This window comes from Pseudomonas benzopyrenica, assembly GCF_036884265.1.
GTDB lineage: Bacteria > Pseudomonadota > Gammaproteobacteria > Pseudomonadales > Pseudomonadaceae > Chryseomonas > Chryseomonas benzopyrenica.
On record NZ_CP145723.1, the window covers coordinates 2,497,312 to 2,607,739 of the forward strand.

Genomic DNA, 110,428 nt, shown 5'->3' on the forward strand with positions numbered 1-110,428 from the left:
CGTTACCACCGCGGATGGCGCGGCGCCAAGCTCCGCAAGCCAGTCAGGGGGCGCATCTGCAAGAGCATCGATCGCGGCCTGGACGACTGGGTACCCGGCTCCCGGCCTCGCAAGTCCGCCTGACCCCTTCCGCGCCACCCTCTCCTATCATCCCGCACCGCTGGCCGCCGGCCGGCGAGGAGTCCCCATGTCTGCAGCAGAGGAACTGGTCGACGACCGCGACAAGCTCAACGAAGCCCAATTCGCCCAGTACCTGGGCATCACCGTCCGAGCGCTCCGAACGAGGCGCGCCCGCAACCAAATCCCCGCCGGCATCTGGATCAAGCAGGGCCGCGAGACCATTTACAGCAAACGGAGGTATGACGAATGGCTGGAAGCGCAATGGATATGCCCACCGGAGTCGAAATTTTCCGGAAGTCGCTCCGCATCCGCTTCACTTGGAACAGCAGGCGACACAGCGAGACGCTCCCCTATCCCATCACGAAAAAGGGCATCGCGGCTGCATCCCGACTGCGTTCTCAGGTAGTCGACCTGATCAAGCTGGGCCTGATGGACGACGCCAAGTATGCCGAGCTCTTCCCGAGCTCGGCCATGGCCGCCAGCAGCAATACCTTCGGCGAGTACGCCCAGCTCTGGCTCGACAGCCGCGGGATGGCGAAGGGCACCAGGAACAACTACCTGAGCGCGCTCAACATCTACTGGCAGCCGCACCTGGCCCGGACCCGGATCGACCTCATCACCCCGGCCCTGCTGCGGCGGATCGTCGCCGAGACAGACTGGACCTCACCGGCGGTGAAGCGCAACGCGATGACCCGGCTGTCGACGCTGCTGAAGTCGGCGGTCAGCGATGGGCTGATCGAGAAGAACCCGGCCGAGGCCCTGGAACTGCCGCGCCGGACGAAGAAGGAGGTGGACCCGTTCAGCCAGGCCGAGGCCGACCGGATCATCGAGGCGATGTATGCCCGCGATCACTGGCCGACCAGCATCTATGCCGCGCTCTATGAGTTCATGTTCTACAGCGGCGTCCGGATCGCTGAAGCCCTGGCGCTGCAGTGGGATGCGGTGGATCTGGAGAGTGGGCACGTCCGGATCTTCCGGGTGGTCGCCCTTGGCGAGGTCGAGGAGCGAACCAAGACCCACAAGTCGCGGACCATCCTGCTCAACGAGCGATCGATCCACGCCCTGCGCTTCGCTCAGCAATACGCCGAACGGCGCCGGAAGGGCTCGGGCAAGATCAAGGAGACCCCGTTCGTCTTCCCGCCCTCAAAGAACGCCGAGCACGTGAAGCAGACGTCAGACATCCATCACCAGTGGCGCCCTACCCTGGCCGCCCTCGGCATCCGGTACCGGCGGCCTTATAACTGCCGTCACACCTATGCGACAATGTGCTTAATGTCCGGCATGAACATCGCCTTCATCGCCCAACAGCTGGGAAACACCATCCAGATCCTCCTTTCCACATACGCTCGCTGGATCAACTCAGGTTCAGACTGGAGCGAGATAGCAAAGCTCGGAATTGGTATCAAATCGGTATCGGCGAATCCGGCGACGCTGTAAGTCCTTGATAGGTAACCCCCTTGATCTCCACCGCTAACATCACCATGCAGTTTGGCGCCAAGCCGCTGTTCGAGAACGTGTCCGTCAAATTCGGCAACGGCCATCGCTACGGCCTGATCGGCGCCAACGGCTGCGGCAAGTCCACCTTCATGAAGATTCTTGGGGGCGATCTCGAACCCACCGGCGGCCAGGTGATGCTCGAACCCAACGTACGCCTGGGCAAGCTGCGCCAGGATCAGTTCGCCTACGAAGACTGCACGGTCATCGATACCGTGATCATGGGCCACGCCGAACTGGCCAAGGTCAAGGCCGAGCGCGACCGCATCTATGCCCTGCCGGAAATGAGCGAAGACGACGGCATGGCCGTGGCCGAACTGGAGGTGCAGTTCGCTGAATACGACGGCTACACCGCGGAAGCGCGGGCGGGCGAGCTGCTGCTCGGCCTGGGCATCCCCCAGGACCAGCACTTCGGCCCCATGAGCGCCGTCGCCCCCGGCTGGAAGCTGCGGGTGCTGCTTGCCCAGGCGTTGTTCTCCGATCCGGAACTGCTGCTGCTCGACGAACCGACCAACCACCTGGACATCAATACCATCCGCTGGCTGGAAGGCATCCTGGTCGCGCGCAACAGCACCATGATCATCATCTCCCACGATCGCCACTTCCTGAACAGCGTCTGCACCCACATGGCCGACCTGGATTACGGTGAGCTGCGCCTGTTCCCCGGCAACTACGACGAGTACATGACCGCCGCCACCCAGGCCCGCGAACGCCTGCTGTCAGACAACGCCAAGAAGAAGGCCCAGATCGCCGAACTGCAGCAATTCGTCAGCCGCTTCTCGGCCAACGCCTCCAAGGCCAAGCAGGCCACCAGCCGGGCGCGCCAGATCGACAAGATCCAGCTGGACGAGGTCAAGCCGTCCAGCCGCGTCAGCCCCTTCATCCGCTTCGAGCAGAACAAGAAGCTGCACCGCCAGGCGGTGACCCTGGAAAACGTCACCCAGGGCTTCGACGGCACCCCGCTGTTCAAGCGCCTGGGTCTGCAGATCGAAGCCGGCGAGCGGGTCGCCATCCTCGGCCCCAACGGCATTGGCAAGACCACCCTGCTGCGCACCCTGGTGGGCGAGATGGCTCCTCAGAGCGGTGAAGTGAAGTGGACCGACAGCGCCGATGTCGGCTATTTCGCCCAGGACCATGCCGAGGACTTCGCTGACGATGCCACCCTGTTCGAGTGGATGGGCCAATGGACGCAGGGCGGCGAGCAGATGGTACGCGGCACCCTGGGTCGCATGCTGTTTTCCAGCGACGACATCCAGAAATCGATCAAGGTCATCTCCGGTGGTGAGCAGGGGCGCATGCTGTTCGGCAAGCTGATCCTGAAGAAGCCCAACGTGCTGGTGATGGACGAGCCCACCAACCACCTGGACATGGAATCCATCGAGGCGCTGAACCTGGCGCTGGAAAACTATCCGGGCACCCTGATCTTCGTCAGCCACGACCGCGAATTCGTCTCGTCCCTGGCGACCCGCATCCTCGACATGAGCGAGACCGGCGTGGTCGATTTCAGCGGCAGCTACGACGACTACCTGCGCAGCCAGGGCATCAACGGCTGACCCCAGGGTTCGTGTAGTGGGTCGCGCCACCCACTACACGAACAAAATAGATGGTGCCCTAAGCAGTTACCCTAGGTATCATTTCGCACCGAAACGGGTACTCGACCAGGATCGCCGCGATCATCACCTATCGTTTGCGCCGGGAGACCAGGGGTCTCCTGCCACGTCTCGTAACACGTAGCGCCCCCTTCCGGCACGCTCGACGGGTTCCCTGTCGCATCCTGATCGCCCCTCCTGGCACCGGCCTCCGCCGGCCCGCCAGGACGCTTGGCCCCCACTCAATAAATCAGAACATTGCCGGACGGCTGCTGTCGCAACTGACTGCCATGCCCTACCGGTTGCCCGCCCCTGCCTGTCCGTTCGCGGCCAGCTCGGGGTCGCCCAACTCGAGGTCGGGCTCCGACGCCCGCTCTCTCTCAGGTGTAAAGCGAGACACTGTCTCAGGAGTACGATGAATGCACAGTGGTAACGAAGAGTCGGATTTCGTTTTCGTCGGCGCGGGAATCATGAGCGCGACCCTGGCGGTCATGCTCAAGGAGCTGGAGCCCACGAGTACCGTCGAGGTACTCGAACTGCTCGACGTAGGCGCGGCGGAGAGTTCCAACCCCTGGAACAACGCCGGAACCGGCCATGCGGCCCTCTGCGAGTTGAACTACACGCCGGAAAAGGCGGACGGCAGCATCGACGTCACCAAGGCCCTCAGCATCAACGGCATGTTCGAGGCCTCCAGGCAGTTCTGGTCCTACCTGGTCGAGGAAGGCCACTTCGGTTCGCCGCGCGCCTTCATCAGCCCCGTGCCGCACATGTCCTTCGTGCATGGCGCCAAGGACATCGCCTTCCTGCGCAAACGCTATGAAGCCCTCAAGGACCACGCCTGCTTCGACGGCATGGAGTATTCCGAGGACCACGCCAAGCTGCGCGAGTGGATGCCCCTGGTGATGGAAGGCCGCCCAGCTACCGAAGCCGTGGCGGCGACCCATGTGGCCGGTGGTACCGACGTCAACTTCGGCGCCCTGACCATGAGCCTGCTGGGTCACCTGCAGACCCGCCCCGGCACCCAGGTGCGCTACAACCAGAAGGTGGTGGACCTGACCCGCGAAGCGGATCAACGCTGGCGCCTGACCATCGAGGACAGCCGCTCCGGTGCTACGCGCACGCTGATCGCCAAGTTCGTCTTCCTCGGTGCCGGTGGCGCGGCCCTGCCGCTGCTGCAGAAGTCCGGCATCCCCGAGGGCGCCGGCTACGGCGGCTTCCCGGTGAGCGGCCAGTGGCTGCGCTGCGACGACCCACACATCGTCGAACGGCACCAGGCCAAGGTCTACGGCCTGGCCGGCGTCAACTCGCCGCCGATGTCGGTGCCGCACCTGGACACCCGCGTGGTGGATGGCAAGAAGTCGCTGCTGTTCGGCCCCTTCGCCGGCTTCACCACCAAGTTCCTCAAGCGCGGTTCCTTCCTCGACCTGCCCAAGTCGATCAAGTCCGGCAACATCGGCCCCATGCTCGCCGTGGCGCGGGACAACATGCCGCTGACCCGCTACCTGGTCGGCCAGGTGCTGCAGTCCTTCGACCAGCGCGTCGAGGAATTGCGCGCCTTCTACCCGGCCGTGCGCAAGCAGGACTGGCGCCTGGAAGTGGCTGGCCAACGGGTGCAGATCATCAAGAAGGACCCGCAGAAAGGCGGCATCCTGCAGTTCGGCACCGAGATCGTCGCTTCCGGTGACGGCACCATCGCCGCCCTGCTGGGCGCCTCTCCAGGTGCTTCCACTTCGGTGTCCATCATGCTGACCCTGGTCGAGCGCTGCTTCCCAAGCCGCTACCAGAGCGAAGAGTGGCAGGCCAAGCTGCGCAAGATGTTCCCCTCCTTCGGTCACAAGCTGGCCGAAGAGCCGGAGCTGCTGCGGGAAGTACGGGAGCGCACCACCCGCGTGCTGCAACTCGACCAGCCGGCGTGACACTACCTGGATGGCCCACTGGCGGGCCATCCCTGCTCCTGACGTCCCCACCCCAGCAAAACCGCCCCCTCTCCCTCTGGGAGAGGGTTGGGGTGAGGGCTGTCGCCCTCCGACGCCTACTTAATCCCCCAACGCCGCGCCCTCCCGTCTTGGGTCCGCGCCCCCCTGCCAGCCTGATCCCATCCGGCGAATGACCTGGATGCCACTGGTCATCTCGTCTTCGCGCACCTGATGCCCACGCTGCTCCAGCGCCTGGCGCAAGGCCGGGGTGGTCTGGCCGCGTTCCAGCTCGGTGGGACCGTTGCGGCTGCCGAAATTCGGCAGCCCCGCGGCCGCCTGGGGATCCAGTTGCCAATCCAGCAAGCCCACCAGGGTCTTGACCACATAGCCGGCGATCTGCGAGCCACCCGGCGAGCCCAGGGCGGCCAGCAGCTCACCGCTGTGGCGATCGAACACCAGGGTCGGCGACATGGTCGAGCGCGGACGCTTGCCCGGCTCCACCCGGTTGGCCACCGGCCGGCCCTTCTCCCGCGGTACGAAGGAAAAGTCCGTCAGCTGATTGTTGAGCATGAAGCCCTTCACCATCAGATGGGAGCCGAAGTAGCTCTCCACCGTGGTGGTCATGGACAGGGCGCCGCCCCAGGCATCCGCGGCCACCACCTGGGACGTGGAGAGGCGCAGCGGCGAGCGGTCCGGCGCCCAGGCCAGGGTCGGTCCGGGCGGCACCCCGGGGGCGGCCTTGCCCAGGCTGCGCTCACCGACCTGCTGCGCACGACTGGCCAGATAGGCGGGATCGAGCAGCCCCTTGACGTTGACCGGCACCAGCTCCGGATCCGCCACGTACTGGGCGCGATCGGCATAGGCCAGGCGCTCGGCTTCGGCGATCAGATGCACGGCTTCGGCACGCGGCTCCTGGGCCGCCGGCAAGGTGGTCGGTACCGGCCGCAGGGGCGCCAGCGCCCAGGCCGGATCCCGCGCCTGCAGGGCCTGGAGGATGCCCAGGGTCTGAGCCACAGTGATGCCGCCAGCGGGCGGCGGCATGCCGCAGACACGCCAGCGCTGGTAGTCGGTGCACAGTGGCGTGCGCGTCTTGGCACGATAGCCGGCGAGATCCTGGAGGTTCAGGCTGCCGGGATTGGGGCTCCGCTGTACGGCCGAGGCGATGGCCTTGGCCAGGTCGCCGCCATAGAGCGCCCCGGCACCTTCCCGGGCGATCAGCGCCAGGGTGTCGGCCAACTCAAGGTTGCGCAGCCGGGTGCCCACCGGCTTCACCTGACCCTGCCCATCCAGATACAGCGCGGCCATACCGGGCGACTGCTTGAGGAAAGGATCGTGCACAAGCTGGTTATGCAGCCGCGGCGACAATGGGAAACCATCGCGGGCCAGGCGGATGGCCGGCTCGAACAACACCCGCCAGGCCAGCTTGCCGTGGTCGCGATGCGCCAGCTCCAGGGCGCGCAACACCCCGGGCACCCCGACCGAGCGCCCGCCGATGCGGGCCTCCTCGAAGGCCATGGGGCTGCCATCCGCACGCAGGAAGAGCTGTTCCGTAGCACCTGCCGGGGCGGTTTCGCGACCGTCGTAGGCCTGAACCTTGCGACCGTCCCAGTAGAGCAGGAAGGCACCGCCGCCGATTCCCGAGGATTGCGGCTCGACCAGGGTCAGGACCGCCTGCATGGCGATGGCGGCATCGATGGCCGAGCCACCCTGCCGCAGGATCTCCCGCCCGGCCTCGGCAGCCAGCGGATTGGCCGCCGCCGCCATCTGCCGGGTGGCTTCGCTGGCCGTCAGCCCGGGCCGATAGCCGGAGCCGGCCTCGGGGGCGACGGGCAAGGAAGTCTCGCGGCTGTGGCTACAGGCCGCCAGGGTCAGGGACAGGAACAGGGACGTGAGGATCGACAGAGGGGTTCGCAACATGGGGCTCCTGGGCAACGGGCGGCATTCGCCTGCCTAGCCTAGCCCATCACCTGCAGCCATGCCGCCTGCCTGACCTCAGAACGGCAGGTGACGGTGCACCAGGCCGCCGCAAAGCACATCCAGCCACAGCAGCTGATGCAGGGCGATGATGGCGAAGAACACCAGCCGAAAGCTCAGCTTGACCGTCTTGTGGCGGAAGCGCTGCTGGGCGATCAGGGCACCCGGCCAGCCACCGAGCATTTCGCCCAGGTGCAGGACCCGCTCCGGCACGCGCCAGCCCTTGTCGCGGGCGCGCTGCTTGTCATGCTTGTAGAGCAGGTAGGTGGCCACGCTGGCCAGCAGGTAGAGCGGCAGTGGCCAGAGCACCCCACGGCCGAAGGCCAGGGACAGCATGCCCACCAGCGGCAGGATGAAGACGGCGATCTGCAGCAGCGCGAGCATGTCCTGCCGGGCGATGGCCGCGCGTTGCTCATAGGGCGTCAGCGCCCCCGCCCGTTTGCTGGTCTTGGGGGGCGCTTTCTGCCCAGACGCACGAGCCGGCTGGCGCCGGCTCTGCTGTTCCTTCTCGGGCTTCACCCGGCCGCCTTGGCCGCGTTCCAGTCGATCCAGCCGAATTGCCAGGTGGCCAGGATCAACAGTCCGAAGACGATACGGTACCAGCCGAACACCTCGTAGCTGTGGTTGCCGATGAACTTCAGCAAGGCCTTGACCGCCAGCATGGCGAAGATGAAGGAGGTGATGAAGCCGACCCCGAACACCAGCACATCGCTGGCAGTGAACAGATGACGGTACTTGTACACCGAGTAGACGGTCGCGCCGACCATGGTTGGCATGGCCAGGAAGAAGGAGAACTCGGTGGCCGCCTTGCGCGACAGACCGAACAGCAGGCCGCCGATGATGGTGGAACCGGAGCGCGAGGTGCCCGGAATCATCGCCAGGCACTGGGCGCAGCCCACCTTGAGGGCGTCATGCCAGCGCATGTCGTCCACCTCTTCCACGCGGATGCGATGGGTACGCTTTTCCGCCCAGATCATGATCACGCCGCCGATCACCAGGGCGAAGGCCACGGTGATGGGATTGAACAGGTATTCGTGGATCAGGTCACCAAGGATCACGCCCAGCACCGCAGCGGGCAGAAAGGCGACGATCAGGTTGCCGGTGAACCGCTGCGCATAGGACTTGCGCGGCAGATCGGTGACGATCTCGAAGACCTTGAAGCGGTATTCCCAGACCACGGCCAGGATGGCCGCCAGCTGGATGATGATATTGAAGGCGATGGCCCTTTCCCCGCCGAAGCCGATCAGATCGGCGACGACGATCTGGTGGCCGGTACTGGAAATGGGCAGGAACTCGGTGATGCCCTCGACGATCCCCAGAATCAGCGCCTGCAAGGCACTCCATAGGTCCATGGTATTACTCCATCCAAGTGAAACATTTGCAGGTAGCCGGGTCCGAAGACGCCGGCGGCAACGGGGTTCGAACCGTGACGCTCCGCAGGGCGTGGCCCTTCGCGGTACCCAGGACAGCTCATGCTGTGGTGGTCGCCCGGCACCTTACCAGAGCGAGACCGGTTGAAGAGACCGATAGACGGCCATTAGGTGCCGTACAATGACGAATCGAATCTTTCCGGATGTGAAGCATGTCGTTTCTGGAGTCGCTCACCACCCTGCTGGGCATGTCGCCCGTGGAGCTGCTGGCCGCCGTTCTCGGGGTGATCGCCGTCTGGCTGACGGTGCGCCAGAACATCTGGGCCTGGCCCATCGGCCTGGTGATGGTGGTGCTCTACGCCTGGATCTTCCTGGAGGTGAAGCTCTATTCCGACATGTTGCTGCAGTGCATCTATGCGGTGCTGCAGCTCTATGGTTGGTGGCAATGGCTGCGGGGCGGCCAGCAACACCAGGGTCGGGTGGTCAGCTCGCTCACCACCCGACCGCTGCTGGCCGGTCTGGCCGTTGGCGCCCTGGGTAGCCTGGTCCTGGGCTACCTCATGGGCACCCACACCGATGCCGCCCTGCCCTGGCTGGATGCCGCGCTCACCGGTTTCAGCCTGGTCGCCCAGTTCTGGATGGCGCAGAAGCGCCTGCAGTGCTGGGTACTGTGGTTCGTGCTGGACGTCATCTATGTGGGCCTCTTCTATTACAAGGGCCTCTACCCCACCGCCATCCTCTATGCGGTCTTTGTCGGTCTGGCCGCCTACGGCTGGCTCGACTGGCGCCGAGCCCTGGCGACCGCACGATGAAAGTGGTGGTGCTGACCGGCCCCGAATCGAGTGGCAAATCGTGGCTGACGACGGTTCTCGCCGAGCGCTTCGGCGGGGTCCGGGTGGATGAGTACGTCCGCGAATACTGCGAGCGGCACGGCACCGATACCTGCCTGGCGGACGTGGATGTCATCGCCCGCGAGCAATTGCACCGCGAGGACCAGGCACGCGCGAGCGCACCGGCGCTCCTGCTGCTCGATACCCACCTGCTGAGCAACCTGCTGTGGAGTCGATTGCTGTTCGGCGCCGCGCCCGACTGGCTAGAGCCGGCTCTGCTGGCCCGTCGCTATGACCTGCACCTGCTGCTCGATCCTCGCGATGTCGCCTGGCAGGACGACGGTCAGCGCTGCCAACCGGAGCTCGCCGAGCGCTTGGCGTTCTTCGCGCATTGCCGGGACTGGCTGCAGGCCCATGGCCAGCCGGTGCTGGAAATCGCCGGCGACTGGCCCGAGCGGCAAAGGGCCGCGCTGGCCGCGGTGAGCCGATTGCTGCACGACGCCTGACCCGCCGGTAGAATGACGTCCTGTACCGGAGAACGCCATGCACGACGACGATGCCTCTTTCGCCGACTTCACCCGCGGAATCCGTCCGCTCAAGCAGGATCGCGCCGACACCGGCAAGTCGCGCGCCGACCTGGGCCAGATCGCCCAGCGCCGCGCGGATGCGACCAAGACCACGACCGCTACCCGGGTCGACGGCCTGAGCGATGCCTTCGTCATCGACGTGGGCGCCGAGGACGAACTCTACTGGGGCCGCGATGGCGTCCAGGACACCCAGTTACGTCGCCTCAAGGGCGGCCAGATTCCCTTCGAGGGCAGCCTGGACCTGCACGGCATGACCGTGGAAAGGGCCCGGGAAACCCTCTGGGACTTTCTCGCCGAGGCCACTCGCCTGGAAATCCGCTGCGTGCGCATCACCCATGGCAAGGCCGCGCGCCTGGATGGGCGCCGACCGCTGATCAAGAGTCACGTCAACACCTGGCTGCGCCAGCACCCGCAAGTGCTGGGCTTCACCTCCTGCCTGCCCCGCCACGGTGGGACCGGCTCGCTTTATGTCTTGCTCAAGCGCACCATGCTCGAAGGTCGCGACGAGTGATCCTGTGACTCGGGTGACGTCTCATCCGAGCGCCAACTTCCTTATCGACAAACAGGAACCCAAATGTCTCTCGAACAGCACTACTCCTCGATCCTGACCGGACTCGGCGAAGACATCAGCCGTGAGGGGCTGGTGGACACACCCAAGCGCGCGGCCAAGGCCATGCAGTACCTCTGCCGCGGCTACAGCCAGACGCTGGAAGAAGTGGTGGGCGACGCGCTCTTCACCTCGGACAACAGCGAGATGGTGCTGGTCAAGAACATCGAGCTATATTCCCTGTGCGAGCACCACATGCTGCCCTTCATCGGCAAGGCCCATGTTGCCTACATGCCCAAGGGCAAGGTGCTGGGCCTGTCCAAGGTGGCGCGGGTGGTCGACATGTTCGCCCGCCGCCTGCAGATCCAGGAAAACATGACCCGGCAGATCGCCGAGGCCATTGAGCAGGTCACCGGCGCCGCCGGGGTCGCGGTGGTCATCGAGGCGCAGCACATGTGCATGATGATGCGTGGCGTGGAAAAGCAGAATTCCTCCATGGTCACCTCGGTGATGCTCGGCCAATTCCGCGCCAACGACGCTACCCGTGCGGAATTCCTTGGCCTGATCAATCGCTGAGACCGGTACGACGTCCGCTATCCTGAAGGGTCGAAACCTCAACCCTTCAGGAGACTTGTCCATTATGACGGACGTCCACAGCCTTACCCTGTTCCGAGCCCAACCCGAACGCTCCCAGGCGCTGGGTGCCCACCTGCTGGATCTGGCCGCGGTGGCGGTCAAGGACGAGGGCTGCCTGGACTATCGGGTATTCCAGGGCAGCGAGGACGGCAATCTCTGGGTGGTCCAGGCCCGCTGGACCTCGATCGCCGCCCAGGACGGACACTTCAACCAGCCGCACACCCTCGCCTTTCTGGACGAGCTGCCCAAGCTGGCGGACGAGGTGGATCTGTATCCGCTGGAGCCGAGAAGGCCGACGGCTGAGCTTTGATCAAAGGCCGCCAGGATTGCGATAAATCGCAGGTTGGGCTGAGACGGCCCTATCGTCGAAGCCCAACAGCGCCGGTGCCGGGGCAACATCCGTTGGGCTTCGCTGCGCTCAACCCAACCTACGGTGCCCCTGGCAGGATCGTAGGTTGGGCTGAGACGGCTCCATCGTCGAAGCCCAACAGGGCCAGCTGAATCAAACCCTGTTGGGCTTCGCTGCGCTCAACCCTACCTACGGTGTCCGTAGCAGGATCGTAGGTTGGGCTGAGACGGCTTCATCGTCGAAGCCCAACAGGGCCAGCTGAGTCAAACGCTGTTGGGCCTCGCTGCGCTCAATCCAACCTACGGTACCCGTAGCAGGACCGTAGGTTGGGCTGAGACGATTCTATCGTCGAAGCCCAACAAGGCTGGTGCCGAGTCAAACGCTGTTGGGCTTCGCTGTGCTCAACCCAACCTACGATTCGAGCAACCCGTTACGGCCATGGCGGTCCGCCGAGGCGGCCGCTCCGGCATCGCAAGGTGTTGCCCTTCGCGTACGGACACCATGGAAGGTGCCAGCAGGACGTTGAGGTACGACGCCGTTATCGCGGCCATGGGGCGCTCCTACCGTCGTGCGCTACCCGTAGGAGCGGCCCATGGCCGCGATCGATCGCAAACTCAATACTCGGACAGCGCGAAGCTCGTCAGGGCGAAGGTGGGGATGCCGGCCGCCTCCAGGCGCTTGGAGCCGCCCAGTTCGGGCAGGTCGACGATGGCGGCGGCTTCGTGGACCTCGGCGCCCAGGCGACGGATCAGGTTGCCGGCGGCGACCAGGGTACCGCCGGTGGCGATGAGGTCATCGACCAGCAGCACCGAATCACCGGCGCCGACGCTGTCCTTGTGTACCTCGATCACCGAGTCGCCGTATTCGGTGCTGTAGACCTCGGTCAGCAGCTCAGCCGGCAGTTTGCCCTGCTTGCGGAACAGCACCAGTGGCTTGCCCAGCTCATAAGCCAGGATCGGACCGATGAGGAACCCGCGCGCATCCAGCGCCCCGACGTGGGTGAAGGACGCCGAGCGATAGCGCTCCAGCAATTCCGCCATGACGGCGCGCAGGCCTTCGGGCGACTGGAACAGCGGCGTGATGTCCCGAAAGATCACCCCCGGCTTGGGAAAATCGGGCACGGCGCGGATGAGGGATTTCAGGGCGGATTCGGAAAAGGACATGGCAGAGACTCTCGGGCGCCGGGCGCCTGGTTGAATACGATTGCCCAGTATACCGGGGCCCGCCCGGCCGGGGCCAACCAGCCGTCCCTGGAAGCTGAATCGATTCATGTAGTGACCTGGATTGACAGCTACCAAGGCGACGGACATCCTTTGCTACACGCAAACGTTTGCGTGATCACAAGAACCATAAGAATTCGGAGATCCTCCTATGCTGGCCTTTCGCCCTGCCCGCCTGCTGGCGGCTATCGCTCTCGCCTCCGCTTCGCTAATCCTGCCGCTCACCGCCAGTCATGCCACGGCCGCCGAAAAGCCCAAGGTCGCGCTGGTCATGAAGTCCCTGGCCAACGAATTCTTCCTGACCATGGAAGACGGCGCCAAGACCTACCAGAAAGAGCATTCCGCCGACTTCGACCTGATCTCCAACGGGATCAAGGACGAGACCGATACCTCCAGCCAGATCCGCATCGTCGAGCAGATGATCGTGTCCAAGGTCGACGCCCTGGTCATCGCCCCGGCCGACTCCAAGGCACTGGTTCCGGTGCTGAAGAAGGCCAGCGACGCCGGCATCAAGGTGGTCAACATCGACAATCGCCTGGACCCGGATGTGCTCAAGTCCAAGTCCCTGGACATCCCCTTCGTCGGCCCCGACAACCGCAAGGGCGCCCGTCTGGTGGGCGAGTACCTCGCCAAGCAGCTCAAGCAGGGTGACCAGGTCGGCATCATTGAGGGCGTCTCCACCACCACCAACGCCCAGCAGCGCACCGCGGGCTTCAAGGACGCCATGGAAGCGGCCGGCATGAAGATCGTCGGCGTGCAATCCGGCAACTGGGAAATCGACAAGGGCAATGCCGTCGCCGCGGCCATGCTCAACGAGTACCCCGACCTCAAGGCCCTGCTGGCCGGCAATGACAGCATGGCGCTGGGCGCCGTCTCCGCCGTGCGTGCCGCGGGCAAGAAAGGCCAGGTGCAGGTGGTCGGCTACGACAACATCAAGGCCATCAAGCCGATGCTCAAGGACGGTCGCATCCTCGCCACCGCCGACCAGTACGCCGCCAAGCAGGCCGTGTTCGGGATCGAAGCCGCGCTCAAGCTGGTCAAGGGCGAGCCCACCGGTGCCAAGGACGGGGTGATCGAGACGCCGGTCGAACTCGTCACCCAGCCCTGATCCGAGGAGAGCCCCATGTCGTCCGAGGTCATCCTCAGCGCCCGTGACATCGGCAAGACCTATGCACAGCCGGTACTCGGCGGCGTGGACCTGGAGTTGCGCGCCGGCCAGGTGCTGGCGCTCACCGGGGAAAACGGCGCCGGTAAAAGCACCCTGTCCAAGATCCTCTGTGGCCTGGTGCAACCCACCACCGGCGAACTGAGCTTTCTCGGCCGACCCTATGCCCCGGGCAGCCGCCGCGAGGCGGAGGCCCAGGGGGTGCGAATGGTCATGCAGGAACTCAATCTGCTGCCCACCCTCACCGTGGCGGAAAATCTCTTTCTCGACCGCCTGCCCCGCCGCCTGGGCTGGATCGACCGACGCCAGTTGCGCGAACAGGCGCGGCTGGCCATGGCCCAGGTCGGCCTGGAGTCCATCGATCCGGATACACCCATCGCCGAGCTGGGCGTGGGTCATCAGCAGATGGTGGAGATCGCCCGCAACCTGATCGGCGACTGCCGAGTGCTGATCCTCGACGAGCCCACCGCCATGCTCACCTCCCGCGAGGTGGACCTGCTGTTCGAGCAGATCGAGCGTCTGCGTGCCCGCGGCGTGGCGCTGGTCTACATCTCCCATCGCCTGGAAGAACTCAAGCGCATCGCCCAGCAACTGGTGGTCTTGCGCGATGGCCGCCTGGTGGCCGATGCGCCCATGGCGCACTACGACATCGACCAGATCGTCAGCCTCATGGTAGGTCGCGATCTCGGCGAGCACCTGGACATGGGCGAGCGCCGCTTTGGACCACCCTTGCTGGAAGTCCAGGGCCTGACTCGCGCCGACAAGGTCCAGGACGTCTCCTTCAGCGTCCGCGCCGGCGAGATCTATGGCATCTCCGGGCTCATCGGTGCCGGTCGCACCGAGTTGCTGCGGCTGATCTTCGGTGCCGACCGTGCCGATTCCGGCGCGGTGCGCCTGGCCGGCAAGCCGGTCGACCTGGGGTCACCGGCCAAGGTGGTACGTCAGGGCATCGCCCTGATCACCGAGGATCGCAAGGGCGAAGGCCTGCTGCTCAGCCAGCCGATCAGCGCCAACCTGGCCCTGGGCAACATGGCCAAGGTCGCCCAGCAGGGCCTGGTCAGCGGTACACGCGAAGCGGCCCTGGCAGAGCGCCATATCAAGGGCATGCGCATCCGCTGCAACGGTGGCAGCCAGCCGGTGGGCGAACTCTCCGGCGGCAACCAGCAAAAGGTGGTCATCGGGCGCTGGCTCGAACGCGATTGCCAGGTGCTGCTGTTCGACGAACCCACGCGCGGCATCGACGTCGGCGCCAAGTTCGAAATCTATGGCCTGCTGGCCGAACTCACGCGCCAGGGCAAGGCCTTGGTGGTGGTCTCCAGCGACCTGCGCGAGCTGATGCTGATCTGCGATCGCATCGGTGTGATCTCCGCCGGCCGCCTGGAAGCGACCTTCGACCGTCATGACTGGGACCAGGAGCGGCTGCTGGCCGCCGCCTTCGCCGGCTATCGCTCCCGCGAAGCCTTGCTGGAAGAACCCGTCCCGCCGCAAACCCTTTCTCAGGAAGCCATTCGATGAGCAGTCTTCCCGTCACCTCCGCCCGACGTGCCTTCGGCCTCGGCCTGGGCACCTACGTCGGCCTGGCCGCCGCCCTGCTGGCGATGATCGTGCTGTTTTCCCTGCTGAGCAGCCACTTTCTCTCCTACGCCACCTTCACCACCCTGGCCAACCAGATCCCCGATCTGATGGTGCTGGCGACCGGGATGACCTTCATCCTGATCATCGGCGGCATCGACCTCTCGGTGGGTTCGGTGGTCGCCCTGGCCGCCGCCGTGGTCAGCGTCGCCACCCTGGAATGGGGTTGGGGCATCCTGCCAGCCGCCGCCCTGGGCATGCTGGCCGCGGCCCTGACCGGCACCCTCACCGGCAGCGTCACCGTGGCCTGGCGCATCCCCTCATTCATCGTCTCCCTGGGCGTGCTGGAGATGGCCCGCGGCGCCGCCTACCAGCTGACCGATTCGCGCACCGCCTATATCGGCGATGCCTACGCCTGGCTGTCGACCCCCTTCGCCTTCGGCATCTCGCCCTCCTTCGTCATCGCCCTGCTGGTGATCGTGGTCGCGCAGCTGCTGCTGACCCGCTCGGTGCTCGGGCGCTACCTGATCGCCATCGGCACCAACGAGGAAGCGGTGCGCCTGGCTGGGATCAATCCCAAGCCCTACAAGGTCATCGTCTTCGCCCTCATGGGCCTGCTGGCAGGCCTGGCGGCGCTGTTCCAGATCTCCCGTCTGGAAGCCGCCGACCCCAACGCCGGCGTCGGCCTGGAACTGCAGGTGATCGCCGCCGTGGTGATCGGCGGGACCAGCCTCATGGGTGGGCGCGGCTCGGTGATCAGCACCTTCTTCGGCGTGCTGATCATCTCGGTGCTGGCCGCGGGCCTGGCCCAGATCGGCGCCAGCGAGCCGACCAAGCGCATCATCACTGGCGCGGTCATCGTGGTCGCCGTGATCCTCGACACCTACCGCAGCCAGCGCGCCAAGAGCAAGGGCTGATGGCGACCATCAAGGATGTCGCCGCCCGTGCCGGCATCTCATACACCACGGTCTCCCATGTGGTGAACAACAGCCGCCCGGTCAGTCCGGGCGTGCGGGAAAAGGTCGAGGCGGCCATCGCCGAACTGGGCTACGTACCCAGTGGCGTGGCCCGCTCCCTGCGCAGCCGTGCCACCGGTACCTTTGGCGTGCTGGTGCCCAATGCGGTCAACCCCTACTTCGCCGAACTGGCCCGCGGCATCGAAGATCACTGCGAGCGCCAGGGCTACAGCGTCATCCTCTGCAATTCCGATGACGATGCCGACAAGCAGCTGCGCTATCTGCGGGTGCTCAAGGAGCGGCGGATCGATGGCCTGGTGGTCGCCACCGTGGACGGCGATCCGCGCTTCGCCCGGGCCTTGGCGAGCCTACGCATCCCGCTGGTGCTGGCCGACCGGCCGCTGGAGGGCGTCCAGGCCGCGCATATCCGCATCGATCACCACCAGGGCGGCCTGCTCGCCACCCGCCATCTGCTGGAGCTCGGCCATCGCCGGATCGCCTGCATCGGCGGCCCGGCCGATTCCCCGGTCGCCAGCGAGCGGATCACCGGCTACCAGGAGGCCCTGGCGCAAGCCGGCGTCGCGCCTGGCGCCATCCAGCGCTGCCCCTTCACCGCCGCGGCCGGTCATGCCGCCGCTCGCGCGTGGCTGGCCCAGCCAGAGCGCCCGACCGCGATCTTCGCTGGCAACGACACCATCGCCCTGGGCGTGCTGCGCGCTGCCGCCGAGCAGGGTCTGAGCGTCCCCGCCCAGCTCTCGGTGGTAGGGTTCGACGACATCGAGCTCAGCCGCTATCTCTACCCGGCCCTCACCACCATCGGCCAGTCGATCCGCGATCTCGGCGAGCGCGCCGCCCAGCTGCTGCTGGCGCGCCGCGAGACGGTCGGCAGCCCTTCCACCCACGACATCGCCGTACCCCGGCTGGTGCTGCGCGAATCCACCGCGGCGCCCCCTGCTCTGGAGACCTCCCATGCACCCTGACGTCGTCGTCATCGGCAGCCTCAACATGGACCTGGTGGTGCGCGCTCCCCGCCTGCCCAAGGGCGGCGAGACCCTCGCCGGCCATACCTTCACCACCGCACCCGGCGGCAAGGGCGCGAATCAGGCCGTCGCCGCGGCACGCCTGGGCGCCCGGGTCGCCATGATCGGCTGCGTCGGCGCCGATCCCTACGGCGACTTCCTAACCCGCAGCCTGCTGCAGGAAGGCATCGACTGCCGGGGCGTCTGGGTGGCGCCCGAGGTGCCCACCGGCATCGCCTCCATCCTGGTGGATGACCAGGGCCAGAACGCCATCGTCATCGTCGCCGGTGGCAACGGCGAATTGTCCGCCGCGCAGCTGCAGGCCCAGGAGCCCCTGCTGGACCAGGCCAAGCTGGTGATCGCCCAGCTGGAAGTCCCCCTGGCTACCGTAGGCGACGCCCTCGCCCGCGCCCATGCCCTGGGCAAGACGGCGATCCTCAACCCCGCGCCCGCCACCGGCCCGCTGCCGGCCGAGTGGTACGCCCATATCGACTACCTGGTGCCCAACGAAAGCGAAGCCAGCCTGCTGACCGGGCTGCCGGTGGAAAATCTGGAGCAGGCCGAGGTCGCTGCGCGTCAGCTGGTCACCGCCGGTGCCCGCCAGGTGCTGCTGACCCTGGGCAGCCAGGGTCTGCTGCAGGTCACCGCAGACAGCTGTCGTCACCATCCGGCCACTGCGGTCAAGGCGGTGGACACCACCGCCGCTGGCGATACCTTCCTCGGCGGCTTCGCCGCTGGCCTTGCGGAGGGGTTGAGCGTGGAGGCGGCCATCGCCCTCGGCCAACAGGCCGCCGCCATCGCCGTCACCCGCCCAGGCGCCCAGCCGTCCATTCCCACCCGCCAGGAGCTCGCCCGGTGAAGAAAACCGCTCTGCTCAACATCGCCCTGTCCCAGGCCGTGGCCAGTCTCGGCCATGGCGATCTGGTGGTCATCGGTGACGCCGGCATGCCGGTGCCGCCGGGTACGCCGCTGGTCGATCTGGCCGTCACCCCGGGCGTACCGGATTTCATCAGTGTGCTGCAGGCGCTGCTCAGCGAGATGCAGGTGGAAAGCCATCTGCTCGCCGAGGAAACCCTGAAGGTCCAGCCGCCGGCGCTGGCCGAACTGGAACGCCTGGACGCCGAGGGCGCCCTTGGCAGTCGCCGCCTCGTGTCCCACGACGAGTTGAAGACCCTGTGCCGCCAGGCTCGGGTGCAGGTTCGCACCGGCGAGTGCCAGCCCTATACCAACCTGATCCTGGTCGCCGGCGTCACCTTCTAGCCAGCCGCCCCTGCCAGCAGCCGGCGGGTCGCCAGCAGATCCAGCGGACGGGCGAACAGATAGCCCTGGGCATGGCGCGCGCCCATGTTCTTGAGCAGTTGCAGCGCCTGGGCGTCCTCGACGCCCTCGGCGACCACGTCCAGGCCCAGGGACTCGGCCATGCGCACGATGGCGCGGACGATGGCGACACTGCGTGCGCTGTCGGCGAGGCGCAGCACAAAGGACTTGTCGATCTTGAGGCCGCGAAAGCGATACTCATGGACATAGCCGAGCGACGAAAAGCCCGCGCCGAAATCATCCAGCACCACCGATACGCCCTGTAGATCCAGCGCCTCCATGGCGGCCTTGGCGCGCTCGGGCTCAGCGACCAGGGCCCCTTCGGTCAACTCCAGGCAGATCCGCGACGGCGCCACGCCGTGCGTGGCCAGGATGTTCAGTACCTCGTCGGCGAATTCCGGCCGCACGATGCTGTAGCTGGAGCAGTTGACGTGGACCACCGGCCAGTGGGCATGGGCCGGCTCGGCCAGGATGGCGGCGATCCGCGTCAGCATGTAGGTATCCAGCCGACCGATCAGCCGCAGGCCTTCCAGTTCGGGTAGAAAGGCGCCGGGCGCCAGCACGCTGCCGTCCGGCTGCCGCCAGCGGATCAACGCCTCCAGCGCCGCCACGCGGCCAGTCGTGACCTCGATGATCGGCTGGAAGAAGGGTTCCAGTTCGTCGCCGTTCTTCAGCGCCTTGCGCAGCGCGCCCTCGCGCACCACCTGGTCGGACACCACCTGGCGCAACTCCTGGTTGAACACCGCGAAGTTGTCGCGCCCGCCCTGCTTGACCCGGTACATGGCGGTGTCGGCATCGCGCAGCAGATCGTCCGGCTGGCGATGCAGACTCGCATCGGCCACCACGATGCCGATGCTGCAGGAGGCGAACAGGCTGTGGTCGTCGATCACCAGTGGCCGGTCGAAGGCCTCGATGATCCGCTGGGCGATGGCCACCGGCGATTCCAGCCCACCACCGGGCACCAGGATGGCGAATTCGTCACCGCCCAGCCGCGCCAGCAGATCGGTTTCCCGCAGGCAACTGGACAGCCGCTGCCCGGCCGCGACCAGCAGCAGGTCGCCGAAGGGGTGGCCGAACTGGTCGTTGATGCGCTTGAACCTGTCCAGATCGAGAAACATCACCGCCAGGCCGGTGCCATCGCGCTCCAACGCCGCCCAGAGGTCGGCCAGGCGTTGCTGGAAGAAGCTGCGGTTGGGCAGCCGGGTCAGGGCATCGTGGTTGTTCTCGTACAGCAGTCTGGCATTGGCATCATCCAGCGCCCGGGTCCGCTCCTGGACCCGGACCTCCAGCGCCTGGCGTGACTGCTGGATGGCTTCCGCCGCGCTGCGCCGGGACAGGGCGGTATCGATATGGCGTGAAACGAAGGTGAGCAGCTCCTGGTCGCGCTGGCTGTAGTAGACGTCTTCGCGATAGCTCTGCACCGCCAGCACCCCGCGGACCTGCTTGCCGTCATAGAGCGGGATGCCCAGCCAGGAGCAGGCTTCGGGGGTACCCTCGACCGGGGTGATCTCCCCTTCCTCGATCAGTCGATGCGCCTTGTGCCGATCGATGATGCAGGGTCGCCGCTGGCGGATGGTGTATTCGGTGTAACCCCGGGTGCCGCGCCGGGTGACGGGCGCCGTGGTACGGCGCTCATCGGCGAAATAGGGAAAACTCACCTCGCCGGACAGGTCGTCGTAGAGGGCGATGTAGAAATTGTGCGCATAGAGCAGCTCACCCACGACCCGGTGCAGGCCGCCCAGCAACTCGGTCATGTCGGTGCTGGCGCTGGACAGCTCGGCGATGCGGAACAGCGCCGCCTGCAGTTGCTCGGCGCGCTCGCGCTCGGCGATCTGTTCGCGCAGCCGGGCGTTGACTTCGGACAGCTCCTGGGTGCGCTGCCCCACGGTGGCCTCCATGTCTTCGCGCCGCAGGATGCGATCCAGCGCCATGGCCACGTCGCGGGCGATCACCTGGAACAGCGCCTGATCCTCAGGACCGTAGCGGCGTTCGCGGTCGTAGACCTGCAGGCTGAGCACGCCAAAGGTCCGATCGGCGCCATCCTTGAGCGGAATGCCCATCCAGAATTCCGGAACCGAGCCCTGGCAATAGTAGGGGCCATTGGTCTGGGCCGCCTCCATGGCCTCTTTGGGCAGCAGCAAGGGCTCGCCATGCAGGAGCACATAGGCGGTCAAGCTTGGTTGCGCCCGATCCAGTGGCTCGAAGGAGCCCGGTTCAGGCGGACTCTCGTCGCGCTGGTCGAAATAATAGGGATAGTGGATCTGGTCAGCGTCCGGATCGAGCAGCGCCAGACAGAGGTTTTCCGCGTCGATCAGGGTCACCAGTAGTTCATGGGTGCGCTGCATGAACAGCTGCCGATCCACCGTCGAGCTGGCCAGATAGGTGATGTCGTAGAGCACCTGCTGGATGGCCTGGGCCCTTTGCAACTGCAGGCGCTGCAGCACGAAGCCGAATCTCAGGGCCAAGGCGGCGAAATCGGTACGGTCGTCCGGACGGGCCAGCAGCCAGCCCAGGGGCGTCGGTCCATTGCCGGTGGGATGACAGCTGAGCGAGGCCTGGGCGCAGAGCTGCGCCAGCTCCTCATCGTCGAGCAACGCCGGCCAGGCACTGGCGCCACTACCGGTGGCCTTGCACGACCAGTTGCCGCGACGCTGGTACCAGGCCCAGTCCGCATCGGTCGCCGCCGCACAGAGTTGCGCGATGATCTGCTCCGCTTCCAGGCCCTGGGCATTCGGATCCGGCCAGCGCTCCTCCAGCGGCTTGGTCGAGCGTGCGCCAGACTGCTGTTCCTTGGGCCCCTTCATGCTGACTCCTTCCCTTGCATCCACCGGATCCTGACACAGATGTCTGCCTCTCCGGCAAGTACGGGGTGAACGGTTTTCCTAGGGGCGCGAACGGCAAAGATATTACTAAACCCAGGATTGACTGGGACAAGAGTTGTACAGCCGGAAGGTTGCTGTCCAACAACCAGCCCTGCCAGACGACCCTTTGCCGCTGGGCTTGTAGAACAAAATCCCTGGCCCTTTTCCATCGATCAGAAAGACCGCCGTCCCGCGAATCTCTTGCTAGCCGTGCCCCACTAATAAGCAGACAGAACGCAATCTGGCGGGGCCTTCCGGCCCGTTGTCGCCTCTCTCTACGAGCAGGAGTTTTCCATGACGGCTTCCAAGCAAGACAACCTGATCGACTGGCTGCGTGACGCCCATGCCATGGAAGAACAGGCCGAGAAAATGCTTTCCGCCCAGGCCGCGCGGCTGGAGCACTATCCGCAACTGCGCCAGCGCATCGAGCAGCACATCAAGGAAACCCAGGAGCAACGCCAGGTCCTCGAAGGCTGCCTGAGCCGCCTCGGCAGCAGCGCCTCGACGCTCAAGGACATGGGCGGCAAGTTGATGGCGCTGGGCCAGGCCATTGGTGGTGCGCCCATGAGCGACGAGGTCATCAAGGGCGCCATCGCCGGCTATGTCTTCGAGAACATCGAAATCGCCACCTACACCACGCTGATCGCCGCCGCTGCCGAGATCGGTGATACCGAAACGCAGCAAGCCTGCGAACGCATCCTCGAACAGGAGAAGGCCATGGCGGCCTGGTTGCTCGAAGACCTGCCCGTCACCACCAGAGCCTTCCTGGAACGCTCCGCCGATCCCGATCTGACCGCGAAGCGCTGAACTACCCCGTGTTACCCGTGACTAGCCCCTGGAGGTTACATGTTCGTCCATAATAAGCGACTGCAATATACCGTGCGCGTGTCCGAACCCAATCCCGGCCTCGCCAACCTGATGCTGGAACAATTCGGCGGCCCCCAAGGCGAACTCGCCGCCGCCATGCGCTACTTCACCCAGGCGATAGCCGAGCTCGACCCGGGCCGCAAGGACATGCTGTTCGACATCGCCACCGAAGAACTCAGCCACCTGGAAATCATCGGCTCGATGATCGCCATGCTGAACAAGGGCGCCAAGGGCGATCTGGCGGAAAAGACCCAGGAAGAAGCGGACATGTACCGCTCCCTCACGGGTGCCGGCAACGACTCCCACCTCACCCAGATCCTCTACGGTGGCGGCCCGCAACTAATCAACTCGGGCGGGGTGCCCTGGACTGCGGCCTATATCGACACCGTCGGCGAACCGACCATCGACCTGCGATCCAACATCGCCGCCGAAGCCCGGGCCAAGATCGTCTACGAGCGCCTGATCAACGTCACCGACGATGCGGGTATCAAGGATACGCTGAGCTTTCTGATGACCCGCGAGATCGCCCACCAGAAATCCTTCGAGAACGCCCTACACTCCATTCAGCCAAACTTTCCCCAGGGCAAGATGCCGCCACGACCAGAATTCGCCAGCGTCTACTACAACATGTCGCAGGGCGAAGGCGATATGCGCGGTCCGTGGAACCAGGGTCAGGATTGGGAGTTCGTCGAACAGCCCAGCCCCGCCGTGGACGGCGGCGACGGCCTGGCCAGCGTTAAGCTGCCGCCGATGCAGGCCAAGGCAGTCGAGCAGCTCGCGACCCGTACGATGTCTGACCCGAATGCAGCGCCGGTGACAGGTGCCGATCTGGGCGCCGGCCTGGCCAAGCAGCTCGACAAGAACCGTCTCAACGAGTGATGCCGATGCGGCGACACCCCTGGGGTGTCGCCGCCTTCACCCCCACCTATGACCTTCCGTCGGCTAGTCTGCGCCGACTCGCCTTCCGCAAGAACCTGGCCATTTGCCATCGGTCCTACTGCCGTCATCGTAGTAGGGAAAGCCCTGATGGAAGATTATCTCCTGGCGTTCGCCATGGTCGTCCTGACCACCTTGTTCATAGGTCTCACTACCGTCGGTCTGGTGGAATTCGCCTGATGGCGCTTTGCCGCCTTTTGCGCTGAACATTTGTTCAGCGGTGCAGTCTGCCGCTGTGCATTGATGCCATCACGTCTTACCGACGTAGCCAGGGACGCCACCATGAAACGCCACGCCTATGCCTTAGCCCTCGTTGCAGCCGCCGTCTGCAGCGCACCCGCCTTCGCCATGGATCAGGATGCCCTGCAATTCGAGCAGGCCAGCATGATCGCCTTCAAGAGTTGCGCGAACAAGGCGGTGATCGCCGGTACCCGCATCGGCGACACTGCCCGTTTCTCCGATACCGACAGCTGCGTAGCCCAGGCGCTGTCGCAGATCGAACCGGCCTATCAGAAGGCTCTGACCTCTCTGCAGAACAATGGCACCGCCCGGCGCTGCCTGCAGACCTACTACAGCAACTGGCGCACGCTGATGAAATCGCTACCGGAGCTGCAGTCCAAGCCGCCGTCCTCGGTCCTGCTGACCGCCAACGGGGGTGAGCGCCGACTCAACCAGTACTGGCAATTCGTGGTCAGCGCTCGCTGATCACGCCCCGGCGCCCACTGGGGAGCCTGGCTCCCCTCCTGGCGTTTCAGCCGATGGCGACATGGCCCGGCTGCGCCGCGACCCGTGCCAGCCACGCCTGGATCGCCGGATAGTCGTCCAGGCGAAAGCCCCCTTCGTGGGCGACGTGGGTATAGGCATAGAGCGCTATATCGGCGATCGAATACTGCTCCCCCACCAGGAAAGGCGTGCGTTGCAGCTGCTGCTCCATCACCCGCAACGCCTTGTAGCCACGGACCTGGCAGACCTCGTACTCCTCACGGCGCTCCGCAGGCAACCCCTGATAGAGCTGGATGAAGCGCGCCACCGCCACATAGGGCTCGTGACTGTATTGCTCGAAGAATTGCCATTGCAGCACCTGGGTGCGCAACCGCGGTTCGCTGGGCAGGAAGCCTGTGCCGTCGGCGAGGAAGTTGAGAATGGCGTTGGACTCCCACAGGCAGGTGCCGTCTTCCAGCTCCAGCACCGGAATCTTGCCGTTGGGATTCTTCGCCAGGAAGGCGTCGCTCTGGGTCTCGCCGGCGAGGATATCCACCTCGTGCCAGCGATACTCCACGCCGAGCAGGTGCAGCATCAGCACCACCTTGTAACAGTTGCCGGAACGGCGATCGCCATAGACCTGATACATCTCACAGCTCCTTGTAGGTAGGGGTGGCGTCGCGAATCACGTCGGCCAGGCGCGCCAGACCGGTATCCAGGCGCTCGGGCAGCACATGGCTGAAGTTGAGCCGCAGCAGGCCAGGGTGGCGATCCGGCTCGGCGAAGAACGGCTCGCCCGGCATAAAGGCGACGTCCTGCGCCAGGGCCGCGTCCAGCAGGGTACGGGTATCCAGGGGCGTTTTCAGCTGCAACCAGAAAAACAGCCCGCCCTGGGGAATCTGCCAATCGGCCAGCTCGCTGAAGTGCCGGGTCAGCGCCTCGGCGAAGCCATCGCGACGCTCGCGGTAGAAGGCCCGCACCTCCTGCAAGTGCCTTCCGTAGCGCTCGCTGCCGAGCCATTGCAGCACCTGCCACTGGCTCATGCGGCAGGTATGCAGATCGGCGGCCTGCTTGAGCGCTCGCAACGGCTTGAGCAGCTCCGGCGAGGCGATGAGGTAGCCCACGCGCAGGCCGGGCAACAGGGTCTTGGACAGGCTGCCGGTATGGATCCAGGCGCTACGCTGCAACTGGGCGCACAGCGGTCGTGCCGGGGCGCCGTCATAGCTGAGTTCGCGATAGGGCTCGTCCTCGACCAGGGTCACGCCGAATTCGTCCAGCAGCGCTGCCACGGCCGCACGGTTGGCCGTGGAGTAGCGCACGCCGGAGGGATTCTGGAAGGTCGGGATCAGGTAGGCGAAGGCCGGGCGCCGCTCTTGCAGCCGCAGGCGCAAGGCGTCCAGATCCAGCCCCTCCGGAGTCAGGCTGACCTCCAGGCAATCGGCGCCAAAGAACTGGAAGCTCTGCAGCGCGGCCAGATAGGTGGGGCCCTCCACCAGCACCGGCGTGCCGACATCGAGATACAGCTTGGCGATCAGGTCCAGCGCCTGCTGCGAACCGGTGGTGACCAGCACCTGGTCCGCCGTACAGTCCAGGCCATAGTCGCGCGCCTGGGCGGCGATGGCCTCGCGCAGCGCCGGCTCGCCCTCGCTCATGCCGTACTGGCCCAAGCCGGCCGGCAGCTGGCTCCAGTCCACCGCCGGCAGACAGCGCTCGGCCGGCAGACCGCCAGCGAAGGACATCACCTCCGGCCGCTGCGCCGCCGCCAGGATGTCGCGGATCAGGCTGCTCTTGAGTCGGCTTACCCGTTCGGAAAATGCCATCTGCCCTCCTGTGGCCCGTGGCCGGCTAATGAGTCAAACTACTTGACCGACCCTAATCCACACCGGAAAGACAAGTCAATATGCTTGACCTAAATCAGACCGCTCAGCAGCGCCTGGTCATGGAGACCTTCTTCTTTAGTTACCAGGCCTTCACCGCCAAGGCCGACGACATGCTGGCGCGCCGTGGCCTGAGCCGGGTCCATCAGCGCGTCCTGTTCTTTATCGCCCGCGAGCCGGGGCTCAGCAACAAGGCCCTGCTGGAGGTGCTCGGGGTCAGCAAGCAGGCGCTGAACATTCCGCTGCGGCAGTTGCTGGAGATGCAACTGGTGGCCATGGAGACGGATGCCACGGACAAGCGCAAGCGGCGGCTGTCGCTGACCCGAGGCGGCGCTGCGTTGGAGCAGACCCTGAGACGCGAGCAGATGCGCCTGGTGCAGGCGGCGCTGGCCACGGCCGGGCCGACCGCGGCCGAGGGCTGGCTGGCCTTCAACCAGGCCCTGGCTGATCGCCAGGACACCGCTGGTAGCCAGGACAGTTCGGAACCCTCGGTCGACTCCTAAAAACTGTACTGCTCGTTCGCGGCCCTGGTGTATGGATACCGGCCCCAGGTGCCTGGCTAAGCTGACGCAAAGCCCAGGGATGCCCTCATGACCGTCGAACTGCTCTCCGCCTTCATGCTCTTCGCCTTCGTCTCTTCCGCCACGCCCGGTCCCAACAACATGATGCTGCTGGCGTCGGGGGTCAATTTCGGTTTCCGCCGTACCCTGCCGCACATGTTCGGCATCAGCCTGGGGCATATGCTGCTGGTCATCTGCACCGGCCTCGGACTGGGTCAGATGTTCGTGCTCTATCCGCCGCTGCAGATCGCCTTGCGAGTGATCGGTGGCGCCTACCTGCTGTATCTGGCCTGGAAACTGGCCACCGCCGCGGCCCCCACGCCGCGGGAGTCAGGCAGCGGCAAGCCCTTCGGCTTCTTCCAGGCTGCGGCCTTCCAGTGGGTCAATCCCAAGGCCTGGGTAATGGCGATTGGCGCGGTCACCGCCTATATTCCGGCCGAGAACTTCACCGCCAATCTGCTGCTGGTCGCCCTGCTCTTCGCCTTGATCAACCTGCCCAGCGTCAGCCTCTGGACGCTGTTCGGCATGGGCCTGCGCCGCCTGCTCAGCAGTCCGGCGCGCCTGCGGCTGTTCAACTGGAGCATGGCGCTGCTGCTGGTGCTGTCCCTCTACCCCATCCTGTTCGGCCATCACTGAGGTTTTTGATGCACGCGGCTCCACAACGCCTTACCCCGCTGGCCGATAGCTCCCCCGCCGCCGTGGTCGCCGGTTTCGTCGCCATGCTGGTGGGCTACACCAGTTCCCTGGTGCTGATGTTCCAGGCCGGTCAGAATGCCGGCCTGAGCAGCGGACAGATCTCCTCCTGGATCTGGGCACTGTCCATCGGCATGGCGCTGACCACCATCGGCCTGTCGTTGAAGTACCGCACCCCCATCGTCATCGCCTGGTCGACCCCGGGCGCCGCCCTGCTGGTCACCAGCCTGCCGTCGGTGCCCTACAGCGACGCCATCGGCGCCTTTGTCCTCTGCGCCGTGCTGCTCGCCCTGTGCGGCCTCACCGGCAGCGTCGACCGTCTACTGCGTCGGGTACCCCCGGCCCTCGCCGCCGCCCTGCTGGCCGGCATCCTCTTTCGCATCGGCATCGAGATCTGCACCGCGGTCCAGCACCAGACCGCGCTGGTACTGGGCATGGCCCTGGCCTACCTGGTGGCCAAGCGGCTGTGGCCGCGCTACTGCGTGCTGGTCGCACTGGTGGCTGGCCTGCTGCTGGCCGCCGGGCTGGGCCTGCTGGACTTCCACAGCCTGCGCCTGGAGCTGGCGGTGCCGGTGTGGACCACCCCGACCTTTTCCCTGGCCGCCACCATCGGCATCGCCATCCCGCTGTTCGTGGTGGCCATGGCCTCGCAGAACATGCCCGGTATCGCCGTGCTGCGCACCGATGGCTACGCGGTCCCGGCCTCCCCGCTGATCGCCACCACCGGCCTCGCCTCGCTGCTGCTGGCACCCTTCGGCTCCCATGGCATCAACCTGGCGGCCATCAGCGCGGCGATCTGCACCGGTCCCCAGGCCCATGAAGACGCCAGCAAGCGCTATACGGCGGCGGTCTGGTGCGGACTCTTCTATGGCATCGCCGGGCTGTTCGGCGCCACCCTGGCGGCGCTGTTCGCCTCGCTGCCAGGCGAACTGGTGATCTCGGTGGCCGCCCTGGCGCTGCTCGGCTCCATCATGAACGGCCTGCATGGCGCCCTCGCCGACCCCGGCCAGCGCGAACCGGCACTCATCACCTTTCTGGTCACCGCCTCGGGCCTGACCCTGGCCGGCATCGGCTCGGCCTTCTGGGGGCTGGTCGCCGGTCTTTTGGCCAGTTTGCTACTGACCGCACGTCGCCGTTAGAACCCGGGCCCCTCCTGACGGGTCGGAACTTGATCCTTCCCGTCAGGAGAACACCATGTCCCGTACCAATCGCCAGTTCCTGCTCGCCAAGCGCCCGTCCGGCGAACCCACCGCCGACACCTTCGAGCGCGTCGAGCAGCCGATCGGCGAACCCGGCGCCGGCCAGGTGCTGATCAAGAATCTGTTCCTGTCCCTCGACCCGGCCATGCGTGGCTGGATGAACGAGGGCAAGTCCTATATCAAGCCCATCGGTATCGGCGAGGTCATCCGCGCCCTGGGCGTGGGTGAGGTGGTGGCCTCCAACCACCCGGACTTCAAGGTGGGCGATACCGTCAACGGCATGCTCGGCATCCAGGACTACTACCTGGGCGAACCCCAGGGCTTCTACCCAGTGGATCCCAGCAAGGCCAGCCTGCCCCAGTATCTCTCGGTACTCGGCATGACCGGCCTCACCGCCTACTTCGGCCTGCTGGAAGTCGGCGAGCCCAAGGCCGGCCAGACCCTCGTGGTCTCAGGCGCCGCTGGCGCGGTCGGCAGCATGGTCGGCCAGATCGGCAAGCTCAAGGCCTGCCACGTGGTGGGCATCGCCGGCGGTGCGGAAAAATGCCGCTATCTGATCGAGGAGCTGGGCTTCGACGCCGCCATCGACTACAAGGCCGAGCCAGACCTGGCGGCCGCCCTGCGCCGTGAGTGCCCCAACGGCATCGACGTCTATTTCGACAACGTCGGCGGCCCGACCCTGGATGCGGTCCTGGCGCAGATCAATTTCCGCGCCCGGGTAGTCCTGTGCGGTGCCATCAGCCAGTACAACAGCGACAAGATCCAGGGCCCGCAGAACTATCTGGCGCTATTGAGCAATCGCGCCCGCATGGAAGGCTTCATCGTTCTCGACCACGCCGCCCGCTATGCCGAGGCGCAACAGCAGCTGGCGATCTGGCTGGCCGACGGCCAGCTCAAGTCCCGCGAGCATGTGGTGGAAGGCCTGGACACCTTCCCCACGACCTTGATGAAGCTGTTCTCCGGCGAGAACTTCGGCAAGCTGGTGCTCAAGGTCTGAACCGCGTCGGAAAATCGTCGCGAGCGGGCCGCCTATGCGGTCCGCTTGGCCTCCAGGCGCCAACTTATAGACGGCTAATCGCCATCATCTGCCTAAGTCATTGATTTTTATGAAACTATAAGACTGGCACGCTTCTCGCTTCAGAGGGACTATCCGCCAAGGAGAACAGGCATGGTCCCGCCCTCATCCAACACCATCAATCTCGATCGCGCTCGCCAGCAGCGTAACGCCAGCCAGGTCGCCCCCGTTCGCGAAAGCGATCCCCTGGTGCTGAGTACGCTACGTCAGCGCCTGCTCAGCGTCCTGCAGTCATCGTTGGATCTCGAACGGGTCCTGCAGCTCTTTCGGCAGGAGGTGGATACCCTCGTGGACGTACCTGGGCTCGCCTATCGCAACGCCGCAGAAGACGTGGTCATCAGACTGGGCGAAGAGCAGGGTCACCAGGTGCACTACCACCTGAGCCAGGGCGATATCCGCCTGGGTGAGCTGACCTTCTACCGTCAGGAGCGCTTCCAGGACAGCGAGCTCAGTGCGCTGGAATACCTCCTCGGCACCCTGCTGTTTCCCCTGCGCAACGCCATGCTCTATCGCGAGGCGCAGAACAATGCCCTGCGCGATGCCCTCACCGGGGTCGGCAATCGCAACGCCCTGGACCGCGCCCTGGTGCGGGAGCTGGAGCTGGCGCGCCGTACCCAGCAGCCCCTGTCGCTGCTGATGCTGGATCTGGACCACTTCAAACGCATCAACGACCGCTTCGGCCACAGCGTCGGGGACGACGTGTTGCGGCAGACCGCCCGCACCCTCAGCAACTGCCTGAGAAGCATGGACATGATCTTTCGCTTTGGCGGCGAGGAATTCTGCGTGCTGCTGTCGGCCACCGGTCATGAGGCAGCCCATATCGTGGCGGAGCGCCTGAGAGCGGCTGTCGAAGCTCAATCGGAGACCGCCGGCGCCATTCCACTGCCGGTCACCCTGAGCCTCGGGCTGGCGACGCTACGTGACGTCGAGTCCCCGCGCTGCCTGCTGCTGCGCGCGGATCGAGCCCTCTATCAAGCCAAGGCCGAAGGCCGCAATCGATCCTGCAGCCTGACCTGAGGGTCGCCTGGGGCCAGGCGACCGCTCTGCTTAGCGGCGACCGCCCTTGCCGGTACCGCCACCGCTTGGACCGCGACGCGGCGCGATGCCGGGCGAGGTACGGCCCTTGCTGACCGGCTTGCGGCCCATTTCGCTCGGCCGCTCGGCCACGGCCGACCCCTGGGGCTTGCTGGCCTTGCCCGCCTTGTTGAGCTTGTTGCGCGAACCCCGACCGGCATCGATCGGCCGCGCGGTCTTGCGCTGCTGACGTTCGAGCTTTTCCTTGGTCTTGCCGCCCATGGCCGGCAGCGCCACCGGCGGCAGCCCGACTTCGCCCGCGAGGATGTCGATCTCCCCCTGGGTCATCTCGCGCCAGCGGCCGACCGGCAGATCGCTGGTCATGAACACCGGACCGAAACGAACGCGCTTCAGACGACTCACCACCAGGCCCTGGGACTCCCACAGCCGGCGGACTTCACGGTTGCGGCCTTCCATCACCACGCAATGGAACCAGTGGTTGAAGCCATCGCCTTCCGGCGCCTGCTGGACGTCGGTGAAGCGTGCCGGACCGTCTTCGAGGATCACCCCGTTCTTCAGGCGCAGCAGCATCTCTTCGGTCACCTCGCCACGTACCCGCACCGCATATTCGCGGTCCATTTGGTAGGACGGGTGCATCAACCGGTTGGCCAGTTCGCCATCGGTGGTGAACAGCAGCAGGCCGGTGGTGTTGATGTCCAGGCGACCGACATTGATCCAGCGACCCTGCTTGGGCTTGGGCAGGCGGTCGAAGACGGTGGGTCGGCCTTCGGGATCGTCACGGGTGCAGATCTCGCCCTCGGGCTTGTTGTAGATCAATACCCGGCGTACCACTTCCTCGGCCTGGTCGCGCTTGAGCAGACGTCCGTCCACCGCGATGGCGTCCTTGGGCATGACTCGCAGCCCCAGGGGGGCGACCACGCCATTGACCTTGATGCGGCCTTCGCCGATCCAGGCTTCGACATCGCGACGCGAGCCGACGCCCAGGCGCGACAGCACCTTCTGCAGCTTCTCACCAGCTGGCGCAGGGACGGTTTCTTCGAGGGATTCGTTTTGGGGATTCTTGTCGAGGGTCATCAGGCACCTCCCGGTGTAGTGGACGACAAAGGCGCCGCGGAATGGGCGCCAGGAAAAAGACAGGGGCGCATGATAGCGCCCCCGCTCGCGCCAGCCTAGCGAGTGTGGTGTCTCTGAAATTGACTGCACAATTTTGGCGGCGCTTTTTCGGCTGTGGCGGCGTTGCCACTCCTCGCCATAGCCCTGCTATGACTCGTACCGGCGCCTGGCCACAGCCAAGAAATCACTCGCCAATTCTTGCGCGAACTTCAGAGACACCGCACTAGCCCAGCGGGTGACGGATGGCCGCAGGCTCAGTCGAGCGTCGCCAGGGCCTCGCGGCAGAGTTGTTCGACGCGCGTCCAGTCCTTGGCTTTGACCACGTCACCCGGCAGCATCCAGCTACCGCCAACGCACAGCAGATTGGGCTGCTGGAAGTAGTTCTTCACATTGCCTGGATTGACGCCACCGGTCGGGCAGAACTTGAGCTCGGCGAAGGGACCAGCGAAGGCTTTAAGCGCATCCACGCCGCCATAGACGTTGGCGGGAAACAGCTTGAAGCGGCGATAGCCCAGGCGATAGGCCTGCATGATCTCGGAGGGCGTGGCAATGCCCGGCAAGAGCGGAATGGGTGCCGCTACCCCGGCCTGGAGAATTTCCTCGGTGGTGCCCGGGGTGACGATGAACTGGGCGCCAGCCTCGACCGCGGCGTCAAACATCCGCACGTCCAGCACGGTGCCCACCCCCACGTCCAGCTCAGGACGCTCCTGGCGCAGTAGCCGTACGGCATCCAGCCCGTGGGCGGATCTCAGGGTGATCTCCAGCGCCGTAAGACCACCAGCGGCCATGGCATCGGCAAAGGGCAGCACGTCGGCCGGATCGTTGATCACGATCACCGGCAGAATGCGCGCGCGGGCGCACAGGGCATCTAGGGTCGCGATCTTGTTCTGCATGTCCAAAACTCAACTCCTCGTCAGGGGCACCAATAGACGACCAGGGGTTCGCGCAGGAACGCCTTGATCGGAGTGGCCAACTCGTCGCCCTCGGCCAGAGCGGTTTCCAGTACCTGTCGCTTGCCCGCGCCCTGGACGGCGAGGATCTGTTGCCGCGCGCGGCTCAGATAGGCGCGGCTCAGGGTGATGCGGGTCTGGGGCGCGGACGGTGCCACGCCGGGGAAGCTCAGGCGTTCGCTGGCCGGATCCAGGGCCTCTTCCAGACCGGGACTGCCGGGGAACAGCGAGGCGGTATGGGCGTCGTCACCCATCCCCAGGACCAGCACATCAGGCGTACCCAAGGCGTCGCGGAGCCGGGCTTCGGTCAGGGCCATGCCCTCCTGCGCAGTGGCCGCCGGGGTATAGAGATCGACGAATCCGGCCGCGGCGGCAGGTCCCTGGAAGAGGTGCTGGCGCAAGAGGCCGGCGTTGCTGTCCGGGTCATCGATGGGTACCCAGCGCTCGTCGGCCAGGGTGACCAGCACCTTGGACCACTCCAGGTCCGCCTGAGCCAGGCGTTCGAGGAAGGGCACCGGACTGCGCCCACCAGAAACGATCAGCAAGGCCTCGCCACGGGCCGCCAGAGCCTCGCGCAGCGCGGTGGTGACCGTCTCGGCCAACGCCGTGGCATGGGCCTCGCGGTCGGGCAATTCGCGCAGGGTCACGCCCTGCCCCAGATCAGACGTCGCCATACCAGGATCTCCCGTCTCGTGCGATCAGTGCGATGGAGGTCAGCGGACCCCAGCTGCCGGCGGCATAGGACTTGGGCGAGTCGCCCATCTTCGACCAGCCATCCATCAGCTGATCGCACCATTTCCAGGCCGCTTCGATCTCGTCCTTGCGGACGAACAGCGACTGGTTGCCCTGCATGACTTCCAGCAGCAGCCGCTCGTAGGCATCCGGGGTGCGCAGATGCTTGAAGGTCTCGGAAAAATTGAGTTGCAGCGGACCGCTGCGCAGTTGCATGCCCTTGCGCAGACCCTGGTCCTTGCTCATCACCTGCAGCGAAATACCCTCGTCCGGCTGGATGCGGATGATCAGGCGGTTGCTGATCAGGCTGCGCTGCTCGGGGGCGAAGATATAGTGCGGTGGTTCCTTGAAGTGGATGACGATCTGCGACAGCTTCTGCGGCATGCGCTTGCCGGTACGCAGATAGAAAGGCACGCCCGACCAGCGCCAGTTGCGAATGTCGGCGCGGATGGCGACAAAGGTCTCGGTGCGGCTTTCGGTGTTGGAGTTGGGCTCTTCCAGATAGCCCGGCACCGGCTTGCCGTCGCTGTAGCCCGAGGTGTACTGGCCCAGGACCACGCGGCTGGCCAGCTGGTCGCCGGTAATCGGTTCCAGCGCCTTGAGCACCTTGACCTTCTCGTCACGGATGCTGTCGGCCGACAGATCCGCCGGCGGATCCATGGCGGTCAGGCAAAGCAGTTGCAGCAGGTGATTCTGCACCATGTCGCGCAACTGGCCAGCCTGGTCGAAATAGCCCCAGCGGCCTTCGATGCCGACCTTCTCGGCCACGGTGATCTCCACATGGGAGATGTAGTTCTGGTTCCACTGGGTCTCGAACAGGCTGTTGGCGAACCTCAGGGCGATGAGGTTCTGGACGGTTTCCTTGCCCAGGTAGTGATCGATGCGATAGACGCGATCCTCGGGGAAGAAGCGCGCCACGGCGTCGTTGACCACCTTGGAGGATTCCAGGTCGTAGCCGATGGGCTTTTCCATCACCACCCGGGTGCGCTCGCACAGACCGACGGCGGCGAGGTTCTCGCAGATGGCACTGTAGACCAGCGCCGGGGTCGCGAAATAGGCGATCAACGGCGAGGTCTCACCCACATCCTCGGCAAGTCCCGTATAGTCTTCGCGATTGCGGAAATCAATGGCGCGATAGCCGAGGCGACCACGCATCCGCGTCCATACCGTTTCGTCCCAATCGGCCTTGGGCACATAGTGGCGCAGGCGCTCCTCGATGTGCTCCAGCTGCTTGACCCCATCGCCCTGGTCACGCGCCAGCGCCATGATGCGGGTATCCTCGTGCAGCAAACCTTCACGATCCAGCTGATAAAGGGCAGGGAAAAGTTTGCGCAGGGCCAGGTCGCCCAACGCGCCGAAGATTGCCAGGGTACAGGGTAGAACTCGGACGCCAGCCATAAATATTCGTTCTTTTACTTAAAGTTTGAGATATTCCAGCACCATGATAGGGGAGCCGGGGCGATTCGCGTAGTCTTTATATTAAAAAATACGGCGCCGGGGTAACCCCGGCCCAAACCTTTTATAGCCTTAGGATAGAGGCACAACAACCACTAGGAGTTCTCATGGATCGTGCCAGCACCCTGCTGCAAACCATCCAGACCCGCATCGGCGAACTCAACCGCGCGGAGCGCAAGGTCGCCGAGGTCATCCTGCAGAATCCCCGGCAGGCCACGCGCTACACCATCGCGGCCCTGGCCCAGGCGGCGCAGGTCAGCGAACCCACCGTCAACCGCTTCTGCCGCTCCCTGGGCGTGAGCGGCTATCCGGAAATGAAGATCCAGCTGGCGCAGAGCATCGCCAGCGGCGCGGTCTATGTCAGTCAGGCGGTGGAAGCCAACGACGAATCCGAGGCCTACGCGGAAAAGATCTTCAGCAGCACCATCGCCTCGCTGGACAGCGCCCGCCAGCGGCTGGACGCCCGCACCGTCGATCGCGCGGTGGATCTGATGATCCAGGCGCGGCAGATCCACTTCTTCGGCCTGGGCGCCTCGGCCCCCGTCGCCCTGGACGCCCAGCACAAGTTCTTCCGCTTCAACATGGCGGTATCGGCGCATTCGGACGTGCTGATGCAGCGGATGCTCGCCTCCATCGCCAGGACCGGTGATCTCTTCGTGATCATCTCCTACACCGGCCGCACCCGCGAACTGGTGGACGTGGCCAAGCTGGCGCGGGACAACGGCGCCTCGGTGCTCGGCCTCACCGCCAGCAATACCCCCCTGGCCAAGGTCTGCACCCACAGTCTGGACATCCCGTTGCCGGAAGACACCGACATCTACATGCCCATGACCTCGCGGATCATCCAGCTCACCGTGCTGGACATCCTGGCCACCGGCGTCACGCTCAAGCGCGGTGTGGATTTCCAGCCGCACCTGCGCAAGGTCAAGGAAAGCCTGGTCGCGACCCGCTATCCCTCCGAGCCCGACCAGGGCTAGCGAGCAGCCCACCCGCGTGCTCCAGTTTCCCGGAGCACGCTGGCCGTCAGATATCGTCGCGGTGGCTGAACAGATCCCAGGTGGACATGAACAGGGCGGCGATCAGCGGGCCGATGACGAAGCCGTTCAGGCCGAACAGCGACATGCCGCCGATGGTGGAGATCAACACCACGTAGTCGGGCATCTTGGTGTCCTTGCCGACCAGGATGGGGCGCAGCAGGTTGTCCACTAGACCGATCACCACCACGGCGAAGACGATCAGGATGACCCCTTTGATCACTGAACCGGTGGCCAGGAAGTAGATGGCCACCGGCACCCAGATCAGCGCTGAGCCGACCGCGGGCAGCAGCGACAGGAAGGCCATCAGGGTGCCCCAGAGTACCGCGCCCTGGACGCCCAGCACGCCGAGGATGAAGCCGCCCAGGGCGCCCTGCACCACGGCAACGATGATGTTGCCCTTGACCGTGGCGCGCACCACGGCGGTGAACTTGGCCATCAGGCTGCGCTTGTGCATGTCGCTCAGCGGAATGGCCTTGCGGATCAGCGCCACCAGCTGCGAACCGTCGCGCAGCAGGAAGAACAGCAGATAGAGCATCACGCCGAAGCCGATCAGGAACTGGAAGGTGCCCTGACCAAAGCTGAAGGCCTGGGTCGCGACGAACTGGCTGCCCTGCATGGCACCTTCGGAGAGCTTCTGGCGAATACCATCCAGATCACCGGCACCGAAGCGCTCCAGCACGCCACGTACCGAACCCGGCAAGGCACCCCAGATCTGCTGATAGTACTGGCCGAAGTTGAGCTGACCGCTGCTGACCTGCTGGTACAGCAGCGAGCCTTCCTGCACCAGGGAAATGGCGATGAACACCACTGGCAGGATGACGATGAGCAGGATCACGAACAGGGTGCAGAGCGCCCCGAGGTTGCGTCTGTTGTTGAAGCGGCGGACGAACCAGCGCTGCAGCGGGGCGAACAGGATGGCGAGGATGGCGCCCCAGAACACCGCGCCCAGGAAGGGGGTGAGGATCCAGACGAAGGCCAGCGAGACCACCACCAGCAGGATCAGGAACGTCTTGTTTTCCAGCCGAGCACTTTTCATTGGCTTTCGCGATTCCACACAAGGATGACAGGCCTTGCTTAGAGCCTCGGAAGCCGTGGGGTTCCCATGAGCACCCCAACTCGACCCAAAGAGGCGCGCCGGCGTGGCCGGCGCGCCTGGGATCATACGCGAAACTGACGGACCAGACCGTCCAGGCGCTCGCCCAGGCCGACCATGCCGGCGGTGTTGCGCGCGCCTTGCTGGGCACCCTGGGCCATGCTGTCGACCGCACTGGCGATGGTGTGGACGCTGCGATTGACCTCTTCGGCCACCGCCGTCTGCTCCTCGGCGGCACTGGCGATCTGGCTGTTCATGGCGTTAATGGTGGCGATCAGCTCGCTGATCGCGGCCAGGGCGGTACCGGCCTGCTCGGCCTGAGCCGTAGTGGCCTCGCCCATGCCGCCCGAGCGTTCCATGGCCCCGACCGCGCGGCCGGTGGCCTGTTGCAGGCGATCGATCATGGCCTGGATTTCCTGGGTGCTCTGCTGGGTCCGGCTGGCCAGGGCTCGTACCTCGTCGGCGACCACGGCGAAACCGCGACCGGCCTCGCCCGCCCGGGCCGCTTCGATGGCAGCATTGAGGGCCAGCAGATTGGTCTGCTCGGCAATGGCGCGAATCACGTCGAGCACGCCGACGATGGCGCCCACGTCCTGCTTGAGGCCATCCAGGGACACGCTGCTCTGGCGGACCTCCTCGACCAGTTCGTGAATGCGCGCCACGCTGGTGGCAACCGTCTCGCGGGCCAGCCGACCTTTCTCCTCGGTCTGACGGGTGGCTTCGGAGGCCTGCAGGGCACTGCTCGCCACTTCCTGGGCCGCCGCGGACATCTGGTTGATGGCGGTGGCCACCTGGTCGGTTTCGCTGCGCTGGCGCTGCATGTCGCGATCGGTGCGCTGGGCCTGCTGGGCGACGTCGTCGAGCAGACCGGTGAACTGGTGAGTGATGTCGACGACCTGGGCGATGGTGCCCTGGATGCGATCGACGAAGCGATTGAAGGCGGCGGCGAGTTCACCGATCTCGTCGCGCCCGTTGACCGGCAGGCGGCGGGTCAGATCGCCCTCCCCGGCCGCGATGTCGTCGAGATTCTCCCGGATCTGCGCCAGAGGCCTGAGGGTGCGAGCGGCAAACAGCTGCGCGACGATGCCGATCACCACCAGCAGCACGCCGGCCACGCCGAAGATCAGCCAGAGCTGGTCCTGGGTGCGCTTGGCGACCTGCTGGGCCACGGCAGCGACCTCGGCCTCCACGCCATCCAGATTCACCGCCGAGCCGATCACCAGATCCCATTTGGGCAGGTAGTCGGTGTAGGCGAGTTTGGGCACCAGCACGTCCTTGTTGCCGGGCAGCGACGAGCTGTAGCGACTGAAATGCGAGCCATCCTTGCCGACCCGAACCAGTTCCTGGTTGAGGTAGACGCCAGCCGGGTCGCGGTTGTCCTTGAAGCTCTTGCCGATGCCGGCCGGGTCGTTGCCCTTGAACAACCGCACGACGTTCGAGTCGTAGCCGAAGATATAGCCGTCCTTGCCATAGCTGATGGCCGACAGCAGGCGGATGGCCTCCTTGCGCGCCTCGGTATCACCATCAGCGGCCCTGTCGTACAACGGCTTGACCACGGTCATGGCCGTTTCGACGGTATTCTGCAGGGCGCTGCGACTCTGCACCATGAGCCGCTCGCGGGCATCGGCGACATCCTTGGCTGCCTGCGCCTGGAACACCCAGTAGGACAGGCCGCCCAGGACGACAGTGAAGAGGCAGACGGGCAGCACTGCCAGCAGGGTGACTTTCAGTTTCAGGCTCACGGGGTTCTCCTTGGTCGCAAGAGCTCAGGGCGTTATCGACCCCTTGCCCACAAACTTGACCGCAGAGTCATCTCCCGGACGAATGCCTGGTGCCGGCACCAGGCAATGGCAGACGGATCACCACGGCGAGACCGCCCAGCGCCGCGACCTCCAGCGCCAGGGTTCCGCCACAGCTGTCGACGATGTCCCGAGCAATCCCCAGGCCCAACCCATGCCCCGCCACCGCCTCGTCCAGACGGGAGCCCCGGTCCAGAATGGCCTCGCGCTCCGCTTCCGGCACCCCGGGTCCATCGTCTTCAACCCGGATCAGATAGCCCTCCTCATCCTGCGCCACCTCCAGCCGGACCTGCCGATCCGCCCACTTGCCGGCGTTGTCCAGCAGATTGCCGAACAGCTCCAGCAGGTCTTCACGGTCCCAGGGCAGCCGAAGCCCTGTGGGCAGTTGGCAGTCGAAACTCAGGTGCTCGCCATGCAGCCGATTGAGCAGCACGCAGAGCTCGCGCAGCTCGGCGACGTCCAGATAAGCACCCGGCAAGGCCTCGCCGGCCAGTCGGGCACGGCGCAGCTCTCGCTCCAGCCGTTCGCGAATGCGCGCCAACTGCTCACGCAGGCTGTCGCGCTGCTCCGGCAACCCCTGCAATTCCGGCCGCTCGGCCAGGCTGGTGAGGACCGCCAAGGGCGTCTTGAGCGCATGACCCAGATTGCCGATGCCATGCCGTGCACGCTTGAGGCCTTCTTCGGTATGGCGCAACAGCGCATTCATTTCCGCCACCAGCGGCGCGAGTTCGGTGGGCACGCTGGCGTCCAGCGTCGAGCGGCGGCCCTGATGCAGCTGGGCGATCTGCTCGCGCACCTGCTCCAGTGGGCGCAACGCCCGACGCACGATCAGCCGCTGCAGCAGCAGGACCACCAGCAGGGTCGCCAGACCCAACAGGGCGCCGAAGGCGAGGATACGCTTCAGGTTGGCCAGCAAGGGGTTGTAGTCGTCGGCGACCGTGACCTGCACCGTCTGGCCATAGCGCTGGTAATCAGCGCGGTAGGTGAGCAGGCGCTGGCCACTGGGACCGTCCGCCAGGGTATCGCTCAAGCCATTGCCGGGCGGCGCTTCCAGTTGCGCATCCCATAGCGAGCGCGAGCGCCAGCGGATATCCAGCGCCGGGATCTCGATCAGGAAATAGCGGCCCGACAGCGGCCGGGTATAGAGGCTGCCCAGGCGTCCCTCGTCCAATTGCAGGCCGTGGGGGCCGCGTACCAGGGCAGCGAGTAGATTTTCCGTCTCGCCGCGTAGCCCGGTTTCCAGATAGCGGCGCAGGGCATGATCCACCAGCCAGGCGCCGCCGAGTACCAGCACTAGACCGGCCACCAGCAGGATGGCCACCAGCCCGACCCTGAGGTGGGTCTGGATGGATCTCAATCGACACCGCCCAGGCGATAGCCCTGACCGCGACGGGTCTCGATGACGTCCCGCCCCAGCTTGCGCCTCAGGTGATTGACGTGCACCTCGATGACGTTGGAATCCCGCTCGCTCTCGCCGTCATACAGGTGATCGTTGAGTCGCGTCTTGGACAGGATCTGGCCGGGATGCAGCAGAAAACAGCGAAGCAGGCGAAATTCCGCCGCGCTGAGGGCGATGGTCTCACCGCCACGGACCACGCACTGGCGCGCCTCGTCCAGCGCCAATCCCCCGGCTTGCAGCAGTGGCTGATTGGCGACGCCACGCACCCGCCGCAGCAGCGCGGCGATCCGCAGGCCCAGTTCTTCGGGGTGAAACGGCTTGGTGAGGTAGTCATCGGCGCCCGCCTTGAGGCCATCGATGCGTTCGGCCCAGCTGTCACGCGCCGTCAGGATCAGCACTGGCGTCGCCAGCGCGGCGGCGCGCCACTCTCCGAGCACCTCGAGGCCTGGCCGACCTGGCAGGCCCAGGTCGAGAACGATAAGGTCATAGGGCTCCTGGGCACCCTGCCAGGCGGCGTCGCGGCCATCGGCCAACCAGTCGACGGCGTAACCCTGGCGCGAGAGGAACGCCGCGATCTCGTCGGCCAGGGCCACATCGTCTTCCACCAGCAGCAGGCGCATCTAGTCGTCCACCTCGTCCTTCAGGATGGCGCCATCCATCGCGCCGATTTCCAGTTCACGGACCACATCGCCAACGAGGATCTCGATCTCGTAGCGATACTGGCCGTCTTCTTCTTCCAACTCGGCTTCCAGCAGCCGGGCCTGGGGGTAGCGTTCGTTGACTCGCTGCAGCAGGGTCTCCAGGGGCCGGATCACCCCCTCCTTGCGCAGCCTGAGGGCCTCGTCCTGATCCAGGTCGCGGGCCTGGATCAGGGGAGAGACGCCGCCGAGCAGGATCAGCCCGGCAAGGACGACGGTCAGTCGTCGCGCTGATTTTTCAGGACTTCGCCAGTGGTGGCGTCGAGTTCCAGATCCCATTTCACACCTTTGGGGTCACGCAGTTCCAGTTGGTAGATGTAGCGGCCATATTCTTCTTCCAGCTCGGTCTCGTGGGTGGTCGAGCCCGGGTGCTTGGCGATGGCGGCCTGGTTGAGCACCTCGAAGCTCTTGATCTTGCCGCTGTCACGCAGCTTGAGGGCTTCGTCGGGACCGAGGTCGCGGGCTTGGGCGACGCCCACACCGGTGAGCAGGAGGGCGGCGGTCGCGAGGGCGGTGAGCTTTTTCATGAGGATTCTCTCTCTGGTTGCTGTTCGATCTGGGTCCAGAGTAGCGATCCGCCATTAATCGAAACTTAAACGCCGCTTAAGCCAAGCTTAATCGGATCGGACCGCGCCAGGGCACTCCCAGGTCTAGGGATTCCCCCTTTTGCGTCACCCGCAGTCGACCTTCGCGAGCCAGTTCCCGTGCCGTGTCGCGTAAGGGCTCCATCAGCGGTCGCCAGTCCGCGGCCAGACTTCGTGCCACTTCCGAGGGGCAAAAGGTCGTGCCCGGACGGCATGCCTGGGCCTTGCCCAGCAGGGCGTCGCGCAGCTGTACGTCGGTCGGCTTGGGTGCGGTCATGAGAACCTGGTCCCTTTTCCTGGAGTCCACCGTTTCGACCAGGAAAACGTCGGTGCAGTCATGACCTCTCGCTCGAAAGTAATGCAACGCCTCGCCCAGACCGATTTGCCCATCCCCGCCGATGAGCGTGACGACACCGGAACCGCCCTCTGTACCCCCCTGCCGCCCGATCTCAACTACGTCGATGACAATCAGGCCGGCCTGAGCCGCCGCAAGCTGCGTGGCAAGTGGGCCTACTTCACGCCCGAGGGCGAACGCATCCGCGATCAGGCGGAAATCGAACGCATCAACAAGCTGGCCATTCCGCCGGCCTATACCGATGTCTGGATCTGCTCGGACGCCAATGGCCATCTGCAGGCCACCGGACGCGATGCCCGCGGGCGCAAGCAATATCGCTACCATCCGCGCTGGCGCGAGATCCGCGATACCGACAAGTATGAGCGGATGCTGGCCTTCGGGCAGGCCTTGCCCAAGCTGCGGCAACGGGTGGAAGAGGATCTCGCTCGGCGCGGCCTGTGCCGTGAGAAGGTCATGGCCACGGTCATCAGCCTGCTCGATGCCACCCTGATCCGGGTGGGCAATGCCCAGTACGCCAAGAGCAACAAGTCCTATGGGCTCACCACCCTGCGCAACCGGCATGCCGAGGTGCACGGTAATACCATCGCCTTCCACTTCCGTGGCAAGAGCGGTGTGGAGCATGACATCAAGGTCAGCGATCCGCGGCTGGCACGCACCGTGAAGAAGTGTCTGGAGTTGCCTGGCCAGCACCTCTTCCAGTACGTGGATGGCGATGGCGAACGCCATACCGTGACCTCATCCGACGTCAACGCCTACCTGCACGAGCTGACCGGTGCGGATTTCACCGCCAAGGACTATCGCACCTGGGCCGGCAGCGCCCTCGCCTTGGAAGCCCTACGCGAGTTGCGTTGTGAAACCCAGACCGACGCCAAGAAAGAGCTGGTGGACATGGTCAAGGCGGTGTCCCGCACCCTGGGCAATACCCCGGCGGTATGCCGCAAGTGCTATATCCATCCAGGCGTGCTGGATGCCTTTCTGGCCGGTGACCTCTGCACCCTGCCCAAACCGCGCAAGCGCAAGGGGTTGAAGGAGGAGGAGGTCCTGCTGCTCAACTTCCTGCAGCGGCTGGAACAGCGGATGGCGGAAACCCAGGCGGCTTGACGGAAAGAGGCGGTTCGCTCCGCCTCTGGTTATCGCGGTGCGCCATCGTTGGTAGGGTCACTCCAGCGGCCCTGATGCTCAGCTGCCTCGCTGCAGGAGTGGTCCTGGCGAGCTGATGACGAAGCAGTATTTGTTATGTTATAACTTTTGCTTCGTTATCCAAGGCTCGATCATGGCATCCCCGCGCCCTTCCCTGCTATTGCTCTCCGTACCCGCTCGTCTGTCGCTCGCCTGCATTCCCCTAGTCGCTCTGTGGCTGGCTGTAAGCTGGGCGGTCGCCCTGCCATGAGCGCCGCCATCGAACTCCAGGACCTGACGCTGGCCTATCAGCGGCATCCAGCCATTCATCATCTCAGCGGGTGCTTCCGGACCGGCAGTCTGACCGCCATCGTCGGTCCCAATGGGGCGGGCAAGTCCACCCTGCTCAAGGCCATTGCCGGCACCCTGCGACCGCTCAGCGGCCGGGTCAACCGGGCAGTGCCGCAACGCCGTCTGGGCTATCTGCCCCAGGCCGCAGAGATCGATCGCAGCTTTCCACTCAGCGTGCTGGAAACCGTGGTGCTGGGCGCTTGGCGTGGTTTGGGCCTCTGGCGCGGCGTCACCGCTGCACACCGGAAGGACGCAACAGAGGCGTTGCAGGCCGTAGGCCTCGAAGGCCTGGAGGATCGCCTGGTCGGCGCCCTGTCTTCTGGCCAGTTCCAGCGGGTGCTGTTCGCGCGCTTGCTGCTGCAGGATGCGCCCGTGCTGCTGCTGGACGAGCCCTTCACCGCCATCGATGCCCGCACCACCGCGGATCTGCTGACCATCGTCAGGCGCTGGCATGGCCAGGGCCGTACCGTGATCGCCGTGCTGCACGACCTGGAGCAGGTCCGTCAGCACTTTCCCGAGACCCTGCTGCTGGCCCGGGAAGCCATCGCCTGGGGCCATACCGACCAGGTGCTGATCACCGAGAATCTGGCCCGCGCCCGCAATCTCGCCGAACACTGGGACGCTCATGCGGGGGTCTGTGAACGCGCATGACCCTCTATCAGCTCCTCTTCGAACCCTTCGTCGAATTCGGCTTCATGCGCCGCGCCCTGGTGGCCTGCCTGGCCCTGGCGCTGGGCGCCGGTCCGGTGGGCGTTCTGCTGATGCTCAGGCGCATGAGCCTGGTGGGCGATGCCATGAGTCACGCCGTGCTGCCGGGTGCGGCGCTGGGCTTCATGGTCGCCGGGCTGTCGCTGCCAGCCATGGGCATCGGCGGCATGCTCGCCGGACTGCTGGTGGCCGGACTCGCAGGTCTGGTCAGCCGCTTCACCAGCCAACGCGAAGACGCCAGTTTCGCCAGCTTCTACCTGATTTCCCTGGCTGCCGGGGTGCTGATCGTATCGCTGCACGGCTCCAGCGTGGATTTGCTGCACGTGCTGTTCGGCACCATCCTGGCCATCGACGCCATGGCGCTCTACCTGGTCGCCGGCATCGCCACCCTGTCGCTGGTGGTGCTGGCGGTGATCTACCGGCCACTGGCCCTGGAATGCTTCGACCCGGGCTTCCTGCGCGCCGTGGGTGGCCGTGGCTCGCTCTATCACCTGCTGTTCCTGCTGCTGGTGGTGCTCAACTTGGTCGCCGGCTTCCAGGCCCTGGGCACCCTGATGGCAGTGGGCCTGATGATGCTGCCGGCCACCGCCGCGCGCTTCTGGGCCAACAGCCTGCCCGGCCTGATGGCGGTGGCCAGTCTGATCGCCAGTCTCAGCGGGCTGGTCGGCCTGGTGCTGTCCTACCACCTCGGCTGCGCCTCCGGCCCCGCCATCGTGCTCACCGCCGGTGGCTGCTATCTCCTATCCCTGCTGTTCGGCCGTCTGGGGCTCTATCGACGGCTGCGTCCCCGCCCTCATCTCACCCATTGAAAGGAGTCACCATGAAATCCCTGTTTTCCCTGGGCGCTGCCCTGCTGCTCGCCGCCGCCGGCCAGGTACAGGCCGCACCGGTCAAGGCCGTCGCCACCTTTACCGTGATCGCCGACGTGGTCAAACAGGTCGGCGGCGACCAGGTCCAGGTCACCTCCCTGGTCGGTCCCAATGGCGATCCCCATGCCTACGAACCGACGCCCACGGATGCCCAGGCGCTGAAACAGGCCAACGTGGTCTTCATGAGTGGCCTGCACCTGGAAGGCTGGATGGATCGCCTGATCAAGGCTTCCGGCCAGGCACGTCCGCCAGTGGTGCTCAGCGAAGGGATCAAGACCCGCGAAATGGCGGAAGACGAGGATGAACACGGCCATGCTGACCATGATCACGACCATGGCGGTATCGACCCCCATGTCTGGAACAACCCGCTCAATGTGGTCGTCTACACCCGCAACGTGGTGAAGGCGCTGTCCGAGGTGGATCCGGCGGCTGCCGCCACCTTCAAGGCCAACGGCGATCGCTACATCGCCGAACTGGAGGCCCTGGATCGCTATGCCCGCGAGCAGATCGGCCAGGTGCCCAAGCAGCAGCGCAAGGTGCTGACCTCCCATGACGCCTTCGGCTACTTCGCCGATGCCTATGGCGTGACCTTCATTTCGCCGTTGGGCCTGTCGACCGAGGCCGAGGCCTCCGCCCAGGACGTCGCCAAGCTGATCCGCCAGATCAAGCAGGAGCACGTCGCCGCCTACTTCTTCGAGAACTCCAATGACCCGCGCCTGGTGCAGCAGATCGCCAAGGCCAGCGGTGCCCAGCCGGGCGGCGAGCTCTATGTGGAGGCCCTGTCACCCGCCGATGGCCCGGCGTCCACCTACGCAGCCATGTTCCGCTACAACGTGGATACCCTGGTCAAGGCGATGAAGGGCGGGCATTGAGGCCCGGGGTCTTTCGGTAGGTTGGGTTGAGCGTAGCGAAACTCAACAAGTCCCCTCACGTTGGGCTTCGACAGTGGAGCCGTCTCAACCCAACCTACGCCGGACCGGTAGGTTGGGTTGAGCGGCGCGAAGCCCAACAACGCGAGGGTTGAGCACCTTCGCGTTCGGCTTCGACGCAAGACTGGTCACCTAAACCACCGGCACCTCTTCCAGGTGCCGGTATTCCGCACCCAAGCGCCGGGCCAGCTCCGCTGCCCGTCCCAGGCGCAGCGGCCCCAGTTCGATATCCAACACCCGGATGGGGCAGTCCGGTATAGCCAGCCCCTCCAGCTCACGCAGGCGCCCGTCGGTGACCAGCAGCAACCGGCATTCCTCGCCGGGACGCTGCCGCCGCCGAGTCTTCAGCCAGTCATGAGCTTCCGCCAGCCCCGCCAGCAAGGGCGTACCGCCCCCTGCGCCTAGCTGCTCCAGCCAAGCCTGCAACGCCTGACCGCTGCGTTGCCCCTGGAAGGACCATTCGGGTCGTTCCCCTGCCGCCTGCAGTACGGCGACGCTGACCCGCTGGCGGTAGGCCTGCTCGAACCAGTCGGCCAGCAGGCCCTTGGCCTGGGTCAGGGCACCGTGGCGGCGGGTGGAGGCGGAATGATCGAGGATCACCAACCAGAGCTGTGCCGGACGCCGACTGCGCGGCTGGCGCAGGAGATCACCGGCGCGCCGCGGACGACCGCGAAGCAGCGTCGGCCCCCAGGCGATGGCACCTTCCGTGCCCGACGAACGAGCGCCGTGGCGACCCCCAGTGGCCTTGCCCGCCCCGCTTCGGGCATCGCGATCCAGGGTATGGGACGATCGGATGCCTAAGGCTTTTTTGCCTCGCCCAACCGGCGTCTGAGGCCCGATGCCACGGGCTCCGCTGCCAGGGCGCCCCAGCCATCGTCGCCTGAGGGCTCGACGTCACCCTGTCCCTGCTGATCACTTTTCCCTCGCTCCGAAGGGTCAGAGGGCAGTCGTTCCTCTAGGGGTGGTATTAACGAGGTTGAATCTTTTATGTCCCGTCGCCGATGGCGCAGGGCGAAATCGGCGACGGCAATGATATCCACGTGCTCGATCAGCGCGGCATCGCGCCAGGCGGCATGGGCCCGGGCGGCGCGCAGCCAGACCAGGTCGGCGCGGAGGCCATCGACGCCGGCCTGGTGGCAAGCCGTGGTGATGATCTCAAGGGCCGCATCATCCAGGGGAATGCTGCCAAGGCGTGCACGGGCCTGGGCGCAACGTTCGCGCAACTGCGCCTGATCGGACGCCCATTGAGCGACAAAGGCCGCGGGATCGCTGTCGAACGCCAGGCGTCGACGCAGGATCTCGGCCCGCTCAAGAGGTGCCGGCCGGCTGTCCAACGCCAGGGCAAAGCCGAAGCGATCCAGCAACTGGGGGCGCAACTCGCCCTCCTCCGGATTCATGGTGCCCACCAGCAGGAAACGGGCGGCGTGCTCATGGGAGATGCCGTCCCGCTCCACCCGGTTGACACCGCTGGCGGCCACGTCCAGCAGCAGGTCGACCAGGTGATCCGGCAGCAGATTGACCTCGTCGACATAGAGCACGCCCCCATCCGCAGCCGCCAGGACACCCGGCGCGAAGCGCGCCCGGCCCTCGCCCAGCGCAGCGTCCAGATCCAGGGTGCCGACGATGCGCTCCTCGCTGGCGCCAAGCGGCAAGGTGATGAAAGGACCGTCACCGAGCAGGTCAGCCAGCCCGCGAGCCAGGGTGGACTTGGCCATGCCGCGCGGCCCCTCGATCAGTACGCCGCCGATGCGGGGATCGATGGCGTTGAGGCACAGCGCCAGCTTCAGGGGCTCGGCGCCGACCACGGCGGCCAGGGGAAAGACGGGGGCGGTCATCTCAGGCTTCATCCATATCCATCAATAGCTGTTCGAGGGCGTCGCGGTAGTCGCCTGGCTCCTGCCAGAGGCCACGTTGCTGGGCTTCCAGCAGGCGCTCGGTCATGTCGCGCAGGGCCTCGGGGTTGTGGCGTTCGACGAAGTCGCGGGTATCGGCATCGAGCAAGTAGGCATCGGCCAATTGCCGGTACTGGTGATCCTCCACCAGCTCGGTGGTGGCGCCGAAGCCGAACAGATAGTCCACGGTAGCGGCCATCTCGAAGGCGCCCTTGTAGCCGTGGCGCTTCATGCCGGCGATCCACTTGGGATTGGCCGCCCGGGAGCGCACTACCCGCCCCAGCTCTTCCTTGAGAGTACGAATCCTGGGCAGATCGGCCTGGGCGTGGTCGCCGAAGTAACTGGCGCGACGCTGGCCGCTCAGGGTCTCGGCAGCGGCCAGCATGCCGCCCTGGAACTGGTAGTAGTCGTTGGAATCGAGCAGGTCGTGCTCGCGGTTGTCCTGGTTCTGCAGCACCGCTTGCAGGCGACCCAGGCGGCGCGAGAAGTCGTCACGGGCGGCGGTGCCGTCATCCTCGGCGCCATAGGCGTAGCCGCCCCAATTGAGATAGGCCGTGGCCAGCTCGCTGCGCTCCTGCCACTGGCGCTCTTCCACCGCACCCTGGACACCGGCGCCATAGGCCCCGGGCTGGGCGCCGAAGATGCGCCAGCCGGCCTGACGCCGCGCCAGATCGGCGGCGGTACCGGCCGCTTCCAGCGCAGCGCGCTCGCGGCGCACCTGGGCGGCCAGGGGGTTGAGATCGTCCGGTTCGTCCAGCGCGGCGACCGCCTGGACCGCGGCATCGAACAGCCGTACCAGACCGCCGAAGGCGTCGCGGAAGAAACCGGAGATGCGCAGGGTGACATCCACCCGCGGTCGATCCAGCAGCGACAGCGGCAGGATCTCGAAGTCCTCCACCCGAGCGCTGCCGGTCTGCCATACCGGACGCACGCCCAGCAGCGCCATGGCCTGGGCGATGTCGTCGCCGCCGGTTCTCATGGTCGCGGTGCCCCAGACCGAGAGGCCCAGTTGGCGCAGGTGATCGCCCTCCTCCTGCAGATGGCGCTCCAGCAGCAGATTGGCCGACTGCCAGCCGAGGCGCCAGGCGGTCATGCTCGGCAGATTGCGCACATCCACGGAAAAGAAGTTACGCCCGGTGGGCAGGACGTCCAGCCGGCCGCGACTGGGGGCGCCGCTGGGTCCGGCAGGAACGAAGCGCCCGTCCAGGGCCGCCAGCAGGCCGCCGATTTCCGCCGGTCCACAGGCGTCCAGCGCCGGCGCCACCTGGGCGACCAGGTGCTCCAGCACCGGGCGGGTCGCCGGCAGTTCGGCCAGCGCCAGTGGCAAGGGTTCACCCTCCACCATTGCGGCGACCAGGGCAAGCGCCAGCAACTCGAGCCGCTCGCGCGTATCGCCCAGAGTCCGCCAGGCTTCGGTGGAAAGAGCCACCAGGCACGGCGGACGCGGTCCCTGCCATGGCTCGCCGAGATCGGCGGCCAAGGGATCGAACGCCAGCTGCAGATCCTTGGCCAGCGCCCGCAGGAGACTGGCATTCCCGCCCTGGGCATCGCCCCGGGGGATGCGCAGCAGGGCGACCAGAGTATCCCGCCGCAGCTGCCCGGTGGGCGACTCGCCGAACACATGGAGGCCGTCGCGGATCTGGGATTCCTTGAGATCGCAGAGATAGGCGTCCAGTTGCGGCAGCCAGCTGTCCGGGTCCTCGGTGATCACCAGCCCCAGTTCGCGATCCAGGGCCGTTTCGCGCACCAGCTGCAGGATCTCGCCGCGCAATTCGGTGGCGCGTCGCAGGTCCAGCAGGCTGGCGTCATAGTATTCGTCGGCCAGGCGCTCCAGGTCGCGCAGCGGCCCGTAGCTTTCGGCGCGGGTCAGCGGCGGCATCAAATGGTCGATGATCACCGCCTGGGTGCGCCGCTTGGCCTGGGCACCCTCGCCCGGGTCGTTGACGATGAAGGGATAGACGTTGGGCAGCGGTCCGAGGATGGCGTCCGGCCAACACTCCGCCGACAGCCCGACGCCCTTGCCCGGCAGCCACTCCAGATTGCCGTGCTTGCCCAGATGCACCACCGCCTGGGCGCCATAGGCCTCGCGCAGCCAGAAATAGAAGGCCAGGTAGCCATGGGGCGGCACCAGCGAGGGGTCGTGGTAGACCGCCGCCGGATCGACGTCATAGCCGCGCGCCGGCTGGATACCGACGAAGGTCAGGCCAAAGCGCACCCCGGCTACCATGAGCCGACCGCGCCGATGCATGGGATCGGCCTCGGGCCCGCCCCAGCGCTCGGTCACCGCTTGCTGCAGGCTGAGGGGCAACTGGGCGAATAGCGACTGGTAGTCCTGCAGCGCCAGACTCTGCAGGGCCGGGCGCAGATCGCGCAGGGCGCTGTCGTTGGTCACCCCACCGAGCAGCCGCTCGATCAGGGCGGTACCGCTTTCAGGCAGATTGGCCACCGGATAGCCGGCCGTCTGCAGCGCCTGCAGCACCTTGAGCGCCGCTGCCGGGGTATCCAGGCCGACGCCATTGCCGATGCGGCCGTCGCGGGTCGGATAGTTGGCCAGGATCAGGGCGATGCGCTTGTCCGCTGCGGGACGCCGCGCCAGTTCGATCCAGCTGCGCGCCAGCCGCGCGACGAAGGCCATGCGCTCGCTATCGGCCTGGTAGTTGACCACGTCGCTCTGGCTGCGCTCGCAGCGCCAGGCCAGGCCCTTGAAACTGATCGGCCGGGTGATGATGCGCCCGTCCAGCTCCGGCAGGGCGATGTGCATGGCCAGGTCGCGGGCCCCCAGACCCTGGGGGTTCTCCTGCCAGCGTTCGCGATTGTCCTGGGCGCAGATGGCCTGGAGTACCGGCACCGGTCGGCGGAACGGCGTGAGATTCGGCCGCTCCGGACTGGACTGGGCGAAGCCGGTGGTATTGAGAATCAGCGCGGTGTCGGTCTCGTCCAGCAGCCGCTCGACTTCCGTCAGGCAGGCCGCCTCCTTGAGGCTGGCCACGGCGATGGGCAGCGGATTCAGCCCCTGGGCCTCGAGTTGCGCGCAGAAAGCGTCGATGAAGGCGGTATTGGCCGACTGCAGATGGGTGCGGTAGAACAGCAGCGCCGCCGTGGGCCAGTCCTGTCGCCAGCGTTGGCGCCAGCCGGCCAGCCCCAGGCCTTCAGGCTGATAGACCGCCACCCGCGGCAACTCCCTCGGTGGCTCGTAAAGGTATCGGGCATCCAGGCATTCGGCGGCCAGGCAGTGCAGGAAATCCCGGGCATTGCCCAGGCCGCCTTGACGGAGGTAGCGCCACAGCCGTTCGGCCAGGTCCGGTGCCACGGTGCCCAGAGCCATCAGCTCAGGGTCAGGGCGATCGCAGCCGGGCACTGCGATCAGGGTCAGCCCCCGCGCGGCCAGCTCGGCGAGGCGTTCCATGCCATAGCGCCAGTAGCCCTGGCCGCCATGCAGGGAGATGAACACCACTCGCGCCTGGCTCAGCACCTCCTCGACGTAGAGGTCCACCGAGGCGTGGTTCTGCAGCTGCATGGGATTGGCCAGGCGCAGGCTGGGATAGCCGGCATCCAGGGTACGAGTCGCCTCGGCCAGCAGGGCCAGATGCGAATCGCCACTGCAGAGCACGACGATCTCACCCGGCGTCTGCGCCAGATGGGCGATGCCGTCGTCCGGGACGAAGCCGCCCGGCTGGGTACGCAGCAGATGCATCTGGCGTCAGGCGACCGCGGCGCGCAACTGGGCGGTGATCGCCGCCTGGTCCAGCTCCTGGCCGATCAGCACCAACTGGGTGCTGCGGGTCTCGCCGGTCTTCCAGGCACGGTCGAAATGCTTGTCGAAGCGGGTACCGACCCCCTGCACCAGCAGTCGCAGCGGCTTGCCGGCAATGGCCGCGAAGCCCTTCACCCGCAGCACGCCATGGCTCTTGACCACCTCGGTCAGCGCCGCCAGCAGGGTCGCTTCCGCCACCTCAGGCAGGTCTACGCCAAAGGAGTCGAATTCATCGTGGTCATGGTCTTCATGACCTTCGAGGTCATGGTGGGTCGGACGGCTGTCGATATGGGCCTCGGATTCGGCTTGCAAGCCCAGCAGCACCGACAGGGGCAGCACGCCACGACTGGCTTCCACCACCTTGACCGCGGACGGCAACTCTTTGCTCACCTCGGCGCGGACCCGGGCCAGGGCCTCGGCGTCCAGGCCATCGGTCTTGTTGAGGATCACCAGGTCGGCACTGGCCAGTTGATCTTCGAACAACTCGTGCAGCGGCGATTCATGGTCCAGGTTGGGGTCCTGGCGGCGCTGGGCATCCACCTGCTCGGGATGGGCGGCGAAGGTGCCGGCCGCCACCGCGGGACTGTCGACCACGGTGATCACCGCGTCCACGGTGCAGGCGTTGCGGATCTCCGGCCACTGGAAGGCCTGCACCAGAGGCTTGGGCAGCGCCAGGCCGCTGGTCTCGATGAGGATGTGGTCGATGTCGCCGCGACGCGCCACCAGCTCCTTCATCACCGGAAAGAATTCTTCCTGCACGGTGCAGCACAGGCAGCCATTGGCCAATTCGAAGACGCGGCCCTGGGCCTCTTCTTCGGTACAGCCGATGCTGCACTGGCGGAGGATCTCGCCATCGATGCCCAGCTCGCCGAATTCGTTGACGATCACCGCGATGCGGCGGCCTTCGGCATGGTCGAGCATGTGCCGCAGCAGGGTGGTCTTGCCGGAACCGAGGAAGCCGGTGACGATGGTGACGGGAGTCTTGGCCAGGGTTTTCATGGGCTGCCCTTAGAAAGAAAGCGAAAAAAGACGGGCAGGCATGCCAGGCGCTCGCGCAGCGGCAAGGCCCTGGTGGCAGCCCGGATCACCCCGCCCGGTTGCGTATGGAAAGCTAGCGAGGCAGGTCTCCTGGCTCACGGCGCCCTACTCCAGCCTTCCCGCGTGAGCAGTGGCCTTAAAGCTTGTTCATCATTTCGCGAGCTAGCGTCAATTATGAACAGGCTCTGTGGAGAGGCTGAAGATGCCGCTTACAGTTGCGGGGGCAGCCGCGGTGTCGCACCGCGTTCCCTTTCAAGCTCTTGCGGACAAGAGCACCTCGAAGCCCGACAGGCTACGAGTGCCCCGCCGGGGTGTCAATCGAACAGGCTTGACCGTCGGACGACCCGCGTGGTCTGCTCGCCCCTGCTTCAGGTGTCGCGACTCCGCCAGGGGTCGCGGTGAAACGGGAAGCCGGTCCAAGTCCGGCACTGCCCCCGCAACGGTAGACGAGCGCAGGATCACGATGCCACCCGGCTGGCAAGCTTGGGGAAGGCGATCCTGGTAGTCGTACGGGAATGCGGTCTTGCGCGAGCTAGCACCTGGCAAAGCGGAACCCTTCAAGGAAGCGCAATTTACCGAGAGTAAATGAGCACTCCGCGAAGGGCTTCAACGCTGCCAGGCCGACGCGCAGCCAAGACCGCACCTTGAGACCCTCGTGAGTCCGGAGACCGGCCTGTCGCTTTCAAGCAACCCGCGGTGGGCGGTCGTGCTGGACGGCGGCCGCCTGCGGTTCGCTGCCTCGGCGCGTCCCTGCCGCTTCGACTCCGAGGCCTTGCCATGACCGCTACCCGCTCGACGACCGCCCTGCCCCAGCCTCATACCCATACCCGCGCCCAACGCCTGACCGCTACGCTGCTCGCCTGCCTGCTCGGCCTGGGCCTGGTGTTCCTGGCCGGTTTCTCCCATGTCGAAGCGCTGCACAACGGTGCCCACGATACCCGCCACAGCGAAGGCTTCCCCTGCCACTAAGAGGAGTACGTCATGTTTCAGCGTATCGCCTTCAGTGCCGGCGTGGCCGGGCTGCTCGCCGCTCTGTTGCTGAGCATCTTGCAAAGCGTCTGGATGACGCCGCTCATCCTCCAGGCGGAAACCTACGAGGTCCAGACCGAAGCCCCGGCCATGGCCGAGCACCAGGATCACGGCGAGGAAGAAGCCTGGGCCCCGGCAGATGGCTGGCCGCGCACCCTGTCGACCTTCGGCGGTAACCTGGTGGTGGCCGTGGGTTTCGGCCTGGTGCTCGCCGGCCTGTTCAACCTGCGCGCGCCGAACCGGACCTACCAGGGCCTGCTGTGGGGGCTGGCCGGCTACGCCACCTTCTGCCTCGCGCCGAGCCTGGGCCTGCCACCGGAGCTACCAGGCACGGCCGCGGCGGACCTCACCCTGCGCCAGGCTTGGTGGATAGGCACCTCGGGCGCTACCGCGGCCGCCCTCGCCCTGCTGGCGTTCGCCCGCCACCCAGGCTTCAAGATCGCCGCTCTGGGCCTGCTGGTCATTCCCCACTTGCTGGGAGCGCCCCAGCCGGTCGCGCATGAGAGCCTGGCACCACAAGAACTGCAACGGCACTTCCAGATCGCCGTGCTGGTGAGCAACCTGCCTTTCTGGCTATTGCTAGGCCTGGCGTGCAGCTGGCTGTTCCGCCGTCAGGAGCCGCAAGGCTGATGGCGCTGGTCCTGGGCCTAGGTTGCCGTCGGGATTGTTCGGTGGAGGAGCTTGCCGAGCTGGCGCAAGAGGTGCTGCAGGAAGCCGGCTGCGACCGTGCCGCCCTGACCGCCTTGGCGACGGTGGCCAGTCGACTCGAAGAACGCGGACTGCGCACCCTCGCCCAACGCTGGCAGCTGCCCTTACAGGGCTTTCCCGCTGAACGCCTGGCGCAAGAACGCGGCATAACCTCAGCCAGTAAGCGGGTGTTGCAGCATGTTGGCAGCTCCAGTGTCGCCGAAGCCGCGGCCCTGGTGGCAGCCGGTGAAGGCGCCCGCCTGTTGGTGAGCAAACGCAAGAGCGCGGCGGCAACGGCAGCCTTGGCCTACGCCTGAGACGCCGCTTGCGCTTCGGCGTCGCTGACCCGGGCGCGGACATGGATGGGGCTGAAGGGCTCGTTCTGTACCAGTTCCACCAGGGCTTCCTTGACCAGCTCGAGGATCGCCATGAAGGTCACCACCACGCCGAGACGCCCCTCATCCAGGGTGAAAAGCGCCACGAAGGGCACGAAGGCGCCATCCTTGAGGCGCTCCAGCACCTGACTCATGCGCTCGCGGGTGGACAGGACCTCGCGGGTCACCTGGTGACTCTCGAACAGATCGGCCCGGCGCAGGACCTCACCCATGGCCAGCAGCAACTCGCCCAGCTCCACCTCGGGCAACAGCTTGCGCGCCCGTGCCTCGGGCGCCGGCAAGGTGGGCACCACGAAGTTGCGGCCCTCCCGCGGCAGATCATCGAGCTCCTCGGCGGCCTTCTTGAAGCGCTCGTACTCCTGCAGGCGGCGGATCAGTTCGGCGCGGGGATCCTCCTCCTCGGCTTCCAGGCCTTCGGCGCGCGGCAACAGCATGCGCGACTTGATCTCCGCCAGCATGGCGGCCATCAGCAGGTACTCGGCCGCCAACTCCAGCTGCACCGCCTTCATCAGCTCGACATAGCTCATGTACTGCCGGGTGATCTCGGCGACCGGGATGTCGAGGATATTGATGTTCTGCTTGCGGATCAGATAGAGCAGCAGGTCGAGCGGCCCTTCGAAAGCTTCGAGAAAGACCTCCAGCGCATCCGGCGGGATATAGAGGTCCTGGGGCAGTTCGGTGAAGGCCTCGCCATAGACCAGCGCCAGGCGCAGCTGCTCGGGTTCGAGCAGCTGGGGATCCAGGGCTTCGCTCATGCTTCGATCATGAAGGGCGTCGGGTCCCCGGCACCGACCCTGATCACTTCCGGCTCGTCGGCGGCCAGGCTGATGACGGTCGATGGCTGCAAGCCTCCCGGTCCGCCTTCGATCACCAGATCGACGAAGTGCTCGAGACGCTCGCGGATCTCCCAGGCATCGCCCAGGGCTTCGTCATCCCCCGGCAGGATCAGGCTCACGCTCATCAAGGGTTCGCCCAGCGCCTCCAGCAGCGCCAGGGTGATGGGATGCTGGGGCACCCGTACGCCAATGGTGCGCCGCTTGGGGTGCAGCAGCATGCGCGGCACCTCGCGCGTGGCGTTGAGGATGAAGGTGTAGGGGCCGGGGGTATAGGCCTTGAGCAGCCGGAAGGCGCTGGTATCCACCTTGGCATAGATGCCCAGCTCGGAGAGATCGCAGCAGACCAGGGTGAAGTTGTGCTTGTCGTCGAGCTGGCGGATGCGGCGGATGCGCTCCACGGCGCTCTTCTCGCCGATACGGCAGCCCAGCGCATAGGACGAATCGGTGGGATAGGCGATGACGCCACCGGACTGGATGACTTCCACGGCCTGACGAATCAGCCGCGGCTGGGGATTCTGCGGATGAATCTCGATGAACTGGCTCATTGGGGTTCCCGATTCTGAGGGTACAGCGGTTGACTGAAGCGCGCCCAGAGGGGCGGCAGATCTTCGGGCAACGGACGGTACATGCCCAGGTCCGACCAGTCGGCCGGCGCATGGAAATCGCTGCCCGCACTCACCATCAGACCGAATTCCCGCGCCAGAATTGCCAGGGTGCCGACCTGCTCGGCCGGCTGCACGCCATTGACCACCTCGATGGCGTGGCCGCCGCCGGTGACGAATTCCCCGATCAGCTTGCGCAGCTTGGTGCGGGTGAAGCCATAGGCCAGCGGATGGGCCAGACTGATCCATGCCTTGGCGCCCTTCAGGGTCGCCAGGGTCTCGGCCAGGGTCGGCCAGTGCTGCTTGACGTCGCCGAGCTTGCCGCCGCCCAGCCACTTGCGAAAAGCCTCGCCACGGTCCTCGACAAAGCCCGCCTGCACCAGGTATTCGGCGAAATGCGGCCGGGCCGGCGCATTGCGACTGTCACCCAGGGCCAGCTGCACCGCCCGGGCGCCGTCCAGGGTGCCGGGCATGCCCTTGGCCGCCAGCCGCCGGTCGATTTCCCGAGCGCGTTCCCAGCGCCCTTCGTGCAGGGCTTCCAGCGCGGCGTTCAACTCAGGCGCCTCGGGGTCGAAGTTGTAGCCCAGCACATGCAGAGTCGCGCCGCCCCAGGTGCAGGACATCTCGATCCCGGAGAGCAGGCGCAGCCCCAGGCCATCCGCGGCTGCCAGGGCTTCGGCATAGCCATCCAGGGTGTCGTGGTCGGTGATGGCCAGCAGTTGCACCCCGCGCTCATGGGCGCGTCTGACCACCTCGGCGGGCGCGAAGGCGCCGTCCGACGCGGTGGTATGACAGTGCAGGTCGATACGCATGGCTTTCTCCTCCGGCTTCATCAGGTATTATGCCGCGATGCACTGCTATCGGCTGCGTTAATGAAACAATTCATCGATTTCATCCCCCTGCTCCTGTTCTTCCTGGTCTACAAGCTCGATCCGCGTCCGGTGGAGTTCGCCGGGCACGCCTTTACCCTGGGCGGCATCTTCAGTGCCACCGCGGTCCTGATCATCGCCTCCCTGGTGGTCTACGGCGCGATCTTCGCGACCCAGCGCCGGCTGGAGAAGAGTCAGTGGCTGACGCTGATCGCCTGCCTGGTGTTCGGTGGCATGACCCTGGCGTTCCATAGCGAGACCTTCCTGAAGTGGAAAGCGCCGGTGGTGAACTGGCTGTTCGCCCTGGCTTTCCTGGGCAGCCAGTTCATCGGCGACAAGCCGCTGATCCAGCGCATGCTGGGCCACGCGGTACGACTGCCGGCCCCGATCTGGACGCGGCTGAACATCGCCTGGATCATCTTCTTCATCGTCTGCGGCTGCGCGAATCTCTACGTGGCCTTCACCTACGAAAGCTTCTGGGTCGACTTCAAGGTCTTTGGCAGTCTGGCGATGACCCTGGTATTCATGCTCGGTCAGGGCCTCTATCTGGCGCGCCATCTGCAACCCATGGATGAACCGCGAGACTGATCCCATGAGTCAGATACTGCTGATCGACGACGACCAGGAACTGTGCGACCTGCTCGGTGCCTGGCTGAAACAGGAAGGCTTCGAGGTCACCGCCTGTCATGCCGGCAGCGACGCGCGCATCCAGTTGCGCGAGGCGACACCGGACGTGGTGGTGCTGGACGTGATGCTGCCTGACGGCAGTGGCCTGGAATTGCTCAAGCAGCTGCGCAGCGATCATCCGCAACTGCCCGTGCTGATGCTGTCGGGACGGGGCGAACCGCTCGACCGGATCCTCGGCCTGGAGCTGGGTGCCGACGACTACCTGGCCAAGCCCTGCGATCCGCGCGAACTCACCGCCCGCCTCCGAGCCATCCTCAGACGCAGTCATCCGGCCCAGCCCGCGGCCCGCCTGCAGCTGGGCGACCTGTCGCTGAGTCTGGCGCGCGGCGTCGCCAACATCGGCGAAACCGAGATCACCCTGACCCTCACCGAGAGTCGCATCCTCGAAGCCCTGCTGCGCCAGCCGGGCGATCCCCTGGAAAAGCAGGCCCTGGCCCAGGCGGCTCTTGGCCGCAAGCTGACGCTCTACGATCGCAGCCTGGACATGCATGTCAGCAATCTGCGCCGCAAGCTCGGCAGCCATGCCGACGGTCGTCCGCGCATCCTGGCGCTGCGGGGCCGCGGCTACTACTACAGCGTCTAGCCTACCGCGCAGCCTTTACCCCCTCTTTACGCCCGCTGACCGCCACTGACTCCCCCGCTCCTAGACTGGGCTCATCCGGTGTTGCACCGGTCATCCCAAGGAGATTTCTCGATGCGCAAACTCATGCCCGCCGTGCTGTTCGCCGCCCTGCTGCCGACCCTGACCCTGGCCGCTACCCAGGACAGCACCGACATCACCCCGCCGCTCCACGGCAAGCTGATGGATGGCGGTCCGCGTGGCGACGGCCCCCTGCGCGGTCTCAAGCTGACCCCCGAGCAACGCGAGCAGGTCGGCAAGCTGATGGGCGAGGAACGCCAGCAGCAGCGCGAGATCGTCAAGAGCTACCTCGACAAACTGCCCGAGGATCAGCGCAAGGCCCTGCACGATCAACTGGATGGCAACCGCGACAAGACCCGTCAGTCCATTCGCGCCCTGCTCAAGCCCGATCAGCAGAAGCGCTTCGACGAAATGGAGAAGAAGCGTGAGGATCGCGCCAAGGAGTGGGCCGAGTTCCAGCAGTGGAAGCAAGACCACAAGTCCTCCTGATCCCCGATCGCTGCGCCGATGGTCCTCGGCGCAGCGTCTGACTAAGAATCTGCCCAAAGTCTCGCGAGCTAGAGACAAACAAGGCCTAGGCGGCCCCGCGAAAATGCCTGAGGAAGCGGATCGGACCCGCGCTCGGGTTTACGAGTGGTAAATGAGCATTCCGAAGGCATTTTCAACGCCGTTTGGCCGACGCGCAGCAGACTTTGAGCAGCTTCTAAGGCGACTGCATGGTTTTTCGTTCTCTCTTCTGGCGCATCTTCGCCACCTTCTGGCTGGCCATCCTGTCCGCGGTCGGCCTGACCATGCTGCTCGGCCACCTGGCCGATCAGGATTCCTGGATCCTCGCGCAGCATCCCGGCCTGCGCGACCTCCCCGAACAGTGGGTGCAACGTTATGAAAACGAAGGTCCCGCCGCCGCCCAAGGCCTACTCGAACAGCGCAAGGGCCGCTACGGCATCGATGTGCTGGTGCTGGGCGAGAACGGCTCGCCCCTGGTGCGCGGCACCCTGCCACCGCGCATCTTCGACCAGGATCTCGACCAGCCGCAGCGTCAGCAGCGCCCCGGCCCCGGCGCCCGCGACCCCAACCGGCCGTTGCCCTGGCGACGCCTGACCGACGAATACACCAGCCCGAGCGGCCAGACCTACCTGTTCATCTATCACCTGCCCACCCCCGAGCTGGGTGCCTGGCGCCGGCAGAGCCTGTTCTGGCCGGTCGGCATGCTGGCCATCGCCACGGTGGTGCTGACCCTGTTCAGCCTGCTGCTGACCCTCAGCCTGACCCGCCCGCTCAATCATCTAAGGCGTGCGGTCCATGATCTCGGGCAGACCGCCTACCAGCAGGACACCCTCGCCCGCCTCGCCCGCCGCAAGGACGAACTGGGCGTGCTGGCCGAAGACTTCAATCGCATGGGCGCCCATCTGCAGCGCCTGATCGACAGCCAGCGGCAGCTGCTGCGCGACGTGTCCCACGAGCTACGCTCCCCGCTGGCCCGCCTGCGCATCGCCCTGGCGCTGGCCGAACGCTCCGACCCCCATGACCTGGGCAACATGTGGCCGCGCCTGACTCTGGAATGCGACCGCCTGGAAACCCTGATCGGCGAGATCCTCGCCCTGGCGCGTCAGGAAGCGGATCCAGGCCCACCCGAGCAGCTGGAACTGCATCCGCTACTCGAAGGCCTGGTGGACGATGCTCAACTCAGCGCACCCCAGCAGCGGGTGGAACTCGACGTTCCCGCCGCCCTGCGCCTGGACGGCTGGCCGGACGTCCTGGAACGCGCCCTGGACAATCTCCTGCGCAATGCGCTGCGCTTCAATCCGCCCGCCCGCCCCATCGTCATCTCGGCAGCCGCGACCGCCGGCGAGGTACGCATCCAGGTACGTGACCATGGCCCCGGCGTCAAGGCCGACGACCTACCGCGCCTGGGCGAACCCTTCTTCCGCTCGGACCAGCAGCACGCCACCGGCTACGGCCTGGGGCTGGCCATCGCTCGCCGCGCCGTGGAGCGCCATGGTGGCGAGCTGCACCTGAGCAATCACCCGGACGGCGGCTTTCTCGCCACCGTCACCCTGCCGCTCAGACCGGTGCTGGCCAATGGCTGACCTGAGCGCTCAGATCACGTGGCGCCGGAAGCCGCGGGGCCACCTCGGGCGTACCCAGGTAGATGTAGCCCACCAGTTGCTCGTCCTCGGTCAGGCCAAGGCCCTGCAGGACCCAGGGGTCGTAGCTGAACTCACCGGAGCGCCAGACCGCACCCAGGCCCAGGGCGAAGGCCGCATTGACCAGACCGTGGGCCACGCAACCGGCGGTGATGATCTGCTCCTGAACGGGCACCTTGGGGTGCGCCTGGGGCACGGCGACGACGGCGATCACCAGGGGCGCCCGCAGCGGCATGCGCCGGGCCTTTTCCACGGCCGCGGTATCCGCGTCGGGCTCGCGACGGCGCAAGGCGTCGGCATAGAGTTCGCCAAGCGCCGTGCGACCCTCGCCGGCCACCAGGATCAGCCGCCAGGGGCGCAGCAGCTTGTGGTCCGGCGCCCGGTCCGCGGCGCGCAGCAGGACCTCCAGTTGCTCGGGGGTGGGGCCCGGTTCGGTCAGGCGACCGACCGAGGCGCGATTGCAAAGAGCTTCGAGGGCATCCATAGCGTCTCTCCTGTAAGGATGCCGCAGTGTAACCCAGGGACGACGGCCGAATTTGGCTGTCACAGCAGCGGAATCACTGACATTCTTGGCCGCTACCCGGATGGTCAGCTAAGATCGCGAATGCTAGAAAACCCGGCCGCTTTCATCGTCGCGAACGGAGTTATCCCGACCTCTCGCCTTTCTCGAAACGGACCCGACAGATGAAGTTTGCGCTCAACCGGTTCCTCGCTGCGTCCGGTGACAGCCTGGGCGTCTACTACGCCCGGGTGTTCGCCTATCTGATCGCCGCCGCCAGCGTCACTGCGGGTTACTACACCCAGACCGATGCCGTGGGCCTGTGGTTGATCCCCTATGCCCTGCTCTATCCGCACCTGGCCCAGACCCTGAGCCTCAAGCTCAGACGCGATCGTGGCGCCCAGACCGATATCCTGCTGGCCGCCATAGACGCCATTCACGTCGGCATGGCCGCGGTGGTGTTGCGCTTTCCGCTGATGCCTACCCTGATGCTGCTGTTCATGCTCGGCTACACCAGCATGCTGCGCGGTGGTCCCCGTCTGCTCGGCCTCTGCCTGCTGTTCGCCACCAGTGCCGCGGCGCTGGGCAGTGCCACCTTCTTTCATGGCGTCGACCTCACCAGCCCGCTACTGGTGGCGGTCACCAGCGTAGTGGGCACCATGCTGCACCTCTGGGGTACCGGCTACTTCCTGCACCGGCAGCGCAAGCGCCTCATCCAGATCAACGACGACCTCAAGCGCGAGCAGGAGAAGTCGGCGATCCTGGCGCATAACCTGGCGAAATACCTCTCGCCCCAGGTCTGGGAATCCATCTTCACGGGCAAGCAGCACATCGCCCTGGGCACCCAGCGCAAGAAGATCACGGTGTTCTTCTCCGACATCAAGGGCTTCACCGAGCTGTCCGAAGAACTCGAGGCCGAAGCCCTCACCGACATGCTCAACAACTACCTCAACGAGATGTCGAAGATCGCCGTGAAGTACGGCGGCACCATCGACAAGTTCGTCGGTGACTGCGTGATGGTGTTCTTTGGCGACGCCAACAGCCAGGGCGCCAAGAAGGACGCCGTGGCCGCGGTCTCCATGGCCATCGCCATGCGCAAGCACATGAAGGTCCTGCGCCAGCAGTGGCGCAGCCAGGGCATCAACAAGCCGCTGGAAATCCGCATGGGCCTGAACACCGGTTACTGCACGGTCGGCAACTTCGGCTCCAGCACGCGCATGGACTACACCATCATCGGTCGCGAAGTGAACCTGGCCAGCCGCCTGGAGAATGCCGCCGATGCCGGCGAGATCCTGATCAGCCACGAGACCTACTCGCTGGTCAAGGAAACCATCATGTGCCGCGACAAGAGCTGGATCACCGTCAAGGGCTTCAGCAAGCCGGTGCAGATCTACCAGGTGGTGGACTTCCGTCGCGACCTGGGCGCCTCCCCCAGCTATGTCGAACACGAACTGCCGGGCTTCTCCATGTACCTGGATACCAACAACATCCAGAACTACGACAAGGAGCGAGTCATCCAGGCGCTGCAACTGGCGGCGGAAAAGTTGAAGGACAAGGTGATCCTCTAACTCCTCCGCCTTTCCTGCAGGCAGAAAAAAGCCCCGAATATCCGGGGCTTTTTCATGGGACCGCGGGAATCAATCCTCGCGATAGCGACGCAGGCGCAGGGCCTTGCCAGCTACACGGGTGTCCTTGAGCTTGGTCAGCAGACGCTCCAGGCCTTCCTCGGGCAGCTCCACCAGGCTGAAGGAGTCACGGATCTGGATGCGGCCGATGGCCTCGCGATCCATGCCGCCTTCGTTGATGATGGCACCCAGCAGGTTCTTGGCGGCAACGCCGTCACGGGCGCCCAGGGCGGTGCGGCAACGCACGCGGCCTTCCGGCAGCGGCTGCATCGGACGACGCTCGCCGCGATCCGGACGCTCGCCGCGCTCAGGGCGGTCGCCCCGCTCAGGACGCTCGCCACGGGGACGTTCGCCACGACCGGCGCCGGGGGTCAGCGGCTGCTCGCGACGCACCGACTCGATATCCAGGGCGCGGCCGCTGGTCAGTTTGGCCAGCAGGGCCGCCGCCAGGGTCGAAGGATCGCACTGCAGACGCTCGCACAGTTCCTGACGCAGGGCGCCGTGAGTGGTGTCGGCATCGGCCAGCAGCGAACCCACGCCATCGGCCAGGCGGGAGATACGGGCTTCCAGCACGGCTTCGGCGTCGGGCAGGCGGATTTCGCCGACGCGCTGACCGGTGACGCGCTCGATGACCTGCAGCATGCGGCGCTCGCGCGGGGTGACCAGCAGCAACGCACGACCTTCACGACCGGCACGGCCGGTACGACCGATCCGGTGCACATAGGATTCCGGATCGTAGGGCATGTCCACGTTCAGCACGTGGGTGATGCGCGCCACGTCCAGACCACGGGCAGCGACGTCGGTGGCGACCACGATGTCCAGCGAACCGTCCTTGAGGGACTCGATGGTCTTCTCGCGCTGGGCCTGGGGCATGTCGCCATTCAGGGCGCTGACGCGATAGCCCTGGCGCTCCAGCAGCTCGGCCAGGTCCAGGGTCGCCTGCTTGGTGCGCACGAAGGCGATCAGGGCGTCGAAGTTCTCCACTTCCAGCAGGCGCAGCACCGAGGCCGGCTTCTGGTCGGCGTGGACCATCAGGTGCGCCTGCTCGATGCGGGCGACGGTCTGGGTCTTGGCCGCGATGCGGACGTGTTGCGGCTCCTTGAGGTGACGCTCGGCGATGGCGCGGATCGACGGCGGCAGGGTCGCCGAGAACAGCACGGTCTGGCGGGATTCCGGCATGGCTTCGAAGATGAATTCGAGGTCATCCATGAAGCCCAGCTTGAGCATCTCGTCGGCTTCGTCGAGCACCAGGTGCTGGACGGTGGCCAGCAGGTTGTCGTCGCGACGCAGGTGGTCGCACAGACGACCGGGGGTGGCGACCAGTACCTGGGCACCCATGCGCAGGGACTTCAGCTGCGGGCCCATGGGCGCGCCGCCGTAGAGGGCCACGACCTTCACGCCGGGCATCTCGGTGGAATAGGTTTCGCAGGCGGTAGCCACCTGCAGGGCCAGTTCACGGGTGGGAACCAGCACCAGAATCTGGGGTTCGCGACGGGACGGGTCGAGCTGCGAGAGCAGCGGCAGAGCGAAGGCTGCGGTCTTGCCGGTACCGGTCTGCGCCTGGCCGATCATGTCGTGGCCGGCGAGGATCACCGGGATGGACTGCGACTGGATGGGCGACGGCTCTTCGTAGCCGACGGCCTTGATGGCGGCGAGGATGGCGGGATTGAGATTGAGCGCAGCGAAATTGCTGATGTCCTGGGTCATTGTCTTGCCTCGTGTGCTTCGCAAAGACCCCAAAGCCAAGAGCTGCGCTTATCCGAATGACCGAAGTCGCCCAGGCAGCCAAGGTGTGAGCTTTTTGCGAAATAAAGATGAAAAAGGGGTGGAGCGTCTAGGATTGTTCGCCGTCGGGCGAACGCACGACCGGTGTAACCATGGCGGCGGACCGGGAAAATGCAGTTCCTGAACGGAAGGTCAAAAAGACCGGGGCGAATAATACCCGAACCCTGGACATTTCTCCAGAGAACCTTGGTCTACTTTTAGGGTCAGGTTGCCGCACGCAGGTTGTTCAGATAGGCCTCCAGATCGAAGCCGATGCGCAGGCTCAGTTCGCGAACGCGCTGCCGTGTGCCAGCCTCGTCCAGCTCCTGCTCCAGGCTCGCCGGTACCAGCAGGATCACGTTGCCCTCCACCACCGGGCACTCCCAGTAATGATGGCGGAACAGCCCGCGCAGCAGCGCCGCGCCCAGCGGCTTGCCGTCGGTGGCGCTCCACTGGTTGATCATCAACCAGCCGCCCGGGTTGAGCTTGGCCTGGCAGTCTTCCAGAAAGCGCCAGGCCAGGTGGGCGCTGGACGGGCCGACATCGGTGTAGAGATCGACAAAGATCAGATCTGCCGGCGCCGCGCTATCGAGCAGCTCCAGGGCATCGCCGATCCGGATCTGCAGCCGCGGATCTTCGCCAAGGCCAAGATGCTGCCGTGCCAGGCGCGGCACCGCGGGGCGCAGCTCCAGGGCTTCCACCGCCTCCAGGGGCAGCCACTTGAGGCAGGCCTGAGTCAGGGTGCCGGCGCCCAGGCCGAGAAAGAGCGCCCGCTGCGGCTGCGGGTGGCAGAGCGCGCCCAGCAGCATGGCGCGGTTGTAGTCGTATTCCAGCCAGGCGGGGTCCGTGGTGAAGACGCAGCTCTGCTCCACCTCTTCGCCAAATTCAAGGAAGCGATAAGGCCCCACCTCCACTACCCGAATCCGGCCATGGTCGTCGACGACCTCTTCCAGCAACACTTCCGTCTCGACCATCACCACCCTCCTCTATAGCCGCCCATGGTAGCCGCGATGGGCACTGTCTATCGAGAGTTGTCGCTGCTATCGGTTACCATGGAAGGCTTCGTCGCACCACTCAGAGAGAATCATGTCCGCGCCCTGGAGCCCCACCAGCTGGAGAGGCCTGCCCATCCAGCAACAGCCCGAATACCCCGATCAAGCCCGTCTCGCCGATGTCGAGCGCACCCTGGCGGGTTATCCGCCCCTGGTCTTTGCTGGCGAAGCCCGCGAATTGCGCCGACAGTTCGCTGAGGTCACCCAGGGGCGGGCCTTCCTGTTGCAGGGCGGCGATTGCGCGGAAAGCTTCTTCGAATTCTCTGCCGGCAAAATTCGCGACACCTTCAAGGTGCTGCTGCAGATGGCGGTGGTCATGACCTTTGCCGCCGGCTGCCCGGTGGTCAAGGTCGGTCGCATGGCCGGCCAGTTCGCCAAGCCACGCTCTGCGAATGACGAGGTCCAGGATGGCGTCTCCCTGCCAGCCTACCGCGGCGACATCGTCAATGGCATCGACTTCACCGAAGGCAGCCGTGTCCCGGATCCGCAGCGCCTGATCCAGGCCTACAACCAATCCACCGCGACCCTCAACCTGTTGCGCGCCTTCGCCCAGGGTGGTTTCGCCGACCTGCACCAGGTGCATCGCTGGAACCTGGACTTCATCGCCAACTCGGCCCTGGCCGACCGCTATCACCAGTTGGCGGACCGCATCGACGAGACCCTGGCGTTCATGCGCGCCTGCGGCCTGGACACCGCGCCCCAGGTCAAGGAAACCAACTTCTTCACCGCCCACGAGGCGCTGCTGCTCAACTACGAAGAAGCCTTCGTCCGCCGCGACAGCCTGACCGGCGATTGGTACGACTGCTCCGCGCACATGCTCTGGATCGGCGACCGCACCCGTCAGCCCGACGGTGCCCACGTGGAATTCCTGCGTGGCGTGAACAACCCCATCGGCGTCAAGGTCGGCCCTTCCACCACCAGCGAAGACCTGATCCGCCTGATCGACACCCTCAATCCGGAGAACGATCCAGGCCGCCTCAACCTGATCGTGCGCATGGGCGTGGGCAAGGTTGGCGATCACCTGCCGCGGCTGATCCAGACCGTCGAGCGTGAAGGCCGCCAGGTGCTGTGGAGTTCCGACCCCATGCACGGCAACACCATCAAGGCCTCCAGCGGCTACAAGACCCGGGATTTCGCCAGCGTGCTGGGCGAGGTCAAGGAGTTCTTCGGCGTGCACAAGGCCGAGGGCACCTATGCTGGCGGCATCCATATCGAGATGACCGGACAGAACGTCACCGAGTGCATCGGCGGCGCCCGTCCGGTCACTGAGGACGCCCTCTCCGATCGTTACCACACCCATTGCGATCCGCGCCTGAACGCCGACCAGTCCCTGGAACTGGCCTTCATGATCGCCGAGACGCTCAAGGGCATCCGTCGTTGAGCAGCATGCGCGGCGCCCTCTACCGCCGCGCCACTGCCTCCCGCAAGACGTCCGCCGGCCCGTGCAACTGCAGGTCGGCGAGGCCCAGCCAGTCGGCCAGGGTCCGCAACTGCCCAGCCAGGGCATCCAGACCCTCGTCATCCAACCCCGCCGGCTCCAGGTGCACCGCATGCACCGCCAGGCGCGACTGCGCCCGCTCGGCGCGCAGATCCACCCGCGCGGCCAGCCGCTCTCGGTAGAGAAAGGGCAGCACATAGTAGCCATAGACCCGTTTGGGCGCCGGCGTGTAGATCTCCAGTCGATAGCGGAAACCGAACAACTGCTCGGTGCGCTCGCGCTCCCAGACCAGGGAATCGAAGGGCGACAGCAACGCGGCGGCCTGCACCGGCCGCCCGGGATTCGGGGTATCCACCACATAGGCTGGCTTCGACCAGCCCTGCACCTGGATCGGCTGCAGACTGCCCTCCTCCTGCAACTCGGCGATACCCTGGCGTGCTTCGGCGGGACTCAGACGGAAGTAGTCGCGCAGCTGGACCTCGCTCGCCACCCCCAGAGCACGGGCGCTGCGCAACAGCAGTGCCCGCCGTGCGGCTTCAGGCGTGGGGGCCGGAGCCGCGAGCAGCGCCGCCGGCAGTACCCGCTCGGGCAGGTCATAGAGCCGCTCGAAACCGCGCCGCCCCGCCACCGTCACCTCGCCGGCGGCGAACAGCCACTCCAGCGCCAGCTTGCCCGGACTCCAGTCCCACCAGGGACCGGCCTGCTCGGCACGCTTCGCCAGGCTGCCAGCGCCCAGGGCGCCGCGCTGCACGACCGCTTCCAGGGTCTGGGCGACGACCTGCGGCTGCTCGACGGCGAACCGTGCCAGCTGGCGATAGATGCCGACGCCCTGGCGCGCCTGCTCGCGACGCCAGCGCAATTCGGCCCAGACCTCGGCTGGCACCAGCGAGGCCTCGTGGGCCCAGCACTCATAGAGCTGGCGCTTGCGCCCCCGGCCCCAGGCCAGGGCATCGAAGTCGGCGAAGGCATAGCGGCCGAGACGACTGAACAGCGGTAGATAGTGCGAGCGCACCAGGGCGTTGACCGAGTCGATCTGCAGCACATTCAGGCGCACGGCCTGGCGGTACAGGGCGGCAGCGCCCGCGCCGCCCTTGGGTTGGCTACCGAAGCCCTGGGCGCGCAAGGCCAGGCGTCTGGCCTCGCGCAGGGAAAGGCTTTCCATCCGAACTCCTGATAGCGAGAGGTGATGCTCCACCCTAGCAGGATCGGCGGCCGCCCTCCTCTGCCGGCTGCTGCCAGAAGGGCTTGTCAGCCTCCTGCCAGGCATCGGCGCGACTCAGACCCAGGTCGTGCAAGGCACTGTCATCCAGCCGATAGAGCGCACGGCGCTGACGGGAGACCTGCATCGCTCGCTGCAACCAGGCCAGGGCCCGACGCAGGCGGCAGCTGACGTCCAGATATCCACGGGCGCGAGCGAACGAATCATGGTGAGTAGCGAGCCGAGCCATGGTGAAACTCCTTCTCCAAGGGGTATGGCGCAAGTCTGGAAGCTGGCATAACATCAATCCAACGAATCTTTCTAATGCGATCCATTCACCAGGCTGATGCCATGAACTATCCCAGCATAGAGACCGATCTGTTGCGCACCTTTGTCGCCATCGCTGACCAGGGCGGCTTCACCCGTGCCGCCGAAGTGGTCAATCGCACCCAGTCGGCGGTGAGCATGCAGATGCGCAAGCTCGAAGAAGACGTGCTGCAGCGGCGGCTGTTCGAGCGGGAGGGCCGCCAGGTACGCCTGACGGCGGAAGGCCAGATCCTGCTGGGCTTCGCCCGGCGGATCCTCAAGCTGCATGGCGAGGTGATGACTACCCTGCGCGAGCCGCACATGGTGGGCACGGTGCGTATCGGCACCCCCGATGACTATGTCATGAGGTTCATTCCGGGCATCCTGGCGGGCTTCGCCAAGGCCTATCCGCTGGTGCAGGTGGATGTCCACTGCGAGACCACCGCGGGCCTGCTGCAACGTCAGGACCTGGATCTGACCATCGTCACCCGCGAACCGGGCAACGAGATCGGCCTGCCCCTGCGTCGCGAGCGCTTCATCTGGGCCGAGGCGCCGGGTTTCGATATCCACCAGCGCGATCCGTTGCCGCTGGCGATGTTCAACACCTCGTGCTTTCTCAGCGAATGGGCCCGACGCGCCCTGGACAGTCGTGGGCGTGGCTATCGTCTGGCCTACAGCAGCCCGAGCCTTGCCGCCCTGCTCGGCATCGTCAAGGCCGGCCTCGCCGTCACCGCGCAGCTGGAAAGCCTGCTGCCGAGCGAGCTGCGCCGACTGGGAGAGGCCGACGGCATGCCCGACCTGCCGGCCTGCTCCATCGAACTGCTGCGCAATCCGCGCAGCGCCTCGCCGATCATCGACACCCTCGCCGAGCACATCGCCGAGGGCTTTCGGCAGTAGTCAGCGCAGCGCCAGCAGCACCGCACACAGCAGCAGGAAACCACAGAATAGCAGCCGCAGTAGGCGCTCTGGCAGCTGGTGCGCCAACTTCACGCCCCAGCTCACGCTGAGCAGCCCACCCAGGGCGAGCGGAATACCCACGCTCCAGTCGACTTCCCCATGCCAGGCGTAGCTGGCCAGGGTGACCCCGGTGGTGGGCAGCGCCATGGCCAGGGACATGCCCTGGGCCGCCACCTGGGTCAGGCCCATGACTCCGGCCAGGATCGGCGTGGCGATCACCGCCCCACCGACACCGAACAGCCCGCCGACCATACCCGCCACCAGCCCCAGCACGCCGAGACCCAGCCGGCTCGGCGTCGTCAGCGGCGGCTGGCCACGACGATAGAGTTGCCAGAGGTTGTAGAGCACCAGCAGGAACAGGAAGCCGACGAAGCCGTGGCGCATCGAGCGGGCATCCAGGGACACCGCCAAGGCCGTGCCCACCAGGGCCGACAGCATCCCGGCCGCGGCCAGCAGCCCGGCGCTTTGCCAGTCGATGCGGTTGCGCTGGTTGTACTTGTAGACCGACAGCAGCACGTTGGGCACCACCATCACCAGGGCGGTGCCCTGGGCCAGTTGCTGGTCGAGGCCGAACAGCAGGGCCAGCACCGGAATGGCGATCAAGCCGCCGCCGATGCCGAACAGGCCACCCACCACGCCCAGCAGCGCGCCGAGGACGACATCGATCAACAACGTAAACAGCGGTTCCACGATGGCACTATCCAGCAGCGAAGAAAGGTTGAAACAGCGGTCGATCCCGGCAGACACCCAGACAGCAAAAAGCCCGGCAAGCCGGGCTTTCTGTCGAGACGCCTGGTTTAGACCTTGGCGCGCGACTTGTACTCGTTGGTACGGGTGTCGATCTCGATGTGGTCGCCGATATCGCAGAATTCGGAAACCTTCAGCTCGTAGCCATTGTTCAGGCGCGCGGTCTTCATGACCTTGCCCGAGGTGTCGCCGCGAACGGCCGGCTCGGTGTAGGCGATCTGGCGCACGATGGTGGTGGGCAGTTCGATGGAGATGACGCGATCGTTGTAGAACACCGCTTCGCAGACGTCGGTCATGCCGTCTTCGATGAAGGCGATGGCTTCGCCCAGGTCGTCTTTCTCGACTTCGTACTGGTTGTAGTCGTTGTCGACGAACACATACAGGGGATCGGCGAAGTAGGAATAGGTCACTTCCTTGCGATCCAGAATCACCGGCTCGAGCTTGTCATCGGCGCGGAAGACGGTCTCGGTCGCGCTGCCGGAGAGCAGGCTCTTCAGCTTCATCTTGACCACTGCAGCGTTACGGCCGGACTTGTTGTATTCAGCTTTCTGGATGACCCAGGGAGCGTTGTCGATCATGGCCACTTGGCCGGCACGGAACTCTTGTGCGGTTTTCATGCGGTTATCCGTATGGATGGAAGAACGGGATTTCGAGGCGCCATATGATAGCCAATCTGTATGGAAATGCACCAGGCTGGCGGCAAGATCGCTGTGAGAAGCCATCCGATCGCTCCAATCCCGCGCCAGCAGACGCCAGTCCTCGACCTGCGCCTCCAGCGTCGACCAGGCCATCGCCAGGTCGCCGCGACCGTTCCAGGCTAGCCATAGGTCACTGACCGCAGCGCCCAGTTCAGGGGTGCCCGAGGCGACATAGCGCGCCAGAAAGGCCTCGAGCTTGACGAAGTGGGCGTCCTCTTCCTGCGGATAGATGTGCCAGACGAAGGGATGCGCCGCCCACTGGGCGCGGACGAAGGAGTCCTCGCCACGGATGGCATTGAAGTCACAGCACCACAGCAGCCGGTCGTAGTCCTGCTGGGAGACGAAGGGCAGCACCTGCACCCGCAGGGCGCCGCGACGGTGGCTGTCGCCGGCCTTGAGCCAGTCGACGCCGAGCCAGGCGGCGACGTTGGCCAGCACCCGGCCCTCCGGTACCAGCAGGCAGGTGGGGCGCGTGCCGGCGCTGAGGGCATCGAGCCAGTCGATCAGCGCCGGGTTCTCGTAGGCGAACAGCGAGAACAGTCGCTCCCCGGGCTGGCGTCGAACGCCCAGCCCAGCCAGAAAGTCGTCCCGGGCCGTGGCCGCCTGGAGGAAGCCGTCACGCTGATCGAGCAGGTCGTGCTCACGCAGCAGTCCGCCCACCTTGGCGGTGAAGCCGGGAAAGAAGAAATACTTGTTCAGCCCGGTGGGTTGCAGCGACGGCAGGGCGTGGCAGCCTTCGATCCATTCCTCCGCGCTCAGGTATTCCAAGTTCAGCCAGAGCGGTCGCTCGGCGCGACGCGCCATGGCCGTGACGAAGCCGTCCGGCAGCTGGCAGGCGAAGGCCTCCACCACCACGTCGCCCGGCTCCGCCGCGGTCCAGTCGGCGTGCCAGCGCCGTACTTCGACGCCGCGGTGCCATTGCTGCTCGGCCGCGCCATCGACCCCCGGCTGGATGCGTGCCAGGGGATAGAGGTCGTCGATCCAGAGGCGGACCTGCTGGTCATGTTCGGCGACCAGCTGATGGGCCAGGCGCCAGGTGATGCCGGCGTCACCATAGTTGTCCACCACGGTGCAGAAGATGTCCCAGGCTGCCATGCCATACCTCTAAGTCATTGATATCGAATCATGTTCTGCGCCCTTGCCAGGCGGTCGCGAGGCGGATTCCAGTGAACCCAATCACACCGCGACCACGAGCGGGTCGGTAGTATCCGCGCTTTTTCGGACGGATTCTCCATGTCGTTGCGCCCCGCCCTGCTGTTCTGCCTGAGCCTGGCTTCCTTGAGCGCCCTGGCGACCCCCCAGCCGCCTCGCACCTTCAGCGAAGCCAAGGTGGTCGCGGCCAAGGTCTATGCCAAGCAGGGCGTGGATTTCTATTGCGGTTGCCACTACAACGGCAAGACCGTGGACCTCAAGAGCTGTGGCTACGTCCCGCGCAAGAGCGCCCAGCGCGCCAGCCGTATCGAATGGGAACACATCGTGCCGGCCTGGGTGATCGGCCATCAGCGCCAATGCTGGCAGAAAGGCGGCCGCAAGAACTGCACCGCCAACGATCCGGTGTACCAGAAGGCCGAGGCCGATCTCTTCAACCTGGTGCCGGTGGTCGGCGAGGTCAATGGCGATCGCAGCAACTTCGCCTTCGGCTGGCTGCCGCAGAAACCGAGCCAGTACGGTGCCTGCCAGATGGTGGTGGACTTCAAGGCCAAGACCGCCATGCCGCGCCCGGAGATCCGCGGCATGGTGGCGCGCACCTACTTCTACATGAGCGACCGCTACGGTCTGCGCCTGTCCAAGCAGGACCGCCAGCTCTATACCGCCTGGACCAAGCAGTACCCGCCGGAAGCCTGGGAGCGCCAGCGCAACCAACGGCTGGCCTGCATCATGGGGCGTGGCAATCCCTATGTAGGCGAGACCAAGGCCTGCAAGTAAGGCGGTGCAGAGCCAGTTCAAAGGCTCTCAGGCTGCGCAGGGGATGCCGCTATGGAATCTCAGCTCGCGATCGCTGGAGGTGATCAACTCCACTTCCAGGGCACGCACCTCGGCGATCTTGGCGTCGACGTCGTCGCGCTCGCCATAGAGATAGGCGAGCTTGAGATAGTCCTGGAAATGCCGGGCCTCGGAGGCCAGCAGGCCGCTATAGAACTTGCCCAGCTCCGCGTCTAGGTGGGGCGCCACAGCACCGAAGCGTTCACAGGAGCGGCACTCGATGAAGGCGCCGATCACCAGGCTGTCGGTCAGCTTCAGCGGCTCGTGGTTGCGACAGAGCTTGCGCAGGGCACCGGCATAGCGCGCCGAACTGACGTTGCGGTGCTCGATGCCACGGCGCTTCATGATTTGCAGCACCTGCTCGAAATGGCGCAGCTCTTCACGGGCGATGCGGGACATCTTCCAGGACAGCTCGGCGCGATTGGAATAGGTGAACAGATAGTGAAAGGCGGCGCCAGCGGCCTTCTTCTCGTTGTTGGCGTGGTCCTGCAGCAGCGTCGGCAGGTCCTGCAGCGCGGCCTCGACCCAGGCATCCGGCGTGCGGCAACCGAGGAATTCGTTCATCTCGGGCAAGGACATCAGCGTAATCCCGTGCAAAAGCCGCGCATTATAGAGAAAGGCGCGCGCCTGGGCAGCGCCACTCGCCCGGCAGCACTCAGACGCGGCTGTCGACGCCTTCGAGCAGGAAGCGTGGGGCGATGTAGCGATCGTAGTGAGCTTCGGACAGGAGGAAGAATTCCCGGTCGATGGCGTCACGCAGATCGGCAAGGGGGCGCTCGCGAAACTCCGGCAAGAGGCGCACGCCATAGGCATCCAGCTGCTGGATATGGCGCGCACCGCGGGCCAGCAGCTGGTAGGCCCAGCAGTATTCCGACTGATCCGACCGGAAGCGGATGCTGCGCTGCTGCAATTGCTGGCGCAAAAGCCCCGGATCGAAGACATCGACCTTGGCCGACACCACCTGCACCAGCAGCAATTCCAGACGCGCCCAGACGGCGCGGCGCTCTTCTTCGCCGTAGAGATTCCAGTTCACCACCTCGTGGTGGAATCTCTTGCAGCCACGGCAGACGTGGTCGCCGAACATCGTCGAGCACAGGCCGACACAGGGCGTCTTGATAACAGGAGCGGGCATGGGCGGCAAGCCTTGGAGCAAAACGCCTAGTCTAGCCGGAAACGTCGACGACCGGCGCGGGCCACCCGCGCCGGTCGTGCAGAACCCCAGGCCAAATCACACCGCGGCGACGCTCCGGCTTGGCAGCGGATTGGCGCTACGGCGGCTCAGCCCGTAGAAGAACAGCCCGCCCAGGAAGCAGCCGGTGAACCAGGCGAAGTTGGCGATGGGCTTGAACCAGGGCACGAAGGTGAAGCACAGCCCGATCAGCGCCGCGGCCACCAGTGCCTGGACCGCGACCCAATTGACGCCGCCGCTATACCAGTAGGCGCCACTCGGGCTGTCGTCGAACAACGCATCGACATCGATGCGGCCCTTGCGCAGCAGGTAGTAGTCCACCAGCAGGATGCCGAACAGCGGGCCGATGCAGGACGCCAGGACGTCCAGGGTGTAGTGGATCACCTCGGGGTTGTTGAACAGATTCCAGGGGGTGAGGAAGATCGAGGCCACCGCGGCGATCATGCCGCCCGCGCGCCAGCTGATCTTGCTCGGGGCCACGTTGGCGAAGTCGAAGGCGGGCGAAACGAAGTTGGCGACGATGTTGATGCCGATGGTGGCGGTGACGAAGGTGAAGGCACCCAGCAGCACCGCAGTGGTGTTGTCGATCCGCGCCACGGTGGCGATGGGATCGTGGATCATCTCGCCGAACACCGGAAGGGTGCCGGACACGATCACCACGGTGACCAGGGAAAAGGCCAGGAAGTTGATCGGCAGGCCCCAGAAATTCCCGCGACGAACGTCCTGCATGGAGCGGCAGTAGCGGCTGAAGTCACCGAAGTTGAGCGTGGGCCCGGAGAAATAGGACACCACCAGGGCGATGGCGACGATCACCTGGCCAAAGGCCGCCCAGCCGGTCAGCTGCTTTTCCGCCAGGGTAAAGCTGATATTGCTCCAGCCGGCGCGCCAGACGATCCAGGCGGCGAGCAGGAACATCACCGCATAGACGGCAGGGCCAGCCCAGTCGATGAAGCGGCGAATGGACTCCATGCCGGCCCAGAACACGCAGGCCTGCAGGAACCAGAGGGTCAGAAAGCCACCCCAGCCCAGGTAGGAAAGACCCAGGAAATCGCTGTCGCCATAGACCGCCAACGCGGGGAAGAAGCGCAGCACCACGATGACCAGGGCGCTGGAGGCCAGGTAGGTCTGGATGCCGTACCAGGCCACCGCGATCAGGCCACGGATCACCGCTGGAATGTTCGCGCCGAAGACGCCGAAGGCCAGCCGGCAGACCACCGGATAGGGTACGCCAGCCTGCTGGCTGGGCCGGGCGACCAGATTGGCGATGACCTGAACGATGCAGATCCCCACCAGCAGCGCGATCAACACCTGCCAGCTGGCCAGCCCCAGGGCGAACAGGCTGGCGGCGAAGACATAGCCGCCGACGCTGTGCACGTCGCTCATCCAGAAGGCGAAGATGTTGTACCAGCTCCATTTCTGCTCGACCGGGCCGAGGTCTTCGTTGTACAGACGTGGGCTGTAGCCCGGGGGAATCTGCTGGTTCATGAATCGCCTCCTCCGTGGTGGCGGGTACCTGCATACGGCGCCCGCCTTGTTTTGTATACAATCCCACCGAGCAGAGACCGTGCCAGTTACCGCGAAATACCCTTAACTCGCTGGCTCACTAGGGATTTTTCACAGGAAAAGCTACCAATGCAGCATTCCAGACGTTACCGGACGTGCACTTCCCTGGGGCGTTTGGTGGCAGACAGGCGCTACCTTGGCGCACAGAGTCGACCAGATTCCCCCATCGTCGACGCCCCATAACTTGTATACAATCTAGGCAAATCGCCGGAGCCAGCCCATGAGTGCAGTACCCTCGCCGCTCGCCGTTGCCGCCTCTCCCCGGGACGAGCGGATCTACCAGGACATCCTCGACGCCATCGTCGAGCATCGCCTGAGCCCGGGCACCCGGCTGCCGGAAGACACCCTGGCGGAAACCTTCGGCATCAGTCGTACCGGCATTCGCAAAGTGCTGCAGCGGCTGGCCCTGGAACGCCTGGTGACCCTGCGCGCCAATCGCGGTGCCCAGGTCGCCCAGCCCAGCGCCAAGGAAGCCCAGGACATCCTCGCCGCGCGCCAGCTGATCGAACCGGCGCTGATGCCCCTGGTGGCCGCACGGGTCGACAGCGCCCAGCTCGCGCCCTTGCGGCAGCTGTGCATCGAGGAGCACGAGGCGCAGCATGGCGGCCGCCACAGCCTGGCGATCCAGCTGTCCGCGCGCTTCCACGTCGAACTCGCCGCCCTCGCCGACAACCAGGTGCTGACCGAGCAGGTCGCCCAACTGGCCAGTCGCTCCTCGCTGCTGATCGCCATCTATGGCTCGCGGCACAGTCTGGGTTGCGATTGCGGCCAGCACGAAGACCTGCTGGACCTGCTCGTCCAGGGCAAGGGCGCGGCCGCCAGCGACTGGATGGCGCAGCATCTGCGCCTGATCCGCGAATCCCTGCGGATCGACCGGCCTGTGGCCGCCGAGCCCGATTTCCGCAGCATCTTCAAACGCAGTTGAGGCGTCCCATGCAGATTCAGGTCATCAATCCCAATACCAGCGCCAACATGACCGCCAAGATCGGTCGCGCAGCCCAGGCCATCGCCCGCCCGGGTACCACCATTCTCGCCAGCAACCCCGAAGCCGGTCCGGTTTCCATCGAGAGTCACTACGACGAAGCCGTGGCTGCGGTTGGCGTGATCGAGGAAATGCGCAAGGGCGTCGACGCGGGCTGCGCGGCCCATGTCATCGCCTGCTTCGGCGATCCGGGCCTGCTGGCCGCGCGGGAAATGGCCAAGGGGCCGGTGCTGGGTATCGCCGAGGCCGGTTTTCACCTGGCCAGCCTGCTGGCCACCCGCTTCGCCGTGGTGACCACCCTCACCCGCACCCGCATCATCGCCGAGCACCTGCTGCAGCGTTACGGCTTCGCCGAGCTGTGCACCTCGGTGCGCTGCATCGACCTGCCGGTGCTGGCGTTGGAGGCCGCCGACGACAGCCTGATCGAGCTGATCGCCGCCGAGGGGCGTCGCGCCCGGGACGAGGAAGGTGCCGGGGCCATCGTGCTGGGCTGTGGCGGCATGGCCGATCTGCGCGAAGCCCTGAGCGAGGCCATCGGCATTCCGGTGATCGAAGGTGTCAGCGCCGCGGTCAAGCTGGCCGAATCCTTGGTCGACCTGGGCCTGGGCACCAGCAAGCACGGTGACCTGGCCTATCCCATCGCCAAGCCCTTCAGCGGACGCTTCGCGCATCTGGGTCGCTAGGCTACGGCCAAGGTCTAACGGCGTGACGCACAGGATGCGACAACGCGGCGCTTAACTTCGTCAGAGGCTTGGCGTAGAATTAGGCAGCCTTATAGGCGCAATGTCCGATACGAAGCTGTTTTCAAAGCGTCACGAGCAAAGTATCCGGCGATCCGGCAGCGGCGGCTTCATCAACCGCCTGCTGCCGATTAGCTCTCCAGCAGCCGGCGTAAAACTTTGAAAACAGCTTCCAGCGGAATGCGTCCGGCGCGACGGCGGTCCTGCCCGCAGCCTCCCCCGTCATACCCTGCCGGATACATTTCGGGGCGCCAGCCCCCGGACGCAATATTGGACCACTGATGAGGGTCAACCTGTGCTTGAAGCCTATCGTAAACACGTAGAAGAGCGTGCCGCCCAGGGCATCGTGCCCCAGCCGCTGAACGCCGAACAAACGGCCGGTCTGGTCGAACTGCTGAAGAATCCCCCGGCCGGTGAGGAAGAATTCCTCGTCGACCTCATTACCAACCGCGTACCGCCGGGCGTCGACGAAGCCGCCTACGTGAAGGCCGGTTTCCTCTCCGCCATCGCCAAGGGCGAAGCCCAGTCCCCGCTGATCTCCCGTCAGCGCGCTACCGAGCTGCTGGGCACCATGCAGGGCGGCTACAACATCGCCACCCTGGTCGAGCTGCTGGACGACGCCGAACTGGGCGCCGTGGCCGCCGAGCAACTCAAGCACACCCTGCTGATGTTCGACGCCTTCCACGACGTGGCCGAGAAAGCCAAGGCGGGCAATGCCCACGCCAAGGCCGTCATGCAGTCCTGGGCCGAAGGCGAGTGGTACAAGAAGCGTCCGGAAATCGCCGAGAAGTACACCCTGACCGTGTTCAAGGTGCCAGGCGAGACCAACACCGACGACCTCTCCCCCGCCCCTGACGCCTGGTCGCGTCCGGACATCCCGCTGCACGCCCTGGCCATGCTGAAGATGGCCCGCGACGGCATCGTGCCCGAGCAACAAGGCAGCATCGGTCCGCTCAAGCAGATCGAGGAAGTGCGTGCCAAGGGCTTCCCGGTCGCCTACGTCGGTGACGTGGTCGGCACCGGTTCTTCCCGCAAGTCCGCCACCAACTCGGTGCTGTGGTTCTTCGGCGACGACATCCCCTACGTGCCCAACAAGCGCGCGGGCGGTTTCTGCTTCGGCTCCAAGATCGCGCCGATCTTCTACAACACCATGGAAGACGCCGGTGCCCTGCCGATCGAATTCGACGTGTCTGAGCTGGAAATGGGCGACGTCATCGACGTCTATCCCAAGGCTGGCAAGGTCACCCGCCATGGCAGCGACGAGGTGCTCGCCACCTTCGAACTCAAGACCCCCGTGCTGCTGGACGAAGTCCGCGCCGGCGGCCGTATCCCGCTGATCGTCGGCCGTGGCCTGACCGAGAAGGCGCGTGCCGAACTGGGCATGGGTCCGACCGACCTGTTCAACAAGCCGGACCAGCCGGCCGAGAGCAGCAAGGGCTACACCCTGGCGCAGAAGATGGTCGGCAAGGCCTGCGGCGTCGAGGGCGTGCGCCCCGGCACCTACTGCGAGCCGAAGATGACCACCGTCGGTTCCCAGGACACCACCGGCCCGATGACCCGCGACGAGCTGAAGGACCTGGCCTGCCTGGGCTTCTCGGCTGACCTGGTGATGCAGTCCTTCTGCCATACCGCGGCCTATCCCAAGCCCATCGACGTCAAGACCCACCACACCCTGCCGGATTTCATCCGCACCCGTGGCGGTGTTTCCCTGCGTCCGGGCGACGGCATCATCCACAGCTGGCTGAACCGCATGCTGCTGCCCGACACCGTCGGCACCGGTGGCGATTCCCACACCCGCTTCCCGATCGGCATCTCCTTCCCGGCCGGTTCCGGCCTGGTGGCCTTCGCCGCGGCCACCGGCGTCATGCCGCTGGACATGCCGGAGTCGGTCCTGGTGCGTTTCAAGGGCAAGATGCAGCCCGGGATCACCCTGCGCGACCTGGTGCATGCCATCCCCTACTACGCCATCCAGAAGGGCCTGCTGACCGTCGAGAAGAAGGGCAAGAAGAACATCTTCTCCGGCCGCATCCTCGAGATCGAAGGCCTGGAAGACCTGACCGTGGAGCAGGCGTTCGAGCTGTCCGATGCCTCCGCCGAGCGTTCCGCTGCCGGTTGCACCATCAAGCTGTCGCCCGAGTCGATCACCGAGTACCTGCAGTCCAACATCACCCTGCTGCGCTGGATGATCGAGGAAGGCTACGGTGACCCGCGTACCCTGGAGCGCCGCGCGCGCGCCATGGAAGCCTGGATCGCCAACCCGGAGCTGCTCGCCGCCGATGCCGATGCCGAATACAGCGAAGTCATCGAGATCGACCTGTCCGAGGTCAACGAGCCGGTGCTGTGCGCCCCGAACGATCCGGACGACGCCCGTCTGCTGTCCCAGGTGGCCGGCGACAAGATCGACGAGGTGTTCATCGGTTCCTGCATGACCAACATCGGTCACTTCCGCGCCGCCGGCAAGCTGCTGGACAAGGTCAAGGGCTCGATTCCGACCCGCCTGTGGCTGTCGCCGCCGACCAAGATGGACCAGCACCAGCTGACCGAGGAAGGCTACTACGGCATCTACGGCAAGGCTGGCGCACGCATGGAAATGCCGGGCTGCTCGCTGTGCATGGGCAACCAGGCCCGCGTAGCCGCCAACGCCACCGTGGTGTCCACCTCCACCCGTAACTTCCCCAACCGCCTGGGCGACGGCGCCAACGTCTACCTGGCGTCGGCGGAACTGGCCGCGGTGGCCTCGATCCTGGGCAAGCTGCCCACCGTCGAGGAATACATGGAATACGCGAAGAGCATCGACAGCATGGCCGCGGACGTCTACCGCTACCTGAGCTTCGACCAGATCGCCGAATTCCGTGAAAGCGCCGAGAAGGCCCGTATCGCCGCCGTCGAAGTCTGACGTTAGCGTTAGGTACTGAAAAACCGCCCTTCGGGGCGGTTTTTTATTGCGCCGCGATCCTGGCTGTCAAGGACAGCTGCCTCCCCTTGAACCGGTCTTAAGCGGCGGTTAACTCAAACGCCCTACCCTCAGATTTCCTTCTACCGAGATCACTCCATGAAACGTCTTGTCATCGTGAGCCTATCCACCCTGCTGCTCGGTCTCAGCCAGACGACGATGGCAGCGGGTTGTATCAAGGGCGCCATGATTGGCAGCGTGGCGGGGCATGTGGCCGGTCACCACGCCATCGCCGGTGCCGTCGCCGGTTGCGTCATCGGCCATCACCTGGCGGCGAAGGCCAAGGAAGAGCAGCGGTACGGTCATTCCTGAATGCGATGAGGTGCTTTCCAGCGGTGGACATGAGTCGCTATCAACATCGCGACTATTCACCGAAGCAGCCATTTGCACGGCGCCTGAGACGGCTTTAACGCAGACTCTTCACGCTCTCCCCAAGCCCAGTCCGTATCGCGGCCATGGGCTGCTCCTGCAGCTTCAGGCATGGCTGTAGGAGCGGCCCATGGCCGCGATATCGATAGTCCGCCAACGACCCAGGTGATTAATGGCGTCCAGGGCGACTTGGCGGCCAAGCTGTAGCGCAGGAGAACTGGCGAGGCTCGGCAAGGTCAATTGTTACAGGACATTACTTCGCACCCACGAGAGGTCGCCACCATGAAGCTCCTGCCTACCCTTGCCCTTTCCGCTCTGCTACTCGGCGCCAGCCAAGCCACCTTTGCCGCTGGCTGCGTCAAGGGCGCCGTGGTCGGGGGCGCCGCGGGTCATGTCGCCGGTGGTCACGGCGTCGCCGGTGCCGCCGCGGGCTGCGCCATCGGGCACCACGAGGCCAACAAGAAGGCCAAGGAAGACCAGCAGGCCGCGCCCAAGCAATAGTCGCAAGGCCCCGCCAGCACTGGCAGGCGGGGCCGATTTAACGCTTTCTTTACGCCCCGCCACCGCTCCCCGCCTCGCTTCTTTACGCCCCTCCTCCCGACAATTTCTCCACGCGGCAACGGCCGTCTCTGGAGAACTCGTGATGACCCCCTGGAATCTTCTGGCCCTGCTCCTGGCACTGGGTCTGTTCGTCTATCTGCTGGCGGCGCTGCTACGCGCCGGCCGATCCTAGGGAGGCGGCATGGACAGCCAAGCCGCGTTCCTGATCCTGGCCTTCCTGGCCCTGACCTTTCTTCCTGCTCCTTTCCTGGGGCGTTACTTCTACCGTGCGTTGGAAGGCGAGCGGACCTGGCTGACCTTTGTCGGCGGCCCGTTGGAGCGCCTGACGCTGAAGGTGGTGGGCTCAGATGGTCGCGGCCAGGACTGGCGCACCTATGCCATCGCCCTGGTGCTGTTCAATGGGCTGGGCATCGTGCTGTTGTTCGCCATCCTCGTACTCCAGGGCGGTCTGCCGTTGAATCCGCAGCAGCTGCCCGGGCTGGAATGGACCCTGGCGCTGAACACCGCCATCAGCTTCGTCACCAACACCAACTGGCAGGCCTATAGCGGCGAAGCCTCGCTGAGCTATTTCAGCCAGATGGTCGGCCTGGGCGTGCAGAACTTCGTCAGCGCCGCGGTGGGCGTGGCCGTGCTCGCCGCCCTAGCCCGCGGCATCACCCGCCGCAGCGTGCAGGAAATCGGCAATTTCTGGGTGGACCTGTTTCGCGCGGTCTTCTATATCCTGCTGCCCCTGTGCGTGCCACTCGCTCTGCTGCTGATCTGGCAGGGCGTCCCCCAGACCTTCGCCGCCTACGTCGATGCCACCACCCTGCAGGGGGCCAGCCAGACCCTGCCGCTGGGTCCGGCCGCCAGCCAGATCGCCATCAAGCAACTGGGTACCAATGGCGGCGGGTTCTTTGGCGTCAACTCGGCGCATCCGTTCGAGAACCCCACGGCGCTGAGCGATCTGCTGGAGCTGTCGGCCATCCTGATGATTCCGGCGGCCCTGGTGTTCAGCTTCGGTCACTACATCAAGGATCGGCGGCAGAGCTGGGCGATCTTCGCCGCCATGTTCGGCCTGCTGGTGGTCGGAGGCGCCGTGGCCATCGGTGCCCAGAACCACGCCAACCCCGCGCTGGCCGGCCTGGCGATCACCCAGGAGGCGTCCCTGGAAGGCCTGGAGACCCGCTTCGGCGGTACGGCGTCAGCGCTCTGGGCAACAGTGACCACCGCCGCCTCCAACGGCTCGGTGAACGCCATGCATGACAGCCTAGCCCCCCTGACCGGCCTGATCGCCCTGTTCAACATGATGCTTGGCGAGGTGATCTTTGGCGGCGTCGGCGCCGGTCTCTACGGCATGCTGCTGAATGTGCTGATCGCCGTCTTCATCGCCGGCCTGATGGTGGGCCGTACCCCGGAATATCTGGGCAAGAAGCTGGAAGCTCCTGAGGTACGGCTGCTGGTGGCGACCCTGCTGGTCATGCCGCTGGGCGTGCTGGTGCTGGGCGCCATCGCCGCCAGCGTTCCGGCCGGCGTGGCCGGGATCGGCGCCACGGGTCCCCATGGCTTCAGCCAGCTGCTCTATGCCTACACCTCGGCCACGGCCAACAACGGCTCGGCCTTTGGCGGCTTCAGCGCCAACACCCCCTTCCACAACCTGATGCTGAGCCTGGCCCTGCTGATCGGTCGCTTCGGCTACATCCTCCCGGTTCTGGCCATAGCCGGCAGCCTCGCGGCCAAGCGCCCCGTGCCGCTCGGTCCCAACAGCTTTCCCACCCACGGCCCGCTGTTCGTCACCCTGCTGGTGATCACCCTGCTGCTGGTGGGCGGCCTGACCTTCCTGCCGACGCTCGCCCTGGGGCCGATCGCCGACCATCTGCAACTGTTCGGAGTCCGCTGAAATGGATGCCCAGACCCACACCCTGCCCACTCCTACCCCTGGCACCCTGTGGCGCCAGGCGCTGCGGCAGGCCTTCGTCAAGCTCGACCCGCGCCAGCAGATCCGCTCGCCGGTGATGTTCGTGGTCGAGATCACCGCGCTGTTCTCCACCCTGCTGTGCCTGGCGCCGGACAATGGCGTGAGCACCGGGGTGGCGGTGCAGATCACCCTCTGGCTGTGGTTCACCCTGCTGTTCGCCAACTTCGCCGAAGCCCTCGCCGAGGGACGTGGCAAGGCGCGCGCCGACAGCCTCAAGGGCATCGGCCAGAATCTCGCCGCTCGCCTGGAGGAAAACGGCGAGCAGCGCATGGTGCCGGCCAGCTCCCTGCGCAAGGACCAGATCGTGCGGGTGGAAGCCGGCGAGCTGATCCCCGGTGACGGCGAGATCATCGAAGGCGTGGCCGCGGTCAACGAGGCGGCCATCACCGGGGAATCGGCGCCAGTGATCCGCGAATCCGGCGGCGACCGCTCGGCGGTCACCGGCAACACCCGGGTGGTGTCGGACTGGATCCGGGTGCGCATCACCGCCAACCCCGGCGAGTCGACCCTGGATCGGATGATCGCCCTGGTGGAAGGCGCCAAGCGGCAGAAGACCCCCAACGAGGTCGCCCTGGACATCCTGCTGATCGGCCTGACGCTGATCTTCCTGCTGGTGGTGGTGACCCTGCAGCCCTTCGCCGCCCTGGCCGGTGGCGAGCTGCCGCTGCTGTTCCTGGTGGCCCTGCTGGTGACCCTGATCCCCACCACCATCGGCGGCCTGCTCTCCGCCATCGGCATCGCCGGCATGGATCGCCTGGTGCGGCTGAACGTGATCGCCACCTCGGGGCGCGCCGTGGAAGCCGCCGGTGACGTCCATACCCTGTTGCTGGACAAGACCGGCACCATCACCTTCGGCAACCGCCGCTGCAGCGCCCTGTACGCGGCCCAGGGCATCACCCCCAAGGCCCTGGCCGAGGGCGCCCTCTATGCCTCGCTGGCCGACGAAACCCCGGAAGGTCGCTCGGTGGTGGAGTACCTGCGCAACCTGCATCCGCTGGAGGAGCCACCACGCGCCCAGGTCGCGCCCATCCCCTTCAGCGCCGAGACGCGCCTGTCGGGCATCGACTGGCAGGGCCGCGAGTATCGCAAGGGTGCGGTGGACGCCGTGCTGCTGTTTCTCGGCCAGACCCGCGCCGACCTGCCGGAGGTGCTGGCCCGGGAGATCGAGACCATCGCCAAGAGCGGCGGCACCCCACTGCTGGTCTGCGGCGAAGGCCGCCTGCTGGGCGCCATCCACCTCAAGGACGTGGTCAAGCCGGGCATCCGCGAGCGCTTCGCCGAGTTGCGCACCCTGGGCATCCGCACCGTGATGGTGACCGGCGACAACCCCCTGACCGCCACCGCCATCGCCGCCGAGGCCGGGGTGGACGACGTCATCGCCGAGGCCACGCCGGAAAAGAAGCTGGAGCGCATCCGCAGCGAACAGGCCGAGGGCAAGCTGGTGGCCATGTGCGGTGACGGCGCCAACGACGCCCCGGCCCTGGCCCAGGCCGATGTCGGCATGGCGATGAACGATGGCACCCAGGCCGCCCGCGAGGCCGCCAACCTGGTGGATCTGGATTCGGACCCCACCAAGCTGCTCGACGTGGTGCAGGTGGGCAAGGAGCTGCTGGTGACCCGCGGTGCCCTGACCACCTTCTCGGTGGCCAACGACGTAGCCAAGTACTTCGCCATCCTGCCCGCGCTGTTCGCCGGCATCTATCCGCAGCTCAACCTGCTCAACGTGATGCACCTGGCCAGTCCGCAGAGTGCCATCCTCTCGGCCATCGTGTTCAACGCCCTGATCATCGTCGCGCTGATTCCCCTGGCGCTGCGCGGGGTACGGGTCAAGGCCGCCAGCGCCGCCGCCCTGTTGCGCCGCAACCTGCTGATCTATGGGCTGGGCGGCATCGTCGTGCCCTTCATCGGCATCAAAGCTATCGACCTGGCGCTCGGCGCCCTGGGTCTGGTCTGAGGAGACCGCCATGCTCATGCAATTGCGTTCCGCCGCGCTGATGCTCCTGCTGCTCAGCGCCCTGACCGGGGGCGCCTACCCCCTGCTGGTGACGGTGCTCGGCCAAGTGCTGTTCGCCGACCAGGCCGGCGGGAGCCTGATCCGCCGCGACGACGGCAGCGTCATTGGCTCCCGCCTGATCGCCCAGCAATTCACCGGCCCCGAGTGGTTCCAGCCGCGCCCTTCCGCCGGCGACTACGCCACCGTCTCCAGCAGCGCCAGCAACCTGGCCCAATCGGCGCCGGGGCTGCGCGAACGGATCGAGAAGGCGCTGCCCGAGGTCCAGGTGGAACGCCAGGGCCCGGTGCCTCAGGAACTGGTGACCACCTCCGCCAGCGGCCTTGATCCGGACCTCACCCCGACCGGCGCCCGCTACCAGATCGCCCGGGTCGCGGCCGCACGCGGCCTGGCAGCGGAGCGCCTGGAAGCCCTGGTGAGCGAGCAGACGCGCACCTCGCGCTTCGGTCCGCCAACGGTTAATGTCCTGCTCCTCAATCTGGCCCTGGCGGAACTGGCTCCATGACCGACAGCATCGGGCGCGCCGAAGCGCTGCTCGCCGAACACCGGGAAGGCCGCGGGCGCCTCAAGGTCTTCCTGGGGGCGGCGCCCGGCGTAGGCAAGACCTACGCCATGCTGCAGGCGGCCCAGACCGCCCTGCGCCAGGGCCGTCGGGTGCGCGCCGGGATCGTCGAAACCCATGGGCGGCGGGAGACCGCCGCCCTTCTCGCCGGCTTGCCGCAGCAACCGTTGCGGCGGGTCGAGCACCGCGGCCTCAAGCTGACCGAACTGGATCTGGAAGGCCTGCTAGCCGATCCGCCGGAGCTGGTACTGGTCGACGAACTCGCCCACAGCAACGCTTCCGGCAGTCGCCATGCCAAGCGCTGGCAGGACGTGGAGGATCTGCTCGCCGCCGGGATCCATGTCTACACCACGGTCAATGTCCAGCACCTGGAAAGCCTCAACGACGAGGTGCGCGACATCACCGGCGTCCAGGTCCGCGAGACCGTGCCCGACCAGGTGCTGCTCGACGCCGATGACCTGGTGCTCATCGACCTGCCACCACGGGAGTTGCTGGAGCGCCTGCGCGAGGGCAAGGTCTATGTGCCCGAGCAGGCGCGCGTGGCCATCGATGCCTTCTTCAGCCAGACCAATCTCACCGCCCTGCGCGAGCTGGCCATGCGCACCGCTGCCGCCCAGGTGGATTCGGCGCTCGCCCTGAGATACCGCCAGCAGGGCCAGGCCGCCCCGCCGCTGCTGGGTCGCCTGATCGTCGGCGCTGGCACCGCGCCTTCCGCGGAGCGCCTGGTGCGCCATGCCAGCCGCCTCGCCGACCAGCGCCACCTACCCTGGACCCTGGTCCACGTCGACACCGGCCAGCCGCTGGACGACGCCGCCCGCGCCAACCTCCAGGCTAGCCAGCGCCTGGCCGAACGCCTGGGCGGCGAGGTGCTGACCCTGAGAGACAGCGATCCGGCCCGCGCCCTGGTCCGCCATGCCCGCGACCAGCGCGCCAGCGTGCTGCTGATCGGCCGCGGCCGCCCGCGCGGCTTCAGTCTGCGGCGCCGCCTGGCCAGTCGCCTGCTGCGCCTGGCCCAGGGGCTGGAGATCGCCATCCTCGATCTGGATCGCGACGCCCCGGCCGCCGCCCGCCCGCGGCGGGCGATCAAACCCGGCCCCTATGGCGCCGCGATCCTGGCGACCACGGTAGCCGCGGCCATCGCCGAAGGCCTGTCCGGGCTGCTGGAACTGCCCAATATCTCGCTGATCTTTCTCGCCGCCGTCCTGCTGGTGGCGGTACGCAGCAGTCGCGGCCCGGCGCTGTTCTGCGCCCTGCTGGGCTTTCTCGCCTACGATTTCCTGTTCATTCCGCCGGCCTTCTCGCTGACCATCAACCGCGAGCAGGATGTCCTCACCCTGGCCTTCTTCCTGCTGATGGCGCTGCTCACCGGGGATCTGGCCGCTCGCCAGCGGCGCCAGCTGCAGGCACTGCGCCGCACCCAGCGCGAGACCCTGGCGCTACTGGACTTCACCCGTCAGCTGAGCGCCGCCAGCGATCGCCAGGCGGTGGTCAGTGTCACGCTCAAGCAATTGGGCGACGCGACTCGCCACGTCTGCCTGCTGCTGCCAGAAAAGGCCGGGCAGTTGGTGACCCAACCGGGCGATCTGACCCTGGCCAACAACGAACGCATCGCCGCCGAATGGGCCTGGAAGCAGGAAAAGCCAGCCGGTTGCGGCACCGACACCCTGCCCTCCGGCGGCTGGTGGTGGTGGCCGCTGCTGAGTGAGAGCGGCAGCTTGGCTGTGCTGGGCGTGCGACGGGACAACGCCCAACCCCTGGACCACGCGGAGCGTCGCCAGCTGGCCAGCGTGGCGCAGCCCCTGGGCCAGGCCCTTGCACGGGTCCGCCTCAGCGAGGATCTGGAGGCCGCCCGCCTGCACGGCGAGACCGAACAACTGCGCAGCGCCCTGCTCGCCTCGGTGTCCCATGACCTGCGCACGCCGCTGACGGTGATGCGCGGCTCCATCGACGCCTTGGCCACCCTCGGGGACGCCATTCCCACCAGCGATCGACAGGAACTGCTGGAAGCCACCCGCCAGGAGGCCGAACGCCTCGATCGCTATATCCAGAATCTGCTGGACATGACCCGCCTCGGCCACGGCAGCTTGCAGCTGGCACGGGACTGGGTCGACCCCGGCGACATCCTGGCCAGCGCCCTGCAGCGCCTGCAGCCGCTGCTGAGCGGATTGCAGGTAGCCACCCGGATCGAGCCGGGCCTGCCGCTGCTCTGGGTTCATCCGGCGCTGATCGAACAGGCCCTGGTCAATGTGCTGGAGAACGCCATCCGCTTCTCCGCACCCGGTGGGCGCCTGGAGATCTGCCTGCTACGCCAGGGAGGTGAACTGCAGATCGCCGTAGCCGACGAAGGCCCTGGCATTCCGCCCGAGGACCGCGCGCGGATCTTCGACATGTTCTATACCGCCGCGCGGGGTGACCGGGGCGGCCAGGGCACCGGCCTGGGCCTGGCGATCTGCCAGGGCATGGTGGGGGCCCATGGCGGGCGGGTCAGCGTGGAAGACGGCCTGGACGGTCGTGGCACCACGCTGCGGATGCACCTGCCGCTCCCGGCGGCGCCACCTGCGGAATAAGGCTGCGTATCCCTGCAGTACCAGACGCTATGATGATGCCCTCTTGCCTGGAAAGCCCCAGATGCCCGCTCACGTCCTCGTCATCGACGACGAACCCCAGATCCGCAAATTCCTGCGCATCAGCCTCGCGGCCCAGGGCTATCAGGTCAGTGAAGCCGCCACCGGCACCGAGGGCCTAGCCCAGGCGGCGCTGGGCCAGCCGGATCTGGTCATCCTCGACCTGGGCCTGCCCGATCGCGACGGCCAGGAGGTGCTGGCCGAATTGCGCGAATGGTCCGCGGTGCCGGTGCTGGTGCTGTCGGTGCGGGCGGACGAGCGCGAGAAGGTGCGCGCCCTGGATGCCGGCGCCAACGACTATGTGACCAAGCCCTTCGGTATCCAGGAATTCCTGGCGCGCAGTCGCGCCCTGCTGCGCCAGAGCCCGACCACGGCGACCCCGCAGATCGCGGCCTTGGACGTGGGTGACTTGAGAGTGGATTTCGCCTATCGCCGGGTCACTCTGGCCGCGAGCGAGATCGCTCTGACGCGCAAGGAATACGCCGTGCTGGCCGCCCTCGCCCACTATCCAGGACGCGTAGTAACTCAGCGCCAGTTGCTGATCGATATCTGGGGCCCGACCCATGCGCAGGACAGTCATTATTTGCGCATCGTGATCGGCCATCTCCGACAGAAGTTGGCAGACGATCCGGTCGCCCCGCGTTATATCGTGACGGAGCCCGGTGTGGGCTATCGCCTGCGTCACGACGGTTAGTCCGCCTAGGCTGGATAGGATTCGTCCATTAAGAAAAGCACCTGCCCGCCCAGTCTTCACTTTCCGAAGCGCCTGCAAAAGCGCGACCGGCATGGCCTTCCAACCCCGGCGTAGAAGCATTGAAGATATGATGAATATGACCGGAATCGGCGACCAAGATGCGCATGGACGACAATCGCCCGATATTGGCGGTCTGATGCTGGCGGAATTGCGGAACGTGCTCAGGCGGCTCTAGCGGTAGAAAGATTCCGGTCGGTAGACACGTCTTGCACGGCACCGACCGAAACCCGGGTAACGCCTTACTGCAACCAGCCTTCCACGGTATCGGCGCCGTGTTCGGCTTTCCAGGCCTTGAGCACCTTGTGGTTGCCGCCCTTGGTCTCGATGATCTCGCCGGTCTTGGGGTGCTGATAACGCTTGGTGCTGCGTGGGCGACGCTTGCCAACCGGCTTTTCCGGATGCGGCGTCTGGGCCTTGTGCTTGGGGGCGGCGTTCGGATCCAGGATGCCGATGATATCGCCCAGGTTCATCTGGTATTCGTCCATCAACTCCTGCAGCTTGCTTTCGAATTCGATTTCCTTCTGCAGGGAACTGTCCTGCTTGAGGTCTTCGAGCAATTGCAGCTGAGCACGAAGTTGTTCTTCGGCAGCACGGAATTCGGCGAGACGGGACATGGACGCTCCTGACAACAACATGAAAAAGGGAATGTAGGATTTCGCCCGCGGGCGAAACTTGAACGCGAAGATAAAGGATTGATGTCACGGTTGCCAGTGGCAAATAACCTTTTTGTAAAATAGGGGGCATTATGTGCGATGGCAAGTTTGAACGTTAAGAAAAGGTTAAGCCAAGCCGATGAATCGACGCTGGCAGACGCTAATACTCAAAGTTTCCGGTGAAGCAGGTAGTTGCAGGCTATATCGCAAGGAAGACCGGCCGATTAAAAGTTCCAATCCTAACTTGCATAATCGATGAGAACTCGGTTGAACCGCGATCAGTTCCTTTGAAAAAGCGTTGGAGAAACGCGCTGGAATGGACCTCAGGCGGACGCATCCAGATCCAGCTGCGCTTCAGGCGCGGGTTGCCAATTGAAGGTATGGGCTATTACCCGCCGGTATTCAGTATCTATGGCCACCGGCGTTCGGCGAATATAGTCCCGCGCGTGAGCCTGGCGCTCAAGGTCGAGTTTACGCAGGTAGTCGAGCGCCTCTTCCACGCTGGGCATGCGCTGATTGAGGCCACCGCTGCGCGGCGGCAAGGCAGTCCAGACCACCGCATCGAGCCCCTGCTCGCCTGCCCACGCCGCGATTCGTTGCTGGAATGGCGATTGCGGACCGCTTGGCCAGCTGCCAATGCACGCGGGCTGCTCGACTGGAACGCCTTCGCGCTCGCGCAGGGCTTCGCGGGCCGCTTCCAGGGTGTCGACCGCAAGAAAGGCCCAGAGTACCTGGACCTCGGCCACACCTTCGCAAAGCACCGTGGCCAATTCGCCGCTGTCGCCCTCCCGGGCGAATTCGATGGGCAACAGGGGGCCCTTGGCGAACCAGTCCGAGGCGACCGGCAATTCCGCCGCCTTCCAGATCAACGAACCCCAACCCAGACAGGCGATCTTCATGGCCACTCCCGTACACCGACGATAGCCATTGGAGGCTACCGAAGCGTTGGGGTTTCCAGGCAGCAAGACTTGGCGACAAAAGTACCGGACGAAAAAAAGCGGCCACAAGGGCCGCTTCTTTCGATACCCGCGAGGCAGAGCTCGTGGGTGGTATATGGCGCAGCGGACGGGACTCGAACCCGCGACCCCCGGCGTGACAGGCCGGTATTCTAACCGACTGAACTACCGCTGCGCATGGAAGCCTTGCGGCATCCGGCTGGCAGTTGCCGAGAACCTGTTCAGCGGGGGTTCTCTGCACCAGCGGCGGCTAAGATACTGATTTATCAGGGAAGAAACAACAGGCGCGGAGAAAATATTTCTCGCCGTGCACCGGCGGCGGCGAAAGCCCGCGTCTCGTTTAGGCCGTGGCGCCAGCGGCCTGCTGCCTGAGCAGGCCGAGAAATCCTTCCAGGGCCGCGCTGGATACCTGCCCCGTGCGCAGCAGGATACCGAAGGGCGTCAGGGGTTCGGTGATTTCTAGGTCGAGCGAGACCATCAGCCCGGTACGCAGGTGATCGCGCACCACCGCCTCGGTTAATACCAGGATGGCGTCGGTGATCTGCACCAGTTGCAGCATGGCGAACACCGAGCCGCATTCGATGACGTCTGCCGGGGGCGGCAGCTGACGGCGGGCGAAAGCCGCTTCCAGCGCCACCCGTGCCGGACTGGCCTCGGGTTGCAGGATCCACGGCCAGTCCGCCACCAGTTCCGCCAGATCGGGCGTGATGCGACCGGTCAGCGGATGTCCGGTACGCACCACCACGGCCAGATGCTCGTTGCCCAGTGGCTCGAAGACGAAACGCCCGCGGTCCGCCGGCTGGGTGAACCGGGCGATGGCCACGTCGATCCGTTCCTGCTCGAGCAATTCGGTGAGCTGATCGCTGGTGTCGCCTAGGATGCGTAGCTGCAGGCCCGGCTGGCGCGCCTTGCTTTCGGCGATGGCCCGCACCACGAGGTCGGGCAAGGCACCCATGATGGCGCCGATTGCGAGATGCCCGTACCCCCCGGCGCGTCGCGCATTGAGATCTTCGGCGCAACGATCCAGACCGTTGAGGGCGCGCCTGGCGAAGTCGAGGACCTCTTCTCCCAGCGCGGTCGCTTGCAACCCGCGCGCCTGACGCTCGAACAGCACGCAGCCAAAGGCCTCCTCCACGTCCTGCAGCATGCGCGTGGTGGCCGGCTGCGACATGTGCAGGGCTTCGGCAGCACGGTGCAGATTGCGGGTCCCGGCCAGGGTCACCAGCATCAGCAGGTGCTTGTAGCGCAGCCGGCCGAACAGCGCACGGGCATGGGGGGAAGCGTTCATCGGCAGCATCCTGGAGGCGCGAGCGGAGGCGTCCAGCCGGGCTCAACGGCTCTGGCCAGGCGGGTGAGGCATACCGATACCTTAAGGGTATCGGTCCTAAACAAAAAGCGATTATCCAGGCATTGCAACTGCGACTACCTTGAGCCGTGGCCGAATCACAACAACAAGAGAGATCGCCATGCACACCACCCTGTCACCGGGGCTGGTCGCCAAGGTCACCCGGCGCCTGCTGCCCTTCCTGCTGCTGATGTACGTCATGGCCTTTCTCGACCGGGCCAACGTGGGTTTCGCCAAGGTCGCCTTCCAGGCCGATACCGGCATCTCCGACGCGGCCTTCGCCCTTGGCGCCGGGATCTTCTTCGTCGGCTACGCCTTTCTCGAGATCCCCAGCAACCTGATCATGCACCGCGTCGGCGCCCGCCTGTGGATGTGCCGCATCATGGTGACCTGGGGGTTGATCTCCGCCGCCATGATGTTCGCCCATACGGCGACGGCCTTCTATGTGCTGCGCTTCCTGCTCGGGGTAGCCGAAGCCGGCTTCTTTCCCGGGGTTATCGTCTACCTCACTTACTGGTTTCCCTCGCGCTACCGCGCCCGGGCGCTAGGTTTCTTCTATTTCGGCGCGCCCCTGGCCTTCATCTTCGGCAGCCCGCTGTCGGGGCTGCTGCTGGAATTCGACGGCTTCGGCGGCCTGCACGGCTGGCAATGGATGTTCCTAGTGGAAGGGGCGCTGGCCAGCCTGGTGGGGGTCTGGGCCTGGTTCTACCTGGACAACCGGCCGCGCGATGCGCGTTGGCTGAGCGATGCGGAAAAGCAGGCGCTGCAACAGGCGCTGGATGCCGAGGACGCCGCCAAGCCCCATCACGGTGGGCTGCTGCGTCTGCTCGGTCAGCCGCGCATCCTCCTGCTGTGCAGTATCTACCTGCTTATCCAGGCCAGCGTCTATGGCGTGGTCTTCTACCTGCCGACCCAGGTGGCCGGCCTGCTGGGGCAGAAGGTCGGTTTGCTGGTCGGCCTGGTCTCGGCGATTCCCTGGGTCTGCGCCCTGCTCGCCGCCTGGCTGATCCCCAGTTGGTCGGATCGTACCGGCGAACGCCGCCGCACCGCGGCCGCCACCCTGGCCATTTCCGGGCTGGGCATCGCCGCCTCGGTGACCTTCTCGCCGCTCTATGCGCTGATCGCCCTGTGCTTCGCCGCCGCCGGCTTCATCGCCGTGCAGCCGCTGTTCTGGACCTTTCCGTCCGACCAGTTGCGCGGCAGCGCCGCGGCCGGCGGCATCGCCCTGATCAACACCTGCGGCGCCATCGGCGGCTTCATCGCGCCCCTGGCCAAGCGCTGGGCCGAGGTGACCTTCGCCCACCCCGGCGCCGGCCTCTATCTGCTCGCCGGGACCACCCTGGTGGCGGCCGCCCTGATTCTCGGCCTGCGCCAGCGTCGCCAGGCCGATCCCCAAGCCCAGCTCACGCCCAGTCACTAAGGGAGCCCTTTCCATGACCCTACCCACCATCAAGCAGGTTCGTGCCTACACCCTTCGTGGCGGCGGCGCCGATTATCACGACCAGGGCGACGGCCACTGGATCGACGACCACATCGCCACGCCCATGGCCAAGTACCCGGAATACCGCCAGAGCCGCCGCAGCTTCGGCATCAACGTGCTGGGCACCCTGGTGGTGGAAGTCGAGGCCAGTGACGGTACCGTGGGCTTCGCCGTCACCACCGGCGGCGAGCTGGGCGCCTTCATCGTCGAGCGACACCTGGCGCGCTTCCTGGAGGGCGCCAAGGTCACCGACCTGGAAAAGATCTGGGACCAGATGTACCTCTCGACCCTCTACTACGGCCGCAAGGGCATAGTGCTCAACACCATCTCCGGAGTGGATCTTGCGCTCTGGGACCTGCTCGGCAAGCTGCGCCAGGAACCGGTACACCAGCTGCTCGGCGGCGCCGTCCGTGACGAATTGCAGTTCTATGCCACCGGCGCCCGGCCGGACCTGGCCAAGGAGATGGGTTTCATCGGTGGCAAGCTGCCGCTGCAGCACGGCCCGGCCGAGGGCGAGGAAGGCCTGCGCAAGAATCTCGAGGCCCTGGCGACCATGCGCGAACGGGTCGGCGACGACTTTTGGTTGATGCTCGACTGCTGGATGAGCCTGGACCTGAACTACGCCACCCGCCTGGCCCAGGGCGCCCATGAATTCGGCCTCAAGTGGATCGAGGAGGCATTGCCGCCGGACGACTACTGGGGCTATGCCGAACTCAGGCGCAACGTGCCGCGCGGGATGCTGGTCACCACCGGGGAGCACGAGGCCACCCGCTGGGGCTTCCGGCTACTGCTGGAGATGGGCTGCTGCGACATCCTCCAGCCCGACGTCGGCTGGTGCGGTGGCCTCACCGAGCTGATCCGCATCTCGGCGCTGGCCGATGCCCACAACGCCCTGGTGGTGCCCCACGGCTCCTCGGTCTACAGCTACCACTTCGTCATTACCCGCACCAACAGCCCCTTCGCCGAGTTCCTGATGATGGCGCCCAAGGCCGACGAGGTGGTGCCCATGTTCCATCCGCAACTGCTGGACGAACCCGTACCGGTGCGGGGCCGCATGCGCGCCTCGGCGCTGGATCGGCCTGGCTTCGGCGTGCGCCTCAATCCGGAGTGCGCCCTGGAACGTCCCTATAGCCACTGAGGCGTTGCCCGGGAGGGCTGGATGAAAGCGACCCAAGATACCCTGGTGACACCGGTACCGAATGCGCGCCCCGCCGCGACGCCATTACCCCCCAAGAGCGCCCGCCTCAAGCGGGTGCAGGTAGTCGCGCTGGCGCTGCTGGTGCTGGCCGGCTTCGTCAACTACCTCGACCGCAGCACCCTGGCCATCGCCAACCAGACCATCAGCGGCGAGCTGGGCTTCACGCCGACCGAGATGGGCCTGCTGCTGTCGGCCTTCGCCTGGGCCTATGCCTTCGCGCAGTTGCCCATCGGCGGCTTGCTGGACCGCTTCGGCGCGCGCCTGACCCTGGGCCTGGGCATCTGCCTCTGGTCAATCGCCCAAGGCGTGCTGGGGCTGCTCAGCAGCCTGCACCTGATGATCCTCGCCCGCATCGGCCTGGGTATCGGCGAGGCGCCGCAATTCCCGGCCGGTGCCAAGGTGGTCAGCGAGTGGTTCAACGTCCGCGAACGCGGCCTGCCCTCCGGCATCTTCAACCTGTCGTCGTCCCTGGGGCCGGCGATCTCCCAGCCGATCCTCACCGCCCTGCTGCTCTGGCTCGGCTGGCGGCAGATGTTCATCGCCATGGGCGTGCTCGGTGTCCTGGTAGCGGCGCTCTGGTACCTGAGCTATCGCGACCGGGTGCAGGTGGCGCTGGACGCCGCCGAGCGGGCGCACCTGGACGCCGGCCTGCCGCCTCAGGACGCCGGTCTGCGGCTGACCTTCGCCGACTGGCTGGGGCTGTTCCGCCGCCGCCTGACCTGGGGCGTGGTGATTGGCTATGTGGGCATCATCTACATGCTGTCGCTGTTCCTGACCTGGCTGCCGGCCTACCTGGAACGGGTCCATCACCTGTCCCTGTCCCAGGCCGGCTGGGTCGCCAGCCTGCCGTTCCTGGCCGGGGCCTGTGGCGTCATCAGCGGCGGCCTGCTGGTGGATCGCCTGACCCGCAGCGGTCGCAGCCTGGCCTTCAGCCGCAAACTGCCGATCTGTGGCGGTCTTGCTGCGGCCGGGCTGTTCGCCCTGTGCAGCGCCGGGGTGACCGGCATCGGCAGCGTCATCCTCTGCTTCAGCCTGGCGTTGTTCAGCCTCAACGTGGCGGTAGCCGGCACCTGGTCGCTGGTCAGCGTCGCCGTGCCTTCGCACCAGGTGGCGTCCCTGGCCAGCATCCAGAATTTTGGCGGCTACTTCGGCGGCGCCTTCGCCCCGGTCATCACCGGCATGATCGTCCAGCAGACCGGCTCCTTTGGTCTCGCGCTGGGCATCGCCGCCGCCGTCGCGGTGGCCGGCGCCCTGAGCTATGGGCTGCTGGTGCGCCTCCCCGATACCCCTTCCTGAATCCTCCTGGAGACCGTCATGGATCTGCCCCGCAATCCCTTCAAGGCCCGCCTGGCGGGCAGCGACACCCTCTATGGCCTCTGGGCCGGTTTCGCCACCGGATACGCTGCCGAGATCACTGCCAGTACCGGCTACGACTGGCTGCTGATCGACGGCGAGCACGCCCCCAATACGGTGCCGAGCATCCTCGCGCAATTGCAGGCGGTGGCGCCCTATTCCACGGCACCGGTGGTGCGCTGCGTGACCGGCGATGCGGTGCTGATCAAGCAATTGTTGGACATCGGCGTGCAGACGCTGATGGTGCCCATGGTGGAGACCGCCGAGCAGGCCCGCGCCCTGGTGCGCGCCATGCGCTATCCGCCCCACGGCATCCGTGGCGTCGGCGGCGGCTTGGCCCGCGCCACCCGGTGGGACGCAGTGCCCGACTACCTGCACACCGCCCATAGCGAGCTGTGCCTGATCGTCCAGGTGGAATCGCGCTTGGGCAGCGACAACGTTGCCGAGATCGCCGCGGTGGAGGGCGTGGACGCCGTCTTCGTCGGCCCGGCGGACCTCTCCAGTGGCCTGGGGCATGCCGGCAATCCGGGCCACCCGGAGGTCCAGGCGCGCATCCGCGCCGCCATCGAGGCGACCCGCGCTGCCGGCAAGGTGGCCGGGATCCTGGCGCCCCAGGAAGACGATGCCCGGCGCTATCGCGCCTGGGGGTGCCAGTTCGTTGCCGTCGGTATCGACATCAGCCTGTTCCGCCAGGCGGCGCTGGCCAACCTGGCCCGCTATCGCCCCCTCGAAGCGCCCCAGCCGCCCTCTCGCACCTACTGACCCGGAGTCCGCCATGGCCGATCTGCCCCTCTACCAGAACTACATCGATGGCCGTTTCCTGCCGGCCGCCGAGGACTTTCTCGTCCATAACCCGGCCACCGGCGAGGCCCTGGCCCGGGTGCCGGCGTCCAGTCGTGAAGACGTCGATCAGGCCATCGCCGCCGCCCGCCGCGCCCAGAAGCCCTGGGCCCGCAAACCAGCCATCGAGCGCGCCGGCTATCTGCGGCGCATCGCGGTAAAGCTGCGTGAGCACGCACCGCGGCTGGCCCGGACCATTGTCGCCGAACAGGGCAAGGTCCGTGGCCTGGCCGAAGTGGAGGTCAATTTCACCGCCGACTATCTCGACTACATGGCCGAGTGGGCGCGACGCATAGAAGGCGAGATCATCACCAGCGACCGGCCCGACGAGCAGATCTTTCTGCTGCGCAAGCCACTGGGCGTGGTGGCCGGCATCCTGCCCTGGAACTTCCCCTTCTTTCTCATCGCCCGCAAGCTGGCACCGGCGCTGATCACCGGCAACACCATCGTGATCAAACCCAGCGAGGAAACCCCGATCAATGCCCATGAATTCGCCCGCCTGGTGGCCGAGACCGACTTGCCGCCCGGGGTCTTCAACCTTGTCAGCGGCGCCGGGGCCATAGGTGGCCAGCTCAGTGCCCACGCCGGCATCGACATGGTCAGCTTTACCGGCAGCGTCGCCACCGGCTCGCGGATCATGGCCGCTGCGGCACCGAATCTGACCAAGCTCAACCTGGAGCTAGGCGGCAAGGCGCCGGCCATCGTCCTGGCCGATGCCGACCTGGACCTGGCGGTACGCGCCATCCGCGATTCGCGCATCATCAACACCGGCCAGGTGTGCAACTGCGCCGAGCGCGTCTATGTGGAGCGCGCGGTGGCCGAGGACTTCATCGAGCGCATCGGCCGCGCCATGGCCGCTACCCGGTTCGGCGATCCCGAGGCCGACACCAGCGTGGAGATGGGGCCGTTGATCAACGCCGCCGGCCTGGACAAGGTGGCGGCCAAGGTCGATGTCGCCCTCGGCCAGGGTGCTCGCCTGGTCACCGGCGGCAGCCGCGCCGACCTGGGCCGCGGCTTTCACTTCCAGCCCACGGTACTGGCGGACTGTCGCGCCGAGATGCCGATCATGCGCGAGGAGATCTTTGGCCCGGTGCTGCCGATCCAGGTGGTGAACGATCTCGACGAAGCCATCGCCCTGGCCAACGACTGCGAATACGGTCTGACCTCCTCCGTCTATACGCGCAGCCTGAGCAAGGCCATGCACGCCATGCGCGAGATCGACTTCGGCGAGACCTACATCAACCGGGAAAACTTCGAGGCCATGCAGGGCTTTCACGCCGGGGTGCGCAAGTCCGGCATCGGCGGCGCCGACGGCAAGCACGGGCTCTATGAGTACACCCACACCCAGGTGGTCTATCTGCAGGGCTAGGGATCGAGGCTGGTGGCTACCCGCTTCGCTCGAATGTTCCTGGGCGAACGCGGGTCGAAACAGGCGCAATCCAAGATCAGGCACGGGCCAGCGGCCCCAGGGAGACCAGATGCAGAACTACCACATCGTACCTACCGACACCGGCTGGGAATTCAAAGAGGAACATGGCGATCGTGCCCTGCTCAAGGCGTCGACCAAGGACGCCATCGTCCACCAGGCTGCGCAGTTCATGGACGGCAAGACCGGCAGCGTCAAGATCCACACCAGCGACGGTCGTATCGAGGAAGAGCGCACCTATCCGCGCAGTGCGGATCCGGCGCAGTCCAAGGGCTGAGGTGTCAGGACCTTGCTGCTGGGCACAGCAGGGTCCTGCTTTGACCGCATCCCCCTCGCCTACCATCCGTAGCGGTGGTATACCGTAAGACATAACAATCAGAATGGCGGTCAAGCGAGGTCAGCATGAATTCATCTCCGCGTTTCTGCTGCCAGTGCGGTAGTGCCGAACTCCGGCGTGGCCGGCCCGCTGGGGATAGCCACGAGCGGCTGCTGTGCACCGCCTGCGGCCATGTGCTCTATGACAATCCGCGGGTGATTGCCGGGTGCCTGGTGGAGCATCAGGGCCGCTATCTGCTCTGTCGCCGGGCCATCGAGCCGCGGCTTGGCTACTGGACCCTGCCCGCGGGCTTCATGGAGAACGGCGAGAGCGCCGAGCAGGCGGCCTTGCGCGAGACCTGGGAAGAAAGCGGGGTGCGGGCGCGAATATTGGCACCCTATTCCATCTTCAACGCCACGACGGTCAACCAGGTCTATCTGATCTTTCGCGCCGAATTGATCGAGATCGCCGCCGACGCTGGCGTCGAGACCCTGGAGCGCCGTTTCTTCGCCCCGGACGAGCTGCCTTGGGCCGAACTGGCCTACCCCTCGATCCAGCAGATCCTGGAGCGCCGTCTGCACGAGCAGGCGCAGGGTCAGCATGGCCTCTATTTCGGTACGGCCGAGGCCGGGCAGTTGCATCCCTTGGGTTGATGGCGCCGGGAGCTGTTGGGCTTCGACGGTGCAGCCGCCTCAACCCAACCTACGGGGGCTGGTAGGTTGGGTTGAGCGCCGCGAAGCCCAACGAACGGGATCAGATCCCCAGGCAGAGGTACTTGATCTCCAGGTACTCTTCGATGCCGTACTTGGAGCCCTCGCGGCCCAGGCCCGATGCCTTGACGCCGCCGAAGGGCGAGACCTCGTTGGAGATCAGGCCGGTGTTGATGCCGACCATGCCGTACTCCAGCGCCTCGGCCACGCGGAACACGCGGGACAGGTCGCGGGCATAGAAGTAGGAGGCCAGGCCGAATTCGGTGTCGTTGGCCAGCTCAATGACCTCGGCCTCGTCCTTGAAGCGGAACAGCGGCGCCAGCGGGCCGAAGGTCTCTTCCTTGGACACCTTGGCGCTCTTGGGCACGTCGGCGAGGATGGTCGGCTCGAAATAGCTGCCGCCATTGGCGTGGGCCTTGCCGCCGGCGATGACCTTGGCACCCTGGCTCACGGCGTCGTCGATGTGCTCCTTGACCTTGGCCGCCGCCTTGGCGTCGATCAGCGGGCCGATGGTGACGCCCTCTTCCAGGCCGTTGCCGACCTTGAGCTTGGCCACCGCGGCCTTGAATTTCTCGGCGAAGGCGTCGTACACGCCGTCCTGAATATAGAGGCGATTGACGCAGACGCAGGTCTGGCCGGCGTTGCGGTACTTGGAGGCGATGGCGCCTTCCACGGCCTTGTCCAGGTCGGCGTCGTCGAAGACGATGAAGGGCGCGTTGCCGCCGAGCTCCAGCGACAGCTTCTTGATGGTGGGCGCGCTCTGCTCCATCAGCTTGGCACCGATCTCGGTGGAGCCGGTAAAGGAAATCTTGCGCACGATGGGGCTTTCGGTCAGCTCGGCGCCGATCTCGGCGGCGGAGCCAGTGACCACGCTTAGCACGCCCTTGGGAATGCCGGCGCGCTCGGCCAGTTCGACCAGCGCCAGCGCCGAATAGGGGGTCTGGCTGGCGGGCTTGATCACCATGGTGCAGCCGGCGGCCAGGGCCGGACCGGCCTTGCGGGTGATCATCGCGGTGGGGAAATTCCACGGCGTGATGGCGGCGGTGACGCCGATGGGCTGCTTGATCACCAGAATGCGCTTGTCGGCCTGATGGCCGGGGATGGTGTCGCCATAGATGCGCTTGGCTTCTTCGGCGAACCACTCGATGAAGGAGGCGGCGTAGACGATCTCGCCCTTGGCCTCGGCCAGCGGCTTGCCCTGCTCCAGGGTCATCAGCCGGCCCAGGTCGTCCTGGTTCTCGATCATCAGCTCGTACCAGCGCCGCAGCTTGGCCGAACGCTCCTTGGCGGTCAGCGCACGCCAGGCCGGCAGCGCACGGTTGGCAGCGTCGATGGCACGCTTGGTCTCGGCGCGGCCGAGCTTGGGAATGGTGCCCAGGGTCTCGCCGGTGGCCGGATTGTCCACCTTGACGGTGGCACCGCTGTCGGCGTCGATCCAGGCGCCGTCGACATAGGCTTGCTGGCGAAACAGGGAAGCGTCTTGCAACATGAGCGGGGTTCCTCGGGAGGGGGATTGAAGGTGGTTTTCGACAGCGACGCAGCTCATTGTGCCGAGGCAGCCTGCAGCCGGGCGGCCTGGGCCGGCGAGCCCTGGTAGGCCAGCCAGAAATACAGCGGGCAGGTCACCAGCAGCCCGAACAGCCAGGACAGATCGGCGCCTGCCACCAGGTCGGCATAGGGCCCCTTGAACAACGCCGTGTTAGCGAACGGCAGCTGCACCAGGATGCCGACCGCGTAGGCGGCGATGGCATGGCCGTTGAAGCGACCGTAGCGGCCACCGTCGGCGGCGAACAATGAAGGGATGTGGTAGTCGCCGCGCTTGATCAGATAGAAGTCGATGAGATTGATGGAAGCCCAGGGCACCAGGATCATGGTCATGGCCAGTACCAGGCCGATGAATCTTTCGATGAAATCGGCCGAGGCCATGAGCGCCACGCTGCAGCAGCCCACCAGCACCAGGCTGGACAGCACCACCTTGACCTTGACGCCCGGTGTCCAGCCGGCGGCGAAGGTCTGCACGCAGGTGATGATGGCAAGTACCGCGCCATAGAGGTTGAGGGCGTTGTGGCTGATGATGTTGAGCAGGAACAGCACCATCAGCACCGGGCCCAGCCAGCCGGTGGCCTGGGCCACGGCGGCCATGGCGTCGTTACCGGCCGGCACCGCCAGCACCGCCACCACACCAAAGGAAAAGGCCAGGATGGTGCCCAGGGTGGCGCCAAGGTAGGTCGCCCAGAAAGGTCGTGCGATCCCCACGGCTTCCGGCAGATAGCGCGAATAGTCGCTGGTATAGGGCGAGAAACTCAGTTGCCAGATCACCCCCAGCGACAGCGTAGCGACGAAACCGCTGGCATTGAGGCCTCCACGGGTCAGGAAGTCCGCGGGTAGCGGCTGGGTCAGCATCATGGCGAAACCCGCCAGCAACCCCGCGCCCATGACCCAGGTACCCCAGCGATTGAGGGTATGGATGCAGCGATAACCGATCACCCCGATGGCCGTGGCGCTTAGGGCGCCGACCACGATGGCCAGCGGCATGGGTACGGCCGGCACCAGGCCTTGGATCGACTTGCCGGCCAGCACCACGTTGGAGGTAAAAAAGCCCACGTAGATCAGCGCGGTGACGCAGACGATCAGCAGGGCGCCATAGCGGCCGAACTGGCCGCGACTTTGCACCATCTGCGGAATGCCCAGCCGCGGTCCCTGGGCCGAGGCTAGGGCCAGCACCACCCCGCCGAGCAGATGCCCGAGCACGATGGCCATCAGGCCCCAGGCCAGATTTAGGTGGAAGGTCTGGACCACCATGGCGCCGGTGACGATAGGCAACGGCGCGATATTGGTGCTGAACCAGAGGGTGAAGAGATCGCGGCTATGGCCGTGGCGTTCGGCCGGGGCGACGTGATCCACGGTATGGGTTTCGATGGCGACGGCGGAGCGAGGGGCTGCGGACATCCAGGAATTCCATTGTTGTAGTTGTGGAAGACGCCTGCTGGACAGGTCGTCCTGGTGAGCAGAAAGTATTACGGTATACCAGATTACACAACCGCCTTTTGACCTGTGGAAGCGATGTCTGGGGACTGCCGCCGAATCTCGTTACATCTCTGCTTGCCAGCTCACGTATTATGGTATACCAATAAAAATATCGACTGGCCGAGCCGTCGCGTACCGCCAACAAGAGACACCCGAGCCCTGCGCCGAGGTGGAAGACAAGAGGTAGGCTTCTATGAAATTTTCCCTGTTCGTGCACATGGAACGCTGGGACGAAAGCGTCAGCCATCGGCAGCTGTTCGAAGAACTGACCGAGCTGACCCTGATGGCCGAAGCCGGCGGGTTCTGCACCGTCTGGGTCGGTGAGCATCATGCGATGGAATACACCATTTCCCCCAGCCCCATGCCGATCCTGGCCAACCTCGCAGCCCGTACCTCGACTATCCGCCTGGGCGCCGGCACCCTGATCGCGCCCTTCTGGCATCCCCTGCGTGCGGCTGGCGAATGCGCCCTGCTCGACGTGATCAGCGAAGGCCGCATGGAAGTGGGCCTGGCACGCGGTGCCTACCAGGTGGAATTCGATCGCATGGCCGGCGGCCTGCCCGCCACCGCTGGCGGCAAGCATCTGCGCGAACTGGTCCCGGCGCTGCGCAAGCTCTGGGAAGGCGACTACGCCCACGACGGCGAAGTCTGGCAATTCCCCACCTCCACCAGCGTGCCCAAGCCGGTCGGCACCCCGCCGATCTGGATCGCCGCGCGGGATCCGGATTCGCACAATTTCGCGGTGGCCAACGGCTGCAACGTCATGGTCACGCCGCTGATGAAGGGCGACGAGGAAGTGGTCGATCTCAAGCACAAGTTCGACAACGCCCTGGCCAACAATCCCGGGGTGGCTCGGCCGAAGCTTATGGTGCTGCGCCACACCCATGTGCACGCGGCTGAAGAACCCGAGGGCTGGAAGATCGGTGCCCAGGCCATCGGCCGTTTCTACCGCACCTTCGATGCCTGGTTCGGCAATAAGGAAACCCCGGTCAACGGCTTTCTCGCCCCGAGTCCGGAAGAGAAGTTCGCCGGCCGCCCTGAGTTCGAGCTGGAGAACATCCGCAAGAACACCATGATCGGCACCCCCGACGAGGTCATCACCCGCCTGCGTCACTACGAGGAACTGGGCGTCGACGAATTCAGCTTCTGGTGCGACAACAGCCTGCCCTTCGCCGAGAAGAAGAAGTCGCTGCAACTGTTCATCGACAAGGTGGCGCCGGCCTTTGCCTGATCCAGGGTCCGCGCTCCGGCGCGGACCTTCAACACGCCTAAGCGCGTGGCATACCATCATCCAACAGACATCCCAGGAGTCAGCATGAGTTTCGAAATCCGCAAGGTCGTCACCTATCTCGAAGAAACCCATATCGAAGGGGGCAAGGCCACCGACAAGCCGGTGACCATGGCCGGCGTTGCCGTGGTGATCCGCAACCCCTGGGCTGGCCAGGGCTTCGTCGAAGACCTCAAGCCCGAGATCAAGGCCCACTGCTCCGACTTGGGCGCCTTCATCGTCGAGCGCCTGACCCGCGCCATCGGCGGCGCCGAACGCATCGAGGCCTATGGCAAGGCGGCCGTGGTCGGCGCCGACGGCGAGATCGAACACGCCTCGGCGGTAATCCACACCCTCAGATTCGGCAACCACTATCGCGAAGCGGTCCAGGCGAAAAGCTACCTGAGCTTCACCAATAAGCGGGGCGCGCCGGGTACCTCCATCCAGATTCCCATGATGCACAAGGATGACGAGGGCCTCAGATCCCACTACATCACCTTGGAAATGCGCATCGAGGACGCGCCGCGCGCCGACGAGATCGTGGTGGTGCTGGGCGCTGCCGATGGTGGCCGCCTGCATCCGCGCATCGGCAACCGCTACATCGACCTCGAGGAACTCGCGGCTGAAAAGGCGCGCTGAGGAGAACCCGCGAATGATCCGGTCTACAGACGCCAAGACCCCCGCCGGCACCGCCTACCGCATCGCCGGCGATGGCAGCCCCCTCGTCCTGATCCACGGGGTGGGGCTCAGCAAGGACATGTGGGGCGGTCAACTCGCGGGGCTCGCACCACGCTACCAGGTGATCGCCTATGACATGCTCGGCCATGGCGAGAGCCAGCGCCCGGCGGCGCAGGCGACGCTCGACGACTATGCCGCGCAGCTCACCGAACTGCTCGATCACCTGGGGCTGGCAACGGCCGTGGTGGTCGGCTTCTCCATGGGCGGCCTGATCGCCCGGGCCTTCGCCCTGAGCCATCCGCAGCGGCTGGACGCGCTGGTGATCCTCAACAGCGTGTTCAATCGCTCGGTGGAGCAACGCAGCGGAGTTCTGGAGCGGAGCCGCCAGGCCGAACTCGAAGGCCCCGACGCCAACCTGGATAGCGCCCTGGCCCGCTGGTTCAGCCGCGAGTACCAAGGCGCCAACCCGGCGCAGATCCAGGCGCTGCGCCAGGCCTTCGCCAACAACGACCCCCAGGGCTATCTGACCACCTACGCCCTGTTCGCCACCCAGGACCGCTACGGTGCCGAGCGGCTGGACAGCCTCCAGGTGCCCACCCTGGTGGCTACCGGCGAGCTGGACAGCGGCTCGACCCCTGAGATGGCGCGCCAGCTGGCCGCACGGATTCCGCACGCGCGCACTGCCGTGCTGGCCGACCAGCGCCATATGATGCCGGTCGAGTCACCCAAGCTGGTCAACGCCCTGCTGCTGGACTTCCTCGACGACGCCCTGGCCAAGGCCCCTTCCACTTCCATCAAGGGATACGTGGCATGACCCTGCAACGTTTTCAGATGTGCATCGACGGCGAATGGACCGCGGCCCAGTCGGGCCGTACCTTCGCCAGTCTCGATCCGGCCACCGCGACCGCCTGGGCGGAATTGCCCGACGCCGATGCCGACGACGTCGACCGCGCCGTCCAGGCCGCCCAGCGAGCCTTCGAGGCGCCGGCCTGGCGTGGCCTGACCGCTAGCGCCCGCGGCAAGCTCTTGCGCCGGCTGGGCGATCTCATCGCCGCCAACAAGGAGGCCCTGGCCCAGCTGGAAAGTCGTGACAACGGCAAGCTGATCCGCGAGACCCGCGGCCAGGTCGGCTACCTGCCGGAATTCTTCCACTACACGGCGGGCCTCGCCGACAAGCTCGAAGGCAGCACCCTGCCCCTCGACAAGACCGACCTCTTCGCCTACACGGTGCATGAACCCCTGGGCGTGATCGCCGGCATCGTGCCCTGGAACAGCCCGCTGTACCTGACCGCCATCAAGGTCGCCCCGGCCCTGGCCGCTGGCAACACCGTGGTGATCAAGCCGTCCGAGCACGCCTCGGCCACCATCCTGGAGCTGGCACGACTGGCCCTGGAAGCCGGCATTCCGCCCGGCGTGTTCAACGTGGTGACCGGCTATGGTCCGGGCGCCGGCGCGGCCCTCACCCGCCATCCGCTGGTGCGCAAGATCGCCTTTACCGGTGGCGCCGCCACGGCCCGTCACGTGGTCCGCGCCAGCGCCGAGAACTTCGCTAAGCTGAGCCTGGAGCTGGGCGGCAAGTCGCCCAACATCATCTTCGCCGACGCCGACCTCGATAGCGCGGTCAACGGCGCGGTGGCCGGTATCTATGCCGCCTCCGGGCAGAGTTGCGTGGCCGGCTCGCGGCTGCTGGTGCAGGACGAGATCTACGACGAATTCGTGACCCGGCTGGTGGAGCGCGCCCAGCGCATCCATATCGGCAATCCCCAGGACGATGCCAGCGAGATGGGCCCGATGGCCACCGAGCAGCAGCTCGCCATCGTCGAGCGGCTGGTAGAAGCGGCCCTGGCCGAAGGCGCGACGCTGCGCCTGGGCGGCAAGCGACCCGACACCGGCAGCGCCGGCTGGTACTACGAACCCACCCTGCTGGAATGCGACCGCCACTCGCTGCGCATCATGCAGGAGGAAGTCTTCGGCCCGGTGGCCGCGGTGATCCGCTTCAAGGATGAGGCCGAGGCCCTGCGCCTGGCCAACGACAGTGAGCTGGGACTCGCCGCTGGCATCTGGACCCGCGACCTGGGCCGTGCCCATCGCCTGGCGCGGGACATCCGCTCCGGCATCATCTGGGTCAACACCTATCGCGCGGTCTCGGCCATGGCGCCGATCGGCGGTTTCAAGAACAGCGGCTACGGCCGCGAGAGCGGCATCGACTCGGTTCTGGCCTATACCGAAACCAAAACGGTATGGATCAATCTGTCCCAGGCACCGATGCCCGATCCCTTTGTAATGCGTTAAACGAGGTTGGCAGTCATGATCGATCCCGCAATCTACAAGCAAGTGATGGGCGCCTTTCCGTCCGGCGTCACCGTGGTCACCACCCTGGATGCCGAAGGCAACCTCGCCGGCCTGACCGCCAGTGCCTTCAGCGCCCTGTCGCTGGATCCGGCGCTGGTGCTCTTCTGTCCCAATTACAGCTCCGACACCTACCCCCTGCTGCGTGACGGCAAGGGTTTCGCCATCCACCTGCTGAGCGCCGAACAACAGCGTATCGCCTACGCCTTCGCCAGCAAGGGCAAGGACAAGACCCAGGGCATCGAATGGACGCGCAGCGCCCTGGGCAATCCGCTGCTGGCCGACGCCACGGCGGTGATCGAGTGCGAGCTGTGGCGCGAGTACGACGGGGGCGACCACGCCATCATCGTCGGGGCGGTGAAGAATCTCATCGTGCCGGACCAGGAGGTGATCCCGATGCTCTATCACCGGGGCCGGATGGGCGCCGCACCGATCTATGCCTAAGCGGAAGGGCCCATGAACGCCCGCAGGGGGCATGCTAGACTTGCCCTCTTCCGCCCTGGCGAGCACGCAGGCCCCACGTAGTCGCGTGCCTCGTCGTCGCCTGTAGAACCGGTCCGCCAGAGAGCCCCATGAGACGCGCGCAACTAGACGACAGCTTCAAGATCACCCGCAGCCCGGTCACCCTGCGTGAAATGGTGTGCAATCGCCTGCGCCAGGCGATCCTGAACTTCCAGTTGCTGCCGGGTGACCGCCTGGTGGAGCGCGATCTCTGCGACCGCCTGGGCGTGAGCCGCACTTCGGTGCGCGAAGCCCTGCGTCATCTCGAATCCGAAGGCCTGGTGGAGTTCGCCGATGCCCGCGGGCCGCGCGTCGCCATCATCACCCTGGAGGATGCCTGCGACCTCTATGAGCTACGCTGCGTGCTGGAAGGCCTGATCGTGCAACTCTTCACCTTGCGCGCCGGCCCCCGGGAAATCGAGGCGCTGGAACAGGCTCTCGAGGAAAACCGCAAGGCTCTGGAGGGCGCCGAACTGCCAGAGGTCATCGAGACCGTCCAGAACTTCTACAATGTGCTCATGGAGGGCTGCGGCAACCGCGTCGCCGCCACCCAGCTGCGCCAGTTGCAGGCGCGGGTGAGCTACCTGAGGGCCACCTCGGTGTCCCAGGCCAATCGCCGCCAGGCGAGCAACGCGGAGATGGAGCGCATGGTCGCCGCCATCCGCAGTGGCGATGCCCTGGCCGCCCACCAGGCTTCGGTCGATCACGTCCGCGCCGCCGCCCAGGTCGCCCTCGACTACCTGCAGCGGCAACAGGAGCACCAGGGCGAACAGGCCCGTGAGCTGTTCGTTCCCCGCGTGCAGGACGAGCCGCGCATCGAGCGCTAGCCCTCTTCGGCCAGGCGCGGCAACCGCCGCCCCTGGCCGTCGCGCTCAAAGTCCTTCGACGATGAAGATCTCGGCCCGGGCCGCCGTCTGCCGGTGCCCGCAGGCGTCCTGATACTCCGCCGAGCGATAGCAGGCCAGGGCCTGTTCGTAGGAATCGAACTCGATCACCACCCGGCGCGTTGCCCAGCCGTCGCCCTCCAGCTGCTCGGCGCGTCCGCCCCGCGCGAGGAAGCGTCCGCCATAGCGGGCGAAGGCTGCCGGGGCGCGCTCCGTATAGCCGCGATAAGCCTCGGGATCGGTCACATCGACCTCTGCAATCCAATAACCTTTCATGGCGCTTTGCCTCTTTCGCTACGTTTTGTCTCATGGTATACCAGATTACAGAACAATCCAGAACCCTGAGAGGTAGCCGTGGCCATCCATCCCATCGAAGCGATCATCGAGGATTTCCGTGCCGGCAAAATGGTCATCCTGGTCGACGACGAAGACCGCGAAAACGAAGGTGACATCCTGCTCGCCGCCGATGCCTGCACCCCTGCCGCGATCAGCTTCATGGCCCGCGAAGCCCGCGGCCTGATCTGCCTGACGCTGACCGAGGAACGCTGCCGCCAGCTCAACCTGATGCAGATGGTCAGTGACAACGGCACCGTCCACGGCACCGCCTTCACCGTGTCCATCGAAGCCGCCACCGGCGTCACTACCGGCATCTCGGCCGCCGACCGGGCGCGCACCATCGAAGCCGCAGTGGCACCGGACGCCACCGCGCGGGACCTGGTCCAGCCGGGCCACATCTTTCCGCTACGCGCCCGCGATGGCGGCGTGCTGACCCGTGCCGGCCATACCGAGGCCGGTTGCGACCTGGCGCGCCTGGCCGGTCGCGACCCTTCCGCCGTCATCGTCGAGGTGATGAACGACGACGGCAGCATGGCCCGGCGTCCGGATCTGGAGCGTTTCGGCGAACGCCACGGCATCAAGCTGGGCACCATCGCCGACCTCATCCACTACCGACTGCGCCACGAGCACACCGTCACGCGCATTGGCGAGAGCGAATTGCCCACCGTGCACGGCACCTTCCGCCTGCTGACCTACGAGGACCGCATCGAGGGCGGCGTCCACCTGGCCATGGTGATGGGCGACATTGACCGCGAGACGCCTACCCTGGTTCGCGTCCATGCCCTGGACCCCCTGCGCGACCTGGTCGGTGCCGAATACAGCGGGCCGCCGAGCTGGACCCTGTGGGCTGCCCTGGAACGCGTCGCCCAGGAAGGCCACGGCATCGTGGTGGTACTGGCCAACCACGAATCCTCCCAGGCGCTACTGGCCCGGGTGCCCTCGCTGACCCAGCCCAAGCGGCTGTTCGAACGCTCCCAGTCGCGCATCTATGCCGAGGTAGGCACCGGTGCGCAGATCCTGCAGGACCTGGGCGTCGGGCGCATCCGTCACCTGGGTCTGCCCCTGCGCTACGCCGGCCTGACCGGGTACGAACTGGAGATCGTCGAGACCCTGCCTTTTCCTGGCTGAAGCCCCTTCCAGAGGCCTCTGGCAGGCTTGCAAAAAGTTTGGAATACCATAATATCGAATGACAAAACGACCCGTTCGACAGGGTCGACAGCTCTACTTCGAGGTGCCGCTATCCGCCTCGAATCGCACGACTCCTACAAGGCCGCGGCACCTCTGCCGCGCCGATCCAATAACAAAAGAGGGCGTCACGATGTTGCTGAAGCTTAAAGTCGTCTCTGTGGTCGCTGCCGGCCTGTTGACTACGCTGGCCCTTCCGGCCCAGGCCGAAAGTCTCAACTTCACCAGCTGGGGCGGCACTACCCAGGATGCCCAGAAGCAGGCCTGGGCCGAACCCTTCACCCAGCAGACCGGCATCCAGGTGGTGCAGGACGGCCCCACCGACTACGGCAAGCTCCAGGCCATGGTGCAAAGCGGCAACGTCCAATGGGACGTGGTCGACGTGGAAGCCGATTTCGCCCTGCGCGCCGCCCAGCAGGGCCTGCTCGAACCCCTGGATTTCAAGACCATCGATCGCACCAAGATCGATCCGCGCTTCGTCAATGACCATGCGGTGGGCTCCTTCTTCTTCTCCTTCGTGCTCGGCTACAACCAGGGCAAGCTCGGCAGCAAGCAGCCGCAGGACTGGTCGGCGCTGTTCGATACCACCACCTACCCCGGCAAGCGTGCGCTCTACAAATGGCCGAGCCCCGGCGTACTGGAGCTGGCCCTGCTGGCCGACGGCGTGCCCAAGGACAAGCTCTATCCCCTGGACCTGGACCGCGCCTTCAAGAAGCTCGACACCATCAAGAAGAACATCGTCTGGTGGGGCGGCGGCGCCCAGTCCCAGCAGTTGCTCGCCTCCGGCGAAGCGACCCTGGGGCAGTTCTGGAACGGTCGCGTCCACGCCCTGCAGCAGGACGGCGCGCCAGTAGGCGTGAGCTGGAAACAGAACCTGGTCATGGCCGATATGCTGGTGGTGCCCAAGGGCGCCAAGAACAAGGACGCCGCGATGAAATTCCTCGCCGAGGCCAGCAGCCCTCGCGGCCAGGCGGATTTTGCCAATCTCACCGCCTATGCGCCGGTCAACGTCGACAGCATCGCCAAGCTGACCCCGGACCTGGCCAAGAATCTGCCCACCGCCTACGGCAGTGAGCAGGTCACCCTGGACTTCGCCTACTGGGCCCAGCACGGTGGCGAGATCGCCAGCCGCTGGAACGAATGGCTGGTGAAATGACAT

The 110,428-nt window shown here is 65.9% G+C and carries 107 protein-coding genes, 1 tRNA gene, 2 pseudogenes and 2 riboswitches (2 of these 112 running past the window's edge); of the genes and pseudogenes, 66 read left to right on the forward strand and 44 right to left on the reverse strand.

All coding sequences use genetic code 11. From position 1 onward, the window contains the following. The 4 genes from V6W80_RS11840 to mqo form a co-directional block, all read left to right on the forward strand. Positions 1-123, forward strand: the final stretch of a protein-coding gene (locus V6W80_RS11840) for a hypothetical protein (RefSeq protein WP_338547291.1). It extends 345 nt beyond the left edge of the window; the window shows 123 of its 468 coding nt (coding positions 346-468); its start codon lies off the left edge, out of view; its stop codon occupies positions 121-123. Positions 124-366: 243 nt separating this feature from the next. After that, positions 367-1,557, forward strand: coding sequence for a tyrosine-type recombinase/integrase (locus V6W80_RS11845; RefSeq protein ID WP_338547293.1), 1,191 nt, complete (start codon positions 367-369; stop codon positions 1,555-1,557). 20 nt (positions 1,558-1,577) lie between these two features. Continuing rightward, positions 1,578-3,167 (forward strand): ABC-F family ATPase, encoded by a 1,590-nt coding sequence (locus V6W80_RS11850; RefSeq protein WP_338547295.1) that lies wholly within the window; start codon positions 1,578-1,580, stop codon positions 3,165-3,167. A 455-nt stretch (positions 3,168-3,622) separates the two neighbouring features. Next, positions 3,623-5,119, forward strand: a complete 1,497-nt coding sequence (mqo, locus tag V6W80_RS11855) for a malate dehydrogenase (quinone) (RefSeq protein WP_184287940.1) — start codon at positions 3,623-3,625, stop codon at positions 5,117-5,119. A gap of 120 nt (positions 5,120-5,239) precedes the next feature. Here mqo and V6W80_RS11860 read toward each other — a convergent pair whose 3' ends face one another. From V6W80_RS11860 to V6W80_RS11870, 3 genes are all read right to left on the reverse strand, one after another. After that, entirely contained in the window at positions 5,240-7,036 is a 1,797-nt protein-coding gene (locus V6W80_RS11860; RefSeq protein WP_338547297.1) for a gamma-glutamyltransferase family protein, read from the reverse strand. A gap of 75 nt (positions 7,037-7,111) precedes the next feature. Further along, positions 7,112-7,612 (reverse strand): DUF1294 domain-containing protein, encoded by a 501-nt coding sequence (locus V6W80_RS11865; RefSeq protein ID WP_338547298.1) that lies wholly within the window; start codon positions 7,610-7,612, stop codon positions 7,112-7,114. Next, positions 7,609-8,445: an undecaprenyl-diphosphate phosphatase gene (locus tag V6W80_RS11870; RefSeq protein ID WP_017640542.1), complete on the reverse strand. Its 837-nt coding sequence runs from the start codon at positions 8,443-8,445 to the stop codon at positions 7,609-7,611. The genes V6W80_RS11865 and V6W80_RS11870 overlap by 4 nt, the downstream gene beginning before the upstream one ends. 266 nt (positions 8,446-8,711) lie before the next feature. On the opposite strand from V6W80_RS11870, the gene pnuC reads away from it, so the two are divergent. The 5 genes from pnuC to V6W80_RS11895 all read left to right on the forward strand — a co-directional run bounded on the left by pnuC (position 8,712) and on the right by V6W80_RS11895 (position 11,373). After that, a complete protein-coding gene (pnuC, locus tag V6W80_RS11875) occupies positions 8,712-9,275 on the forward strand; it encodes a nicotinamide riboside transporter PnuC (protein ID WP_026083781.1) in 564 nt (187 codons plus the stop codon). Then, complete coding sequence (locus V6W80_RS11880; protein WP_338547300.1) at positions 9,272-9,799, forward strand: AAA family ATPase; 528 nt, start codon at positions 9,272-9,274, stop codon at positions 9,797-9,799. The genes pnuC and V6W80_RS11880 overlap by 4 nt, the downstream gene beginning before the upstream one ends. A gap of 37 nt (positions 9,800-9,836) precedes the next feature. Continuing rightward, positions 9,837-10,391: a Smr/MutS family protein gene (locus V6W80_RS11885; protein WP_017640539.1), complete on the forward strand. Its 555-nt coding sequence runs from the start codon at positions 9,837-9,839 to the stop codon at positions 10,389-10,391. A gap of 63 nt (positions 10,392-10,454) precedes the next feature. Beyond that, positions 10,455-11,003, forward strand: coding sequence for a GTP cyclohydrolase I FolE (gene folE / locus V6W80_RS11890; RefSeq protein WP_017640538.1), 549 nt, complete (start codon positions 10,455-10,457; stop codon positions 11,001-11,003). Between the two features lie 64 nt (positions 11,004-11,067). Then, positions 11,068-11,373, forward strand: coding sequence for a putative quinol monooxygenase (locus V6W80_RS11895; RefSeq protein WP_338547302.1), 306 nt, complete (start codon positions 11,068-11,070; stop codon positions 11,371-11,373). Positions 11,374-12,026: 653 nt separating this feature from the next. Here V6W80_RS11895 and V6W80_RS11900 read toward each other — a convergent pair. Then, a complete protein-coding gene (locus tag V6W80_RS11900) occupies positions 12,027-12,575 on the reverse strand; it encodes an adenine phosphoribosyltransferase (RefSeq protein WP_017640536.1) in 549 nt (182 codons plus the stop codon). Between the two features lie 208 nt (positions 12,576-12,783). Between V6W80_RS11900 and V6W80_RS11905 the strand changes: the two genes are divergently transcribed. The 6 genes from V6W80_RS11905 to rbsD are packed head-to-tail and all read left to right on the forward strand — an operon-like array spanning position 12,784 to position 18,604. Continuing rightward, the gene (locus tag V6W80_RS11905; protein WP_064308650.1) at positions 12,784-13,740 is read left to right on the forward strand and encodes a sugar ABC transporter substrate-binding protein; all 957 of its coding nucleotides are present in this window, start codon (positions 12,784-12,786) and stop codon (positions 13,738-13,740) included. Between the two features lie 15 nt (positions 13,741-13,755). Next, entirely contained in the window at positions 13,756-15,312 is a 1,557-nt protein-coding gene (locus V6W80_RS11910; RefSeq protein ID WP_017640534.1) for a sugar ABC transporter ATP-binding protein, read from the forward strand. Further along, positions 15,309-16,286 carry an ABC transporter permease gene (locus V6W80_RS11915; protein ID WP_017640533.1) on the forward strand — a complete coding sequence of 326 codons (978 nt, stop codon included), beginning with the start codon at positions 15,309-15,311 and terminating at the stop codon, positions 16,284-16,286. Before V6W80_RS11910 ends, V6W80_RS11915 begins: the two co-directional genes overlap by 4 nt. Beyond that, the gene (locus V6W80_RS11920) at positions 16,286-17,305 is read left to right on the forward strand and encodes a LacI family DNA-binding transcriptional regulator (protein ID WP_017640532.1); all 1,020 of its coding nucleotides are present in this window, start codon (positions 16,286-16,288) and stop codon (positions 17,303-17,305) included. The genes V6W80_RS11915 and V6W80_RS11920 overlap by 1 nt, the downstream gene beginning before the upstream one ends. Beyond that, positions 17,295-18,203, forward strand: coding sequence for a ribokinase (rbsK, locus tag V6W80_RS11925; RefSeq protein ID WP_338547306.1), 909 nt, complete (start codon positions 17,295-17,297; stop codon positions 18,201-18,203). Before V6W80_RS11920 ends, rbsK begins: the two co-directional genes overlap by 11 nt. Beyond that, complete coding sequence (gene rbsD / locus V6W80_RS11930; RefSeq protein WP_338547307.1) at positions 18,200-18,604, forward strand: D-ribose pyranase; 405 nt, start codon at positions 18,200-18,202, stop codon at positions 18,602-18,604. Before rbsK ends, rbsD begins: the two co-directional genes overlap by 4 nt. Here rbsD and V6W80_RS11935 read toward each other — a convergent pair. Continuing rightward, on the reverse strand, positions 18,601-21,465 hold the full coding sequence (locus V6W80_RS11935) for a bifunctional diguanylate cyclase/phosphodiesterase (protein WP_338547308.1): 2,865 nt from the start codon (positions 21,463-21,465) through the stop codon (positions 18,601-18,603). The two genes, rbsD and V6W80_RS11935, sit on opposite strands and share 4 nt — an antisense overlap. Positions 21,466-21,816: 351 nt before the next feature. Here V6W80_RS11935 and V6W80_RS11940 point away from each other — a divergent pair, with 351 nt between their 5' ends. The 3 genes from V6W80_RS11940 to V6W80_RS11950 all read left to right on the forward strand — a co-directional run bounded on the left by V6W80_RS11940 (position 21,817) and on the right by V6W80_RS11950 (position 24,030). Further along, positions 21,817-22,329: a ferritin-like domain-containing protein gene (locus V6W80_RS11940; protein ID WP_017640528.1), complete on the forward strand. Its 513-nt coding sequence runs from the start codon at positions 21,817-21,819 to the stop codon at positions 22,327-22,329. Positions 22,330-22,368: 39 nt separating this feature from the next. Next, positions 22,369-23,268, forward strand: coding sequence for a manganese catalase family protein (locus V6W80_RS11945; RefSeq protein WP_231355196.1), 900 nt, complete (start codon positions 22,369-22,371; stop codon positions 23,266-23,268). Positions 23,269-23,607: 339 nt separating this feature from the next. Continuing rightward, positions 23,608-24,030 carry a hypothetical protein gene (locus V6W80_RS11950; RefSeq protein ID WP_017640525.1) on the forward strand — a complete coding sequence of 141 codons (423 nt, stop codon included), beginning with the start codon at positions 23,608-23,610 and terminating at the stop codon, positions 24,028-24,030. 46 nt (positions 24,031-24,076) lie between these two features. Here the strand turns inward: V6W80_RS11950 and V6W80_RS11955 are convergent, their stop codons facing one another. Both V6W80_RS11955 and V6W80_RS11960 read right to left on the reverse strand, forming a co-directional pair. Further along, the gene (locus tag V6W80_RS11955) at positions 24,077-24,676 is read right to left on the reverse strand and encodes a glutathione S-transferase family protein (protein WP_173147555.1); all 600 of its coding nucleotides are present in this window, start codon (positions 24,674-24,676) and stop codon (positions 24,077-24,079) included. Position 24,677: 1 nt separating this feature from the next. Beyond that, the gene (locus V6W80_RS11960; RefSeq protein WP_338547313.1) at positions 24,678-25,847 is read right to left on the reverse strand and encodes a PLP-dependent aminotransferase family protein; all 1,170 of its coding nucleotides are present in this window, start codon (positions 25,845-25,847) and stop codon (positions 24,678-24,680) included. An 80-nt stretch (positions 25,848-25,927) separates the two neighbouring features. On the opposite strand from V6W80_RS11960, the gene V6W80_RS11965 reads away from it, so the two are divergent. The 5 genes from V6W80_RS11965 (at position 25,928) to V6W80_RS11985 (ending at position 30,448) form a co-directional block, all read left to right on the forward strand. Then, positions 25,928-26,407 carry a MarR family winged helix-turn-helix transcriptional regulator gene (locus tag V6W80_RS11965; RefSeq protein WP_338547315.1) on the forward strand — a complete coding sequence of 160 codons (480 nt, stop codon included), beginning with the start codon at positions 25,928-25,930 and terminating at the stop codon, positions 26,405-26,407. Positions 26,408-26,494: 87 nt separating this feature from the next. Continuing rightward, entirely contained in the window at positions 26,495-27,100 is a 606-nt protein-coding gene (locus tag V6W80_RS11970) for a LysE family translocator (protein WP_338547317.1), read from the forward strand. A gap of 8 nt (positions 27,101-27,108) precedes the next feature. Further along, complete coding sequence (locus V6W80_RS11975) at positions 27,109-28,296, forward strand: benzoate/H(+) symporter BenE family transporter (RefSeq protein ID WP_338547319.1); 1,188 nt, start codon at positions 27,109-27,111, stop codon at positions 28,294-28,296. 55 nt (positions 28,297-28,351) lie between these two features. Then, a complete protein-coding gene (locus V6W80_RS11980; protein ID WP_338547320.1) occupies positions 28,352-29,353 on the forward strand; it encodes an NADP-dependent oxidoreductase in 1,002 nt (333 codons plus the stop codon). Positions 29,354-29,524: 171 nt separating this feature from the next. Continuing rightward, the gene (locus V6W80_RS11985; RefSeq protein ID WP_338547322.1) at positions 29,525-30,448 is read left to right on the forward strand and encodes a GGDEF domain-containing protein; all 924 of its coding nucleotides are present in this window, start codon (positions 29,525-29,527) and stop codon (positions 30,446-30,448) included. 30 nt (positions 30,449-30,478) lie between these two features. On the opposite strand, the gene rluB is transcribed toward V6W80_RS11985, so the two are convergent. From rluB to zwf, 4 genes are all read right to left on the reverse strand, one after another. Then, positions 30,479-31,540, reverse strand: a complete 1,062-nt coding sequence (rluB, locus tag V6W80_RS11990) for a 23S rRNA pseudouridine(2605) synthase RluB (RefSeq protein ID WP_064308638.1) — start codon at positions 31,538-31,540, stop codon at positions 30,479-30,481. A gap of 293 nt (positions 31,541-31,833) precedes the next feature. Beyond that, the gene (locus V6W80_RS11995; RefSeq protein WP_044342103.1) at positions 31,834-32,472 is read right to left on the reverse strand and encodes a bifunctional 4-hydroxy-2-oxoglutarate aldolase/2-dehydro-3-deoxy-phosphogluconate aldolase; all 639 of its coding nucleotides are present in this window, start codon (positions 32,470-32,472) and stop codon (positions 31,834-31,836) included. A gap of 20 nt (positions 32,473-32,492) precedes the next feature. Beyond that, positions 32,493-33,203: a 6-phosphogluconolactonase gene (gene pgl / locus V6W80_RS12000; RefSeq protein ID WP_064308637.1), complete on the reverse strand. Its 711-nt coding sequence runs from the start codon at positions 33,201-33,203 to the stop codon at positions 32,493-32,495. Beyond that, positions 33,190-34,659 carry a glucose-6-phosphate dehydrogenase gene (zwf, locus tag V6W80_RS12005; RefSeq protein ID WP_338544361.1) on the reverse strand — a complete coding sequence of 490 codons (1,470 nt, stop codon included), beginning with the start codon at positions 34,657-34,659 and terminating at the stop codon, positions 33,190-33,192. The genes pgl and zwf overlap by 14 nt, the downstream gene beginning before the upstream one ends. Positions 34,660-34,823: 164 nt before the next feature. Between zwf and V6W80_RS12010 the strand changes: the two genes are divergently transcribed. Further along, complete coding sequence (locus V6W80_RS12010; protein WP_017640513.1) at positions 34,824-35,693, forward strand: MurR/RpiR family transcriptional regulator; 870 nt, start codon at positions 34,824-34,826, stop codon at positions 35,691-35,693. A 46-nt stretch (positions 35,694-35,739) separates the two neighbouring features. On the opposite strand, the gene V6W80_RS12015 is transcribed toward V6W80_RS12010, so the two are convergent. The 8 genes and pseudogenes from V6W80_RS12015 to V6W80_RS12045 all read right to left on the reverse strand — a co-directional run bounded on the left by V6W80_RS12015 (position 35,740) and on the right by V6W80_RS12045 (position 41,603). Further along, complete coding sequence (locus V6W80_RS12015) at positions 35,740-36,789, reverse strand: AI-2E family transporter (protein ID WP_017640512.1); 1,050 nt, start codon at positions 36,787-36,789, stop codon at positions 35,740-35,742. 122 nt (positions 36,790-36,911) lie between these two features. Beyond that, complete coding sequence (locus V6W80_RS24065) at positions 36,912-37,667, reverse strand: methyl-accepting chemotaxis protein (protein WP_371099782.1); 756 nt, start codon at positions 37,665-37,667, stop codon at positions 36,912-36,914. Positions 37,668-37,817: 150 nt separating this feature from the next. After that, positions 37,818-38,453: pseudogene (locus V6W80_RS24070) on the reverse strand (cache domain-containing protein); the annotation flags it as partial. A 202-nt stretch (positions 38,454-38,655) separates the two neighbouring features. Beyond that, entirely contained in the window at positions 38,656-40,002 is a 1,347-nt protein-coding gene (locus tag V6W80_RS12025; protein ID WP_338544362.1) for an ATP-binding protein, read from the reverse strand. Next, a complete protein-coding gene (locus V6W80_RS12030) occupies positions 39,999-40,664 on the reverse strand; it encodes a response regulator transcription factor (protein WP_017640509.1) in 666 nt (221 codons plus the stop codon). Before V6W80_RS12030 ends, V6W80_RS12025 begins: the two co-directional genes overlap by 4 nt. Next, the gene (locus V6W80_RS12035) at positions 40,665-40,940 is read right to left on the reverse strand and encodes a PepSY domain-containing protein (RefSeq protein WP_085984307.1); all 276 of its coding nucleotides are present in this window, start codon (positions 40,938-40,940) and stop codon (positions 40,665-40,667) included. A gap of 20 nt (positions 40,941-40,960) precedes the next feature. Then, the gene (locus V6W80_RS12040) at positions 40,961-41,269 is read right to left on the reverse strand and encodes a PepSY domain-containing protein (protein ID WP_017640507.1); all 309 of its coding nucleotides are present in this window, start codon (positions 41,267-41,269) and stop codon (positions 40,961-40,963) included. 76 nt (positions 41,270-41,345) lie between these two features. Further along, positions 41,346-41,603: a DUF3253 domain-containing protein gene (locus tag V6W80_RS12045; RefSeq protein ID WP_064308867.1), complete on the reverse strand. Its 258-nt coding sequence runs from the start codon at positions 41,601-41,603 to the stop codon at positions 41,346-41,348. A gap of 81 nt (positions 41,604-41,684) precedes the next feature. Between V6W80_RS12045 and V6W80_RS12050 the strand changes: the two genes are divergently transcribed. The 4 genes from V6W80_RS12050 to V6W80_RS12065 all read left to right on the forward strand — a co-directional run bounded on the left by V6W80_RS12050 (position 41,685) and on the right by V6W80_RS12065 (position 45,600). Next, the gene (locus tag V6W80_RS12050; protein ID WP_160922522.1) at positions 41,685-42,782 is read left to right on the forward strand and encodes a DNA topoisomerase IB; all 1,098 of its coding nucleotides are present in this window, start codon (positions 41,685-41,687) and stop codon (positions 42,780-42,782) included. Between the two features lie 285 nt (positions 42,783-43,067). Continuing rightward, positions 43,068-43,802 (forward strand): zinc ABC transporter ATP-binding protein AztA, encoded by a 735-nt coding sequence (aztA, locus tag V6W80_RS12055; protein WP_160922523.1) that lies wholly within the window; start codon positions 43,068-43,070, stop codon positions 43,800-43,802. Beyond that, on the forward strand, positions 43,799-44,668 hold the full coding sequence (locus tag V6W80_RS12060; protein ID WP_160922524.1) for a metal ABC transporter permease: 870 nt from the start codon (positions 43,799-43,801) through the stop codon (positions 44,666-44,668). The genes aztA and V6W80_RS12060 overlap by 4 nt, the downstream gene beginning before the upstream one ends. Before the next feature lie 11 nt (positions 44,669-44,679). Continuing rightward, positions 44,680-45,600 carry a metal ABC transporter substrate-binding protein gene (locus tag V6W80_RS12065; RefSeq protein ID WP_064308863.1) on the forward strand — a complete coding sequence of 307 codons (921 nt, stop codon included), beginning with the start codon at positions 44,680-44,682 and terminating at the stop codon, positions 45,598-45,600. A 189-nt stretch (positions 45,601-45,789) separates the two neighbouring features. Here V6W80_RS12065 and V6W80_RS12070 read toward each other — a convergent pair whose 3' ends face one another. The 4 genes from V6W80_RS12070 to cobW are packed head-to-tail and all read right to left on the reverse strand — an operon-like array spanning position 45,790 to position 52,302. Beyond that, positions 45,790-46,434 (reverse strand): VWA domain-containing protein, encoded by a 645-nt coding sequence (locus tag V6W80_RS12070; protein WP_202401780.1) that lies wholly within the window; start codon positions 46,432-46,434, stop codon positions 45,790-45,792. Positions 46,435-46,454: 20 nt separating this feature from the next. Next, positions 46,455-47,492: an ATP-binding protein gene (locus V6W80_RS12075; RefSeq protein ID WP_160922525.1), complete on the reverse strand. Its 1,038-nt coding sequence runs from the start codon at positions 47,490-47,492 to the stop codon at positions 46,455-46,457. 1 nt (position 47,493) lies between these two features. Next, positions 47,494-51,243 carry a cobaltochelatase subunit CobN gene (gene cobN, locus V6W80_RS12080; RefSeq protein ID WP_338544363.1) on the reverse strand — a complete coding sequence of 1,250 codons (3,750 nt, stop codon included), beginning with the start codon at positions 51,241-51,243 and terminating at the stop codon, positions 47,494-47,496. A 6-nt stretch (positions 51,244-51,249) separates the two neighbouring features. Next, on the reverse strand, positions 51,250-52,302 hold the full coding sequence (gene cobW, locus V6W80_RS12085) for a cobalamin biosynthesis protein CobW (RefSeq protein ID WP_338544364.1): 1,053 nt from the start codon (positions 52,300-52,302) through the stop codon (positions 51,250-51,252). 102 nt (positions 52,303-52,404) lie between these two features. Further along, positions 52,405-52,636, reverse strand: a riboswitch (cobalamin riboswitch). Between the two features lie 58 nt (positions 52,637-52,694). After that, positions 52,695-53,032, forward strand: a riboswitch (cobalamin riboswitch). Positions 53,033-53,118: 86 nt separating this feature from the next. Here cobW and V6W80_RS12090 point away from each other — a divergent pair. Genes V6W80_RS12090 through V6W80_RS12100 form a run of 3 tightly spaced genes read left to right on the forward strand, consistent with a single transcriptional unit; the run spans position 53,119 to position 54,374 of the window. Continuing rightward, positions 53,119-53,310, forward strand: coding sequence for a CbtB domain-containing protein (locus V6W80_RS12090; RefSeq protein ID WP_017640497.1), 192 nt, complete (start codon positions 53,119-53,121; stop codon positions 53,308-53,310). A gap of 12 nt (positions 53,311-53,322) precedes the next feature. After that, positions 53,323-54,000, forward strand: coding sequence for a CbtA family protein (locus V6W80_RS12095; RefSeq protein WP_338544365.1), 678 nt, complete (start codon positions 53,323-53,325; stop codon positions 53,998-54,000). Next, entirely contained in the window at positions 54,000-54,374 is a 375-nt protein-coding gene (locus V6W80_RS12100; RefSeq protein ID WP_160922528.1) for a cobalamin biosynthesis protein, read from the forward strand. The genes V6W80_RS12095 and V6W80_RS12100 overlap by 1 nt, the downstream gene beginning before the upstream one ends. Here V6W80_RS12100 and V6W80_RS12105 read toward each other — a convergent pair. The 3 genes from V6W80_RS12105 to V6W80_RS12115 all read right to left on the reverse strand — a co-directional run bounded on the left by V6W80_RS12105 (position 54,365) and on the right by V6W80_RS12115 (position 56,702). Further along, positions 54,365-55,093, reverse strand: coding sequence for a segregation and condensation protein A (locus tag V6W80_RS12105; protein WP_160922791.1), 729 nt, complete (start codon positions 55,091-55,093; stop codon positions 54,365-54,367). The two genes, V6W80_RS12100 and V6W80_RS12105, sit on opposite strands and share 10 nt — an antisense overlap. Before the next feature lie 110 nt (positions 55,094-55,203). Continuing rightward, positions 55,204-55,833: an L-threonylcarbamoyladenylate synthase gene (locus tag V6W80_RS12110; RefSeq protein ID WP_064308856.1), complete on the reverse strand. Its 630-nt coding sequence runs from the start codon at positions 55,831-55,833 to the stop codon at positions 55,204-55,206. Further along, on the reverse strand, positions 55,830-56,702 hold the full coding sequence (locus tag V6W80_RS12115; protein WP_017640492.1) for a PHP domain-containing protein: 873 nt from the start codon (positions 56,700-56,702) through the stop codon (positions 55,830-55,832). Before V6W80_RS12115 ends, V6W80_RS12110 begins: the two co-directional genes overlap by 4 nt. Before the next feature lie 60 nt (positions 56,703-56,762). On the opposite strand from V6W80_RS12115, the gene V6W80_RS12120 reads away from it, so the two are divergent. The 4 genes from V6W80_RS12120 (at position 56,763) to V6W80_RS12135 (ending at position 60,176) form a co-directional block, all read left to right on the forward strand. Next, positions 56,763-57,347 carry a septation protein A gene (locus tag V6W80_RS12120; protein WP_064308855.1) on the forward strand — a complete coding sequence of 195 codons (585 nt, stop codon included), beginning with the start codon at positions 56,763-56,765 and terminating at the stop codon, positions 57,345-57,347. A 4-nt stretch (positions 57,348-57,351) separates the two neighbouring features. Next, positions 57,352-58,029 carry a response regulator transcription factor gene (locus V6W80_RS12125; RefSeq protein WP_017640490.1) on the forward strand — a complete coding sequence of 226 codons (678 nt, stop codon included), beginning with the start codon at positions 57,352-57,354 and terminating at the stop codon, positions 58,027-58,029. Between the two features lie 111 nt (positions 58,030-58,140). Then, the gene (locus V6W80_RS12130; protein ID WP_160922530.1) at positions 58,141-58,575 is read left to right on the forward strand and encodes a Spy/CpxP family protein refolding chaperone; all 435 of its coding nucleotides are present in this window, start codon (positions 58,141-58,143) and stop codon (positions 58,573-58,575) included. Between the two features lie 227 nt (positions 58,576-58,802). Beyond that, complete coding sequence (locus V6W80_RS12135; protein WP_017640488.1) at positions 58,803-60,176, forward strand: sensor histidine kinase; 1,374 nt, start codon at positions 58,803-58,805, stop codon at positions 60,174-60,176. On the opposite strand, the gene V6W80_RS12140 is transcribed toward V6W80_RS12135, so the two are convergent. Continuing rightward, complete coding sequence (locus V6W80_RS12140) at positions 60,151-60,717, reverse strand: nitroreductase family protein (protein WP_017640487.1); 567 nt, start codon at positions 60,715-60,717, stop codon at positions 60,151-60,153. The two genes, V6W80_RS12135 and V6W80_RS12140, sit on opposite strands and share 26 nt — an antisense overlap. Positions 60,718-60,917: 200 nt before the next feature. Here V6W80_RS12140 and V6W80_RS12145 point away from each other — a divergent pair, with 200 nt between their 5' ends. Further along, positions 60,918-62,300 (forward strand): adenylate/guanylate cyclase domain-containing protein, encoded by a 1,383-nt coding sequence (locus V6W80_RS12145; protein WP_160922533.1) that lies wholly within the window; start codon positions 60,918-60,920, stop codon positions 62,298-62,300. Between the two features lie 69 nt (positions 62,301-62,369). Here V6W80_RS12145 and V6W80_RS12150 read toward each other — a convergent pair whose 3' ends face one another. Beyond that, positions 62,370-64,064 carry a DEAD/DEAH box helicase gene (locus V6W80_RS12150; RefSeq protein WP_017640485.1) on the reverse strand — a complete coding sequence of 565 codons (1,695 nt, stop codon included), beginning with the start codon at positions 64,062-64,064 and terminating at the stop codon, positions 62,370-62,372. A 281-nt stretch (positions 64,065-64,345) separates the two neighbouring features. Further along, positions 64,346-65,095 (reverse strand): spermidine synthase, encoded by a 750-nt coding sequence (locus V6W80_RS12155; protein WP_338544366.1) that lies wholly within the window; start codon positions 65,093-65,095, stop codon positions 64,346-64,348. A gap of 112 nt (positions 65,096-65,207) precedes the next feature. On the opposite strand from V6W80_RS12155, the gene V6W80_RS12160 reads away from it, so the two are divergent. Next, on the forward strand, positions 65,208-66,554 hold the full coding sequence (locus tag V6W80_RS12160) for a class II 3-deoxy-7-phosphoheptulonate synthase (protein WP_017640483.1): 1,347 nt from the start codon (positions 65,208-65,210) through the stop codon (positions 66,552-66,554). Between the two features lie 19 nt (positions 66,555-66,573). Here the strand turns inward: V6W80_RS12160 and V6W80_RS12165 are convergent, their stop codons facing one another. Further along, a complete protein-coding gene (locus V6W80_RS12165; RefSeq protein ID WP_338544367.1) occupies positions 66,574-67,773 on the reverse strand; it encodes a winged helix-turn-helix domain-containing protein in 1,200 nt (399 codons plus the stop codon). A gap of 34 nt (positions 67,774-67,807) precedes the next feature. Then, complete coding sequence (locus tag V6W80_RS12170; RefSeq protein ID WP_017640481.1) at positions 67,808-68,059, reverse strand: DUF1127 domain-containing protein; 252 nt, start codon at positions 68,057-68,059, stop codon at positions 67,808-67,810. Positions 68,060-68,160: 101 nt separating this feature from the next. On the opposite strand from V6W80_RS12170, the gene V6W80_RS12175 reads away from it, so the two are divergent. Beyond that, positions 68,161-69,012, forward strand: a complete 852-nt coding sequence (locus V6W80_RS12175; RefSeq protein ID WP_338544368.1) for a LysR substrate-binding domain-containing protein — start codon at positions 68,161-68,163, stop codon at positions 69,010-69,012. Here the strand turns inward: V6W80_RS12175 and V6W80_RS12180 are convergent, their stop codons facing one another. The 3 genes and pseudogenes from V6W80_RS12180 to earP form a co-directional block, all read right to left on the reverse strand. Beyond that, positions 69,013-69,753 carry a sulfite exporter TauE/SafE family protein gene (locus tag V6W80_RS12180; protein ID WP_338547416.1) on the reverse strand — a complete coding sequence of 247 codons (741 nt, stop codon included), beginning with the start codon at positions 69,751-69,753 and terminating at the stop codon, positions 69,013-69,015. Positions 69,754-69,869: 116 nt separating this feature from the next. Continuing rightward, the gene (gene efp / locus V6W80_RS12185; RefSeq protein WP_160922794.1) at positions 69,870-70,436 is read right to left on the reverse strand and encodes an elongation factor P; all 567 of its coding nucleotides are present in this window, start codon (positions 70,434-70,436) and stop codon (positions 69,870-69,872) included. 48 nt (positions 70,437-70,484) lie between these two features. Further along, a pseudogene (gene earP, locus V6W80_RS12190) lies at positions 70,485-71,612 on the reverse strand (elongation factor P maturation arginine rhamnosyltransferase EarP); the annotation flags it as partial. A 138-nt stretch (positions 71,613-71,750) separates the two neighbouring features. On the opposite strand from earP, the gene V6W80_RS12195 reads away from it, so the two are divergent. Beyond that, the gene (locus V6W80_RS12195) at positions 71,751-72,443 is read left to right on the forward strand and encodes an endonuclease (RefSeq protein WP_017640477.1); all 693 of its coding nucleotides are present in this window, start codon (positions 71,751-71,753) and stop codon (positions 72,441-72,443) included. A gap of 27 nt (positions 72,444-72,470) precedes the next feature. On the opposite strand, the gene V6W80_RS12200 is transcribed toward V6W80_RS12195, so the two are convergent. The 3 genes from V6W80_RS12200 to V6W80_RS12210 all read right to left on the reverse strand — a co-directional run bounded on the left by V6W80_RS12200 (position 72,471) and on the right by V6W80_RS12210 (position 75,174). Continuing rightward, positions 72,471-73,082, reverse strand: a complete 612-nt coding sequence (locus V6W80_RS12200; RefSeq protein WP_338547419.1) for a tRNA-(ms[2]io[6]A)-hydroxylase — start codon at positions 73,080-73,082, stop codon at positions 72,471-72,473. Positions 73,083-73,155: 73 nt separating this feature from the next. Next, positions 73,156-73,632 carry a DUF1289 domain-containing protein gene (locus V6W80_RS12205; RefSeq protein WP_338544369.1) on the reverse strand — a complete coding sequence of 159 codons (477 nt, stop codon included), beginning with the start codon at positions 73,630-73,632 and terminating at the stop codon, positions 73,156-73,158. Positions 73,633-73,728: 96 nt separating this feature from the next. Next, positions 73,729-75,174: an NCS1 family nucleobase:cation symporter-1 gene (locus V6W80_RS12210; RefSeq protein ID WP_093251375.1), complete on the reverse strand. Its 1,446-nt coding sequence runs from the start codon at positions 75,172-75,174 to the stop codon at positions 73,729-73,731. A 298-nt stretch (positions 75,175-75,472) separates the two neighbouring features. On the opposite strand from V6W80_RS12210, the gene V6W80_RS12215 reads away from it, so the two are divergent. The 11 genes from V6W80_RS12215 (at position 75,473) to V6W80_RS12265 (ending at position 88,705) form a co-directional block, all read left to right on the forward strand. Then, positions 75,473-76,177, forward strand: a complete 705-nt coding sequence (locus V6W80_RS12215; RefSeq protein WP_338544370.1) for a GntR family transcriptional regulator — start codon at positions 75,473-75,475, stop codon at positions 76,175-76,177. 8 nt (positions 76,178-76,185) lie between these two features. Further along, positions 76,186-76,917 (forward strand): aspartate/glutamate racemase family protein, encoded by a 732-nt coding sequence (locus tag V6W80_RS12220; RefSeq protein WP_093251383.1) that lies wholly within the window; start codon positions 76,186-76,188, stop codon positions 76,915-76,917. Positions 76,918-77,269: 352 nt separating this feature from the next. Next, a complete protein-coding gene (gene acnB / locus V6W80_RS12225) occupies positions 77,270-79,870 on the forward strand; it encodes a bifunctional aconitate hydratase 2/2-methylisocitrate dehydratase (protein WP_160922539.1) in 2,601 nt (866 codons plus the stop codon). Between the two features lie 156 nt (positions 79,871-80,026). Next, complete coding sequence (locus V6W80_RS12230; RefSeq protein WP_338544371.1) at positions 80,027-80,239, forward strand: hypothetical protein; 213 nt, start codon at positions 80,027-80,029, stop codon at positions 80,237-80,239. A 339-nt stretch (positions 80,240-80,578) separates the two neighbouring features. Then, the gene (locus V6W80_RS12235; RefSeq protein ID WP_017640469.1) at positions 80,579-80,797 is read left to right on the forward strand and encodes a hypothetical protein; all 219 of its coding nucleotides are present in this window, start codon (positions 80,579-80,581) and stop codon (positions 80,795-80,797) included. Positions 80,798-80,939: 142 nt separating this feature from the next. Beyond that, positions 80,940-81,029, forward strand: coding sequence for a potassium-transporting ATPase subunit F (locus V6W80_RS12240; RefSeq protein WP_017640468.1), 90 nt, complete (start codon positions 80,940-80,942; stop codon positions 81,027-81,029). A 9-nt stretch (positions 81,030-81,038) separates the two neighbouring features. Further along, positions 81,039-82,736 (forward strand): potassium-transporting ATPase subunit KdpA, encoded by a 1,698-nt coding sequence (gene kdpA / locus V6W80_RS12245; RefSeq protein ID WP_338544372.1) that lies wholly within the window; start codon positions 81,039-81,041, stop codon positions 82,734-82,736. 1 nt (position 82,737) lies between these two features. Beyond that, positions 82,738-84,768 carry a potassium-transporting ATPase subunit KdpB gene (kdpB, locus tag V6W80_RS12250; RefSeq protein WP_338544373.1) on the forward strand — a complete coding sequence of 677 codons (2,031 nt, stop codon included), beginning with the start codon at positions 82,738-82,740 and terminating at the stop codon, positions 84,766-84,768. A gap of 10 nt (positions 84,769-84,778) precedes the next feature. Next, complete coding sequence (kdpC, locus tag V6W80_RS12255) at positions 84,779-85,330, forward strand: potassium-transporting ATPase subunit KdpC (protein WP_338544374.1); 552 nt, start codon at positions 84,779-84,781, stop codon at positions 85,328-85,330. After that, positions 85,327-87,954, forward strand: a complete 2,628-nt coding sequence (locus V6W80_RS12260; RefSeq protein ID WP_338544375.1) for a sensor histidine kinase KdpD — start codon at positions 85,327-85,329, stop codon at positions 87,952-87,954. The genes kdpC and V6W80_RS12260 overlap by 4 nt, the downstream gene beginning before the upstream one ends. 61 nt (positions 87,955-88,015) lie before the next feature. Continuing rightward, positions 88,016-88,705: a response regulator gene (locus tag V6W80_RS12265; protein ID WP_338544376.1), complete on the forward strand. Its 690-nt coding sequence runs from the start codon at positions 88,016-88,018 to the stop codon at positions 88,703-88,705. Positions 88,706-89,004: 299 nt separating this feature from the next. Here the strand turns inward: V6W80_RS12265 and V6W80_RS12270 are convergent, their stop codons facing one another. The 4 genes from V6W80_RS12270 to V6W80_RS12285 all read right to left on the reverse strand — a co-directional run bounded on the left by V6W80_RS12270 (position 89,005) and on the right by V6W80_RS12285 (position 91,662). Further along, positions 89,005-89,379, reverse strand: coding sequence for a histone-like nucleoid-structuring protein, MvaT/MvaU family (locus V6W80_RS12270; RefSeq protein WP_017640462.1), 375 nt, complete (start codon positions 89,377-89,379; stop codon positions 89,005-89,007). A gap of 362 nt (positions 89,380-89,741) precedes the next feature. Next, positions 89,742-90,317 (reverse strand): hypothetical protein, encoded by a 576-nt coding sequence (locus V6W80_RS12275; RefSeq protein ID WP_338544377.1) that lies wholly within the window; start codon positions 90,315-90,317, stop codon positions 89,742-89,744. A 155-nt stretch (positions 90,318-90,472) separates the two neighbouring features. Further along, positions 90,473-90,549: transfer RNA gene (locus V6W80_RS12280), tRNA-Asp, on the reverse strand. Between the two features lie 165 nt (positions 90,550-90,714). After that, positions 90,715-91,662, reverse strand: coding sequence for a LysR family transcriptional regulator (locus tag V6W80_RS12285; protein WP_338544378.1), 948 nt, complete (start codon positions 91,660-91,662; stop codon positions 90,715-90,717). A gap of 178 nt (positions 91,663-91,840) precedes the next feature. Here V6W80_RS12285 and V6W80_RS12290 point away from each other — a divergent pair, with 178 nt between their 5' ends. From V6W80_RS12290 to V6W80_RS12320, 7 genes are all read left to right on the forward strand, one after another. Further along, positions 91,841-93,139, forward strand: coding sequence for an MFS transporter (locus V6W80_RS12290; protein ID WP_338544379.1), 1,299 nt, complete (start codon positions 91,841-91,843; stop codon positions 93,137-93,139). A gap of 13 nt (positions 93,140-93,152) precedes the next feature. After that, positions 93,153-94,337: an L-rhamnonate dehydratase gene (gene rhmD / locus V6W80_RS12295; RefSeq protein ID WP_059315028.1), complete on the forward strand. Its 1,185-nt coding sequence runs from the start codon at positions 93,153-93,155 to the stop codon at positions 94,335-94,337. Positions 94,338-94,358: 21 nt separating this feature from the next. Continuing rightward, positions 94,359-95,693, forward strand: coding sequence for an MFS transporter (locus V6W80_RS12300; protein WP_338544380.1), 1,335 nt, complete (start codon positions 94,359-94,361; stop codon positions 95,691-95,693). Between the two features lie 18 nt (positions 95,694-95,711). Continuing rightward, on the forward strand, positions 95,712-96,512 hold the full coding sequence (locus V6W80_RS12305) for an HpcH/HpaI aldolase/citrate lyase family protein (RefSeq protein ID WP_338544381.1): 801 nt from the start codon (positions 95,712-95,714) through the stop codon (positions 96,510-96,512). 13 nt (positions 96,513-96,525) lie between these two features. Next, complete coding sequence (gene aldA, locus V6W80_RS12310) at positions 96,526-97,959, forward strand: aldehyde dehydrogenase (RefSeq protein ID WP_338544382.1); 1,434 nt, start codon at positions 96,526-96,528, stop codon at positions 97,957-97,959. Positions 97,960-98,068: 109 nt separating this feature from the next. Then, entirely contained in the window at positions 98,069-98,293 is a 225-nt protein-coding gene (locus tag V6W80_RS12315) for a DUF2188 domain-containing protein (RefSeq protein WP_064308602.1), read from the forward strand. 125 nt (positions 98,294-98,418) lie between these two features. Next, on the forward strand, positions 98,419-98,985 hold the full coding sequence (locus V6W80_RS12320) for an NUDIX hydrolase (RefSeq protein WP_338544383.1): 567 nt from the start codon (positions 98,419-98,421) through the stop codon (positions 98,983-98,985). Positions 98,986-99,085: 100 nt separating this feature from the next. Here the strand turns inward: V6W80_RS12320 and gabD are convergent, their stop codons facing one another. Together gabD and V6W80_RS12330 are read right to left on the reverse strand one after the other, a co-directional pair. Beyond that, positions 99,086-100,531 carry an NADP-dependent succinate-semialdehyde dehydrogenase gene (gene gabD / locus V6W80_RS12325; protein ID WP_430707718.1) on the reverse strand — a complete coding sequence of 482 codons (1,446 nt, stop codon included), beginning with the start codon at positions 100,529-100,531 and terminating at the stop codon, positions 99,086-99,088. 53 nt (positions 100,532-100,584) lie between these two features. Then, positions 100,585-101,991, reverse strand: a complete 1,407-nt coding sequence (locus V6W80_RS12330) for a purine-cytosine permease family protein (RefSeq protein ID WP_257705974.1) — start codon at positions 101,989-101,991, stop codon at positions 100,585-100,587. Positions 101,992-102,262: 271 nt separating this feature from the next. On the opposite strand from V6W80_RS12330, the gene V6W80_RS12335 reads away from it, so the two are divergent. The 6 genes from V6W80_RS12335 (at position 102,263) to V6W80_RS12360 (ending at position 107,691) form a co-directional block, all read left to right on the forward strand. After that, entirely contained in the window at positions 102,263-103,300 is a 1,038-nt protein-coding gene (locus V6W80_RS12335) for an LLM class flavin-dependent oxidoreductase (RefSeq protein WP_160922555.1), read from the forward strand. Between the two features lie 84 nt (positions 103,301-103,384). Further along, positions 103,385-103,975 (forward strand): amino acid synthesis family protein, encoded by a 591-nt coding sequence (locus V6W80_RS12340; protein WP_059315035.1) that lies wholly within the window; start codon positions 103,385-103,387, stop codon positions 103,973-103,975. 13 nt (positions 103,976-103,988) lie between these two features. After that, positions 103,989-104,828: an alpha/beta fold hydrolase gene (locus tag V6W80_RS12345; protein WP_338544385.1), complete on the forward strand. Its 840-nt coding sequence runs from the start codon at positions 103,989-103,991 to the stop codon at positions 104,826-104,828. After that, on the forward strand, positions 104,825-106,306 hold the full coding sequence (locus V6W80_RS12350) for an aldehyde dehydrogenase (protein WP_338544386.1): 1,482 nt from the start codon (positions 104,825-104,827) through the stop codon (positions 106,304-106,306). The genes V6W80_RS12345 and V6W80_RS12350 overlap by 4 nt, the downstream gene beginning before the upstream one ends. 15 nt (positions 106,307-106,321) lie before the next feature. Then, positions 106,322-106,807: a flavin reductase family protein gene (locus tag V6W80_RS12355; protein ID WP_059315038.1), complete on the forward strand. Its 486-nt coding sequence runs from the start codon at positions 106,322-106,324 to the stop codon at positions 106,805-106,807. Positions 106,808-106,935: 128 nt separating this feature from the next. Continuing rightward, on the forward strand, positions 106,936-107,691 hold the full coding sequence (locus tag V6W80_RS12360) for a GntR family transcriptional regulator (RefSeq protein WP_313649639.1): 756 nt from the start codon (positions 106,936-106,938) through the stop codon (positions 107,689-107,691). Positions 107,692-107,736: 45 nt separating this feature from the next. Here the strand turns inward: V6W80_RS12360 and V6W80_RS12365 are convergent, their stop codons facing one another. Further along, positions 107,737-108,024: a DUF1330 domain-containing protein gene (locus tag V6W80_RS12365; RefSeq protein ID WP_338544387.1), complete on the reverse strand. Its 288-nt coding sequence runs from the start codon at positions 108,022-108,024 to the stop codon at positions 107,737-107,739. Between the two features lie 129 nt (positions 108,025-108,153). On the opposite strand from V6W80_RS12365, the gene ribB reads away from it, so the two are divergent. From ribB to V6W80_RS12380, 3 genes are all read left to right on the forward strand, one after another. After that, complete coding sequence (ribB, locus tag V6W80_RS12370; protein WP_430707807.1) at positions 108,154-109,212, forward strand: 3,4-dihydroxy-2-butanone-4-phosphate synthase; 1,059 nt, start codon at positions 108,154-108,156, stop codon at positions 109,210-109,212. Between the two features lie 190 nt (positions 109,213-109,402). Beyond that, entirely contained in the window at positions 109,403-110,425 is a 1,023-nt protein-coding gene (locus tag V6W80_RS12375; protein WP_338544388.1) for an ABC transporter substrate-binding protein, read from the forward strand. Position 110,426: 1 nt separating this feature from the next. Then, positions 110,427-110,428, forward strand: a 2-nt sliver of a protein-coding gene (locus V6W80_RS12380; protein ID WP_338544389.1) for an ABC transporter permease. The gene runs 922 nt beyond the window's last position; just 2 of its 924 coding nucleotides fall inside the window; the start codon is cut by the window's right edge — 2 of its three bases fall inside, at positions 110,427-110,428; its stop codon lies off the right edge, out of view.

Excerpts from the sequence above, each read along its gene's own strand:
- V6W80_RS11845 (WP_338547293.1), top strand. The coding sequence starts at position 367 with ATGGCTGGAAGCGCAATGGATATGCCCACCGGAGTCGAAATTTTCCGG.
- mqo (WP_184287940.1), top strand. The coding sequence starts at position 3,623 with ATGCACAGTGGTAACGAAGAGTCGGATTTCGTTTTCGTCGGCGCGGGA.
- V6W80_RS11860 (WP_338547297.1), bottom strand. The coding sequence starts at position 7,036 with ATGTTGCGAACCCCTCTGTCGATCCTCACGTCCCTGTTCCTGTCCCTG.
- V6W80_RS11870 (WP_017640542.1), bottom strand. The coding sequence starts at position 8,445 with ATGGACCTATGGAGTGCCTTGCAGGCGCTGATTCTGGGGATCGTCGAG.
- pnuC (WP_026083781.1), top strand. The coding sequence starts at position 8,712 with ATGTCGCCCGTGGAGCTGCTGGCCGCCGTTCTCGGGGTGATCGCCGTC.
- V6W80_RS11880 (WP_338547300.1), top strand. The coding sequence starts at position 9,272 with ATGAAAGTGGTGGTGCTGACCGGCCCCGAATCGAGTGGCAAATCGTGG.
- V6W80_RS11885 (WP_017640539.1), top strand. The coding sequence starts at position 9,837 with ATGCACGACGACGATGCCTCTTTCGCCGACTTCACCCGCGGAATCCGT.
- folE (WP_017640538.1), top strand. The coding sequence starts at position 10,455 with ATGTCTCTCGAACAGCACTACTCCTCGATCCTGACCGGACTCGGCGAA.
- V6W80_RS11895 (WP_338547302.1), top strand. The coding sequence starts at position 11,068 with ATGACGGACGTCCACAGCCTTACCCTGTTCCGAGCCCAACCCGAACGC.
- V6W80_RS11900 (WP_017640536.1), bottom strand. The coding sequence starts at position 12,575 with ATGTCCTTTTCCGAATCCGCCCTGAAATCCCTCATCCGCGCCGTGCCC.
- V6W80_RS11905 (WP_064308650.1), top strand. The coding sequence starts at position 12,784 with ATGCTGGCCTTTCGCCCTGCCCGCCTGCTGGCGGCTATCGCTCTCGCC.
- V6W80_RS11910 (WP_017640534.1), top strand. The coding sequence starts at position 13,756 with ATGTCGTCCGAGGTCATCCTCAGCGCCCGTGACATCGGCAAGACCTAT.
- V6W80_RS11915 (WP_017640533.1), top strand. The coding sequence starts at position 15,309 with ATGAGCAGTCTTCCCGTCACCTCCGCCCGACGTGCCTTCGGCCTCGGC.
- V6W80_RS11920 (WP_017640532.1), top strand. The coding sequence starts at position 16,286 with ATGGCGACCATCAAGGATGTCGCCGCCCGTGCCGGCATCTCATACACC.
- rbsK (WP_338547306.1), top strand. The coding sequence starts at position 17,295 with ATGCACCCTGACGTCGTCGTCATCGGCAGCCTCAACATGGACCTGGTG.
- V6W80_RS11935 (WP_338547308.1), bottom strand. The coding sequence starts at position 21,465 with ATGAAGGGGCCCAAGGAACAGCAGTCTGGCGCACGCTCGACCAAGCCG.
- V6W80_RS11940 (WP_017640528.1), top strand. The coding sequence starts at position 21,817 with ATGACGGCTTCCAAGCAAGACAACCTGATCGACTGGCTGCGTGACGCC.
- V6W80_RS11945 (WP_231355196.1), top strand. The coding sequence starts at position 22,369 with ATGTTCGTCCATAATAAGCGACTGCAATATACCGTGCGCGTGTCCGAA.
- V6W80_RS11950 (WP_017640525.1), top strand. The coding sequence starts at position 23,608 with ATGAAACGCCACGCCTATGCCTTAGCCCTCGTTGCAGCCGCCGTCTGC.
- V6W80_RS11955 (WP_173147555.1), bottom strand. The coding sequence starts at position 24,676 with ATGTATCAGGTCTATGGCGATCGCCGTTCCGGCAACTGTTACAAGGTG.
- V6W80_RS11960 (WP_338547313.1), bottom strand. The coding sequence starts at position 25,847 with ATGGCATTTTCCGAACGGGTAAGCCGACTCAAGAGCAGCCTGATCCGC.
- V6W80_RS11965 (WP_338547315.1), top strand. The coding sequence starts at position 25,928 with ATGCTTGACCTAAATCAGACCGCTCAGCAGCGCCTGGTCATGGAGACC.
- V6W80_RS11970 (WP_338547317.1), top strand. The coding sequence starts at position 26,495 with ATGACCGTCGAACTGCTCTCCGCCTTCATGCTCTTCGCCTTCGTCTCT.
- V6W80_RS11975 (WP_338547319.1), top strand. The coding sequence starts at position 27,109 with ATGCACGCGGCTCCACAACGCCTTACCCCGCTGGCCGATAGCTCCCCC.
- V6W80_RS11980 (WP_338547320.1), top strand. The coding sequence starts at position 28,352 with ATGTCCCGTACCAATCGCCAGTTCCTGCTCGCCAAGCGCCCGTCCGGC.
- V6W80_RS11985 (WP_338547322.1), top strand. The coding sequence starts at position 29,525 with ATGGTCCCGCCCTCATCCAACACCATCAATCTCGATCGCGCTCGCCAG.
- rluB (WP_064308638.1), bottom strand. The coding sequence starts at position 31,540 with ATGACCCTCGACAAGAATCCCCAAAACGAATCCCTCGAAGAAACCGTC.
- V6W80_RS11995 (WP_044342103.1), bottom strand. The coding sequence starts at position 32,472 with ATGCAGAACAAGATCGCGACCCTAGATGCCCTGTGCGCCCGCGCGCGC.
- pgl (WP_064308637.1), bottom strand. The coding sequence starts at position 33,203 with ATGGCGACGTCTGATCTGGGGCAGGGCGTGACCCTGCGCGAATTGCCC.
- zwf (WP_338544361.1), bottom strand. The coding sequence starts at position 34,659 with ATGGCTGGCGTCCGAGTTCTACCCTGTACCCTGGCAATCTTCGGCGCG.
- V6W80_RS12010 (WP_017640513.1), top strand. The coding sequence starts at position 34,824 with ATGGATCGTGCCAGCACCCTGCTGCAAACCATCCAGACCCGCATCGGC.
- V6W80_RS12015 (WP_017640512.1), bottom strand. The coding sequence starts at position 36,789 with ATGAAAAGTGCTCGGCTGGAAAACAAGACGTTCCTGATCCTGCTGGTG.
- V6W80_RS24065 (WP_371099782.1), bottom strand. The coding sequence starts at position 37,667 with ATGCAGCGCCAGCGCAGCGAAACCGACCAGGTGGCCACCGCCATCAAC.
- V6W80_RS12030 (WP_017640509.1), bottom strand. The coding sequence starts at position 40,664 with ATGCGCCTGCTGCTGGTGGAAGACGATGTGGCCCTGGCCGACGAGATC.
- V6W80_RS12040 (WP_017640507.1), bottom strand. The coding sequence starts at position 41,269 with ATGAAAAAGCTCACCGCCCTCGCGACCGCCGCCCTCCTGCTCACCGGT.
- V6W80_RS12045 (WP_064308867.1), bottom strand. The coding sequence starts at position 41,603 with ATGACCGCACCCAAGCCGACCGACGTACAGCTGCGCGACGCCCTGCTG.
- V6W80_RS12050 (WP_160922522.1), top strand. The coding sequence starts at position 41,685 with ATGCAACGCCTCGCCCAGACCGATTTGCCCATCCCCGCCGATGAGCGT.
- aztA (WP_160922523.1), top strand. The coding sequence starts at position 43,068 with ATGAGCGCCGCCATCGAACTCCAGGACCTGACGCTGGCCTATCAGCGG.
- V6W80_RS12060 (WP_160922524.1), top strand. The coding sequence starts at position 43,799 with ATGACCCTCTATCAGCTCCTCTTCGAACCCTTCGTCGAATTCGGCTTC.
- V6W80_RS12065 (WP_064308863.1), top strand. The coding sequence starts at position 44,680 with ATGAAATCCCTGTTTTCCCTGGGCGCTGCCCTGCTGCTCGCCGCCGCC.
- V6W80_RS12075 (WP_160922525.1), bottom strand. The coding sequence starts at position 47,492 with ATGACCGCCCCCGTCTTTCCCCTGGCCGCCGTGGTCGGCGCCGAGCCC.
- cobN (WP_338544363.1), bottom strand. The coding sequence starts at position 51,243 with ATGCATCTGCTGCGTACCCAGCCGGGCGGCTTCGTCCCGGACGACGGC.
- cobW (WP_338544364.1), bottom strand. The coding sequence starts at position 52,302 with ATGAAAACCCTGGCCAAGACTCCCGTCACCATCGTCACCGGCTTCCTC.
- V6W80_RS12090 (WP_017640497.1), top strand. The coding sequence starts at position 53,119 with ATGACCGCTACCCGCTCGACGACCGCCCTGCCCCAGCCTCATACCCAT.
- V6W80_RS12095 (WP_338544365.1), top strand. The coding sequence starts at position 53,323 with ATGTTTCAGCGTATCGCCTTCAGTGCCGGCGTGGCCGGGCTGCTCGCC.
- V6W80_RS12100 (WP_160922528.1), top strand. The coding sequence starts at position 54,000 with ATGGCGCTGGTCCTGGGCCTAGGTTGCCGTCGGGATTGTTCGGTGGAG.
- V6W80_RS12110 (WP_064308856.1), bottom strand. The coding sequence starts at position 55,833 with ATGAGCCAGTTCATCGAGATTCATCCGCAGAATCCCCAGCCGCGGCTG.
- V6W80_RS12115 (WP_017640492.1), bottom strand. The coding sequence starts at position 56,702 with ATGCGTATCGACCTGCACTGTCATACCACCGCGTCGGACGGCGCCTTC.
- V6W80_RS12120 (WP_064308855.1), top strand. The coding sequence starts at position 56,763 with ATGAAACAATTCATCGATTTCATCCCCCTGCTCCTGTTCTTCCTGGTC.
- V6W80_RS12125 (WP_017640490.1), top strand. The coding sequence starts at position 57,352 with ATGAGTCAGATACTGCTGATCGACGACGACCAGGAACTGTGCGACCTG.
- V6W80_RS12130 (WP_160922530.1), top strand. The coding sequence starts at position 58,141 with ATGCGCAAACTCATGCCCGCCGTGCTGTTCGCCGCCCTGCTGCCGACC.
- V6W80_RS12135 (WP_017640488.1), top strand. The coding sequence starts at position 58,803 with ATGGTTTTTCGTTCTCTCTTCTGGCGCATCTTCGCCACCTTCTGGCTG.
- V6W80_RS12140 (WP_017640487.1), bottom strand. The coding sequence starts at position 60,717 with ATGGATGCCCTCGAAGCTCTTTGCAATCGCGCCTCGGTCGGTCGCCTG.
- V6W80_RS12145 (WP_160922533.1), top strand. The coding sequence starts at position 60,918 with ATGAAGTTTGCGCTCAACCGGTTCCTCGCTGCGTCCGGTGACAGCCTG.
- V6W80_RS12150 (WP_017640485.1), bottom strand. The coding sequence starts at position 64,064 with ATGACCCAGGACATCAGCAATTTCGCTGCGCTCAATCTCAATCCCGCC.
- V6W80_RS12155 (WP_338544366.1), bottom strand. The coding sequence starts at position 65,095 with ATGGTCGAGACGGAAGTGTTGCTGGAAGAGGTCGTCGACGACCATGGC.
- V6W80_RS12160 (WP_017640483.1), top strand. The coding sequence starts at position 65,208 with ATGTCCGCGCCCTGGAGCCCCACCAGCTGGAGAGGCCTGCCCATCCAG.
- V6W80_RS12165 (WP_338544367.1), bottom strand. The coding sequence starts at position 67,773 with ATGGAAAGCCTTTCCCTGCGCGAGGCCAGACGCCTGGCCTTGCGCGCC.
- V6W80_RS12170 (WP_017640481.1), bottom strand. The coding sequence starts at position 68,059 with ATGGCTCGGCTCGCTACTCACCATGATTCGTTCGCTCGCGCCCGTGGA.
- V6W80_RS12175 (WP_338544368.1), top strand. The coding sequence starts at position 68,161 with ATGAACTATCCCAGCATAGAGACCGATCTGTTGCGCACCTTTGTCGCC.
- efp (WP_160922794.1), bottom strand. The coding sequence starts at position 70,436 with ATGAAAACCGCACAAGAGTTCCGTGCCGGCCAAGTGGCCATGATCGAC.
- V6W80_RS12195 (WP_017640477.1), top strand. The coding sequence starts at position 71,751 with ATGTCGTTGCGCCCCGCCCTGCTGTTCTGCCTGAGCCTGGCTTCCTTG.
- V6W80_RS12205 (WP_338544369.1), bottom strand. The coding sequence starts at position 73,632 with ATGCCCGCTCCTGTTATCAAGACGCCCTGTGTCGGCCTGTGCTCGACG.
- V6W80_RS12210 (WP_093251375.1), bottom strand. The coding sequence starts at position 75,174 with ATGAACCAGCAGATTCCCCCGGGCTACAGCCCACGTCTGTACAACGAA.
- V6W80_RS12215 (WP_338544370.1), top strand. The coding sequence starts at position 75,473 with ATGAGTGCAGTACCCTCGCCGCTCGCCGTTGCCGCCTCTCCCCGGGAC.
- V6W80_RS12220 (WP_093251383.1), top strand. The coding sequence starts at position 76,186 with ATGCAGATTCAGGTCATCAATCCCAATACCAGCGCCAACATGACCGCC.
- V6W80_RS12230 (WP_338544371.1), top strand. The coding sequence starts at position 80,027 with ATGAAACGTCTTGTCATCGTGAGCCTATCCACCCTGCTGCTCGGTCTC.
- V6W80_RS12235 (WP_017640469.1), top strand. The coding sequence starts at position 80,579 with ATGAAGCTCCTGCCTACCCTTGCCCTTTCCGCTCTGCTACTCGGCGCC.
- V6W80_RS12240 (WP_017640468.1), top strand. The coding sequence starts at position 80,940 with ATGACCCCCTGGAATCTTCTGGCCCTGCTCCTGGCACTGGGTCTGTTC.
- kdpA (WP_338544372.1), top strand. The coding sequence starts at position 81,039 with ATGGACAGCCAAGCCGCGTTCCTGATCCTGGCCTTCCTGGCCCTGACC.
- kdpB (WP_338544373.1), top strand. The coding sequence starts at position 82,738 with ATGGATGCCCAGACCCACACCCTGCCCACTCCTACCCCTGGCACCCTG.
- kdpC (WP_338544374.1), top strand. The coding sequence starts at position 84,779 with ATGCTCATGCAATTGCGTTCCGCCGCGCTGATGCTCCTGCTGCTCAGC.
- V6W80_RS12260 (WP_338544375.1), top strand. The coding sequence starts at position 85,327 with ATGACCGACAGCATCGGGCGCGCCGAAGCGCTGCTCGCCGAACACCGG.
- V6W80_RS12265 (WP_338544376.1), top strand. The coding sequence starts at position 88,016 with ATGCCCGCTCACGTCCTCGTCATCGACGACGAACCCCAGATCCGCAAA.
- V6W80_RS12270 (WP_017640462.1), bottom strand. The coding sequence starts at position 89,379 with ATGTCCCGTCTCGCCGAATTCCGTGCTGCCGAAGAACAACTTCGTGCT.
- V6W80_RS12275 (WP_338544377.1), bottom strand. The coding sequence starts at position 90,317 with ATGAAGATCGCCTGTCTGGGTTGGGGTTCGTTGATCTGGAAGGCGGCG.
- V6W80_RS12285 (WP_338544378.1), bottom strand. The coding sequence starts at position 91,662 with ATGAACGCTTCCCCCCATGCCCGTGCGCTGTTCGGCCGGCTGCGCTAC.
- V6W80_RS12290 (WP_338544379.1), top strand. The coding sequence starts at position 91,841 with ATGCACACCACCCTGTCACCGGGGCTGGTCGCCAAGGTCACCCGGCGC.
- rhmD (WP_059315028.1), top strand. The coding sequence starts at position 93,153 with ATGACCCTACCCACCATCAAGCAGGTTCGTGCCTACACCCTTCGTGGC.
- V6W80_RS12300 (WP_338544380.1), top strand. The coding sequence starts at position 94,359 with ATGAAAGCGACCCAAGATACCCTGGTGACACCGGTACCGAATGCGCGC.
- V6W80_RS12305 (WP_338544381.1), top strand. The coding sequence starts at position 95,712 with ATGGATCTGCCCCGCAATCCCTTCAAGGCCCGCCTGGCGGGCAGCGAC.
- aldA (WP_338544382.1), top strand. The coding sequence starts at position 96,526 with ATGGCCGATCTGCCCCTCTACCAGAACTACATCGATGGCCGTTTCCTG.
- V6W80_RS12315 (WP_064308602.1), top strand. The coding sequence starts at position 98,069 with ATGCAGAACTACCACATCGTACCTACCGACACCGGCTGGGAATTCAAA.
- V6W80_RS12320 (WP_338544383.1), top strand. The coding sequence starts at position 98,419 with ATGAATTCATCTCCGCGTTTCTGCTGCCAGTGCGGTAGTGCCGAACTC.
- gabD (WP_430707718.1), bottom strand. The coding sequence starts at position 100,531 with ATGTTGCAAGACGCTTCCCTGTTTCGCCAGCAAGCCTATGTCGACGGC.
- V6W80_RS12330 (WP_257705974.1), bottom strand. The coding sequence starts at position 101,991 with ATGTCCGCAGCCCCTCGCTCCGCCGTCGCCATCGAAACCCATACCGTG.
- V6W80_RS12335 (WP_160922555.1), top strand. The coding sequence starts at position 102,263 with ATGAAATTTTCCCTGTTCGTGCACATGGAACGCTGGGACGAAAGCGTC.
- V6W80_RS12340 (WP_059315035.1), top strand. The coding sequence starts at position 103,385 with ATGAGTTTCGAAATCCGCAAGGTCGTCACCTATCTCGAAGAAACCCAT.
- V6W80_RS12345 (WP_338544385.1), top strand. The coding sequence starts at position 103,989 with ATGATCCGGTCTACAGACGCCAAGACCCCCGCCGGCACCGCCTACCGC.
- V6W80_RS12350 (WP_338544386.1), top strand. The coding sequence starts at position 104,825 with ATGACCCTGCAACGTTTTCAGATGTGCATCGACGGCGAATGGACCGCG.
- V6W80_RS12355 (WP_059315038.1), top strand. The coding sequence starts at position 106,322 with ATGATCGATCCCGCAATCTACAAGCAAGTGATGGGCGCCTTTCCGTCC.
- V6W80_RS12360 (WP_313649639.1), top strand. The coding sequence starts at position 106,936 with ATGAGACGCGCGCAACTAGACGACAGCTTCAAGATCACCCGCAGCCCG.
- V6W80_RS12365 (WP_338544387.1), bottom strand. The coding sequence starts at position 108,024 with ATGAAAGGTTATTGGATTGCAGAGGTCGATGTGACCGATCCCGAGGCT.
- ribB (WP_430707807.1), top strand. The coding sequence starts at position 108,154 with ATGGTCATCCTGGTCGACGACGAAGACCGCGAAAACGAAGGTGACATC.
- V6W80_RS12375 (WP_338544388.1), top strand. The coding sequence starts at position 109,403 with ATGTTGCTGAAGCTTAAAGTCGTCTCTGTGGTCGCTGCCGGCCTGTTG.